The organism is Terrabacter ginsenosidimutans (genome assembly GCF_039539425.1).
Lineage (GTDB): Bacteria > Actinomycetota > Actinomycetes > Actinomycetales > Dermatophilaceae > Terrabacter > Terrabacter ginsenosidimutans.
In genome coordinates, this window is record NZ_BAABDC010000001.1 from 1 (window position 1) to 111,996 (window position 111,996).

Consider the following 111,996-nt stretch of genomic DNA (forward strand, 5'->3'; position numbering starts at 1 on the left):
CCCGACGAGGAAATCGCCCGCGTCGAGCAGCTGCTCAACACCCGCCCCCGAGCCACCCTCGGCTTCCAGACCCCCGCCTCTAAACTCAACGAACTACTCACCGTTGCGCCGACGCCCTGAAACCGCCCTCACTCGACTGGGAGCGAGCGCTCACTCGAGGGGCGTCGTGATCTCGTCGAGGGCGGCGAGGTCGGAGACGGTGGGCTGCCAGAGGCCGGCGCGCACGTTGTCGAGCACCTGCTCGGGCTTGGTGGCGCCGGCGATGACCGAGGCGACGGCCGGCTGGGCCGCGAGCCCGCCGATCGCGACGTCGAGGATCCGCACCCCACGCTCCGCGGCATACCCCTCCAGGCGCTCGATGGTGTCCCAGTCCGCCGAGTCGAGTCGGTCGCTCATCGAGGCGAGGCGGGTGCCCTGTGGCGCCTCCTCGCCGCGGCGGTACTTGCCGGTCAGCAGCCCGGAGGCCAGCGGGAAGAAGGGCAGCAGCCCCACCCCGACGTGCTCGCAGGCGGGGACGAGCTCGTCCTCGACGTCTCGCTCGAGCAGGGAGTACTCGTTCTGTGCCGAGACGAAGCGCTCGGTCCCGGCGCCGCGAGCGGTCCAGTCGGCGTCGACGACCTGCCAGCCGGTGAGGTTGCTGCTCCCGATGTAGCGCACCTTGCCCTCGCGCACGAGCTCGTCGAGCGCGGCGAGGGTCTCGCCGATCGGCGTGTGCGGGTCGGGACGGTGCAGCTGGTAGAGGTCGATCCAGTCCGTGCCCAGACGGCGAAGGCTCGCCTCCACCGCCGTGCGCACGTAGCGGCGCGATCCCCGCACCCCCCAGTCGGGCCCATTGGCACCCTGCATGTCCATGCCGAACTTCGTTGCCACCACGACGTGCTCACGCCGTGACCCGAGAGCGGCACCGAGCAGCTCCTCGCTCGCGCCGAGGCCGTAGATGTCTGCTGTGTCGAAGAGCGTCACGCCCGCGTCGATCGCCGCGTTGACGACCGCGGTCGTGCCCTCCTGGTCGAGCCGTCGCCCGAAGTTGTTGCAGCCCAGGCCGACCGTCGAGACGGTCAGGCCGCTGTCGCCGAGCTGTCGGTAGGTCATGTCGTCCGTCGCACGTGTGGTCACCGGACCAACGTATGCCGCGTGGCGGGCTCGCGACAGGTCGGGCAGCCTCCGTCCGTGGCCGTCAGCAACCGCGGTCTCAGGACGGCGGCGCCGTGGCGCGACGGGCCAGCGCGAAACCCGTCAGCGCGAGTGCGAGCGAGGCCGTGCCTCCGTCGTGCGCCGACGTCAGCGCGAGCCAGGCGCCGCCGACGGCGGCAAGCGCGTCGACCGGCACGCACGGTCCGCAGCCCAGGTGCAGGAGCCGGCCCTCACCGGGAAGCGGCGCGAACGTCGCGAGGGCGCCGGCGGCGGTGACGAGGGCCACGAGCACGAGAGCAGACCACAGCGGCGCGGAGGCGAACGCCCATCCCTGCGTCAACGTGCCGAGAAGCACGAGCGCGACCGACAGCACGACGAAGGCCCAGCACTGCCGCACCGGCCAGCGCTCCCCCACGGTCGCCCCCGGGAGCCGGGCTGCCTCCACCTTCATACCCCCAAGGGTATATCAGACGCCCTCGGCCCCCGGAGTTCCGAGCGCCGAGGGCGTCTGACTGGTCGTGCTCCCGTCGTGCTGCCTGTCGTCAGCTCGGCTGGACGAAGACCGCCACGGTGCGAGCGGGGACCGAGAAGGAGCCGCTGCCCGCGTCGTACGCAGCCTGCTTGACGACGCTGTCGGCGCCCTTCGCCTGGACGGGGCTCAGCGTGACCGAGCCGGTCAGACCCGGCACCTTCTGCGTCACGGCATCCGGCGTCGCGTTGAAGACGACGACCGCGCCGCGCAGCGCCGGATCCACGTCGGCGCCCTTGGTGTCATCGATGCGCATGACGATGACGCCCTGCTCGGCGTCCGCGGTGCCCGACACCGGGAACGACACCTTGGCATTGATGGCAGCCGCGTTGCCGAGACGGAAGAGCTTGGTGCTGAAGCGAAGTCGCAGCAGGTCCTGTGCCATCGCGTCAGCGCTGCGCACGTCGGCAGCCGTCGGCTTGAGCGCAGGGTTGGCGAGAAGCGGCTTCATGAACGGCCACTTCGCGGCGTTCTGCTCCTGGGGCGGCAGACCGTGTCCGAAGCCGTTGTCGGCGCCCGTCCAGTCGAGACGGTTGAACCAGTCACCGCTGTCGTAGGAGTCACGGTTCAGCGACTTGCTCCGGAGCAGGTCGGCGCCCGCGTGCCAGAACGACGGCGTCTGGGCGAGGGCGGTCGTCGCCAGCGACAGGGTGTTCATGCGCACCCGGTCCTGCATGGTCGTGGCCACCGGGAGCTTGTACGTCAGCGAGTCGAAGAGCGTCTCGTTGTCGTGCGCGTCGACGTAGCTGACGACCTCGTCCGGCTGGTCGGCATAGCCGGCCGGCGACCCGTTGTAGTCGACCTGCGTGCCATTGACGACGGTCCCGGACTTCTGGCTGCGGAACGTGAACGTCTTGAGGTTGCCGGCAAGGCCCAGCTGGACCAGGTCGGTGTCGCTCCTCAGCCGCGTCGTCGCGTCGGCGTTGACCGGCGCCCCGTTGGGGTCGGTGGCCTCGCCCGAACCGAAGCCCTGACGACGCGGGTCCTCGTCGAACGGGCCGCCGCCGCGCACGCCGTCACGCAGGCGGTCGGAGAAGGTGCCGATACCGGTGCCGCCGAGCTGGCCCTGCGTCGCCTGGACGAAGAGCTTGTTGTCCGCCACCTCGCCGAAGTTCCAGCCCTCGCCGTAGAGGTAGATGGACTTGCCGTCCACACCGTCCTTCTGGAGCGTCAGCGCATCGAGCGCCGACCGCACCGCGAGCATGTTGGCCCGGCTGTGGTGGCCCATGAGGTCGAAGCGGAAGCCGTCGACACGGTAGTTGCGCGCCCATGAGACCACGGAGTCGACCATGAGCTTCTCGCCCATCGCGTGCTCGGTGGCGACGTTCTGGCAGCACGTCGAGGTCTCGACCGCGCCGCTGGCGTTGAGCCGCTGGTAGTAGCCGGGCACCACCTTGTCGAGCACGGACTTGTCACCCTGACCCGACTGGGCCGTGTGGTTGAAGACCTGGTCGAGCACGACCCGCAGGCCGTCCTGGTGCAGGGCCCCCACCATGGTGCGGAACTCGGCCACCCGCGCCCCACCGTCGGCCGCCTTGGCGCTGGACGCGTAGGACCCGTCCGGCGCGCTGTAGTGGTAGGGGTCGTAGCCCCAGTTGAAGGCGTCCTTGGAGGCGACGGCGCCGACGCACTTCTGCTGCTCCTCGCTGTCGGGGGCGTAGGAGGCGAGGTCGCACTTCGGCGTCTCCTGCTTCGCCGGGTCCTCCTCGATCGAGGCGATGTCGAAGCTCGGCAGCAGGTGGACGGTGTTGAGGCCCGCCTTCGCGAGCGCCTTGAGGTGGGCGCGCCCGTCACCGTTCGCCGCGAAGGCGAGGTAGCTGCCGCGCTGGTCCGCCGGGACCTTGGCATCGGACATCGAGTAGTCGCGGATGTGCAGCTCGTAGATCGTCGAGTCGACGTCCTGCGCGAGTCTCGGCGACGGCGTGGTCCGCCAGGTCGAAGGCATGAACGCAGGGTCGCGCAGGTCGACGGCCACCGAACGGGTCGAGTTGAGCGTCAGGGCAACCGAGCTGGGGTCGGTGACGACGTTGGTCTCCACCTTCCCGGTCGTGGGCGCCCACACCCTGACCTCGTAGAGGTAGCGCGCGTTCCGGGCAGAGGCGCCGAGCGACGCGGTCCACGCCCCCGCCCCGTCACGGGTCATGACCGTCCGCTGGGCGGTGGCGACCGGCTGATCGGCGCTGCCGGCCGGCCACGTCAGGAGGGTGACCTGCTGGGCGGTGGGTGCCCAGAGGCTGAACCCGACCCGTCCCGAGCCGGCGAAGCTCACGCCGTAGGAGCGCGTGCGGGCCGACGCGGCATACAACGCGTCGAGCGCGATGGCCGTCTGGGCACCCGTGGCGTCGAGGAGCATTCCGTTGGAGTCGTACATCCCGACGGCGACCTGGCCCTTGAGGATCTCGGGCAGCAGGCGCGCCGTCTTCTTGTCCAGACGCAGTGCCACGGCGCCGGCGAGCTCCGGGTGGGCCGAGACCAGCGAGGCGGGCAGGCCGGCGGGGTCGCGGGTCAGGCTCGCGACGGAGCCCCCGGTGACCGCCTCGGCGTCGACCGCGAGGCCGCCGTCGGCGGACCAGTGCAGGCGCCAGCTCAGCGTCGCGGGGTCGGTGCCCGCGGGCAGGGCGGAGGCGGGCCAGGCGACGAGGTCGGGGCCGACGACGAAGGCCTTGGACTTCGTCAGGTCGGGGGCAGCCCCGGCCTTGGACGTCTTGACAGAGACCTCGTGGGTGGACGCCTTGTAGGTGATGGTCGTCAGCACGCCGTCGGACGGGACGGAGAACGCGACGTTGTTGGCGGGGTACGCCTCGTTCCAGCCCAGGCCGACAGCGACCTTGAACTCGTAGCTGCCAGCAGGGATCTGGTCCGTGGTGAAGGCGTACGTGCCGTCACCGTCGGGGTCCTGCAGCCAGGACCGCATGCAGTCCGGCGCCCAGTCACCGGGACAGCCGAGCTCGCTCTGGAAGCTGCCGGGCGCGGTGATGATCGGGCCCTGCGCGTCGCTCGTCACCCAGTGGGTGCGGTGGTCGTAGTAGAAGGTGACCGGCTTGCCGCCAGGAGCGGAATAGGGGATGTTCCCGGCTCCCTTGCCACCGCCGACGCCGTAGTTCTCGTCCCACGACTTGTTGATCGCGGCCTTGTACTCGTAGTCCCCCGCGGGGATCGAGGAGTAGGTGCCCTTCCAGATCTCGTCCTTGGGGTCGAGGGCGAGCTGCGCCTGCGCGCAGTCCGGCTGCCAGTCGCCGGGGCAGCCCATCTCGGAGTTGTGGCTGCCGGGGACGCTGACGTTGGCCGGCTGGGTGACCGGGCCGACCCCGCCGCCGGAGCCGCCGCCCCCGGCTGTCGTCGGCTCGCCGACGATGCCGTAGGTGGAGGTGGCGGACACGTGGCCGGAGAGGTCCTTGGCCACCATGCGGTACTCGACGAGGGTGCCCTTGGCGAGGCCGGACACGTCGTGGAAGACGCGGTACGGGGCGTTGTCGTCGGTGCCGATCGGGGTCCAGGCGGACGTGCCGACCGGACGCTGGAGGAAGGTCACCTCGGCGAAGCTGTTGCCGGGCACGGCCGCGCCGATCTCGGCGCGACCACCCACGACCCCACCTGCGCTGGGCGACGTGGGGAAGATCGCAGGAGCCGACTTCGGCTGCGCCATGGTCGAGTTCGCCCGGTAGACCGCCACCGACAGCGGCGGCACCGTGACGGTAACCCGACCGTCGGCAGCCGCCCGGAGGTCGGCTGTCGCGCCGAGGAGCGGCACGAGCTTGGAGCCGGCCGAGTAGGTCGCGAAGGTCGCGGTCTTCGCCGTCGTCGCGTTGTTGGCAACGACGACGTACTCACGCTTGGCCGCCTTGTCGATGCGGCTGATCGCGTAGATGCCGGCCGCGTCGGAGGCGTAGCGGTGCACCTGCGCGCCGTCGGCGAGAGCCGGGTTGGCCGAACGGAGCGCGGAGAGCGCCTTGATCTGGCGGTACAGCGGGGCAGACGTGTCGTAGTGCGCGGCGGCGCCCGCCGTCTTGTCGCTCCCGACGATGACGTCGTCCTGGTAGATGGGCGTCTGGGTGGCGAACATGTCCTGGCGGGCGCGCTTGTCGCCGAAGTCGCTCGTCGGTCCGGTGAAGCCCTGCTCGTCGCCGTAGTAGACGACCGGGTTGCCGCGGGTCAGGAACATCAGCGACGTGGCGAGCCGGTCGCGGGAGAGCAGGTCGTCGCCCTTCGCGCCGCCGGCGAGGAGCATCGCCCCGACCCGGCCCATGTCGTGGTTGCCGAGGAAGGTGGGCAGCTCGTAGGCGTTGGAGTCGGTGTCGGTGTAGTAGTCGTCACCGGCGAACAGGTCCCGGATGCCGGTCGTCGCCTTGCCCTGCGCGAAGCCGAGCGCCGCACCCTGGAAACCGAAGTCGAGCGTCGCGGGCAGGGCGCCCTTCGTCGTGAACTGACTGGTGTAGGCGGGGTTGCCGTCGTAGACCTCGCCGAACATGAAGAAGTCGTCCTTGCCCGTCGCCTTGGCGTGGTCGAGGATCGCCGGCGAGAAGGACTGCCAGAACGGCATGTCGACGTGCTTGACGGTGTCGATGCGGAAGCCGTCGACCCCGAAGTCCACCCAGGACTTGTAGATGTCCTCCATGCCCGTGACGACCTTGGGGTTCTCGGTGAAGAGGTCGTCGAGACCGGAGAAGTCGCCGTAGGTGGAGGACTCACCGGCATACGTCGAGTCGCCCCGGTTGTGGTAGAGCGTCGTGTCGTTGAGCCACGCCGGGACCTTGACGTCCTTGTCGGCGTCGGCGACCTTCGGCACGTAGGGGAACGAGGTGGCCGCGGACATCGCGGGGAAGCAGTCAGGCACTGTGGCGCCGCCCGTGCAGGCCGGCTTGCCGGCGACGGCGGCGTCGTCGAACACGTTGCCCTGAGCGTCCTTGTAGGGGCTCGTCGCCTTGTTGACGTAGGTGTACTTGCCGCCGTCGTAGGAGATGACGTCGGCGGTGTGGTTGGTGATGATGTCGAAGTAGACCTTCATCCCCTTGGCGTGCGCAGCCGAGATGAGCGTCCTCATGTCGCCGTTCGTGCCCAGGTGGGGGTCGATCTGCGTGAAGTCGGTGATCCAGTAGCCGTGGTAGCCCGCACTCGCGTCCGAACCACTGCCTTGCACGGCGCGGTTCTTGAACGACGGGGTGAGCCAGATCGCGGTCGTGCCGAGGCCCTTGATGTAGTCGAGCTTGCCGGTCAGACCCTTGAGGTCACCGCCGTGGTAGAAGCCCTCGTTGGTGGGGTCGAAGCCGGTGGAGAGCGGGCCGCCCGTGAGACCGCCCTTGTCGTTGGCCGTGTCGCCATTGGCGAAGCGGTCGGCCATGACGAAGTAGAAGCGCTCCTTCGTCGCGAGACTGCGCAGGGACGACGCCGCAAGCTTCGAGTCGGCCTGGGTCGCGGGGCCCGGAAGGTCGGTGGGTGCGACACCGACGGCGTGCGTCTTGTCGTCGTAGGTGAAGCGCAGCGTGGCCGGGCCGGCCAGCACGAGCGGCACGTTGCCGCTGCCCTGGCCGTAGCTCTCGTCCCACGAGTGGTTGATCGCGACCTTGAGCTCGTAGCTGCCGGCCGGCACCCGGAAGTCGGCGGCATACGTCGTCGTGCCGGGCTGGAGGGTGAGGTCCGTCTTCGTGCAGTCGGGCTGCCAGTCGGCGCTGCAGCCGAGCTCGTCCTGCAGGGACCCGACGAGGGTCGCGGTCCGCGGGGCGTCCGCCCGGGCTGTCGGCGTCCCTGTCAGCGGGACGGCGAGTCCGGCGATGACGAGGGCCGAGATGCTGGCGACGGACAGGGCCGGGCGACGGCGCATGCGCACTCCTTTGTGGGCTCGGTCGCTCACGCCCGTGTCTGGACGTTCGACCACCGGGGGAGAACCTAGCGTCCATTCCGGACACCACGCCAGACCTGAACTGCAAAATCTTGCATTCGTGTTCAGGAAGTTGCGAGATCTTGCTCAGCGCGTCAGACCGCCGGGGTCGGAGGCGAGGGCGCGCACTGCGCTCCCGAAGTCCTCGACCCGGGTCAGGACGACCGGTCCCCGGGGAGCGACGATCCCGTCGGCCCACCCGGGACCACCGATGACGACCTCGAGCGGCCAGTCGACGACCCCGAGATCGCGCCACAACGGCTCCGCGCTCGGCCGGGCCAGCGAGGCCCAGAGGAAGACGGCGCGAGGTCGCGACTCGCGCAGCGCCGAGACCAGGGCCTCGGCGGGCACTCGCGGACCGAGGAAGAGGCTGGCCACGCCGTGGCGGGCCAGCTCGGCCTCGAGCGCCAGGAGGGGGAGATGGTGCTGCTCGTCGTCGGCACCGGCCAGCACGACCGGCCGGCCGGCGACGCGGAGCCGGTTGGCCCGCACGACCGCACGCAGCTCGGACTGGAGCAGCTCGCTCGTCAGGTGCTCCGCCTGCACGCCCAGGCGGCCGTCGCGCCAGAGATCCCCGACCCGGCGCAGCGCGGGGGCGAAGACCTCGACCCAGGCACGGCCCACGTCACGGCGGCGCATGACCTGGCGGTAGAGGAGCGACATGGTGCGGGCGTCCAGAGCGCGCGCGGCGGCGACGATGGCCTCGACGAGATCGACGGCGTCGTCGTCGGGCACGGCAGAGCCGAGGCCGACCGGAGCCGCACCCTCGCCGCGCACGCCGGGCACGTCATGCACGCCGTGCACGTCGTGCACGTCGCGCAGTCCGTCGCCGATCGCCCCGCCCACCGCGGCGAGGCGGTCCGCGATCGCCCGGGCATCCATGCCGAGGACGGAGTCGGCCGCGCTCTGGGCGGGCACGCCCTGGGCGGTCAGCCGGGCCATCAGCTGGACCCGGCGCATGTCGAGCTCGGTGTAGCGGCGATGGTTGCCGGCCGTGCGCAGGCTCGGGCCGACGCCGTGGCGCCGGTCCCACGAACGGAGCGTGGGTGCGGCGATGCCGAGTCGTTCGGACACGACACCGACGGGCCAGCCCAGCTCGGGCACCCGCTCCCCCAACTCGGGGTCGTCGGGCTCCGGCGGGTCGGCCCGTCTCGGGGCGGCCGGGTGCGGGTTCATGGGGATCATCACCGTTCGGTTGTCGTCCGCCGGGCGGAGCAGCCCGAGATTCCCGTCATGGGCCGCTCCAGCACCGATCGGACGACCCGATCATAAACTTATGCAGACCTCTTGTGCAACGCATAAGTTCTGCGTAAGTTCTGCATCAGATCGCTCGACCGGACAGCTACGGACCGGACACCCACGGAGGAAGCCATGACGATCACCCGCCTTCCGCGCCCCACCTACTCCTCCTACGAGTGGCAGGAGCAGGGGCGCTGCCGGACCAAGGCTGTCGAGCAGTTCTTCGCCGACGACCAGGAGCTCGACCAGCGCGAGCGCCGCGCACAGACCGAGGCCGCGCGCATGGTCTGCGGCAGCTGCCCGGTGCGTGTGCAGTGCCTCGACCACGCGCTGCGGGTCCCGGAGACGTTCGGCATCTGGGGCGGCACGACCCCGACCGAGCGCGCCCAGATGCTCTGGGACGTCGCCGGCTGACCGAGCCGTCAGCGGACGGCGAGGGCGATGACCTCCGCCGTCGGCAGCGCGGCGAGCGCGGCCCCGTCGAGCAGCAGCTTGGCGCCACGCACCCCCGCACCGACCACGACGGGTCCGGCTGCGGCGACGGCCTCGTCCACGAGCACCGGCCACTCCCCCGGAAGGCCGACCGGCGTGATGCCGCCCTGCTGCATCCCGGTGAGCTCCTGGGCCTTCGCCTGGTCGGCGAACGAGATCTTGCGCGCACCGAGGTGCTTGCGCACGACACGGTTGATGTCCGCCCGGTCGGTCGCGAGCACCATGACCGCGGCGAGGGTCGTCTCCTCGCCGCGCCGGGCCTCGACGACGACGCAGTTGGCCGATGCCTCTGGCGCCACGTCGTAGGCCTCGCAGAAGGCGGCCGTGTCGGCGAGTGTCGCGTCGATGGCTGCCACCCGCACCCCGGGCACGTGCTCGAGCGCCGCCGCCACGGGCGGCGCGAGCAGGTCGGGGCGGTCGCTCGCCGCCACCCACGTCAGGTTTCCTTCGGCACTGGGCATGCCGAGAGCGTATGCCGCCGGCCTCGCCCCGCGCCCACGGGTGCGTGGCGGCCGGGCCCACCTCACGGCATTCCGGGCTTGGCCGCCCGGCGGGTCAGCGGGTCAGCGGGTCAGCGGGTCAGCGGGCGAAGTCGGCGACAACGGTCGCCGCCGGCACGGCACGTGCCGACCGCCATCCGGTCCCGGCCCACAGCGCGAGCAGGTCGGGGCGCTCGGACCGTGCCGACGCCCGCCGCAGCGGAACCGTCAGGTGGTGGACCTCGGGGTAGGCGGCCGGCGCCGCGGCGTCGCGTCGCCGGAGGAAGTCGGTCTCGAGGCCGCGGGCCAGGCGCCCTGAGTAGGCCCGCGTCACCGCCGTGCGCTCGTAGGCGGGGTCGGCGAGCGCCCGACGGTAGGCCAGCCCCGTCCCTGCCTCGGGAGTCAGCAGCAGTGCGGTCCCGACCTGGACGGCGTCGGCACCGGCCGCCCGCACCTGCGCTGCGCGCTCCGCGGTCGAGATGCCACCTGCGGCGACGATCGGCAGCTCCGTGCGTGACCGCACGGCCGCGACGAGGTCGACGAGGTCGGCGCCCGAAGGCTCCTTGACCGGGTCGAGGGTGCCGCGGTGCCCGCCACCGTCAGGGCCCTGGACACAGAGGCCGTCGACGCCGGCGCTCAGCGCTGCGGCAGCCTCGTCGGCATCGGTGACGGTTGCCACGGTCTCGATTCCCGCGCGCCGGAGCTCACCGAGCACGGCTCGACTCGGCAACCCGAACGTGAAGGACACCAAGGGAACTCGTTCACGCACGACGAGGTCGAGCTTGCGCTCCCAGTCGTCGTCGTCGCCCGGGCGCGCCTCTCCCGGTTGCACGCCCAGCGGCTCCGCGTCCTCCATCAGGACCGCACGGTACGCCGCGACCGCGTCCGAGCGGTCGGCGCCGGTCAGCTCACCCGGCGACACGGCATACGCGTTCGCCTGCGCGGGCACGAAGAGGTTGACCCCGAACGGGCGCGGGGAGGCGTCCCACACCTCGGCGATCGCTGCCGCGAGCTGGGGCGCCGTGAGGTAGCCGCCGGCGAGCAGACCGAGCCCCCCGGCCTCACCCACCGCGGCGACGAGCTCCGGTGTCGTGGGGCCTCCGGCCATGGGGGCGCCGACGACACCCGCGTCGAGCGATCTCAGCAGCATGCCCCGACGCTACTCCGCCCGCTCCATCGGGCACAGGGTGCGCGCAAGCGGTGCACGACGAGTGCGCGATCCGTCAGCGCGGCCGGACGACCCGCCCCTCGTCCCACACCGGCTCGGTCGACTCGTAGACGCGACCGTCGGCGCCGAACACGAGGAAGCGGTCGAAGCCACGGGCGAACCACCGGTCGTGGGTCACGGCGACGACGGTCCCCTCGAAGTGGTCGAGTCCCTCCTCGAGCGCCTCGGCCGACTGCAGGTCGAGGTTGTCGGTCGGTTCGTCGAGCAGCAGCATCGTCGCGCCCGACAGCTCGAGCAGCAGGATCTGGAAGCGCGCCTGCTGCCCGCCCGACAGCGACTCGAACTTCTGCTCCCCCGACCGGGCCAGCTCGTAGCGGTCGAGGGCGCGGGCGGCCTGCTCGCGCGGCCGGCCCTCCCGGTGCTCGTCACCACGGTGCAGGATCTCCAGCAGCGTGCGGCCCATGAGGGACGGGTGCTCGTGCGTCTGCGCGAACCATCCCGGGCGCACGCGCGACCCGAGCCGCACGACACCGGAGTGCTCCACCGGGACCGGGCGCACGTCGCCGACCGGCTGGTGCTCGCGCTCGGGGTCCGTGCCGCCGCAGGCGAGCAGCCGCAGGAAGTGCGACTTGCCGGACCCGTTGCTGCCGAGGATCGCGACGCGCTCGCCGTACCAGACCTCGACGTCGAACGGTTTCATCAGGCCGGTCAGCTCGAGCCCGGTCGCGACGATGGCTCGTTTGGCCGTGCGTCCGCCGGCGAGGCGCATCTTCACCGACTGCGTCATCGGCGTCTCCTCGGGCGGCCCGGCCTGCTCGAACTTCGCGAGGCGGGTCTGCGCCGCCTGGTAGCGCGAGGCCATGCCGTCGTTGAACTTGGCCTTGACCTTGAGCGTCTGCACGAGCGTCTTGAGCTTGAGGTGCTCCTCGTCCCAGCGGCGGCGCAGCTCCTCGAGACGGTCGTTGCGGTCGGTGCGCGCCTGGGCGTACGTCGCGAAACGGCCCGGGTGCACCCAGAGCGTGGCGCCGGCCGCGCCCGGCTCGAGGGTCGCGACGCGCGTGGCGACCCGGTCGAGCAGCTCGCGGTCGTGGCTGATGAACAGCACCGTCTTGGGCGAGGCGACGAGAGCGTCCTCGAGCCAGCGCTTCGTCGGCACGTCGAGGTAGTTGTCCGGCTCGTCGAGCAGCAGCACCTCCTCGGGACCGCGCAGCAGCGCCTCGAGCACGAGCCGCTTCTGCTCACCGCCCGACAGTGTCGTGACCGTGCGCCACTGGGCCTGGTCGTAGGGGACGCCGAGCGCGGCGACCGTGCACTGGTCCCACAGCGTCTCCTGCTCGTAGCCGCCGGCCTCGCCCCACTCGACGAGGGCGTGCGCATAGGCCATCTGGTCGTCCTCGGAGTCGCGCTCCATCATGAGCAGCTCGGTGCGGTCGACCTCCTCGGCGGCCGTGCGGATCCGGTCGGGCGCCACCGACACGAGCAGGTCGCGCACCGTCGTGTCGTCGCGCACCTTGCCGATGAACTGGCGCATGACGCCGAGTCCTCCCGACCGGGTCACGGCGCCCTCGTGCGGCGCGAGGTCTCCGGCGATGATCCGGGTCAGCGTCGTCTTGCCGGTGCCGTTGGGGCCGATGAGGGCGACCTTGGCCCCCTCCCCCACCCTGACCGAGACGTCGTTGAGGAGCGGCCTGCCGTCGGGGAGGCTGAAGGAGACGGAGTTGACATCGACATGGCCCACGAGGGTCAAGCCTGTCGTATGCCGTGTGGCCGCGTCACGCGGTTAACGCCGGCAGCCGACCCGCGCGCACGCGTCATCCCCACGACCAGGAGTCGAGGACGGCGCGGTAGACGCCCAGGGCTTCGGGGTGCGCGGGGTCGTAGGTCAGGCGAATGGCAAAGACCTGCTCGGTGTAGGCCACGACGTAGTAGACGTCGCGCACCTGCTCCGACTGGTCGACGACGATTCCCAGGGCGTGGTAGCCGGCGACCTCACGCTCGGGGGCGGCCATCGGCGTGAGGCCCTTGGACTCGAAGCCGCTGCGCAGCCGGTCGACGACCTCGGCGAGGGAGTGCGAGCCGATCTTGATCGGCCGCTCCACCGCGATGAAGGCGCGGACCCCGTCGTCGTCGGGCTGCACGAGGACGTCGGGCTGCGGCACGAGGGCGCGGCCGGCGCGGCTCCAGCCGACCGGTTCGAGGAAGCTGTAGTCGACGCCGCGGACCCGGTCCTCGCTCATCGCCACGGGGGAGCTCGGGACCGGCAGCTGCCGGATGGGGTGACCGGCGCTGTCGGTGGTCGGCGGAGCCGACGTCGGCAGGTGCACGACTCCGGTGTCGGTCGGCGCGGTCGCGACCGGCGCGGGATCGTCGGAGCACCCGCCCAGACCGACGACCGCGACCAGGGCGAGCGCCGGGAGCAGGCACGCCGACGGCCTCGGACGCACCGTCATCGGGCTACGTCCACGCCCAGGTCGAGAGGAGCTCGTCGAACTCGGTCATCGCGTGGGTGGCGTCGGCCTGCGACGAGCTCAGCGTGAGCAGGTAGATCCGGCCGCCGCGCTGGACGCCGTAGGAGCGGGCGAGCACCTTGATGCCCTGCTGCTCGAAGGCTGTCGTGAAACCGACGGCGGTGGTCCCGGCGATCGTCTTGTCCGGCGCCGCGGAGACGGTGCGGCCGGCTGCGGCCAGCTGCTGCCGGCCCTTGACGAGCTCGGCCTCGAGCACCGACTGGTCACCTTCGGCGGCAGTCACCACGAGGTTGTTGGCGAAGTCGCCGACCTTCTTCGAGGACAGCAGCACGAGGTCGATGTTGGCGACCCCCTTCGCCTTGTCGGTGGCCTCGGTCCAGCCCTCGGGGGGCACGACGGTGAACCCACCGGACAGGCCCTTGACCTTGTCACCCTCGCCGGTGGTGGCCGCGCCGGTCGCGCCGGAGGTGGCGTCCGAGGTGGCGCCGGTCGGTGCGGACCCTGCGCTGCCCGAGACCGGCGGCGACGAGACGGTGGCGTCCTTGGAGCAGCCCGTCAGCACGAGCATGCAGGTGAGGAGACCGACCGAGAGGACGCGCGTCGGGCTGGCCTTCATGCGCTCGATCCAACCACAGCGACCGGCGAGCACGCCGGTCGGGTCTCGGGGCTGAGACACCGCCCACCGAAGCGCCCGTGCCAGCGGTCCGGGCACCGTTTATGGCACCGGCCCGGACCGGGCCCGGCTCCGCTCAGGTGGGCAGGCGCCGCGCCCGGGTGACGACGGCGCGCTCCGCGAGCTCCGCGTCGTCCGGGTAGACGACCTCCTCGAGGCTGAGCCCGTGCGGCGGCATGACGTGGATGCCGACGGTCCGTGAGGCCCCGTCCTGCACCGCGCGGGGCCAGTCCCGGGCCCGGCGCCCCTCGCCCACGGGGACGACCGCACCGACGAGCGACCGCACCATCGAGTGGCAGAAGGCGTCGGCCCGCACGGTGGCGACCAGCACCCCGTCCGACAGCCGGGTCCACGAGAAGTCGAGGAGAGTCCGCACGGTCGTCGCGCCCTCCCGCTGCTTGCAGAAGGCTGCGAAGTCCCGCAGTCCGAGGAGCGAGCGGGCGGCCTCGTCCATCGCCTCGACGTCGAGCGGCCTGCGCCACCAGACGGTGTCGTGACGCCGGAGCGGGTCACGCAGGGCATCGGCGTCCGCGATCCGGTAGAGGTAGCGCCGCTCCGTGGCGGAGAAGCGCGCGTCGAACCCGGCCGGTGCGGGCTGGGCGCGGCGCACGACGACGTCGTGGGGCAGGATGCCGCCCAGGCGGCTGACGAGCGCGGCGCCGGGCTCGCGGTCCGAGCGCCCGGGCAGGTCGGCCCAGGCCGCGGGGTCGAGGTCGACGTGGGCGACCTGCCCGCGAGCGTGGACGCCTGCGTCCGTGCGTCCCGCAACGGTCACCCGGACGGGCTGCGCGCTGCGCAGCACGGTGGTCAGCGCCGCCGACAGCTCACCTTGGACGGTGCGCAGGGACGGCTGGGCCGCCCACCCCGAGAAGGCCGTCCCGTCGTAGGCGAGGTCGAGTCGCACCCGCAGCGCCGGCGCATCTGCCTGCCTCGACTCGTCCGCTGGGCTCGGCTCGCTCGTCCCGTCCATCGCGACAGAGCCTAACCGGCGCAGGAAGGCGTCGAGGCACCGACGTCAACCGCAGGCTGGGCCTGCACGTCCTCCAGGTGGGTGCCGGACGACCAGCCCGGCCCAGCAGAAGGGGGAACCACCATGAACGCCCTTGCCCGACGCAGCCTCGTCGCCGCGTGCGCGACCGCCCTGGCCGCGGCGACAGCCCTCGCTGCAACCCCGGCGGCCGGCGCAGCACCTTCGTGCGGGCTCACGTGGGGCTCGACCGTCAGGGCCACCAGCCCAGCGCTGCTCTGGACGGGGAAGGTCACCGGAGCGCGTGCCGGTCAGCACGCCTGCTACGACCGGCTGGTGTTCGACGTCGCACGAGGCCGGGGCACATTCGGCTATGCCGTCCGCTACGTCGATGCCATCACCGGGCCGGGAAGCGGACGGCCCGTCGCGGTCACCGGTGGTGCGAGGATCCAGGTCACCATCGGCGCACCCTCGACCCTCGGCCCGACCACGACCGACTTCCCCGGGTGGCGCACCCTCCGGCAGCTGAAACACGTCGGCGGCTTCGAGGGCTACACCGACTTCGGCCTCGGGGTGCGGGCACGCCTGCCGATGCGGGCGTTCGTCATCACCGACGCCGACGGCGGCCGCCGTCTCGTCGTCGACGTCGCCCACCAGTGGTGACCGGGAGCACGTCGTCCGGACAGACGCAAGAGCAGCCCGCCCCGAGGGGGACGGGCTGCTCTTGCGATCAGGCGTGGCTCAGGAGCCGGAGCCGGCCTTCGTGAAGCCGGCGGCCTCGGCGTCCTCGGCGGACTTGAACCAGAACTCGGCGATCGTCTGGTCGTACCACTGGCCGTCGGGCTCGTGGTACTTGCCGGAGTCGGCGTTGCCCTTGACGGTGTAGCCCTCGGGGGCCGAGCCGTCCTCGTTCGCGGCGACGGCGCCCTCGGGCACGTCGGCGGCCGGAGCCTCGGTGGCCTCGGTCGCCTCGGCGTCCTCGGCGGCCTTGGTCTCGGCAGCGGCGGCCTTGGCCTCCTCCTGCTTGGCGGCACGACGGGTCGCGCCCTCGGCCTCCTTGACCGTCGCCTTCTTGGCCGACAGCGGCTCGCGGACGAGCTCGATGACGACCATGGGGGCGTTGTCACCCTTGCGGGCGGTGATCTTCGTGATGCGGGTGTAGCCACCCTCGCGAGCCGCCATGTCGGGGGCGATCTCGGCGAAGAGGCGGTGGACGACACCCTTGTCGCGCACGACCGTGAGGACGCGACGACGGGCGTGCAGGTCGCCGCGCTTGGCGAACGTGATGAGACGCTCGGCGAGCGGGCGCAGGCGCTTGGCCTTGGCCTCGGTCGTCGTGATCCTGTCGTGCTCGAAGAGCGACGTCGCGAGGTTGGCCAGGATCAGCCGCTCATGGGCGGGGCCGCCACCGACGCGGGGACCCTTGGTGGGGGTAGGCATTTCGTTTCTCCTAGAAGTCCGACCAGGCCGTTCTCGAGCGGTGCGTCGAGGGCTCGGTCAAGAAGCGGTTGGTCAGAGACGCTCGTCCTCGACGAACGACTGGTCGTCGTCGTCGCTGTAGTCATCGTCGCCGTAGCCGTCGACGAGGGCCGACGGGTCGAACCCGGGCGGGCTGTCCTTGAGGGCCAGACCCATGCCGACGAGCTTGGCCTTGACCTCGTCGATCGACTTCGCACCGAAGTTGCGGATGTCGAGCAGGTCGGCCTCGCTGCGGCCCACGAGCTCACCCACGGTGTGGATGCCCTCGCGCTTGAGGCAGTTGTAGGAACGAACGGTGAGGTCCAGGTCCTCGATCGGCAGGGCGAGGTCCGCGGCGAGCGCGGCGTCCGTCGGCGACGGGCCCATGTCGATGCCCTCGGCCTCGACGTTGAGCTCGCGGGCGAGGCCGAAGAGCTCGACCAGCGTCTTGCCGGCCGAGGCCATGGCGTCACGCGGGGTCATCGAGTTCTTCGTCTCGACGTCGACGATGAGCTTGTCGAAGTCGGTGCGCTGCTCGACACGGGTCGCCTCGACCTTGTAGGTCACGGTGAGCACCGGGCTGTAGATCGAGTCGACCGGGATGCGGCCGATCTCCTGGTCGCCGGACTTGTTCTGCTGCGCCGAGACGTAGCCACGGCCACGCTCCACGGTCAGCTCCATCTCGAGCTTGCCCTTGTCGTTCAGCGTCGCGATGTGCAGGTCGGGGTTGTGCACCTCGACACCCGCCGGCGGCGTGATGTCGGCGGCGGTGACCGCACCCGGGCCCTGCTTGCGCAGGTACATGACGACCGGCTCGTCGTGCTCCGAGGAGACGACGAGGCCCTTGATGTTGAGGATCATCTCGGTGACGTCCTCCTTCACGCCCGGAACGGTCGTGAACTCGTGGAGCACGCCGTCGATGCGGATGGAGGTGACCGCCGCGCCCGGGATGCTCGAGAGCAGGGTGCGACGGAGGGAGTTGCCGAGCGTGTAGCCGAAGCCGGGCTCGAGCGGCTCGATGGTGAAGCGGCTGCGGTTCTCGACCACGACCTCTTCGGAGAGCACGGGACGCTGTGCGATGAGCACTGTTCAGTTCCTTCCCACGGGCGACCGCCATATGACGCCTCGTGAAACTGCCCGGTCGTGATCCGGGCGGGCCGGCTCGGCTCTGTCTGCGAGCGCGGCCCCACGCAATCGTTCGGTATGCCGTGAAGCGGGCTTCACGGCATACCGAACCTTGATCAGTTCTTCGAGTAGAGCTCGACGATCAGCTGCTCGGTGAGCTGCGAGTCGATCTGCGCGCGCACCGGGAGCTGGTGGATGAGGATCTGCAGGGAGCCCTCGACGACCTGCATCCAGGCCGGCACGGGACGCTCGCCGAACGTCTGGCGGGCCAGCTCGATCGGGAAGCTCTCGACGGACTGCTTGCGGACCGTGATGATGTCGTACTGCTCGACGCGGTAGCTCGGGACGTCGACGCGCACGCCGTTGACCTCGAAGTGACCGTGCGTCACGAGCTGACGGGCGTGGCGACGCGTGCGGGCCAGGCCCGCGCGGTAGACCACGTTGTCGAGACGCGTCTCGAGGATCTGGAGGAGGTTCTCACCGGTCTTGCCGGGGCGCTTCGCCGCTTCCTTGTAGTAGCGGACGAACTGCTTCTCCATGACGCCGTACTGGAAGCGGGCGCGCTGCTTCTCCTGGAGCTGGGTGAGGTACTCCTTCTCCTGGATCCGGCGACGGCCGTGCTGGCCGGGCGGGAACGGGCGGAGCTCGAAGTTCTTGTCGCCGCCGACGAGGTCCATCTTGAGGCGGCGGGACTTCTTGGTGATCGGGCCGGTGTAACGAGCCATTTCCTAGTTCTCTCTCTCGCTCAGTGCCGGATCAGACGCGACGGCGCTTGGGCGGGCGGACACCGTTGTGCGGCGTGGGCGTGACGTCGCTGATCGCGCCGACCTCGAGGCCGGTGGCGGTGAGCGAACGGATCGCCGTCTCGCGGCCCGAACCCGGGCCCTTCACGAAGACGTCGACCTTGCGCATGCCGTGCTCCATGGCGCGGCGGGCAGCAGCCTCGGCGGCCATCTGGGCAGCGAACGGGGTGGACTTGCGCGAGCCCTTGAAGCCGACCTGGCCGGCAGAGGCCCAGGCGATCACGGCGCCGGTGGGGTCCGTGATCGAGATGATCGTGTTGTTGAACGTGCTCTTGATGTGAGCGTGCCCGTGGGCGACGTTCTTCTTCTCCTTGCGACGAACCTTCGTCACGCGAGCCTTGGGAGGCATTTTTCTCCTACGTCAGAACTGAATGTCGGTGAGACGCGATCGCGGAAGCGATCAGCGTCAGCGGGCCTTCTTCTTGCCGGCCACGGTGCGCTTCGGACCCTTGCGGGTGCGCGCGTTGGTCTTGGTGCGCTGACCGCGCACGGGCAGACCACGACGGTGACGCAGACCTTCGTAGGAGCCGATCTCGACCTTGCGGCGGATGTCGGCCTGCACCTCACGGCGAAGGTCACCCTCGAGGCGGTAGTTGCCCTCGAGGAAGTCACGAAGCGCAACGAGCTCGGTCTCACCGAGGTCCTTGACGCGGGTGTTGGGGTCGACGCCGGTGGCAACCAGCGCCTCCTTGGAACGGGTGCGACCGACACCGAAGATGTAGGTCAGTGCGACCTCGACGCGCTTCTCGCGCGGAAGGTCGACTCCAACAAGACGAGCCATGTTGGGTTGTCTCCTGATTTCTGTTTCGCGGAGGTCTGGAGCAGGTCACCGATCCGGGGTCACGGTCCGCCACTCAGAAGGACGGGCCACCGGTCCCCGGCCTCCGAGCCGGGGGTGACGTCCTGCGCCGACACGACGGTCGGGCATCAGGGGCCGGGTGCTGCTTTCATTCACTTTTCTCGCGTGCTGTCGAAAGTCTGTCGACGGCGAAGGTGGTGGTTCTGCTCAGCCCTGGCGCTGCTTGTGGCGCAGGTTCTCGCAGATCACCATGACCCGACCGTTACGGCGGATCACCTTGCACTTGTCACAGATCTTCTTGACGCTCGGCTGAACCTTCATCTGCCTGCTGTCTTCAGATCGCGCACCCGTCACCACCGGCCCGGAGGGCACGTGAGGATGGGTGCTTGGTTGTGTAATCGGGAGTTGGTGCCTCGCACTCGTCCCGGCCGGACACCCCGCTCGCGCGGGCTGGTCGCGGCCGACCCTGGTGCTCAGCGGTAGCGGAAGACGATCCGACCGCGGGTCAGGTCATAGGGAGAGAGCTCCACCACCACACGGTCCTCAGGGAGGATCCGGATGTAGTGCTGTCGCATCTTTCCCGAGATGTGTGCGAGCACCTTGTGACCGTTGGAGAGCTCGACCCGGAACATCGCGTTCGGGAGAGCCTCGACGATCGTGCCCTCGATCTCGATGACACCGTCCTTCTTGGCCATATCCTCCGTCTATCTGTAGCTGGCCGACTCGGACTGAGCCGGCCTTGGGGCGTGCCTGGTTGCCGTGCTCCAGATCGTTCGCGGCGCACAGGCGTGACTCGGGCATCGAGGCACACGACACCCAACGCACAAGAATACGCCAGTTGGCGCCGTTCCTGAAATCGGTGCCGGGGCCTGCTGGTGCTCGTCCGCGACCGCCTCAGGTCTCGAGCTCGGCGCGGCGCAGCCGGACGACCCGCTCGACGACGTCCTCGGGAAGGGCGTGGTCGGAGGTGAAGCGGATCGTGCCCTTGCTGAGCGAGAAGCCGTCGAGCTCCGGAGTGACGGCCTCGACGACGGCCGGGCTGAACGGGAAGAGCGACAGGTGCCGCGCCGAGGCCGTGACGCCGATGAGCGGGCGGCCGTCGAGGCGCAGGGCCGGCATCCCGTAGCTCGTGCCCTCCTCCGCCTCGGGCGCGACCCGCATCGCGACGTCGACCACCCGTTGCAGGGCGGCCCGCTGGTCGGGCGCGAGCCCCGCGAGGTAGTCACCGATGGTCCCCATGCGCCGATGGTGCCACCGCTCGCGGTGTTCGTGGGGCGGTACGCGCCGGGTACGTGCCGTGACGGCCCCCTCCACCAGCCGCCGCCTTGGTCGGCTGACCCACGAAAGGCACTCATGAGCGTCCGCAGTCGCACCCGCACGCGCACCTCCACGATCGTCGTCCTGCTCTGGCTCCTCATCGGCCTGTTCGCCGCGTTCCAGCGTGGCTACCTGGGCTCGTCCGAGTCGAGCTGCAGCCGTCTCACGACGACTGCCGTCACCATCGTCGCCGGCCCGCTGAACTACGTCGGCCTCAACCCACGCGTCGGCTGCTCCACGCCGCAGCCGTCGAAGTAGCCGCTCCGCGCGCTTGGGGTATGCGGCGTGGTCGGCCGGTCCGCACACGCGGGCGACCGGGCCGGCCACGCGGCATACTGGCGTGGTGACCGAGCCCGGCGACGACGCCATGCACCCGTCTGCACCGGAGGACCACACCGACGTGGTCAGCGCGCCGCCCGCCGAGGCGGAGGACGTCGAGGAGTACTTCGCGCGGATCGCTGCGGCGGCGGGTGAGGACGGGCGCCTCGCCGTGGCCGTCGAGGAGATGCCGGGCTGGGACATCTACCCCTACGAGATCGAAGGCCTTCGGCTCAAGCCAGTGCAGCCGCCGGCCGACGAGGAGCCGGCACGGCGGGGTGAGCACGCGGCCGACTGCTGGTGCGCAAGCGGCTTCGCCGACGCCGACGACCGGCTCGTCTGGTCGAACGACCGCTGGCGGCTGACGCTCTCCGTCGACACCGGCCTGCCCGTGATGCTCATGCTCATGCCGCTGGCGCACCATGACCTGCCCTCGCTGCCGGGAGACCTCGCGGCCGAGATGGGCCAGCTCGTCGTCGCGGTGTCGGACGCCGTCGAGCACGTGCCGAGCGTCGGACGGGTCCAGCTCGCGAAGTACGGCGACGGCGGGGCGCACCTGCACCTGTTCTTCCTCGGCCGTCCCGCGCGCATGCTGCAGTTCCGGGGGTCACCGCTCATCGACTGGGAGGAGAACCTCCCACGCGTCCCCCTCGAGGTCCTGCAGGCCAACGCGCGGGTGGTCGCCGAACGGATGGTCGTCCACGTGGGCGGCGCGCCCGGGACTCTGGGCCGCGACGCTTCGTAGTCGGGGCTCGACGTGGCGGGCACGTGCGGCGCGGCGCTGGTCCCTGCGGATCAGTGGGGGTGACTGGCCGGACGTTCGAAGAAGAGCACCGCGACGACGCCGATGACGAGCACCGCAGCGGGGAGCAGCATGGACTCCGACATGGCCGAGGCGAAGCCCTCGGCCACCTTCGCCGGCATCGAGGCACCGGAGGACTGCAGGCCGCCGAGGTCACCGGGGATGCCGGGCAGGTCCGCGGAGAGGCGGGCCTGGATGACCGCGGCGATGGCCGCGCTGCCGAGGACGGCTCCGACCTGACGGGTCGTGTTGTAGACGCCGGAACCGGCGCCGGCCGAGGACAGCGGCAGGTTGCGGGTGGCGGTGGCCCCCAGCGGACCCCACATGAAGGCGTTGCCCACACCCATGAGCGCCATCGGGAGCAGCAGCAGCCACGTCGCTGTCGCGGGGTGCATGACGAGGGCGAGCCACAGCAGCGAGGCCGAGGTCAGGCCGATCCCGACCGCGGTGATGCCGCGTGGGTGGACCCGGTCGGACATCCGACCGGCGACGGGCGCGAGCCCACCGGAGATGACGGCCATCGGGGCCAGGAGCAGGGCCGCGGACGTGGGTGACAGGCCCCGGACAGCCTGGGCGTAGAGCATGAACGGGAACGCCATCGCGGTGATCGAGAAGCCGATGGTCGTGATCGCGATGTTGGCCAGCGAGAAGTTGCGGTCGCCGAAGAGCTGCAGCGGCAGCAGGGGCTCGCTGGTGTTGTGCGCCTGCCACCAGACGAAGATCCCGAGCACGAGCACACCGGCGGCGATGAGCAGCGGCACGGAGACGAACCCGCTGATGGTGCCCCAGTCGTAGGTCTCACCCTCCTGGACGCCGAAGACGAGCAGGAACATGCCGACCGCCGACAGGGCGACGCCCAGCCAGTCGAAGCGGTGGCTGTGGGTCTCGAGCCGCGGGACGAGGCGGGCGGCGAGCACGAACGCGACGACCCCCACGGGCACGTTGATGAAGAAGATCCACTCCCACCCGGGTCCGTCGACGAGCAGACCTCCCACGACGGGGCCGACGAGGATCGCGACTCCTGCCGTCGCGCCCCAGAGCGCCATGGCCTGCCCACGTGAGGCGGCCGGGAACGTGCGGGTGATGACGGCCATCGTCTGCGGGGTCAGCATCGAGGCGCCGAGGCCCTGCACGACGCGGGCGATGATGAGTCCGGTGATCGTGCCGGTGAGGCCGCACCAGAGCGAGGCGGCCGTGAAGACGGTCAGCCCCACGAGGTAGAGGTTCTTGGGACCGTAGCGGTCACCCAGGCGGCCCGTGATGAGGAGCGGGGTGGCATACGCGAGCAGGTAGGCGCTGGTGACCCAGATGACGCTGTTGACGTCGGTGCGCAGTCCCCGCAGGATCGCGGGCGTCGCGACCGACACGATGGTCGAGTCGACGAGGATCATGAAGAAGCCGATGACCATGGCCCACAGGGCGGGCCAGGGGTTGTGCCCCGCGGGCACCCCACCGGGCGGGGCCGCGGACGCGGGACGCGCGGCACTGACCGCGCCCGCCCGCTCCGTCGTGCCTGCCGCTCCGGCCACTCCGGCCAGTGCAGGGTTGCGCTCGTCTCCGGCCATGGTGGCCCCCTTCCGCCGCCTTGCGCAGCACCCTCGATTGTCCACCCGGGCACCGACAGTGGTCACGGGCCTTTCGGGGACCCGTGCCGCCGCGGAGCGGTCAGGCCGGGGCCCAGCGCGTGGCGAGCCACAGCGGGTCGTAGCCGGTGAGCGGGACCATCCGCCAGGTCAGGTCGGCGTCGGAGCTGCGCAGGCGCGCCTCGATGCGGAAGCGGTGCGGCGACTCGATGGCGATGACCTCGCCGCGGAAGGTGTCCTCGTCGACCCAGCCACCGCTGGCGACGACCGGCAGGGTCGCTCCCCCGGCCACCAGCTCGCCCTCGCGCCACCACCCCCGGCCGACCGGCACCCGCAGCCACTCACCGCGGCGGTTCAGCCCGAGCACGTGGTCGGGCCCGTCCCGGGTCACCGAGACCGCCGTGTAGTCGGCCGCCAGGTCCGACGCGTCGGCCCGGGAGAACTCGGCGTAGTCCGGTCCCAGCGCGTCGCCCGACATGGCGGGGATCTCCAGACCAGCGAGGCGCTCGGCCAGCTCGCCGTCGGCGGTGCCCGACCCGCCAGGCCCACCGGACCCGATCGCCGGCACGACGTGCTCCCACAGCCCGTCGAGGGTCGACTGCATCCGGGACTGCTCCGCCGTGATGGCCACGACGGTGTCGTGCTCGGGCAGCACGATGAGGAACTGGCCGTAGGCGCCGTCACCGCGGTAGCCGTAGCGCTGCATCCAGAACGAGTAGCCGTAGCCGCGGCGCCAGTCCTCGTCGGCGCCCGGGTCCTCGTTCACCGGACCGAAGGCGCGCGTCGCCTCATCGACCCACGCCTCGGGGAGCAGCTGGCGCCCCTCCCACCGCCCACGGTCGAGGTAGAGCTGGGCGACGGAGGCAATGGCCTCCGTCGTCAGGTGAGCGCCGGTGAAGCCGAGCTCGCGGCCGAGCGGGTCGCGGTGCCACGGGATGTCGGGCAGCCCCAACGGGGCGAGCAGCCGAGGGCGCAGCGCGTCGGCCACGCCCTCCCCGGCCACCCGCCGCACGATGACCGACAGGAGATAGGTCGCCACCTGGTTGTAGGCGAAGACCGTGCCCGGCGTCCGGGTGGGTGTCGTCGCGAAGACCCGAGGCACCCAGTCGGCCGGGTCGACGGACTCAGCGAAGTCGCTGCCGCTCATCCGGTCGAAGACATGGGGCCACGCGTCCTCTTCGTGACCCACGGTCATCGAGAGGCAGTGCCTGACGCGCACGTCGTCCCAGTCGTCGGCCACGGCGCTGCGGTCCAGCTCCGGGAAGTGGTCGAGCACGCGGTCGTCGAGCGACAGGCGCCCCTCCTGCACGAGGAAGGCGACGGCCGTTGCCGTCACCGTCTTCGAGAGGGAGTAGGCGAGGTGGACGCGGCTCGCGGCATACGGCTTCCACCAGCCCTCCGCCACGACGTGCCCGTGGCGCACGACCATCAGGCTGTGCAGGCCGAGCCGGTCACGCTCGGCGACGTCGACGAACGCGTGGATGCCGGCGGCGTCGACGCCCTGCGCCGACGGGGTGCTGCGGGGAAGGCTCACGAGCGCGAGATTACGCTCCCGCGCCCCTCAGGTGGGCGTGTGCGGGTCAGGCGGTCGCGTCGAGGGGGGCGTATGCCGCCCCGGCAGCCTCGAGGGCAGCCTTGCCGCCGTCGACGGCCGTCAGGATCCAGAGCCCGTCCTGCCGCACGGCGACGGAGTGCTCCCAGTGCGCCGCCCGCGTGCCGTCGAGCGTCACCACGGTCCAGTCGTCGGAGAGGACCTTGGTGTCGGACCCGCCGAGGGTGATCATCGGCTCGATGGCGCCGGTGAAGCCGTCGACGAGCTTCGGCCCGGCCTCGCGCACGGCGTAGTTCGGGATCTGGGGATCCATGTGCATCTCGGTGCCGATGCCGTGACCGACGTACTCGTCGATGACGCCGTAGGGCAGGCCGTCACGCTCGGCGGCGGCCGCGATGCTGGCCTCGACGGCGTCACCGACGGCGTAGAGGCGACCTCCGACCTGCATGGCGGCGATGCCGGCGTAGAGGCTCACCTCGGTGGCGTCGATGAGGGCGAGGTCCTCGGGCCGGCCGGCCTCGCGGCCCCCGACGACCGCGGTGAACGCGGCGTCGCCGTTCCACCCCTTGACCTCGGCGCCGCAGTCGACCGAGACGATGTCGCCGGCTTCGAGCACCCGTGCCCCCGGGATGCCGTGGACGACCTCGTCGTTGACGCTCGTGCACAGCGTGTGGCTGTATCCCGGCACGAGCTGGAAGTTCGGGATGCCGCCGTTGCTGCGGATGAAGTCCTCGGCCAGGCGGTCGAGCTCGAGCGTCGTCATGCCCGGTCGCACCTCGGCAGCGAGCAGCTCGAGGGTGCGGCCGACGAGCAGGCCCGCCTCACGCATGAGGAGGAGCTGCTCGTCGGTGCGGCCCTGGAGCCGGTTCCGGCGTCCGAACATTCGTGGTCCTTCTCGGGTGGCTGCGCTGGGGCAGTCGCGCTCAGCCGTGCTGCGGCAGGGCCGCGATGACACGGTCGGTGACCTCGTCGACGGCGCCCATGCCGTCGACCTTGACGAGGAGGCCGACGAGCTCGTAGTGCTGCGCGAGGGGTGCGGTCTCCTTGCGGTAGATCGCCTGGCGCTCGCGGATGACGTCCTCGGTGTCGTCGGCGCGACCCTCGGTCTGGGCGCGCTTGAGCAGGCGCTCGACGATGGCGTCCTCGTCGACCTCCAGCTCGAGCACGGCGTCGAGCGCGTGCCCGTGACGCGACAGCATCGCGTCGAGCGCGTCGACCTGACCCGCGGTGCGCGGGTAGCCGTCGAGGAGGAAACCGCCCTCGGCGTCGTCCCAGGTGAGGCGGTCCTCGACGATCTCGTTGGTGATGTCGTCGGAGACGTAGCCGCCGGACTTGATGATCTCGTCGACCTTGACCCCGAGCGGGGTCTGGTCCTTGATGTTGGCGCGGAAGATGTCGCCGGTCGAGATGGCCGGGATGCCGAGGCGCTCGGCGATCCGGGCCGCCTGCGTGCCCTTACCGGCGCCGGGCGGGCCGAGGATGATCAGTCGCATTTAACGGAGGAACCCTTCGTAGTGACGCTGCTGCAGCTGCGCCTCGATCTGCTTGACCGTCTCGAGGCCCACACCGACGACGATGAGGATCGAGGTGCCACCGAACGGGAAGTTCTGGTTGGCGCCCACGAGCACGAGGGCCACGAGCGGGATGAGCGAGACGATGGCGAGGTAGATGGCACCCGGCACGGTGATTCGGGTCAGGACGTAGTTGAGGTACTCGGCCGTGGGTCGCCCGGCCCGGATACCCGGGATGAAACCGCCGTACTTCTTCATGTTCTCCGCGACCTCGGTCGGGTTGAACGTGATCGAGACGTAGAAGAAGGTGAAGAAGAGGATGAGCGCGACGTAGGTCGCCATGTAGATCGGGTGGTCGCCCTTGACGAGGTTCTCCTGGACCCACTGGACCCAGGCCGGGTTGTTGCCGTCCGCGCGGGTGTTGAACTGCGCGACGAGACCCGGCAGCGCGAGCAGCGAGCTCGCGAAGATGACCGGGATGACACCGGCCATGTTGACCTTGAGCGGGATGTAGGTGGACGTGCCGCCGTACATGCGACGCCCCACCATCCGCTTGGCGTACTGCACCGGGATGCGGCGCTGGGACTGCTCGACGAAGACCACCGCGGCGATGACGAAGATGCCGAGGAGCAGGATGCCGAGGAAGGTGCCCCAGCCCTTGTTCTCCTTGATGCCCCACAGCGAGGCCGGGAAGCCGGCCGCGATCGAGGTGAAGATCATCAGGGACATGCCGTTGCCGACGCCCTTGTCGGTGATGAGCTCACCGAACCACATGATGAGGCCGGTGCCGGCGGTCATCGTCAGGACCATGATGACGATCGTGACCATCGACTGGTCGGTCATGATCGTGTCGCACGAACCGCCGAAGAGGCTCGAGGGGTTGCGCGCGAAGGTGACGAGCGTCGCCGACTGGAGGATCGCGAGGCCGATCGTCAGGTAGCGGGTGTACTGCGTCAGCTTGCTCTGACCGGACTGCCCCTCCTCCTTGAGCGCCTCGAAGCGCGGGATGACGACGGTCAGCAGCTGGATGATGATGCTGGCCGTGATGTAGGGCATGATCCCGAGCGCGAACACCGACAGCTGCAGCAGTGCACCGCCGCTGAACAGGTTGGCCAGGTTCAGGAAACCGCTCTGGTCGCCGGACTTGCCCTTGCTGGCCTCCAGACAGCTCTGCACCAGGCTGTAGCTGATGCCGGGCGTCGGCACGTGCGAACCGAGACGGAACAGCACGATGATGCCGAGCGTGAAGAGCAGCTTCTTGCGCAGGTCCGGGGTACGGAACGCGCGTACGAAAGCGGCGAGCACTGGGTCCTCCTGGGGGGCCGCGCGGTGGCGCGGCGTAAGTCATGCAATCCGTGGAAGGTTAACGCAAAGGCGCAGCGCCCCGGGTCCCCACCGCGGTGGCCGACGTCACGTCGGCTCGCGGGTCGGGCGCCCGGGGCGCTGCTCACACGAGGTGTGTGGTGGTCACTCGCGCCTGATCACTCAGCCGGCGAGAGCCGTGACCGTGCCGCCAGCGGCCTCGATCTTCTCCTTGGCGGAAGCCGAGAACTTATGCGCCTCGACCTCGACCTTGACGGAGATCTCGCCCGTGCCGAGGACCTTCACCGGGAAGCCGTCACGGACGGCACCCTTGGCGACGAGGTCGGCGACGGACACCTGACCACCCTCCGGGAAGAGCAGCTGCAGGCGGTCCAGGTTCACGACCTGGTACTCCGTGCGGAACGGGTTCTTGAAGCCACGGAGCTTCGGGAGGCGCATGTGCATCGGCATCGAGCCGCCCTCGAAACGCTCCGGGACCTGGTAACGGGCCTTGGTGCCCTTGGTTCCACGACCGGCGGTCTTGCCCTTGGAGCCCTCGCCACGACCGACACGGGTCTTGGCGGTCTTGGCTCCGGGGGCCGGACGCAGGTGGTGGACCTTGAGGGCGGACTCGCCCGTCTTCTTGGCGTTGTCAGCCATGGTCAGTCAACCTCCTCGACGGACACGAGGTGCGTGACCGTCTTGACCATCCCGCGGATCTCGGGACGGTCCTCCTTGACGACGACGTCGCCAATGCGCTTCAGACCGAGGCTGCGCAGCGTGTCACGCTGGTTCTGCTTGCCACCGATCTCGGAACGGGTCTGGGTCACCTTGAGACGAGCCATCACGCACCAGCCTTCGCAGCCTGGGCCTCGGCGATACCGGCCGCACGGGCCCTGAGCATGGCCGCCGGAGCGACCTCCTCGAGGGTCTTGCCACGACGGGCAGCGACCGACTCGGGGCGCTCGAGCTCGCGCAGGGCCTGAGCCGTGGCGTGCACGATGTTGATGGCGTTGTCCGAGCCCAGCGACTTGCTGAGGACGTCGTGGACGCCGGCGCACTCGAGCACCGCACGCACCGGGCCACCGGCGATGACACCGGTACCGGGGGCGGCGGGGCGGAGCATGACGACACCAGCGGCCGCCTCACCCTGGACGGGGTGCGGGATGGTGCCCTGGATGCGCGGGACCTTGAAGAAGTTCTTCTTGGCCTCCTCGACACCCTTGGCGATGGCCGCGGGAACTTCCTTGGCCTTGCCGTAGCCGACACCCACGGTGCCGTCACCGTCACCGACGACGACGAGGGCGGTGAAGCTGAAGCGACGACCACCCTTGACGACCTTGGCGACGCGGTTGATGGTCACGACGCGCTCGACGTACTGGTTCTTGTCGTCACGGCTGTCGCGGTTGTCGCGGCCGCCGCGGTTGTCACGGCGATCTCCGCGCTCGGTGCGCTCGCCGCCACCGGCGGGGCCGGTGCCTCGACGCTGCTGTCCGGGCATCAGATGTTCCTCATCTCAACAATTGCGTTCACGAAGTTGCTCACAGGGACAGACCGCCTTCGCGGGCGCCCTCGGCGATCGCCGCGACCCGGCCGTGGTACTTGTTGCCACCACGGTCGAACACGACGGCCTCGATACCGGCGTCCTTGGCACGGGCGGCCACGAGCTCGCCGACCTTCTTGGCCTTGGCCGTCTTGTCGCCGTCGAAGGAGCGCAGGTCCGCCTCCATCGTCGAGGCCGAGGCCACGGTCTTGCCGACGGTGTCGTCGACGACCTGGACGAAGAGGTGACGGGTGGAGCGCGACACGACGAGGCGGGGACGGACCGCGGTGCCGGCGATCTTCTTGCGACCGCGCACCTGGCGACGGATGCGTGCGGCAGCCTTGGACTTACCGCGCTTGATGATCATTGCCATGGCTTACTTACCGGCCTTTCCAACCTTGCGACGGATCTGCTCGCCCGCATAGCGAACACCCTTGCCCTTGTACGGGTCGGGCTTGCGCAGCTTGCGGATGTTCGCCGCGACCTCGCCCACGAGCTGCTTGTCGATGCCCTGCACCGAGAAGCGGGTCGGGTTCTCGACGGCGAAGTTGATGCCGTCGGGAGCCTGGATGAGGATCGGGTGCGAGTATCCGAGCGAGAACTCGAGGTCCGAGCCCTTCGCCGCGACACGGTAACCCGTGCCGTGGATCTCCATCTTCTTCTCGTAGCCCTCGGTGACACCGAGGACCATGTTGTTGATGAGCGAGCGGGTCAGGCCGTGGCGCGAGCGCGAGTCGCGCTCGTCGTTGGGGCGCTTGACCTCGAGGTTGCCCTCGCCCAGCTCGACCGTGATCGGCTGAACGACGGTCAGGGAGAGCTCACCCTTGGGGCCCTTGACGAAAACGTCCTGGCCCTCGACCTTGACGTCCACACCCGAGGGGATGGAGACCGGGAGTCGTCCGATTCGCGACATGTCAGTGTCTCCTTACCAGACGTAGGCGAGGACTTCCCCACCCACGCCCTTCTCGTGTGCCTGGCGGTCGGTCAGCAGACCGTTCGACGTCGACAGGATCGCGACGCCGAGGCCACCGAGAACCTTGGGCAGGTTCGTCGACTTGGCGTAGACGCGCAGACCGGGCTTGCTCACGCGTCGCACACCGGCGATCGAGCGCTCGCGGTTGGGGCCGTACTTGAGGTCGATGGTCAGCGTCTGGCCGACCTCGGCCTCCTCGATCTTCCACGAGGCGATGTAGCCCTCGCTCTGGAGGATCTCGGCGATGTTCTTCTTCAGCTTCGAGTACGGCATGGAGACGACGTCGTGGTGCGCCGAGTTGGCGTTCCGGACGCGGGTCAGCATGTCCGCAATCGGGTCAGTCATGGTCATGTGGGCTCTCCGCCCTTCCTCACCGGGGTTTCGACCGGGGCTATCTGCCCGGCGACGGCTGGGCCGTCGTGTGGCCGACCTACGGTGTCAGAGGTGTGTTGGTCTGTGGTTGCGTCCCCCCGCCACGCGGGCGTCTCGGGGGGCACTCGGGGGGCTGGGCCCCCCGAGCGTGGGATTACCAGGAGCTCTTGGTCACGCCCGGCAGCTCGCCCGCGTGCGCCATCTCGCGAAGGCAGATGCGGCAGAGGCCGAACTTGCGGTACACCGAGTGCGGACGACCGCACTTCTGGCAACGGGTGTACGCGCGGACCTTGAACTTCGGCTTCCGGTTCGCCTTGTTAACGAGCGCGGTCTTCGCCATGTCAGTTCTCCTTGAAGGGGAAGCCGAGCTGCTTGAGCAGCGCGCGACCCTCGTCATCGTTGGTCGCCGTGGTGACCACGGTGATGTCCATGCCCCGCACGCGGTCGATCCTGTCCTGGTCGATCTCGTGGAACATCGACTGCTCGGTCAGGCCGAACGTGTAGTTGCCATTGCCGTCGAACTGCTTCGGCGACAGGCCACGGAAGTCACGGATGCGCGGGAGGGCGATCGTCACGAGACGGTCGAGGAACTCCCACATCCGGTCGCCGCGCAGCGTCGTGTGGGCGCCGATCGGCATGCCCTCACGCAGCTTGAACTGGGCGATCGACTTGCGCGCCTTGGTCACGACCGGCTTCTGGCCGGTGATGGCGGTGAGGTCACGGACGGCACCCTCGATGAGCTTGCTGTCCTTGGCCGCGTCGCCGACACCCATGTTGACGACGACCTTGACGACGCCGGGAACCTGCATGACGTTCGCGTAGCCGAACTGCTCGAGCATCGAGCTCTTGATCTCGTCCTGGTAGCGCTGCTGAAGGCGCGGCTTGGTGCTGGTCTCAGTCATTCTCAGAGGTCCTTGTCCGACTTGACCGCGACACGGACGCGGGACGCCTTCTGGCGGCCATTGCGCTCGACGGTCTCGACACGCGTCTTCACGCGGGTCGGCTTCTTCGACTCGGGGTCGACGATCGCGACGTTGCTCACGTGGATCGCGGCCTCGGTGTGGGTCAGGCCACCGGTGCGGGTGCCACGGGCGGTGGCGCCGGCCTTGACGTGCTTGGTGACGCGGTTGATGCCCTCGACGAGCACGCGCTGGGTCTCCGGGTAGACCGCGATGACCTTGCCCTGCTTGCCCCGGTCGCCGCCGTTCTTCTGGCTGCGGCCGGAGATGACCTGGACGAGGTCACCCTTCTTGATCTTCATCTTGCTGATGGTGGTCTTCGCCATGTTCACAGCACCTCCGGCGCGAGCGAGATGATCTTCATGAACTTCTTCTCGCGCAGCTCACGGCCCACCGGGCCGAAGATACGGGTCCCACGCGGGTCACCGTCGGCCTTGAGGATCACGGCGGCGTTCTCGTCGAACTTGATGTACGAACCGTCGGCGCGGCGGCGCTCCTTGACGGTGCGGACGATGACGGCCTTGACGACGTCACCCTTCTTCACGTTGCCGCCAGGGATCGCGTCCTTGACGGTGGCGACGATGGTGTCGCCGATGCCGGCGTACCGACGGCCCGAGCCACCGAGAACACGGATGCACAGGATTTCCTTGGCACCGGTGTTGTCGGCGACGCGAAGCCGCGACTCCTGCTGAATCACTGTCTAACTCCTGTCGTCGTGCTGGTTCTTCGCCCGGGGGCGAAGCCTTGCCGAACTGGACTGTGGTCTGTGACCTCCGGGACCCGCGCTGCGGGCCTCCGGAGGACACCCGGGGGGCAACGCCCCCCGGGGGTTGGTCTTACTTGGCCTTCTCGAGGATCTCGACGACGCGCCAGCGCTTCGTCGCGGAGAGCGGACGCGTCTCCATGATGAGCACGCGGTCGCCCACGCCGGCCTGGTTCTGCTCGTCGTGCGCCTTGACCTTGCTGGTGCGGCGGATGACCTTGCTGTAGAGCGCGTGCTTGACGCGGTCCTCGACCTCGACGACGACGGTCTTGTCCATCTTGTCGCTCACCACGTAGCCCTGACGGGTCTTGCGGTAGTTGCGCTCACTCGCCTGGTCGCTCACGACCTTCTCCTGCTCGCTCATGCGTCAGCCTCCTGCGCCTTGTCAGCCTTCTTGGCCTTCTTCTCGGCCTTGTCAGCCTTCTCGGGCTTGTCAGCCTTCTCGACCTTCTCGGCCTTCTCGGCCTTGTCGGTCTTCTTGTCGGCCTTGGCAGCCTTCTTCTCGACCTTCTCGGCCTTCTCCGGCGCCTTGGGGGCGGCGGGGGCCGAGCCGATGCCGAGCTCGCGCTCACGCATCTCGGTGTAGATGCGCGCGATGTCCTTCTTGACGGCGCGCAGACGGCCGTGGTTGTCCAGCTGGCCGGTGGCCGACTGGAAACGCAGGTTGAACAGTTCTTCCTTGGCCTTCTTCAGCTCGTCCGCCAGCTTGGTGTCGTCCAGACCACGCAGCTGCTCGGGAGCCAGGTCCTTGGTTCCGACTGCCATCAGATGTCACCACCCTCACGCTGAACGAAGCGGCACTTCATGGGGAGCTTGTGCATCGCGAGACGCATGGCCTCACGCGCCACCGGCTCTGCCACGCCCGAGATCTCGAACATGACGCGGCCCGGCTTGACGTTGGCGATCCACCACTCCGGCGAACCCTTACCGGAACCCATGCGGGTCTCGGCGGGCTTCTTGGTGAGCGGACGGTCGGGGTAGATGTTGATCCACACCTTGCCGCCACGCTTCATGTAGCGGGTCATCGCGATACGAGCGGACTCGATCTGACGGTTGGTCACGTAGGCAGGCTCGAGAGCCTGGATGCCGTAGTCACCGAACGCGATCGTGGTGCCACCCTTGGCCGCACCGTGGCGGTTCGGGTGGTGCTGCTTGCGGTGCTTGACTCGACGGGGAATCAACATGGTCAGGCCTGCTCATTCTCGGTGCTGGCCGCGGCAGGGGCCTCGGCAGCAGCGGTCTCGTTCACTGCCGGGGCAGGGGCGGTCTCGTTGCGGTCACCACGACGGGCGCGGTTCGGACGGTCACCGCCGTCACGACGCGGACCACGCGACGGGCGCGGGGCGGCAGCCTGCTGGGCTGCCAGCTCCTTGGCCGTCATGTCGCCCTTGTAGATCCACACCTTGACGCCGATGCGACCGAAGGTCGTGCGGGCCTCGTAGAAGCCGTAGTCGATCTGCGCACGCAGCGTGTGCAGCGGGACGCGACCCTCGCGGTAGAACTCCGTGCGGCTCATCTCGGCGCCGTTGAGGCGGCCGGAGACCTGCACGCGGATGCCCTTGGCGCCGGCGCGCTGGGCGGACTGCATGCCCTTGCGCATGGCGCGACGGAACGCGACGCGTGCCGAGAGCTGCTCGGCGATGCCCTGGGCGACCAGCTGGGAGACGATCTCGGGGTTCTTGACCTCGAGGATGTTCAGCTGGACCTGCTTGCCCGTGAGCTTCTCGAGCTCGCCGCGGATGCGGTCGGCCTCGGCGCCGCGGCGACCGATGACGATGCCCGGGCGGGCGGTGTGGATGTCGACGCGGACGCGGTCACGGGTGCGCTCGATCTCGACCGAGGCGATGCCCGCGCGCTCCATGCCCTTCTCCATCAGGCGACGGATGGCGACATCTTCCTTGACGTAGTCGCGGTAGCGCTGACCCGACTTCGTCGAGTCCGCGAACCAGCGGCTCTTGTGGTCCGTCGTGATGCCGAGACGGAAGCCATGGGGGTTGACCTTCTGACCCATCAGCGGGCTCCCTTCTTGTTCTCCGGCTGCGTGACGACCACGGTGATGTGGCTCGTGCGCTTGTTGATGCGACCGGCGCGGCCCTGGGCACGCGGACGGAATCGCTTCATCGTCGGGCCCTCGTCCACGAACGCGGCCGTGATGACGAGGTTGCGCTCGTCGAAGGCGACCGACTCGCGGTCGGCCTTGACGCGGGCGTTGGCGATGGCGCTCTCGAGCACCTTCTGCACCGGCTCCGAGGCAGCCTGCGGCGCGAACTGCAGCGTCGTGACGGCGTCGGTGGCGGCCTTGCCGCGGATCAGGTCCACGACACGGCGAGCCTTCTGCGGGCTGACACGGACGTGCCGCGCCGAAGCCTTGGCTTCCATGACTTCTTCCTTGGATTCGATGGCCATCAGCGACGACGACCCTTCTTGTCGTCCTTCACGTGACCCTTGAACGTACGGGTCGGCGCGAACTCGCCGAGCTTGTGGCCGACCATCGACTCGGTGACGAACACCGGGACGTGCTTGCGGCCGTCGTGGACGGCGAAGGTGTGGCCGAGCATGTCCGGGCTGATGACCGAACGGCGCGACCAGGTCTTGATGACGGTCTTGGTGCCCGCTTCGTTCTGGGCGTCCACCTTCTTCTGAAGGTGGTCGTCGATGAAGGGGCCCTTCTTCAGGCTACGAGGCATTCCAAAGGCTCCTTATCAGCGCTTCTTGCCAGTACGACGGCGACGCACAATGAGCTTGTCGCTTTCCTTGTGTCCCTTGCGGGTGCGGCCTTCGGCCTGACCCCAAGGGCTGACGGGGTGACGTCCACCGGACGTCTTGCCCTCTCCACCACCGTGCGGGTGGTCCACCGGGTTCATGGCGACACCACGGACGGTCGGGCGCTTGCCCTTCCAGCGCATGCGGCCGGCCTTGCCCCAGTTGATGTTGCTCTGCTCGGCGTTGCCGACCTCGCCGACCGTCGCGCGGCAGCGCGCGTCGACGTTGCGGATCTCGCCGGACGGCATACGCAGCTGGGCGTAGGGACCGTCCTTGGCGACGAGCTGCACGCGAGCACCCGCGGAGCGGGCGATCTTCGCGCCGCCACCGGGCTTGAGCTCGATCGCGTGGATGACCGTACCCACGGGGATGTTGCGCAGCGGAAGCGAGTTGCCCGGCTTGATGTCGGCCGCGGGGCCGTTCTCGATCGGGTCGCCCTGCTTCAGCTTGTTCGGGGCCAGGATGTAACGCTTCTCGCCGTCGACGTACTGGACGAGCGCGATGCGCGCGGTGCGGTTGGGGTCGTACTCGATGTGAGCGACCTTGGCCGGCACGCCGTCCTTGTCGTGGCGACGGAAGTCGATGACGCGGTAGGCACGCTTGTGACCGCCACCGATGTGGCGGGTCGTGATGCGGCCGGCGTTGTTACGGCCACCTGTCTTGGACAGGGGGCGGACCAGCGACTTCTCGGGAGTGGTACGCGTGATCTCGACGAAGTCGGCGACCGACGAGCCACGACGGCCCGGTGTGGTCGGCTTGTACTTGCGGATACCCATGTTCGTTAAGTCTCTCTTCGTCTATCTCAGGCGCCCGCACCGAAGATGTCGATCGAGCCCTCGCGGAGGGAGACGATCGCACGCTTGGTGTCCTTGCGCTTGCCGAGGCCGAATCGGGTGCGACGGGTCTTGCCCTGACGGTTCAGGGTGTGGACCTTGTCGACCTTGACGTTGAAGATCGCCTCGATGGCGATCTTGATCTCCGTCTTGTTCGCACGGGGGTCGACGATGAAGGTGTACTTCCCCTCGTCGAGCAGACCGTAGGACTTCTCCGAGACGACCGGCGCGATCAGGATGTCGCGGGGGTCCTTGGTGTGGATGCTCACTTGGTGGCCTCCTTGTCGGCCTTGTCGGCCTTCACGGGGCCGGCGACGAACGCGTCGAGGGCGGCCTGGGTGAAGACGATGTCGTCGGCGCACAGCACGTCGTACGTGTTGAGCTGGTCGGCGACCAGGACGTGAACGTTCTGCAGGTTGCGGACCGACTTCATCGCGATGTCGTCGCCACGCTCGATGACGACGAGCAGGTTCGGACGCTCGGTCAGGCCGGCGAGCACGGCGGCGGCGTCCTTCGCCGAGGGCACGTCGCCCGAGACGATGGAGTCGACGACGTGGATGCGGTCGAAGCGGGCCCGGTCGGAGAGGGCACCGCGCAGGGCGGCAGCCTTCATCTTCTTGGGGGTGCGCTGCGAGTAGTCACGCGGCTGCGGGCCGTGGACGACGCCACCGCCGGCGAACTGCGGCGCGCGGGTCGAGCCCTGACGAGCGCGACCGGTGCCCTTCTGGCGGTACGGCTTGCGCCCACCGCCACGGACCTCGCCGCGGGTCTTCGTCGAGTGAGTGCCCTGACGAGCGGCCGCGAGCTGCGCCACCACGACCTGGTGGATCAGCGGGACGTTGGTCTGGACGTCGAAGATGTCAGCAGGGAGCTTGGGGGTCTTCGTGGCCATCTGGATCATGCACCCTTCGCAGCCGTGCGGATCAGGACGATGCCACCGCGGGGGCCGGGAACGGCACCCTTGATGAGCAGCAGGCCCTTCTCGGCGTCAACGGCGTGGATCTGGAGGTTCTGGGTCGTCTGGCGAACGCCACCCATGCGACCAGCCATGCGCATGCCCTTGAAGACACGGCCGGGGGTCGAGCAGCCGCCGATGGAGCCCGGCTTGCGGTGGTTGCGGTGGGAGCCGTGCGAGGAGCTGACACCGTGGAAGCCGTGACGCTTCATGACACCGGCGAAGCCCTTGCCCTTGGTCGTGCCCGTCGCGTCGACGCGCTGGCCGGCCTCGAAGGACTCGGCCGTGATCTCCTGGCCGAGCTCGTAGGCGGCGGCGTCGGCCGTGCGGAGCTCGACGAGGTGACGGCGCGGCGTGACGCCGGCCTTCTCGAAGTGGCCGCTCATGGGCTTGTTCACCTTGCGCGGGTCGATCGCACCGAAGGCGATCTGGACCGCGGAGTAGCCGTCGGTCTCGTCGGCACGCACCTGCGTCACGACGCAGGGGCCGGCCTTGACCACGGTCACGGGGACGAGCTTGTTGTCTGCGTCCCACACCTGGGTCATGCCGAGCTTCTCGCCGAGCACGCCCTTGACGTTCTTCTGAGCAACAGTCATGACAGCCGCCTCAGAGCTTGATCTCGATGTTGACGTCCGCCGGCAGGTCGAGACGCATCAGCGAGTCGACGGCCTTGGGCGTCGGGTCGATGATGTCGATGAGGCGCTTGTGCGTGCGCATCTCGAAGTGCTCGCGGCTGTCCTTGTACTTGTGCGGCGACCGGATCACGACGAAGACGTTCTTCTCCGTCGGCAGCGGGACGGGTCCCACCACGGTCGCGCCGGCGCGCGTCACTGTGTCAACGATCTTCCGAGCCGAGTTGTCGATGACCTCGTGGTCGTACGACTTCAGCCGGATGCGGATCTTCTGTCCCGCCATCTGATGAACGTCTCTCTCTCGCTTCTGACTACCGGTTCCCTTGGCCATCCGACCCCCGAGGTCGGGCGTGTCGCGCCCGCTTCGCGGTGAAAGGTACGCACCTGAGTGCCACTTTCGTGTGGATTGCCCGGCCGAACCGGGTAACTTGCGCTTCCCTCGGGCCTCCGAGAGGAGTCCGGGCGAGTCCCCGTCAGGAGGCTCTCAAGGGGCGGCGCCACCGACATGGGTCAGCGACGCGCGACAAGCAACCTGAACAGTGTGCCAGAGCGCGCACCGCACTATCAAATCGGGCCGATCGCGGGGTGCAGGCCCGGTGCGGATGGCGCGTCGTGTCACGCCGACGGGCGCGCGCAGGCGATGGTGCCCCCGGGCAGACGGTGGCGGTGGGCGGCGACCCAGCGGTACGCGCGCGCCGCGACCCAGGAGACCCCCGGCGCCAGGAGGAGGTGGCCGACCGGTCGCCAGCCCGGTGCGCCGTGGGTCGCGGCACTGGCGATGGCCTCGTGACCCGACCGGACGGAGCCGTCCGCCACGAGGAACTGGGCGGCCTCGTCGCAGTCCTGCGCCGTCAGGCCCACTGCCGCGAGGTCGAGCTCCTGCCAGGGCCGGACGTCGTAGCGGTCTCGCCGGTCGACCCACCGCTGGATGAACTGCACGCTCCGCGTGCAGAACCCGCAGTCGGCGTCGTAGACGAGGGTCGGCCGGTCCGGCGCGGTCAGCGGGGTCTCCACGTCCCCATCCTCGCACCGCCCGGGTGCCGCCGTGGGCCGGCCCACCGCCGATGCCGTCACGGCCGACACCGCGCCCCGGTTCCGCCTGGTGTGCCTGGCGCGGAGAGGTCAGGCCGGAGCGAGGAACGCACCCAGCGCCGCGGCATACATCGCCGGGTCCTCGGCGCCCATCAGCTCACGCGTGCTGTGCATCGACAGCGCGGCCGCCCCGAAGTCGACGGTGGTGGCGCCGGTCAGTGACGACGTCACCGGACCGACAGTGGACCCGCACGGCAGGTCGCTGCGGGTGACGAAGGTCTGCATGGGCACACCGGCCTGCTCGCAGGCGAGCCGGAACGCCGCCGCACCGACCGAGTCGGTCGCATAGCGCAGGTTCGTGTTGACCTTCAGCACCGGCCCGCCGTTGACCCGGATCTGGTGCATCGGCTCGTGACGGTCGGCGTAGTTGGGATGCGTCGCGTGCCCCATGTCGCCCGAGGCGATGACGGTCGTCGCGAGGGCCCGCCAGTAGTCGTCACGGGTGCCTCCCCCGGCAGTGACGATGCGTTCGAGGACGGACGGCAGCAGGGTCGAGGTGGCCCCCCGCTCGGAGGTGCTGCCGATCTCCTCGTGGTCGAAGAGGACGAGCACCGGGACGTGAGCGGGCTCGGCGGCCACGGCGTCGAGCAGGGCCCGCACTCCGGCATACGACGTGGCGAGGTTGTCGAGACGAGGAGCCGCGATGAGCTCGCGGGCGCGGCCGAGGCGCGTCGACGGCTGGACCGGGTGGGTCATGACGTCCCACGACAGCACGTCCTCGCGGCCGACACCGACCTGCTCGGCGAGGTAGCCGACGAAGTCACCCGGCTCGTCACCGACGCCCCAGAGCGGCTCCATGTGCGCCTGCTTGTTGAGGGTCAGCGCCTCGTTCTGCGTGCGGTCGAGGTGGATGGCGAGCTGGGCGACCCGCAGCAGCGCGTCGCGCCCGTGGAAGGTGCGGGTCTCCACTCCGCCCTCCCCGCGCACGGCGACCCGGCCCGCGAGACCGAGGTCGCGGTCGAGCCACGAGCTGAGGATGAGGCCGCCGTAGGGCTCGATTCCCAGCATCTGCCAGCCGGCCCGAGCGTGGTCGGGGTTCGGCTTGATGCGCAGGTTGGGGCTGTCGGTGTGCGCCCCCACGACCCGGAACCCGGCGGCCGGTCCGGCCCCGGCGCCGTGGGCGCCGGTGGTGTCCCAGGCGATGAGCGAGCCACCGCGCACGAGGTAGCGCCGCCCGGGCTCCGTCGGCCACGGCTCGCTCTCGACGACCTCGGTGAAGCCCTCCGCGCCGAGTCGGGCCGCGGCCTGCTCGCAGGCGTGGAACGGGGTGGGCGAGGCGTCGACGTAGTCGATCAGGCCCTGGGCTTCGGTGTCGGTGTCGAACGAGTGCGCCATGGCCCCCAACCCTATCCGCCCGCCCCCAGCGACCTCAGGGCGACCTCAGGCGGGCCTCAGGCTGGCCAGCATCCGCGCCAGGAGGGACTCGGCGCTCGCCCTCGTCGTCGCGGTGACCGTGAGGTAGGTGACGTGGCCACCGTGCTCGACGGCCACGGAGCGGGTGTTGGTGACGAACGTGCCCACCGGCAGTCGCGACTCGGCCACGACAGCCGGCCCGACGGGGGTCGTCGTACGGTCCACGCGCACGACCCTCGCCCCGACGGACTCGAGCTGCGCCCGAAGGTCCTCGGGCGTCGGCAGCTGCCGCCCGGGGGTCGGGATGACCGAGATGTTGTCCGCCGCGCCCCGCACCAACCGGCCCATGACCATCACCTCCATGGCACTGCCCACCCGCTGGAGGTACTCGTCGACGGTCAGACCGGACTGCGCCGCCAGGTCCTTGGCCGCTTGAGGCAGCGCGGCGGCGCCGGCACGCATGGCCCGGGACGGGTCGAAGGCCTGCCATCCGGCCGGCACCTCGAAGGAGAGACCCGCACGGACCGCCGTGACCCTGCCCCCGACGAGGAGCGGGACGTCGCCGGTCGGGGAGGCCGTCGTGGGGGTCGGGATCGGCAGGTCCGTCGGGAGGCCCGCCGGTGGCTGGGCCGTCACCGGGGCCGGCGCCGCAGGGCGCGAGTCCGCAGCCACCCGACCGGCCATCGCCGAGCCCCCGGCCTTCGAGCACGCGCCCGCCGACAGGAGCAGCGCGAGCGCGCAGAGTCCCACGGCCAGACGCGCCGCGGGCCCACGCGATCGCCGGGCCGTCTCCCCTGTCGACGTCATGGGCAAGTCATACGCCATCAGCCTCATCACGGCAACGACCTTCGACATGGCAGGATCGCGCGGGTGCCCGCTGCCGCCCTCCGCTCGCTCGTCGACGACCTGGCATCTCCCGACCCAGCCGTCCGCGACGACGGGGCGTATGCCGCCCTGACGCGCCTGCTGCGCGTCGGCTCCGTCCCCGTGGCCGACCGTCTGTGGCTCGCAGACGCCATGGTCGAGCGACTCGGCCACGAGCGGGTCCAGGCCCGCGCCTTCGCGCCGCTCGTCCTCGCCTCACTGGTCGCTGCCGGCGACTTCCGGGACGACTGGGTGCCGGCCGTGACCGCGTGGTACGTCCACGAGCAGGACGTGCGAGGGCACGACCCCGACCTGGGATGGGTGCACACGATCGCCCACGGTGCCGACTTCTACGGCTCCTGCGGCACCGCCGGTGTCGGGGACCCTGCCGCCCTGCTCGATGCTCTGGGACGGCGTCTCGTCGCGCCCACCGACGACGTGTGGCGAGACCAGGAGGACGACCGGCTCGCCTGCGCCCTCGCCCTCGTGCTGACCCGCGACGACGTCGACGCCGCGACCTCCGTCGCGTGGCTCGGCCACGTCCGGGCGATGTTCGCCGCGGGGTCGCCGGGTCCCGTACCGGCAGAGGCGAGCAACACGATGCGGACGCTGCGCTCGCTGCACGTGGCGCTCGGTGAGCAGGTGCTGCGTGCCGGTGAGCCAGCCACCGTGCCGCACTCGGAGCACGTCCGCCGCGAGGTGTCGGCGCTCCTGTCCGAGGTCACGCCCTGGTTCTGGCGGCCGCGGGCCCCCTGAACCGCAGGGAGCACACAGCTCGGGTGTCCAGATGCCTTTAGGCCCCACGCCGTCCTCGGCCAGTGGCGCGACGGCCTCCCGCGGAGGACGATCAGGCCATGGACGCACCCGAGCGTCGGGCCGCCGTCGCCCTGCTCTTCGACCAACTCGCTCCCGGCTACGACCGGGGAGGTGTGCCCTGGTTCGGCCCGATCGGCGCGCGCCTCGTCGAGCTGACCGCACCCCGACCTGGCGGACGGGCCCTCGATGTCGGAGCGGGACGAGGTGCGGCGACCTTCCCGCTGGTCGACGCCGTCGGTCCCACCGGCCACGTCACAGCGGTCGACCTCTCCCCCGCCATGGCCATGCACCTCCGGAGCGAGGCCGAGCTGCGCGGCGCCTCTCTCGACGTCGTCGTCGGCGAGGCCACGCCGGACACCGTGCCGGCGGGCACCCTCGACGCGCTCACCGCCTCGCTAGTGCTCTTCTTCGACCCGGAGCCGGCCGAGACCTTGACCACCTGGGTGAGCCTGCTCCGCCCGGGCGGCCGCATCGGACTGTCGACGTTCGGACCCACCGACCCGGCGTGGACCGCCGCCGAGGCCGTCCTCATGGCCTACGCCCCGCAACAGCTGCTCGACGCCCGCACGTCAGGTCGCGTCGGCCCGTTCGCCACCACCGACTCCATGGCCTCCCTGCTCGAGTCCTGCGGCGCCACCGACGTCGACAGCCACGACGAGCCGCTCGAGGTCACCCTGCCCGACGCCGAGGCCTGGCGCGCCTGGACGATGACCCTCGGCCTGCGACAGCTCTGGGCCGCCGTCCCCGACGGCGAGCTCCCCCGTGCCATGACCGGGATCGCAACGGCCCTCGAGCGCAACCGGGGCGACGACGACCAGCTGCACCTCACCCAGCAGGTCCGCTACACGACCGGCACCAGACCCTGACCACCCCACGAAGGGAGCGTGCCCGCCCGAGGATGCACGTCGCACACGGAAGTGAGGAGCGGGACGCCTGAGGTGGGGAGCGGCATCGGCGGCGGCTGACGGCATACGCAAGGAGAGCGACGCTGGAAGCGCCGCCGACGCTCCACGCCGCGAGTCGCCTCGGGCGCCCCGCGACGCCCCAGGCATCAGTGACGCAGCACCACCGCCGGGTGCGCGGAAGGGCCCGCCCCGCCGAAGCGGAACGGGCCCTACCGGAACTGCTGGTGTTGCGTCAGATCACTTGATGATCTTCGTGACGCGACCGGCGCCGACCGTGCGGCCACCCTCACGGATGGCGAACTTGAGGCCGTCCTCCATGGCGATCGGCTGGATCAGCTCGACCGTCATGTCGGTGTTGTCGCCGGGCATGACCATCTCGGTGCCCTCGGGCAGGTGCACGACACCCGTCACGTCCGTCGTACGGAAGTAGAACTGGGGACGGTAGTTGTCGTAGAACGGCGTGTGACGGCCGCCCTCGTCCTTCGAGAGGATGTAGACCTGAGCCTCGAAGTCCGTGTGCGGGGTGATCGAGCCGGGCTTGCAGATGACCTGCCCGCGCTCGACGTCCTCGCGCTTGGTGCCACGAAGGAGCAGACCGACGTTCTCACCGGCACGACCCTCGTCGAGCAGCTTGCGGAACATCTCGACGCCCGTGACGGTCGTCTTGGCCGGCGGACCGGTGTGGATGCCGACGATCTCGATCTCCTCGTTGACCTTGAGGATGCCGCGCTCGATACGACCGGTGACGACGGTGCCACGACCGGTGATCGTGAAGACGTCCTCGACGGGCATGAGGAACGGCTTGTCGACGTCGCGCTCGGGCTCCGGGATGGAGTTGTCGACGGCGTCCATGAGGTCGAGGACCGACTGGCCCCACTTCTCGTCGCCCTCGAGCGCCTTGAGCGCCGAGACCTGCACGACGGGAAGGTCGTCGCCCGGGAACTCGTACTGCGACAGGAGCTCACGGACCTCCATCTCGACGAGCTCGAGGATCTCCTCGTCGTCGACCATGTCGGCCTTGTTGAGCGCCACGACGATGTACGGGACGCCGACCTGGCGGGCCAGGAGGACGTGCTCCTTCGTCTGCGGCATGGGGCCGTCGGTGGCGGCGACCACGAGGATCGCGCCGTCCATCTGAGCCGCACCCGTGATCATGTTCTTCACGTAGTCAGCGTGGCCCGGGCAGTCGACGTGGGCGTAGTGACGACCCTCCGTCTGGTACTCGATGTGCGCGATCGAGATCGTGATACCGCGCTGGCGCTCCTCGGGAGCCTTGTCGATGTCCTCGAACGCGAACTGGGGGTTCAGGTCGGGGTACTTGTCGTGCAGAACCTTGGAAATCGCAGCCGTCAGCGTCGTCTTGCCGTGGTCGATGTGACCGATGGTGCCGATGTTGACGTGCGGCTTGGTCCGCTCGAACTTTGCCTTCGCCACTGTGGTCCTCCTCAGGACTTTCTTGTGTTACGCCGTACGACCAGGGCAGGACGTGGCGCGATGGGGTGGTTTCCGATGGAAGAGACTACGGGATGTCCCGCAGTCACTCCCCGCGGGTCTTCTTGATGATCTCCTCGGCAACGGCCTTGGGGACCTCTGCGTAGGAGTCGAACTCCATGGAGAAGCTCGCGCGACCCTGCGTCTTGGAGCGCAGGTCGCCGACGTAACCGAACATCTCGGACAGCGGGACGAGGCCCTTGACGACCTTGGCACCGCTGATGTCCTCCATGCCCTGGATCTGGCCACGGCGGGAGTTGATGTCACCGATGACGTCGCCCATGTAGTCCTCGGGCGTACGGACCTCGACGGCCATCATCGGCTCGAGCAGGACCGGGTCCGCCTTCCTGATGGCTTCCTTGAGGACCATCGAGCCGGCGATCTTGAACGCCATCTCCGAGGAGTCGACGTCGTGGTAGGCACCGTCGTTGAGCGTCGCCTTGATGCCCACGAGCGGGTAGCCGGCGAGCACGCCGTACTGCATCGCGTCCTGGATACCGGCGTCGACCGACGGGATGTACTCACGCGGGACACGACCACCGGTGACGGCGTTGACGAACTCGTACATCGAGCCGTCCTCGGTCTCACCCAGCGGCTCGAAGCTGACCTGGACCTTGGCGAACTGGCCAGAGCCACCGGTCTGCTTCTTGTGCGTGTAGTCGTACTTGAGGACGGGACGACGGATCGTCTCGCGGTAGGCCACCTGCGGCTTGCCGACGTTGGCCTCGACCTTGAACTCGCGCTTCATGCGGTCCACGAGGATGTCGAGGTGCAGCTCGCCCATGCCGGCGATGATCGTCTGGCCGGTGTCCTCGTCGTGGTGGACCTGGAAGGTCGGGTCCTCTGCCGAGAGCTTCTGGATGGCCGTGCCGAGCTTCTCCTGGTCACCCTTGGTCTTGGGCTCGATGGCGACCTGGATCACCGGGTCGGGGAAGGTCATCGACTCGAGCACGATCTGCTCGTTGAGGTCCGACAGCGTGTCGCCGGTCGTCGTGTCCTTGAGCCCGATGGCCGCGTAGATGTGGCCGGCCATGGCCTCCTCGACGGGGTTCTCCTTGTTGGCGTGCATCTGGAAGAGCTTCCCGATGCGCTCCTTGCGGCCCTTGGTCGAGTTGACGACGCTCGTGCCCGAGCTGATGTGGCCCGAGTAGACGCGGATGAAGGTCAGCGTGCCGAAGAACGGGTGCGTGGCGACCTTGAAGGCCAGGGCCGAGAACGGCTCGTCCGTGCTCGGCGCACGCGTCAGCTCGACGCTCTCGTCGCCAGGCTTGTGGCCGATCATCGGCGGGACGTCGAGCGGCGACGGAAGGTAGTCGACGACGGCGTCGAGCATGGGCTGCACGCCGCGGTTCTTGAACGCTGAGCCACAGAACACCGGGTAGAGCTCGGAGTTGACCGTCAGCTTGCGGATGCCGCCCTTGATCTCCTCAGGGGTGAGCTCCTCGCCACCGAGGTACTTCTCCATGAGCTCGTCGTCGGACTCGGCGACGCGCTCGACGAGCGCCATGCGGTACTCCTCGGCCTTCGCCTGCAGGTCCGCCGGGATCTCGGCGATCTCGTACTTGGCACCCATGGTCACGTCGCCCTTGGCGTCGCCGGGCCACACGAGGGCACGCATGTAGACGAGGTCGATGACACCGAGGAACTCGTTCTCGGCACCGATCGGCAGCTGCATGACGAGCGGCTCCGCACCGAGGCGGTCCTTGATCGTCTGCACCGTGAAGTAGAAGTCGGCGCCGAGCTTGTCCATCTTGTTGACGAAGCAGATGCGCGGCACGTCGTACTTGTCGGCCTGACGCCACACCGTCTCGGACTGGGGCTCGACGCCCTCCTTGCCGTCGAACACGGCGACGGCACCGTCGAGGACGCGCAGCGAGCGCTCCACCTCGACCGTGAAGTCGACGTGCCCGGGGGTGTCGATGATGTTGACCTGGGTGCCTTCCCAGAAGGAGGTCACGGCGGCAGACGTGATCGTGATGCCGCGCTCCTTCTCCTGCTCCATCCAGTCGGTCGTCGACGCACCGTCGTGGGTCTCACCGATCTTGTGGTTGACACCGGTGTAGAAGAGGATGCGCTCCGTCACCGTGGTCTTGCCAGCGTCGATGTGCGCCATGATGCCGATGTTGCGGACCTTCTTGAGGTCCGTCAGGACGTCGAGTGCCACGTCAGGTTTCTCGTCTCATTCGTCGTGGGGTGAAATCTGGGGGCGCCGCAGGCCGCGTCTCGTGACGGGCGGGCGCGTGCCCGGTCGGTATGCCGCGGAGCGAGCTCCCCGGCATACCGACCGGACCGCTGGGTCACCAGCGGTAGTGCGCGAAGGCCTTGTTGGACTCGGCCATCTTGTGCGTGTCCTCGCGGCGCTTGACAGCGGCACCGAGGCCGTTGCTCGCGTCGAGGATCTCGTTCATGAGGCGCTCGGTCATCGTCTTCTCGCGACGCTGCCGCGAGTAGCCGACGAGCCAGCGCAGGGCGAGCGTGGTCGAGCGGTTCGGCTTGACCTCGATCGGCACCTGGTAGGTCGCGCCACCGACGCGACGGCTCTTGACCTCCATGGCCGGCTTGACGTTGTCGAGCGCGCGCTTGAGCGTGGCGACGGGGTCGGTGCCGGTCTTCTGGCGGGCGCCCTCGAGGGCGCCGTAGACGATCATCTCGGCGATCGACTTCTTGCCGTCGAGGAGGATCTTGTTGACAAGCTGCGTGACGAGCGGGCTCTGGTAGACCGGGTCGACGACGAGCGGACGCTTCGGAGCGGGTCCCTTACGAGGCATCAGCTCTTCTCCTTCTTCGCGCCGTAACGGCTACGAGCCTGCTTGCGGTTCTTGACACCCTGGGTGTCGAGCGTGCCGCGGACGATCTTGTAACGCACACCCGGGAGGTCCTTCACACGACCACCGCGCACGAGCACGATCGAGTGCTCCTGCAGGTTGTGGCCGACACCGGGGATGTAGGCCGTGACCTCGATGCCGGAGCTGAGGCGCACACGGGCGACCTTGCGCAGGGCAGAGTTCGGCTTCTTGGGGGTGGTGGTGTACACGCGGGTGCACACACCGCGGCGCTGGGGCGAGCCCTTGAGCGCCGGGGTCTTGGCCTTCGTGGCCTTGTCCTGGCGGCCCTTGCGGACCAGCTGGTTGATGGTAGGCAACCTGGTTACTCCATAACGTTGCTCGTTGTCAGTCGTCCGGGAGGACGACTCCTTGGCTGTTCGGCACCTCGACCCCCGAGGTCGGGCGTGTCGGTACCGGTACTTCCCCCTGCACTCCCCTCCCTCACGGCCACCGGATGGCGGTCGGTCAGAAGGATTGCCCGGCGGAAGGTGTGCTCTGGACCACCGTGATGTCACGTCCGCGAGGAGCGGGCGGACAGGGCACCGGGGCCGTCATCGCGCATGCCTGACTGCGTGCCTCAGACACAGTGTTCAAGCGTACCGGGGCGCGGCACGCCGACCAAATCGGTGTGACCGGCCCTGACGGGCCGGATGAGGTATGCCGTGCCGCGGCGTCACGCCGTGACCCTCCGTGGCGCGGTGCGACGCGACGCGGGGAGCTCGGTCACCCGAGACGCCAGTCCCCCGCGTACATGTGCAGCACGGGCACGCCGAGGGCCTCGCGCGCTCGGGACGCCCAGTCGGTGTGGAAGGTGTCCTCGACGGCGTGCGGCTCCGTCACGACGATGACCTCCTGGGCCCCGAGCCGGGCAACCTCCTCGAGGAGGGTCGGCATGGGGTCGTCCGCCGTGATCTCGCCGGTGGCGACGACGGCGTGGCCCTCGAACTCGGCGAGGGTCGTCGACAGCGCGGTGTCGGCGTCGGCGTGCGCCTCGCCCCGGTCCACGGGGCGCAACGACTCGAGGGCCTCACGCATCTCGAAGAGGCTGAGGTGGTTGAGGAACGAGCTGAGCAGGTTGCGGTCGGTGTCGGCCGGCACGAGCACGCGGTAGGTGGGCGCCTCGTCCTCGTGGAGGCCGATGATCTTGTCGACGTCGACCGGCTTGAGCGCCTCCTCGGTGAGCACGATGATCGCCGGCGTGGGGCCGCCGTCGGCCGGCTCCCCTCCGTCGGCCGCGGCCCCCTCGACGGGGGCGGCAGGAGCGGTGGGGGCGGTGGCGGCGAGCTCGTCGGGCTCTGGCGCGTTCGGCACGGCGGCCGTGGGCTCGGTCATGTCACCACCCTATCGAGGCGTGCAGAGGTCCCGGCACGCCGCTGGGCCGGCTCCCCCGAAGGGAAGCCGGCCCAGCGGCATATGGCCCTGCCCGGTGGTCACCGGCCGCCACTCACGCGACGGCCGGCGAACCGGTCAGAACTGGTCGAGACCGAGAGCCTCGTCGTCGAGGCGGATGGCCTCGCCGGTGCCCGAACCGAAGCCTGCGTAGTCGTAGGCGTCGTAGCTCGGCAGCGAGTACATCGCGGCCTTGGCCTCCTCGGTCGGCTCCACCTTGACGTTCCGGTAGCGGGGCAGGCCCGTGCCGGCAGGGATGAGCTTTCCGAGGATGACGTTCTCCTTGAGGCCGAGCAGCGGGTCGGACTTGGCCTCCATGGCGGCCTGCGTGAGCACGCGGGTCGTCTCCTGGAAGGACGCGGCCGACAGCCACGACTCGGTTGCCAGCGAGGCCTTGGTGATCCCCATGAGCTCGGGACGACCGGCAGCCGGACGGCCACCCTCGGCCATGACGCGACGGTTCTCGTCCTCGAAGCGACCACGCTCGGCGAGCTCGCCGGGCAGCAGGTCGGCGTCGCCGGCCTCGATGATCGTCACGCGCCGCAGCATCTGGCGCACGATGACCTCGATGTGCTTGTCGTGGATCGACACACCCTGCTGGCGGTAGACCCGCTGCACCTCGTCGACGAGGTGCTTCTGGGCCGCGCGCGGGCCGAGGATGCGAAGGACCTGCTTGGGGTCGATCGCGCCCTGGACCAGCTTGGTGCCGACCTCGACGTGGTCGCCGTCGGCGACGACGAGGCGCGAGCGCTTGCTCACCGGGTAGGCGTGCTGCTCCGAGCCGTCGTCCGGCGTGAGCAGGATCCGGCGCGCCTTGTCGGTGTCCTCGATCTCGACGCGGCCGGTGGCCTCGGCGATGGGGGCGACACCCTTGGGGGTGCGCGCCTCGAAGAGCTCGACGACACGCGGCAGACCCTGGGTGATGTCGTCGGCCGCGGCCGCACCACCGGTGTGGAAGGTACGCATCGTCAGCTGCGTGCCGGGCTCACCGATCGACTGGGCCGCGATGATGCCGACGGCCTCGCCGATGTCGACGAGCTTGCCCGTCGCGAGCGAACGACCGTAGCAGGCGGCACAGGTGCCGACCTTGCTGTCGCAGGTGAGGACCGAACGGATCCGCACCTCGTCGACACCGGCCGCGTAGAGCGCGTCGATGACGACGTCACCGAGGTCGATGCCGGCGACGGCAAGGGTCTCGCCGTCGACGACGACGTCCTCGGCCAGCGTGCGGGCGTAGACCGAGGCCTCGACGACCTCGCTCGGCGCACGCGTGCCCGTGGTCTCGTTGACCTGGGCGATCGGCAGCTTGAGGCCGCGGTCGGTGCCACAGTCGTCCTCACGGATGATGACGTCCTGCGACACGTCGACGAGACGACGCGTCAGGTAGCCCGAGTCAGCGGTACGAAGCGCCGTGTCGGCCAGACCCTTACGGGCACCGTGCGTCGAGATGAAGAACTCGAGCACCGTGAGGCCCTCACGGAAGTTCGCCTTGATCGGGCGCGGGATGATCTCGCCCTTCGGGTTGGCCATGAGGCCACGCATGCCGGCGATCTGACGGATCTGGAACCAGTTACCACCAGCACCCGAGGACACCATCCGGTAGATGGGGTTCGTGCGCGGGAAGTTGGTCTCCATCTCCTTGGCGACCTGGTTGGACGCCTGGGTCCAGATCTCGACGAGCTCCTGACGACGCTCGTCGTCGGTGATGAGACCGCGCTCGTACTGCGTCTGGACCTTGGCGGCCTTGGTCTCGTAGCCCTCGAGGATCGCCGTCTTGTTGTCCGGCGTCGTGACGTCGGAGATCGCGACGGTGCAGCCCGAGCGGGTGGACCAGTGGAAACCGGCCTCCTTCAGGGCGTCGAGGGACGCGGCGACCTGGACCTTGGAGTAGCGCTCCGCGAGGTCGTTGACGATCGCCGAAAGGCGCTTGCGGTCGACCGGGCGGTTCTCGAACGGGTAGTCGAGCGGCAGCGTGTCGTTGAAGATCGCGCGGCCGAGCGTCGTCTCGAGCGTGATGCTCTTGACGATGCCGTCCTCGCCGGCCTCGACACCCTCGGGCAGCTCGAAGCCGGCCGGGGGCACCGCGTCCTTGAGGCGCAGCTTGATCGCCGAGCCGAGCAGGATCTCACCACGGTCGAAGGCCATGCGGGCCTCCGAGGGCGACGAGAACGCGCGACCCGCACCGATACCGCCACCGTCGACCGCGTCGGTCAGGTGGTAGATGCCGGTGATCATGTCCTGCGTCGGCATCGTGACGGGACGACCGTCGGCCGGCTTCAGGATGTTGTTGCTCGACAGCATGAGGATGCGGGCCTCGGCCTGCGCCTCCGCCGACAGCGGCACGTGGACGGCCATCTGGTCACCGTCGAAGTCGGCGTTGAACGCCGAGCAGACGAGCGGGTGGATCTGGATGGCCTTGCCCTCGACGAGCTGCGGCTCGAACGCCTGGATGCCGAGACGGTGCAGCGTGGGTGCGCGGTTGAGCAGCACCGGGTGCTCCGTGATGACCTCTTCGAGGACGTCCCACACGACCGGGCGGGCGCGCTCGACCATGCGCTTGGCCGACTTGATGTTCTGCGCGTGGTCGAGGTCGACCAGACGCTTCATCACGAACGGCTTGAACAGCTCGAGCGCCATCTGCTTGGGCAGACCGCACTGGTGCAGCTTCAGCTGCGGGCCGACGACGATGACCGAACGGCCGGAGTAGTCGACGCGCTTGCCGAGCAGGTTCTGGCGGAAACGACCCTGCTTGCCCTTGAGCATGTCGGACAGCGACTTGAGCGGACGGTTGCCGGGACCCGTGACCGGGCGACCACGACGGCCGTTGTCGAAGAGGCTGTCGACGGCCTCCTGAAGCATGCGCTTCTCGTTGTTGACGATGATCTCGGGGGCACCGAGGTCGAGGAGGCGCTTCAGGCGGTTGTTGCGGTTGATGACGCGACGGTAGAGGTCGTTGAGGTCCGAGGTCGCGAAGCGGCCACCGTCGAGCTGCACCATCGGGCGCAGGTCCGGCGGGATGACCGGGATCGCGTCGAGGACCATGCCCGACGGGTGGTTCGTCGTCATCTGGAAGGCGTTGACGACCTTGAGGCGCTTGATGGCGCGGGTCTTCTTCTGACCCTTGCCGGTGGCGATGATCTCCTGGAGGAGGTCTGCCTCGGCGTCGAGGTCGAAGGACTCGAGGCGCTTCTGGATCGCCGCGGCGCCCATGCCGCCCTCGAAGTACAGACCGAAGCGGTCACGCATCTCGCGGTAGAGGATCTCGTCGCCCTCGAGGTCCTGGACCTTGAGGTTCTTGAAGCGGTCCCAGACCTGCTCGAGGCGCTCGACCAGCTGGTCGGCACGCTTGCGGATGTTGTTCATCTCGCGCTCGGCCTGGTCGCGGACCTTGCGCTTCGCGTCGGCCTTGGCACCCTCGGCCTCGAGCTCGGCGACGTTGCGCTCGAGCAGCTGCGCACGGGACTCGACGTCCGCGTCGCGGCGGTTCTCGATCTCCTTCTTCTCGACCTGGATCTGCGCCTCGAGCGACGGCAGGTCAGCGTGGCGCTGGTCGTCGTCGACGGACGTGATCATGTAGGCCGCGAAGTAGATGACCTTCTCGAGGTCCTTCGGGGCGAGGTCGAGCAGGTAGCCGAGGCGGCTCGGGACACCCTTGAAGTACCAGATGTGGGTGACGGGGGCGGCGAGCTCGATGTGGCCCATCCGCTCACGGCGCACCTTGGCGCGCGTGACCTCGACGCCACAGCGCTCACAGATGATGCCCTTGAAGCGGACGCGCTTGTACTTGCCGCAGTTGCACTCCCAGTCCCGGGTGGGGCCGAAGATGCGCTCGCAGAACAGGCCCTCCTTCTCGGGCTTGAGCGTGCGGTAGTTGATGGTCTCCGGCTTCTTGACCTCGCCGTGACTCCACTGGCGGATGGATTCCGCGGTGGCGAGGCCGATGCGCAGCTCGTCGAAGAAGTTGACGTCGAGCACGTGGTTCCTTCTCTCGTAACGCTTGTTGAGTCTTTGGTCTGAGTGGTGTTCGTTGACGAGGGTGCGTATGCCGCTGAGCGGGCCCAGCGGCATACGCACCGCCTGTCGTTAGGTGGCCTTCTCAGACCTCTTCGACGCTGGACGGCTCGCGCCGGCTCAGGTCGATGCCGAGCTCCTCCGCTGCGCGGAAGACCTCTTCGTCGGACTCCTTCATCTCGATCGTCGTGCCGTCGCTGCTCAGGACCTCGACGTTGAGACACAGCGACTGCATCTCCTTGAGGAGGACCTTGAACGACTCCGGGATGCCCGAGTCGGGGATGTTCTCGCCCTTGACGATGGCCTCGTAGACCTTCACGCGGCCGGGAACGTCGTCCGACTTGATCGTCAGCAGCTCCTGGAGCGTGTAGGCGGCGCCGTACGCCTCGAGGGCCCAGACCTCCATCTCACCGAAGCGCTGGCCACCGAACTGGGCCTTACCGCCGAGCGGCTGCTGGGTGATCATCGAGTACGGACCCGTGGAGCGAGCGTGGATCTTGTCGTCGACGAGGTGGTGGAGCTTGAGGATGTACATGTAGCCGACCGCGACGGGCTCCGGGAACGGCTCGCCGGAGCGGCCGTCGAAGAGGCGCGTCTTGCCCGAGGCGTCGATGAGGCGGACCCCGTCGCGCGTCTTGAGCGTCGAGTCGAGCAGACCCGTGACGACGTCCTCGGAGGCGCCGTCGAAGACCGGCGTCGCCACACGCGTGCCCGCAGGGGCCTCGTGCGCGTCGGGCGCGATCTCCTTGGCCCACTCCGGGCTGCCCTCGATCTTCCAGCCGCGCGAGGCGGCCCAGCCGAGGTGCAGCTCGAGGATCTGGCCGAGGTTCATCCGTCGGGGGACACCGTGCGGGTTGAGCACGACGTCGACCGGCGTGCCGTCCTCGAGGAAGGGCATGTCCTCGACCGGGAGGATCTTGGAGATGACGCCCTTGTTGCCGTGGCGGCCGGCAAGCTTGTCACCGTCGGTGATCTTGCGCTTGTTGGCCACGTAGACGCGGACGAGCTGGTTGACGCCGGGCGGCAGGTCGTCGCCCAGGTCGGCACGGAACTCCTTGACGCCGATGACCGTGCCGGTCTCGCCGTGGGGCACCTTGAGGCTCGTGTCACGGACCTCGCGCGCCTTCTCACCGAAGATGGCGCGCAGCAGGCGCTCCTCCGGCGTCAGCTCGGTCTCGCCCTTGGGCGTGACCTTGCCGACGAGCAGGTCGCCGTCGCGGACCTCGGCGCCGACGCGGATGATGCCGCGCTCGTCGAGGTCGGCGAGGACCTCCTCGGAGACGTTCGGGATGTCCCGGGTGATCTCCTCGGGGCCGAGCTTGGTGTCACGGGCGTCGACCTCGTGCTCCTCGATGTGGATCGAGGAGAGGACGTCGTCCTGGACCAGGCGCTGGCTGAGGATGATCGCGTCCTCGTAGTTGTGGCCCTCCCACGACATGAACGCCACGAGCAGGTTGCGCCCGAGCGCCATCTCGCCACCGTCGGTCGCGGGACCGTCGGCGATGACGCCACCGGCCTCGAGACGGTCGCCCTCGTTGACGACGACGACCTGGTTGTAGCTCGTGCCCTGGTTGGAGCGCGCGAACTTGGCGATGCGGTACGTCTGGTACGTGCCGTCGTCGTTGGCGACGGTGACGAGGTCAGCCGACACCTCCTGGACGACACCGGCCTTCTCGGCACGGACGACGTCGCCCGAGTCGAGGGCGGCGCGGAACTCCATGCCGGTACCGACGATGGGCGCCTCGCTCTTGACGAGCGGGACGGCCTGACGCTGCATGTTGGCGCCCATGAGCGCACGGTTGGCGTCGTCGTGCTCGAGGAAGGGGATCATCGCGGTCGCGGCCGACACCATCTGGCGCGGCGAGACGTCCATGTAGTCGACCTCGTCGCCGGGGACGAGCTCGACCTCTCCACCCTTGGTGCGCACGAGCACGCGGTCCTCGGTGAAGTTGTTCTGCTTGTCGAGCGGCGCGTTGGCCTGGGCGACGACGTAGCGGTCCTCCTCGTCGGCGGACAGGTAGTCGACGTCGTCGGTCACGTGACCGCCGGTCACCTTGCGGTACGGCGTCTCGATGAAGCCGAACGCGTTGATGCGACCGTAGGACGCGAGCGAGCCGATGAGGCCGATGTTCGGGCCTTCCGGGGTCTCGATCGGGCACATGCGGCCGTAGTGCGACGGGTGGACGTCACGGACCTCCATCTGGGCGCGGTCACGGGAGATACCACCCGGGCCGAGCGCGGACAGACGACGCTTGTGCGTCAGACCCGCGAGCGGGTTGTTCTGGTCCATGAACTGCGAGAGCTGCGACGTGCCGAAGAACTCCTTGATCGAGGCCACCACGGGGCGGATGTTGATCAGGGTCTGCGGGGTGATCGCCTCGACGTCCTGCGTGGTCATGCGCTCGCGGACGACGCGCTCCATGCGGGACAGGCCGGTGCGGACCTGGTTCTGGATGAGCTCGCCGACGGAGCGGAGGCGACGGTTGCCGAAGTGGTCGATGTCGTCGACCTCGACGCGGACGTCGATCTCCTCGGCGTTCTTGACGCCCTTCATCGAGTCCTGGCCGTCGTGCAGCGTGACGATGAACTTGATCGTCTTGACGATGTCGTCGATCGACAGGGTCGAGTCGTTGATCGAGGCGTCGAGACCGAGCTTCTTGTTCACCTTGTAGCGGCCGACCTTGGCGAGGTCGTAGCGCTTGCCGTTGAAGTAGAGGTTGTCGAGCAGGGTCTGCGCGGCCTCCTTGGTCGGCGGCTCACCCGGACGCAGCTTGCGGTAGATGTCGAGCAGCGCGTCGTCCTGGCCCTGGGTGTGGTCCTTCTCCAGGGTGAGGCGCATCGACTCGAACTCGCCGAACTCCTCGAGGATCTGGGCCTCGGTCCAGCCGAGGGCCTTGAGGAGCACGGTGACCGACTGCTTGCGCTTGCGGTCGACGCGGACGCCGACCATGTCGCGCTTGTCGATCTCGAACTCCAGCCAGGCACCGCGGCTCGGGATGATTTTGGCGGTGTAGATGTCCTTGTCGGACGTCTTGTCGGGCGTGCGCTCGAAGTAGACGCCCGGGCTGCGGACGAGCTGCGAGACGACGACACGCTCGGTGCCGTTGATGATGAAGGTGCCGCGCTCGGTCATGAGCGGGAAGTCGCCCATGAACACCGTCTGGCTCTTGATCTCACCCGTCTGGGCGTTCATGAACTCGGCGGTGACGAAGAGGGGCGCGTCGTACGTCTGGTCGCGCTCCTTGCACGACTCGATCGTCTTGCGGGTCTCCTCGAAACGGTGGTCGCGGAACGACAGCGACATCGAGCCGCTGAAGTCCTCGATCGGGGAGATCTCCTCGAAGATCTCCTCGAGCCCGGACCGGTCGGGGACGTCGGTGCGTCCCTCGGCCTTGGCCGCGGCGACGCGAGCCTGCCAGCGCTCGTTGCCGAGCAGCCAGTCGAAGCTCTCCGTCTGAAGCGCCAGGAGGTCAGGGACCTCGAGTGGTTCGCGAATCTTCGCGAAGGACAGACGTCCCGAAGGGGTCTGTGCGGTGGACATGTTCGTCGCAGTACGCGAGGCAGCCAAGGAGGGTCCTTCCACGGGCCTTTTTCGAATCTTCAGATCCGCGTTGCCGCATGGCTCCGCTCGCGGGTCCCGAGGTCAGGCCGGATGCCGGGTGGCATGGTGAATGGCTTGACCGAGGTCGCGAAGGATGGGCATGGGCAGCGCAAAGGCCTAGCCTACCCACAAAGGGCAGGAGTGTCCAGCCGGGTCAAGGAGCGGAGGTCGTCTGGCAAGGGTCCACCCGGTCTCAACCGGCCGAACGCCCTCGACATGACCTGCCACGCCCCCCGGACCGGGAGCTCGCGATGCGAACGCGACGAATATGGCCCTCCGCGGGGCCGGCGTCAAGACCCACGCCGTCACGGGCGCGTCGCGACACGCCGGGCGGTCGGGGCCGGGACCCCGCTGACCTGCGCGAACACGCCGTCGGGAGGCCTTCGTCCGGGGCTCCGAAGATGCCTCCGCCCTAGCATGGGCACGCCAGTGATCCGTTGACGTCTCCTTCCGAGAGGGAAGCCATGTCCGATCCGAACCCGCCCGAGCAACCGTCCTTCAACCGCCCCGCCGGCGGCGACCCCACCACGCCCCTGCCGAGCAACCCGCCGGCGTCCCCGGCGCCGGGCTCCGGCAGCACCCCTCCCCCGCCGCCACCGCCGGTGGCGCCGACGGGTGGGCCCAGCGGCATGTCGAGCATCCCCGACCCGACCTCGGAGGGCGCCGGCTTCTTCACCGCCCTCTTCGACTTCAGCTTCACCAACTTCGTCACGCCGATCCTGGTGCGCTTCGTCTACCTGCTGGCGACGGTGGCGCTCGTGGCGAGCTGGCTCATCTTCGTGATCGTCGGGTTCACCCAGAACGTCGGGACCGGGCTGGCCGCGCTCATCCTCGGACCGATCTTCGTCATCATCTACCTGGCCGTCATCCGCATGACGCTCGAGTTCTACCTCTCGGTCGTGCGCATGAGCGAGGACATCCACAAGCGACTCCCCCAGGCCTGACCCCTGCTCGGCGAGCCACAGCCGAACCCAGCCACACGTCGAGTGGGCACCTTCCCCGGAAGGTGCCCACTCGGCGTTCGGGCGACGCGTGGGACCGCGGCCGACCTCAGAGGGCGGGCTGCTGCTGGGTGATGCAGTGGATGCCGCCGCCGCGGTCGAAGAGCGGGCGGGCGTCGACCCCGACGACCCTGCGACCGGGATAGGCCTCGGAGAGGACCGCCAGGGAGGCCTCGTCCTGCTCGTCGCCGAAGGTGCAGGCGATGACGCCGTCGTTGACGACGAGGTGGTTGATGTAGGACCAGTCGACCGGACCGTCGGCGTCGGTGAGGGTCCGCGGCGCCGGCACGCCGACGACCTCGAACCGCTCGCCCCTGGCGTCGCGCGCGCCCTCGAGCAGCTCCCGCAGCGCACGGGACACGGCGTGGTCCGGGTGCGCGGGATCCTGCTGGTCGTGCAGCAGCACGACCCCGGGGCGTGCGATCGTGGCGACGATGTCCACGTGCCCACGGGTGCCGAACTCGTCGTAGTCGCGGGTGAGGCCACGTGGAAGCCACACGCACGTGGTCGCTCCGATGGTGCGGGCGAGCTCGGCCTCGACGTCGGCGCGGGTCAGCCCCGGGTTGCGACCCGGGTCGAGCTGGACGGTCTCGGTGAGCAGCACGGTGCCGAGCCCGTCGACGTGGATGCCGCCGCCCTCGTTGACGAGGGACGATCCGATGACCTCGGCCCCGGTGAGGCCGCCGACGAAGGCGCCGATGCGCGCGTCGTGCTCCCACGTGGCCCAGGACTGCGCGCCCCAGCCGTTGAAGACCCAGTCGACGGCCCCGAGCCGGGTGCCGTCCCCGGACCGGACGAAGGTCGGGCCGATGTCGCGCATCCAGGCGTCGTCGAGAGCCGCGGGGACCAGCTCGACGTCCGGGTTCAGGTGCGCCTCGGCGACGGCGAGGTCGGCGGGGACGACGACCATGCGCACCGGCTCGAAGAGGGCGACGGCGTTCGCGACAGACGCCCAGGTGCGCCGGGCAGCGGCCACCTCGTCCATGGTGTCGCCGAGCGTGTAGCCCTGGCTCGGCCAGGCCATCCAGGTGCAGTCGTGCCGGTCGGTCTCCGAGGGCATCACCCACCCGGACCCGCCGGACTCACCGGGCGCCGGGACGGCGTCGGTCACTGCTGCACCTCGCGACGGTGCTCCTGACGCACGGGGGCGGTCAGGGCGGCATACGAGTCGGGTCGGCGGGTCTCCAGGAACGGGAAGAGCTCGAGCCAGTCTCGGCGCTGCGCGAGGTCGAGGTCGGCGACGAGCACCGCGGCCGCGTCGCGCGGGGCCTGCACGAGGACCCGGCCGTAGGGGTCGGAGATGAAGGAGCTGCCGTAGAAGGTGATCAGGCCCTCGGTGCCGAACCGGTTGGGCACGACCATGAAGAGACCGTTGGCGATGCCGTTGCCGACGATGACCTGCTGCCAGAGCGGCTGGGTGTCGAAGTCGGGGTGGTCCGGCTCGGAGCCGATGGCGGTCGGGTAGCAGAGCACCTCGGCGCCACCCAGCGAGTAGAGCCGGGCCACCTCGGGGAACCACTCGTCCCAGCAGGTCGGAAGACCCAGCTTGAGCGAGGGATCCTCGAGCGCCACCACGGGATATGCGTCGTCCGCCGGGCCCGGACGGAAGTACTTGTCCTCGTAGTAGCCGGCGGTGACGGGGATGTGGGTCTTGCGGGTGCGGGCCACGACCCGGCCGTCGGGGGCGAGCACGACCGCGGTGTTGAAACCCAGCCCGTCAGCCTGGTCGGCGCGTTCGTAGAGCGACGCGTGGACGTGGACACCGAAGTCACGGGCCGCGGCACGGGCGAAGGTCACCGTCGGGCCGGTCTCGAGGTCCTCGGCCGTCGCGGACGGCGTGCCCTCGGGAAGGGTGTCGGCCGGGTAGCGGGACAGGGTCAGCTCGGGCAGGAAGACGATGGTGGCGCCCGCCTCGGCCGCCGTGCGGATGCCGTCGCGGAGGGTCTCGACCAGTGCCGAAGGGTCATCGACCCACTCGTGCTGGACGAGGGCGACGCGCACCGGCGGGGTCTGCGGCTGGTCGACGCGGGCGAGGGACTCGAGGACGCCATTGGCCTGGATGAGCTTCACAGCGTGCAGTATGCACCCACGGGGGCTCACGGGGATGGGGGCCCTGCGCCGCCGCAGACGCCCGCGGACCCCCACGCCCGGGGGCTCACGGCCCCCGGGTCAGTAGGCCGACAGCTCGCTGACGAGCCAGCGGTCGCCGACCTTGCGCATCGTCGCGATGACCCGGTTCTGGTCGATGGCCGGGGCCTGCTGCGCCTTGGTCGTCGTGGCCTGGTTGACGAAGGCCATGACGCGGACGGTCGTGCCGTCGCCGCCGTCACCGCTCGCGTCCATGACCCCGGCGTCGTAGACCTTGGCCTGGACCGTGGCGTCGTTCTTGACGGCCATCGGCTTGATGTCCGTCGCCGCGACCTTCGTGAACTGGTCCTTGAACGGCGAGGTCAGCTGGGGCGTGACCTCACTGACGTGCTTGTCGAACGATGAACCGCTGTAGCTGAGCAGGCTCTGCAGCGTCGTCCGGGCCGATCCGACGGCAGCCGCCCGGTCGGCGTCGCCCACGGACGGGCGCAGGGCGTAGACGAGCGAGGCCGCCAGGACCGCGAGGGCGAGCGTGGCGCCCGTCGCGGAGACCCAGAGGCCCCTCGACGTCCGCGACTCCTGGGGCTCCTTCGGCTTTGGGGGCTTCTTGGACTCCGTGGGCTCCTCAGGTGCCTTGCGTGCCTCGGGCGCCTCGGGCGCCTGGGGCGCCCTCGGCTCTTCGGACTCTTCGGGCTCTCGACCCTGGTCCGTCGCGGCGTCGAGGACGAGCGTCGACGAGAAGGGGGCACTCGTCCCGGACGAGCGCCGCCGGGTGCCGGCCACGCGCCTGCGGGGGCCGGCTGCGCCGACCGGACGCCGAGGATCAGCTGACGAAGTCAAGGGTGCTCACCTTCCAGGCGTCGCCGACCTTCACGAGGTCGAGGCGGAGACGGTACGTCTTCTTCTCTGCTGCAGGGGTCGAGGCGTTGGAGGTCGGGGCGACGACCCCGACGATCACCTTGGCCGAGTCGTCGTCGCTCGACACGAGGGAGGCCTCGGCCCGCTCGACGGTCGAGACGGTCTTGTTGGCGGTGACGACCGGCTTGAGCTGGGCCAGGGTGGAGGCGTACTCCTTCTGGAACGCGCCGGTCGACTCGTCGAGCACGCGCTTGGTGTCGGCATCGAACGAGGAGGCGTTCATCGTCACGAAGTTGACGGCGATCTGGCGTCCGGCGGCCAGGGCCGCGGCGCCGTTGTCGGCGGCTCGTTGCTGCTGCCAGACCGCCCGGCCGAGTGTCGCCGTGACGGCGAGGGCGGCGAGGAGGAGCACCGCCGTGAGGCCCCAGAGGAGGCGCGGCGTGGGACGCCACGTGCGAGCACCCCTAAGGCCCGCACGTGGCGCGTCATGGGGACCGGAGCCCACGACGTCGGCAGTGTCTGCGTCGCGGGAGCCGCGGTCGGCGGGGCTCGCGGGCGAGCGCGAGGCGTCCGCGGTGTCCGAGCGGGTGGTGACCATCGTCATCGAGGGGGTTTCCTTCCGTCACCGGCTAGCGGAGCGCCTCCTGCATCAACCAGAGCCAGCTCGTGCCGTTGTCGGTCCGTCCGTCACCGGCCGGAGCGACCGGCGACTGCACTGACAACGACGAGGGGCTCCCGGAGGTCACGGCCCGGTTTCCGAGAGCCACAGGAGTCGCGCCGAACGCCATCGGGTAGCTCTGGCCGCTCTGACCTCCCCGTGTCGGCTTGGGGGCGTTCTGCGCCCCACGCACGTTGGTCCCCGAACCGCGCGAGGCGGCGCAGTGCGCGTCGAGGTTGACCGGCGGCAGGCCCGTCGTCTGGTGCGGGTCGATCTTCTTCGTGCCCTCGTAGCCCGCCTCGCACGCCTTCGGGTCGTCGGCGTTGAGGACGAGCCCGAAGTGCGCCGTGCCGTCACCGGGGACGACCGAGAAGCCGCCGGTGACGACGTCGGGGTAGGTCACCAGGAGCTGCTCGATGCCGTCGAGCCGGGCGGTCGTCACGTTGCCGATGGTGATGAAGTTGGCGAGGAGCGCGGCCAGGCTCTGCTTGTTCTCGGAGATCAGGGCGTCGAGCTGTTCGACGGCGACAGAGCCGCGGTCGAGCACGAGCCGCAGGTCCGGGTCGGACTCGCGGAGGGTGTCTGCCACGTCGGCGAAACCGGAGACGCTCGTGCGGATGTCGGCGCCGCTCTTGACCTGGGTGTCGAGGACGATCCGTCCGTCGTCGATGAGGCGGGTGGTCTGGGGCAGCGCCTCCGAGGCGGCCGAGGTCAGGGCGTCGCCGGAGTCGACGAGCCGCTGCAGGTCGGTGCCTCCGCCCTTGAACGCCTCGGCGAGCTCGTCGACCGTCGTCACGAGGGCGTCGCGCGGCACGGACGAGACGGTGTTGTCGACGTGCTGGAGCAGCTGGTCGATGCGCAGCGGAAAGGCGGTGCGGCCGCGTGGGATGACGTCGCCGGCGGCGAGGAAGGGAGCGCTCGCGGTGCGTGGCTGGAGGTCGAGGTACTGCTCACCCACGGCCGAGCGGTTCTCGACGACGGCCTCGGTGTCCTTGGGGACCTCGGTCCCACGGTCGAGCCTCGCGTCGACGGCGACACCGTTCCCCGAGAGGCGCAGTGCCTCCACCTTGCCCACGGTGACGCCGCGGTAGGTCACCTCGGCGCCGACGAAGATGCCCCCCGACTGCGCGAGGTCGGCAGAGACGACGTAGCTGCCGCCGGCGATCTTGTCGGTGAGACCGACGTAGTTGGCCGAGAGGATCGCGACGAGCGTGACGGACAACAGGGCGAACGCTGCGAGCTGGAGCCGGACCGTGCGGGTGATCATCGGGAGCCTCCCGTGGGGAAGAGCGTGGACCAGGACGCCGAGTCGGCCGAGCCGGACCCGGCGGCGCCGGACCCGATCGGTCCGCCGGGCAGCGTCGGGGACGGCAACCCGGTGACGGTCGGCACGGGGACCTTCGGCACGGGGACCTTGGGCACCTGGACCGGTGGCAGCGGGACGGAGGGGAGCGACACCGAGGGCAGCGGCACGCCGGGGCCACCCGGCACGCTCGGGAGCCGGCCCACGCCGAGGTTGTCGGCGATGGTGCCGACGTTGGTGTCGAGGGTCGCCCACAGGTTGGTGAAGTCGCCCTTGATCGTGTCCTGGGCGTTGTTCGGGAAGGGGTAGGTCAGGAGCAGCTGGTAGCTCTTCGGCAGGTCGTCCCCTGCCTTGTTGAGCTGGCGCAGGATCGGGCTGATCGCCCGGAGGTTGGCCTCGAGGTCGGCCCGCGAGCCGCGGATGACCCGGGTCCCGACCTCGCCCAGGTCACGCAGGGCCGTCAGCATCGCGGTGAGCTGGCGGCGCTGGTCGGCGAGGATCTTCAGCCCCTTGGGCAGTTCGTCGAGGGCCGCGGCGATCTTGGCCTGGTTCTCCGCGAGCGTCGCCGAGAGACGGTCGACGCTGTCGATGGCGCGGACGATCTCGCCCTTCTGCGCGTCGAGGCCGCCGACGAAGGTGTTGAGCTGCGTGACGAGGTCCTTGACGTCGCCGGTTCGGCCGCGCAGCGCGTTGTTGAGCTCGGCCTCGATGGTCTTCAGCTGGGCGACTCCACCACCGTTGAGCAGCAGCGACATCGCGCCGAGGACCTCCTCGACCTCGGGGTTGCGGCTGGTGCGGGACAGCGGGATGCGGTCCCCCTCCCCCAGCCGGCCCTGGGGAGGCGCGTCGGTCGGCGCCGCGAGCGCGACGTACTTCTCACCGAGGAGTGAGGTCTGCTTGAGCTCGGCCGTGGCGTTGTCGGGCAGCACGACGTCGCCGGGCAGGCGAAGCCGGACGGTGGCGGTCCAGCCCGTCACCTGGATGTCCTCGACGGAGCCGACGGTGACCTGGTTGACCTTGACGGACGACTGGGGCACGAGGTCGAGCACGTCGGCGAATTCGGCTGTGACGGTGTAGGAGTTGTCACCGGTGCCGGCGCCGCCAGGGAGCGGCAGGTCGTAGGCGCTGCAGCCCCCGAGAGCCAGCGAGGCCAGCACGACGACGGCGGACCCGCGCCGGGTACGGGAGCGGACGGACGACGTCATCGGGAGCCTCCGAGCAGTCCGCCGAGGGTCGGGTCGGCGCCACGTAGGTTGACCAGGCCGCTCGGCTGTGGGGTGCCTTGTAGCGCAGCGCCACTCGGCAGTGACGGCAGGGTGGGCAGCTTGAGCAGGAGCGCCTTCTTCAGCGCGTCGCACAGCTTGGTGTTCCCGGTCTTCGTCGGGCCGGTCAGGATCGAGCACATGAGCAGCAGCGGGTCATCGAGTCCCTTGGCGTTGTTGCGGGTGTCGAGCGTGCCGGTCTCGGGGTGGTACGCGTTCTGGAGGTTCGACAGGGCGACGGGCGCGTTCTCGAGCGTCGCTGCCAGGGCCTGCCGGTTCTTGGCGATCGTGCTCGTCACGGCCACCGCCCGGTCGAGGTCGCTCTTGAGCAGGGACCGGTTGTCGGAGACGAAGCCCGACACTTCGTCGACGGCGACCCCGAGGCTCTCCAGCGTCGCCTTGAGGTTGTCGCGCTCCTCGCTCAGCTGCGTCGCGACCGTCGCAAGGTCGGAGTTGAGGCGGCGCACCTGCGCGTTGTTGGTCGCGAGCATCGAGGTGAAGGACTGGAGGTTCTTCACCGTGCCGAAGAGGTCGTCGCGGCTGCCGGACAGCGTCGACAGGGCTGTCGAGAGGTCGTGCACCGTGCCGTTGATCTTGTCGCCGTTGCCGTCGAGGTTGGCCGCGGAGGTGCGCAGGAGCTCGTTGAGCGCCCCGTTCTTGTTGGCGCCGTCGGGTCCGAGAGCGACCATGAGGTCGTCGAGGCTCTGCGACACGCGGTCGAGCTCGACCGGAACCGCCGTGCGCTCCAAGGGGATTCGCGTGCCGGCGGCCATCACCGGACCGGCTGCGTAGACGGGGAGCAGCTGAACGTAGCGGTCCGAGACGAGTGACGGTGCGACGATGGCGGCCTTGGCCGACGCCGGCACGCGGTACTTGTCGTCGTAGCTGAAGCTGACGTGGACGTGGTCACCCTCCGGCACGACGCTGTCCACCTGGCCGACCTTGACCCCGAGGATGCGCACGTCCGAGCCCGGGTAGAGCCCGACCGCCCTGGTGAAGTCGGCGCTGACCGACTGCTGTGACTGGCGGGGCCAGAAGACGATGCCGGCAGCGACGAGCGCGACGACGACGAGACCCGTGACGACCTTGCCGAGCAGGGTGGCGGGGCCGTGCAGCCGGCCGAACGGCATACGGGACGAGCTCTCCTGGGAGGGCATCAGCGACCACCTCCGGAGGTGCCGGGGAGAAGCAGGTCGGGCAGCTTGGTGCCCGGCAGGGCGAGGCCCGGCGTGCCGACGGGGACGACGAGGTTGGAGACCCAGGTGTCGAACCAGCGCCCGGTGCCGAGCGTGTTCGCGTAGACCCGCGTGAACGGGGCCATCGCCTGGATGGTCTTCGACAGGTCGGTGTCGTGCTCCTGCAGCATCGCGAGCGTCTTGTCGAGCTCCGCGAGGGCGGGCTTCAGCTGAGCCCTGTTGTCCCGGGCGAGGCCGGTCAGCTGCTTGGCGAGGGCCGAGGTGTTGCGGAACAGCGTGCGGATGTCGTCGCGGCGCTTGACGAGCTCGACCATGAGCAGGTCGGCGTCCTTGATGAGGGTGCTCACCTGCTCGTTGCGGCTGCGCACCAGACCGGTGACGCTGTTGGCGCGCCTGAGGAGCGACCCCAGCTCGGCGTCGCGGCTCGCCACCGTGCGCGAGAGGCGCGAGAGCCCGTCGAGCGTGGCCTTGACGTACTGCGGGCTGTCCTTGAACTCGCTCGCGATGACGCTGAGGGACTTCGCGAGCTGGTCGGTGTCGATGCGCTCGGTCGTCGTGGTGAGGTCCTGGAAGGCGTTGATGACGTCGTACGAGCTGACCGTGCGAGAGACGGGGATCTGGGCGTCGGCGTCGAGCTGTCCACGGCCCTTCGGGTCGAGGGCGACGTACTTCTCCCCGAGGATCGTCTTCATCCGGATCGAGGCGCCGGTCTGCGGTCCGAAGCTCGCGTCCTCCGTGATCGTGAAGTCCACGCGGACGTGTCCGTCCTCGAGGTCGACCCCGGTCACCTTGCCGACCTTGACGCCGGCGATGCGCACGTCGTCGTCGGGCTTGATGCCGCCGGCCTCCGAGAAGGCGGCGCTGTAGGACGTCCCGCCGCCGATGATCGGGAGGCTGGACGCGTTGAAGGCGAGGTAGAGCACGACGGCGATGACGAGCAGGCCGATCGCTCCGATGGGGACCGGGTTGCGCTCTCGGAAGGGGATGCTCACGACTGGCACCTCGCTGACGACACGTCGTAGGTCGGGGTCACGCCGGGCAGGATCGGGCTCCTCGTGTCGAACTTGCAGAGGTAGAAGTTGAACCACGAGCCGTAGGTCGCCGTGCGCGTCAGGGTGGTGATGCGGCCCGGCGCGTTGCGAATGAAGTCCTCGAACTCCTTGACGTTGGAGGGCTTGTTGAGCGTCGTGGCGAGCGTGCGCAGCTGGGCGACGTCGTCCTTGATGAGCGGGCGCGTCGACACGAGCAGGTCGGCGGTCTCGGCGGAGAGGGTGTTGATGCCGGCGAGCGAGCGTCCGATGGTCTCGCGGTCGGCGGCGAGGCCGCTCGTGAAGCGCTGGAGCTGGTCGATGAGCGAGAGCAGCTGCTGGTCGTGGGCGTCGACGGTGCCGAGGACGGTGTTGAGGTTGTCGATGGTGCGGCCGATGACGGCGTCCCGGTCGGCGATCGTGGAGGTGAGGCTGGCCGTCTTGGCGAGCAGCGAGTTCACGTCCCCGCCCTCGCCCTGCAGAGTCTGGATGACCAGCCCGGAGAGCTCGTTGACGTCGCTGGGCGACAGCGCCGCGAAGAGCGGCTTGAAGCCGTTGAAGAGGACGGTGAGGTCCAGGGCGGGATGGGTGCGCGAGAGCGGGATCGTCGAGCCGTCGGGCAGGGGCGTCGGGGCGCCCGCGCCCTGGGTCAGCGCGAGGTAGCGCTGCCCGACCAGGTTGCGGTACTTGACCGTCACCTCGCTGCCCTGGGTGAGGACCGAGCTCTTGAGCACCGAGAAGTCGATCTCGGCGGTGGCGCCCTCGGAGCTCGCGTCGTGCGCCACCCGCACGTCCGTGACCTCGCCGACTCGCACGCCGGCGATCCGCACGTCCTGGCCGGCGATGACACCGGTCGCGTCACTGACGACGGCCGTGTAGGTCGCCTTGGACCCGAGCTGGATGTTGGCGATCGTCAGCGCGAGGATGCTTGTCGCGAACAGCGTGACCGCCGCGAAGACGATGAGCTTGACCAGCGAACCCTTGACCTTCATCGGGTGCTCACCACCGTGCCGCGCATCATGGGTCCAGCGAGCAGCGTCTGGATGCTGCTCGCGCCCGGGTCGGCCGGTTGACCGTCGCGCGCGAGGAGGGCCCCGACGACGCGCTGCTCCTCGGCGGTGCCGGCGGTTCCGGAGTCGGATGCGGAGGCGTCGCCGAGCAGCGCCTGCGGCACGGCCGAGAAGGGGGTGGCGTCGCTCGCCGGCTGGGTGCCGTCGTCGAAGTGGTTGCCCTTGAAGGGGTTGGACTGTGAGCCGTTCGGCGTGGGCAGCCCGTAGCAGTGGGGGCCACGCTTGTCGTCCCAGCGCGGCTCCTCACCCGGCTGGTACGCCTTGCGGGGCGGCACCACCTCGAGAGTGATGTGGAAGGTGCCGCCGGCGAAGGCCGCGTTGGCCCGAGGGAGCCAGTTGACGAGGCCCGAGGCCACGCACGGATAGATCGGCGCGTACTCCGCGAGCAGCTGCAGGGTCGGCTTGCTGACCTGCCCGACCTGGATGATGCGCTGCTCGTTGTCGCGCAGGAAGCCTGCGGCCTCGTTGGCGAACCCGGCCGTGCCGACGAGGAAGGCGGCGAGCTGCTGGTCCTTCTCGACGATGGTCTTGTTGGTGACCCGGAGGGACTCGGTGAGGCGGAAGAAGTCGGGGGCGACTCCGGCGTAGAGGTCGGCGGTGTCGGCGAGCAGCGTGATGTCCCGCTGGATCGTCGGCATGCTGGGGTTGAGCGCCTTGAGGTAGCGGTCGACGAGCACGAGGTTGCGACCGATCTGGTCGCCGCGGCCGTCGAGGGTCGTCGACAGGGCGTTCAGGGTGGTGGCGAGCTTGGCCGGCTGCACGGTGCGCAGCAGCGGGTAGAGGTTGTCGAGGACGGTCTCGAGCTCGATCGACACCCGGCTGCGGTCCTGCGGGATGACGTCACCGGCCTGGATCGGCCGGGCCGGCGACGCGGCCGTCACCAGGTCGACGTAGCGCTCGCCGAAGAGCGTCTTGGGCAGCAGCCGGGCACTGACGTTGGACGGGATCTTGGAGACCTCGTCGGGCTGCAGTGCCAGCTCGAGGCGCGTCCCCGTCGGGGTGGCCTGGATGCGACGCACCTCGCCGACGAGCAGGCCCCGCAGCTTGACGTCGGAGCTCTCCTGCAGTTGGCTGCCGAGACGATCCGTCTCGAGCGTGACCATGACGACGGGAGTGAAGCGCTTCTGGAACGAGGCGATCGCCAGGCCCAGGAGCAGCGCGAGCACCAGCATGAAGATGATGCCGTATGCCTTCTGTCCCAAGCGTTTCCGCGTGTGCTGGGTGATCGGCCCAGGGGTCGCCTGGGTGCTGACCTCCGGGACGGCATCGGTCGGCGCGGTCGTCATCCGGCGATCCTCACGCTCGTCGTGGCACCCCAGATGGCGAGGGACAGGAAGAAGTCGACGATGTTGATGGCGACGATCGAGGTGCGCACCGCCGTCCCCACTGCGACGCCCACACCGGCCGGGCCGCCCGACGCCGTGTAGCCGTAGTAGCAGTGGATGAGGATGATGACGACAGCGAAGACCATGACCTTCACGAACGACCAGAACACGTCACCCGGCGGCAGGAACAGGTGGAAGTAGTGGTCGTAGGTCCCCTCCGACTGACCGAAGTACGCCGTCGAGATGAACCGCGTGGCGGCATACGAGCTGAGCAGGCCGAGGACGTAGAGGGGGATGACCGCGATGAAGCCGGCGATCATGCGCGTCGTCACGAGGAACGGCAGCGACGGGATGCCCATGACCTCGAGCGCGTCGACCTCCTCGGAGATGCGCATCGCGCCGAGCTGCGCGGTGAAGCCGCACCCGACCGTCGCCGCGAGCGCCAGCCCCGCGACGAGCGGTGCGATCTCGCGGGTGTTGAGGTAGGCGGAGAAGAAGCCGGTGAAGGCCCCGGTGCCGAGCTGCTCGAGGGAGGAGTAGCCCTGCAGGCCGACCTCGGTGCCGGTGAAGAAGGCGAGGAAGGCGATGACGCCGACCGTGCCGCCGATGACCGACAGGGCTCCGCTGCCGAGGGAGACCTCGGCGAGCAGCCGGATGACCTCCTTCTTGTAGCGTCGTAGGGTGCGGCCGCTCCACGCGAGCGAGCGCACGTAGAAGCGCATCTGCTCGCCGAGCGAGTCAAGGGCCCGCGAGGGGCGGGACGCGAGGTCGAGCAGCTTCTCCGCACTCGCGTTGCGGTTCGTCTTGTCGGTCTTCGTCGCCATCGTCGCCTCCTCAGATCTTCTGCGGGACGACTTGGAAGTACACGGCCGTGATGACGAAGTTGACGACGAACAGCAGCATGAAGGTGATGACGACGCTCTGGTTGACGGCGTCACCGACGCCCTTGGGTCCGCCCCCCGCGTTCAGTCCCTTGTAGGCGGCCACCACGGCCGCGATGGCGCCGAAGATCAGCGCCTTGATCTCGGCCGTCCAGAGGTCCGGCAGCTGGGCGAGCGCGGTGAAGCTCGCGATGTACGCGCCAGGCGTGCCGCCCTGGACGATGACGTTGAAGACGTAGCCGCCGACGACGCCGACGACCGAGACGAGACCGTTGAGCAGGACCGCGACGAGCATCGAGGCGAGGACGCGCGGGACGACGAGGCGCTGGATCGGGCTGATGCCGAGCACCTCCATGGCGTCGATCTCCTCACGGATCTTCCGTGAGCCGAGGTCGGCACAGATCGCGGAGCCACCCGCGCCCGCGATGAGCAGCGCCGTGACGATCGGGCTCGCCTCGCGCAGCACGGCGAGGACGCTCGCAGCTCCCGTGTAGGACTGGGCCCCGAGCTGCCGCGTCAGGGTGCCGAGCTGGAGGGCGATGACCGCGCCGAACGGGATCGACACGAGCGCCGTGGGCAGGATCGTGACGCTCGCGATGAACCAGGCCTGCTGGATGAACTCCTTGACCTGGAACGGCCGCTTGGGCAGAGCCCGGAACACGTCGAGCGCCAGGGCGAAGAGGGAACCGGACTGGCGCAGGACGCCGGTGAGGGGTGCAGCCACGTCAGCCCACCTCGCTCGGCTGGGCGGGTCCAGCGCCCGCAGCGGCGAGGTCAGGGATCCGTGCGGGCTCCGGCGCCGGGGCCTGCCGCACACCGGGGATGCCGGCGTTGCGCGACTCGAACGACCCTGGGGGCGGCGTGACGCCGTTGTCCCGGCACCAGCCACCCGCCGGGCGCTCGGCGCGACGCGGCTTGCCGTGGCTCGTCGAGAGCTGGAGAGGGATCGGCGGCAGGGGCGGCAGCTCCTGACCGGACTCGGCGGCGAGCTCGTCGGCGTCCTTCTCCTCCGACATGCCGATCGGGCCGATCGTCTGCGCGTTGAGGAACTGCCGCACGACGGGCTCCTCGGAGCTGAGCAGCATCTCGCGCGGTCCGAACATGGCGAGGTGCTTGTGGTAGAGCAGGCCGATGTTGTCCGGCACGGTCCGGGCCGTGTTGATGTCGTGCGTGACGATGAGGAACGTCGCGTCGATCTGGGCGTTGAGGTCGACGAAGAGCTGGTTGATGTAGCTGGTGCGCACCGGGTCGAGGCCGGAGTCCGGCTCGTCGATGAGGAGGATCTCGGGGTCGAGCACGAGGGCGCGGGCCAGGCCGGCGCGCTTGCGCATGCCGCCGGAGATCTCCCCCGGGAGCTTGCCCTCGGCGCCGGACAGTCCGACGAGGTCCATCTTCTCGGTCACGATCCGCTTGATCTCGGCCTCGGTCTTCTTCGTGTGCTCGCGCAGCGGGAAGGCGACGTTGTCGTAGAGGGTCATCGAGCCGAAGAGGGCGCCGTCCTGGAAGAGGACCCCGAAGAGCTTGCGCACCTCGTAGAGGTCGGCCTCGCGCAGCTGCGTGAGGTCGCGCCCGTTGATGACGATCGCACCGGCATCGGGCTTGAGCAGCCCGACGAGCGTCTTGAGGAAGACGGACTTGCCGGTGCCCGAGGGCCCCAGCATGACCGAGATCTCTCCGGCAGGCAGCGTGAGGGTCACGTCCCGCCAGATCGTCTGCGAACCGAAGGTCTTGGTCAGACCTGTGACCGCGATCTCCACACCCATGTGGCACTCACCTGTGTCTCTCTGGCCGTCTCGACTCGGCTACGGGGGAAACGACACGATCGGGCGGAAGTTACGCGCGGGTTCGGTTCGGGGGCCTCGGGAGACCGTCCTGACTACCCTGTGAGGAACATGTGGACGAGGAGGGGTGCATGCGCGCAGAACTACGGGCCTCCCAGATCGCGCCGGGGGCCGTTCTGAAGCTCGAGGGGGAGCTACGCCGCGTCGTCGGCAGCCTTCACTTCGTCATGGACGGCAGGCAGTGGACCGAGCACTGCGTGGAGAGCGCGCCGGGCCCGCACGAGTGGCTCTCGATCCGCCCGCACGGCGGGACGACGCTCGTGCACTGGACGCCGCGCTACGACCTCTTCGGTGAGCCCGCCACCGGCGGTGTGACGATGGACGGGCGCGACTGGGTCTTCGCCGACTCCGGGCACGCCACCTACACCGCCACGGGTGACACTGGGACGGGGAGCCAGGGGTCCTGCGACTACGTCGAGTACGTCGAGGCAGACGGCGCTGACGGCGCGGGAGACCTGCTCGTCTTCGAGAGCTTCGACGGCGGCGTCTGGGAGGTCAGCGTCGGCCGGCACCTCGACCCCGCCCTCGTGCGCGGCTACCGGGCGAGCGGAGCCTGACACCGACCCGGACCACGGACCTGATGGCGGGAGCCCGACCCCGGATCGTCAGGCGTGGGTGTCGGTGACCTCGTGGCTCACGCCGTCTCCGTCGACGCGCAGGGTGACCGCGGAGATGCGTTCGCTCCCGGGCAGGTCGGCGAGCTGCCCGAGCACCTCGGCCATGCGGCCGAACGTGTCCGCGGTGGGCACCGGGGCCTGCCCGTCGGCGTTGCCCGACAGACCCGTGAGGCGCAGCTGCGGGTCGACGGTGATCGCCGCGGTCATCCGGTGGACGGGCGCACCCCGTTGCTCCTCGATCCCCCGGCGCAGGGTGCGGGCGAGCTCGTCGAGGACGTCCGAGGGCGTATGCCGTGTCGTGGCCCCGTCGTCCGTGCTGTCCCGTGCGGGCGGGGCGGGCGCTTCGGACGCCGCTGCGGGCTCTGGCACTGCGGCCGGTTCGGGCGCGGAGGTCGGTTCAGCGAGTTGGGCCTCGGGAGCGGGCTCACCGGGGTCGGCAGGCTGGCCGGCGGCCACCGGGGCCGACGCGCCCTGGGCGCCCTGGGCGCCCTGCACCGGAGTGTGTCCCTCGCTGAGGAAGCCGATCCCGGCGAACTCGATCTTGCCGAAGTCGACCTCCGCGTCGCGAGCCAGCGAGTTGTCGATGACGTAGGCGAGGTTGACGGACAGGTCGGTCATCCCGGGATGCAGCTGCTGGCCCACGAAGCGCGCGCAGAGGAGCAGCGCGTGGACGCGGACCATGGTGCGGCCCTTGCGGTCCTGCACGTGCTGGTCGGCCTCCACCCGGGAGAGGTCGAAACCGTCGCGGGGATAGAAGTGCAGCGGCCGGTCGAGGACGAGGAGCGAGTAGTCGGGCCGGTCGGCGCCCGGTATGAGCCGGTAGAGCTCGCCGTTGAGCGGCAGCTGCCACTCCAGCTCCGGCGGTGCGGTGTCGAAGCGGGTCACCGTGACGAGGGGGCCGTAGCGCCCCATGGGGCTCGACGCGTCCGTCGTCGGCGCCGGGGGTTGCGTGGCTGCCGCCGGTGCCGGTGCCGGTGTAGCAGGCACGCCGGGCTCCTCAGCTTCAGCCACGGGCGCGAGCGGGACCTGGGCGGGCGGCCCCGCCGGTGTCCCGTCGGCGCGGGCCGTGCCCTCTGCAGCGTGGTCGGCATCAGATCCGAAGGTGCGTGACAGCCATCCCATGCGGCAAACCTACCGGGACGGGCCGCGGGATCGGCGGGGCGTGGCCGCAGCACATCAGGGGCGTCGCTGCGTCCCTGCCCACCGACGGCGAGACCGTCACGGTGCAGGCGACGCCGTGACGCCCGCCGTCCTCCCCGCGTCGACCTGACGCCCCACCCGGGTGACGGCATACGCCATCGCCCGGGACGCGCGAGGTGACTGCTCGTGGTTACGGTGGTCCGGTGACGACAGTGAGCAAGGACGCTCCCGACCTGCAGGCCCTCGACGGACTTGCCGGCTCCCTGACACCGGGGGCCCTGCTGACCGACCGCGACAGCGTGGCCGCCTACCGCTTCGACTACACGGCTGACGCCGGCGCCGGTATGCCGCTCGCCGTGGTCCGCGCGTCGAGCGCGGCCGACGTGCAGGCCGCCGTGCGCTGGGCCGGCGAGCACGCGGTGCCGGTGGTCCCACGCGGCGCCGGCAGCGGACTGTCCGGCGGCTCGAACGCCGTCGACGGGTGCATCGTGCTCAGCCTCGAGCGCATGCGCTCGGTCGAGATCGACCCGGCCACGCGCACCGCCGTCGTCGAGGCGGGGGCACTCAACGTCGAGGTCAAGCAGGCCGCCTCCGAACACGGCCTCTGGTACCCGCCCGACCCGTCGTCCTTCGAGATCTGCTCGATCGGCGGCAACGTCGCGACCAACGCCGGCGGGCTCTGCTGCGTCAAGTACGGCGTCACGACCGACTACGTGCTCGGCCTGGACGTCGTCCTCGCCGACGGCACCCTCGTGCACCTCGGCGGCCAGCGGGTCAAGGACACCGCGGGACTGTCGCTCGTCAAGCTCTTCGTCGGCAGCGAGGGGACCCTCGGGATCGTCACCCGGGCGACGCTGCGGCTCGTCCCCGCCCAGGCACCTCCCGCCACGCTCGTCGCGACCTTCGACACGGTCGAGGACGCCGCCCGCGTCGTCGTCGCCGTCGGCAACACCCTCCGTGCCTCGATGATGGAGCTGATGGACCAGACGTCGATCAACGCCGTCGAGGACCACCGCAGCATGGGTCTGGACCGTGGGGCCGGGGCGATGCTCCTCGCCCAGTCCGATGCCCCGGGCACGGCCCGGGCCGAGGAGATCGCCGCCATGGAACGGCTCTGCGAGGCCGGCGGCGCCCGCGAGTGCTTCACGACGACGGATGCAGCCGAGGGCGAGATGTTCGTGGCCGCACGGCGGGCCGCGATCGTCGCCATCGAGCGGCGTGGGGCGATCATGCTCGAGGACGTGGGGGTACCGGTCCCCCGCCTGCCCGACCTGCTCACCGGCATCGCCGAGATCTCACGCCGTCACAAGGTCGAGATCCCGGTCGTCGCGCACGCGGGCGACGGCAACACGCACCCCGTCATCGTCTACCCGGCCGGCGACGCCGACGCCAAGGAGCGTGCGGCACAAGCCTTCTCGGAGGTCATGAGCCTCGCGATCGGCCTCGGCGGCACCATCACCGGCGAGCACGGCATCGGCCGCCTCAAGCGTGACGCACTCCCCGAACAGCTGGGCCCCGACGTCATGGCCCTCACCCACCGCATCAAGAACGCCCTCGACCCGCAGGGCATCCTCAACCCCGGAGCAGGATTCTGATGACCGCGACACCACCCGCCAGCAGCCGCCGCCGGATCGCCGAGCGGCACCTCTTCGGCCCCGGTCCGTGCAACCCATACCCCGAGGCGACCCTCGCCCTTGCTGCCCCGCTGCTCGGGCACCTCGACCCCGACTTCCTCGCGATCATGGACGAGACGTGCGACCTGCTCCGCCACGTCTGGGGCACCGACAACCGGCGGACCCTGCCGCTGTCGGCCACGGGGTCGGCCGGCATGGAGGCCGCCTTCGTCAACACCGTCTCCCCCGGCGACGTGGTGGTCGTGGCCGTCAACGGCCTCTTCGGTGAGCGCATGGTCGACGTTGCGGGCCGCCACGGGGCGGAGGTCGTCCGCGTCGACCACGAGTGGGGCACACCGGTCGACGCCGAGCGTGTCGCCGCTGCCCACCCGGCGCCGAAGATCATTGCCGCCGTCCACGCCGAGACCTCCACGGGCGTCCGCTCGGACATCGCCGCCCTCGGCGCCCTCAAGGGCGACGCGCTGCTCCTCGTCGACGCGGTGACCAGCATCGGAGGCATCGAGCTGCGCGCCGACGACTGGGGCATCGACATCGGCTACGCCGGCACCCAGAAGTGCCTCGGCGTCGCCCCGGGCCTGGCGCCCTTCACCATCAACGACCGCGCCTTCGAACGCCGGGTCGTCAAGCCGTCGTCGTGGTACCTCGACCTCGGCCTGCTCGGTGGCTACGTCGGCGAGGCATCGGGGACCGGCAAGCGCACCTACCACCACACCGCGCCGACGGCGATGGTCGTCAGCCTGCACGCCGGTCTGCAACGGATCGCCGACGAGGGCCTGGAGAAGGTCTGGGACCGTCACGCCGAGGCCGGGCGCCTCCTCCAGGACGGCCTCGAGGCGATGGGCCTGACGCTCTTCGCCGCCGAGGGCTCGCGCCTGCCCGAGCTGACCACGGTCCGGGTCCCCGACGGCGTCGACTCCGCCGCCGTCCGCGCCTACCTCCTCGAACGCCACGACCTCGAGATCGGCGCCGGCGTGGGTGAGTTCGCCTCCACCGTCTGGCGGATCGGCCTGATGGGTCACAACGCGCGCCCCGACCGCGTCGCCCTCGTCCTCGCCGCCCTCCAGGACGCTCTCGACCACGCCGCCTGACCGCCACGCAGGGAGCGGGGCGTGGGACAGTGCCCACTCGACGGGCAGCGAGGGAGCGGGGAGCCGCGGTGCGAGCGGCATCGGCGGCGGGCACGTGGGCTGGGACCGGGCGTGCCCGGCATACGCCCGCCGACGCTCCACGCCGCGAGCGCCGCTGCGCCTCGTTCCCGACCCGCAGCCACACCGAGCATGCGAAAGGCGGGCCCGACCGTGAGGTCGGACCCGCCTTCGCGGTGGAGCAGTGATCCCGGCTGAGCCGGGTCAGATCACTTGAGCTCGACGGTGGCGCCGGCGCTCTCGAGCTGGTCCTTGGCCTTCTCGGCCGCAGCCTTGTCGACACCCTCGAGGACGGGCTTGGGGGCGCCGTCAACGAGGTCCTTGGCCTCCTTGAGGCCGAGGCTCGTGAGCGCGCGGACCTCCTTGATGACCTGGATCTTCTTCTCGCCGGCGGCGGTGAGAACGACGTCGAACGAGTCCTTCTCCTCCTCCTCGACGGCGGCAGCGCCACCAGCGCCGGCCGCGGGGGCGGCGGCGACGGGGGCAGCGGCGGAGACCTCGAAGGTCTCCTCGAACTGCTTCACGAACTCCGAGAGCTCGATGAGGGTCATCTCCTTGAAGGCGTCAAGGAGCTCGTCGGTGCTGAGCTTCGCCATGATGGCTTCCTTCCTGTTACTTGCCGTGAGTGGCTGTTTGATGAATCGAGCGGACGCCGGAGGGCGTCAGCTCTCGTCGCCACCCTCGGCGACGTCGGTGGTTGCCTCGGCGGCCGGAGCCTCCGTGGCGGGGCCCTGCTCCTCGCGCTTCTGACGCAGAGCCTCGACCACGCGGGCCGTCTGCGACAGAGGAGCGACGAAGAGGTAGGCGGCCTTGGTGAGGGAGCCCTTCATGGCGCCCGCAAGCTTGGCCAGCAGAACCTCGCGGGACTCGAGGTCCGCGAGCTTCGTGATCTCCTCGGGGCTCAAGGTCTTGCCGTCGAGGACGCCAGCCTTGATCACGAGGAGGGGGTGTGCCTTGGCGAAGTCACGCAGACCCTTGGCCGCCTCGACCGGGTCACCGGTGATGAAGGCGATGGCCGAGGGTCCCTGGAGGTGGCCGTCGAAGGCCGTGATACCGGCCTCCTTGGCGGCGCGCTCCGTGAGCGTGTTCTTGACCACGGCGTAGGTGGCGTGTTCCCGGATCGAGCTGCGCAGCTGCGAGAGCTGGGCCACGGTCAGACCGCGGTACTCGGTGAGAACGGCCGCACCGGACTCACGGAACTTGTCCGTGATCTCGGCAATGGCAGCGTCCTTCTCGGAGTTCGCCATCTGGGCCTCCTTCCCTTGCGTGGTGCCGCCTGTCGAAGAGGCCCGGAGGTCCTGCACGAGAAAGAGCCCCGGCGCAGGGCGCTCGGGGCTCGTAGCGGCATACCCGAGGTATGCCGTGAAGCTGAGTGTCCTGCGCTGGCTGCCCACAACACGTGCGGGACCTTCGGGAGATCGTGGTTGCCCACGTCCTCCAACCTGCGGTCATTGGTCGTTGACCAGAGTACGGGCCAGGACCGTGCCGACCAAATCGAGGACGGCGCTCCCCGGCGGGTCCCCTGCCCGGTCCCCCACCACAGCGGGTACGTGACCTACCGTGACCTCCATGGCGAGTGGCAGCGCAGGGCGCCGACCGACCCCTGCTCAGCGGCAGGCGATCCGCCGCCGGCGCTCGTGGGCGGTCCTGGCCGTCATCGTCTGCGTCGCCGCCGACGTCTGGTCCGTGTCGCAGGCCGGTGCCGGCGAGCCCGTGGCGGAGAGTGCCTTCTCGAGCGCCTCGCGCCTGGCGCAGAGCCTCGGTCGGGCCCCGGCGGTGTCGATCGACGACATCGAACGGATCCCCGAGGCGGCCACCGCGTCCCGGAGCGGACGCCCACCGGGTGGCAGCTCGCCCACCGAGCCCGCGGCAGGGACCGGCGACGGCAAGGACGACAAGGGCGCGGTCATCGAGTCCGGCTCAGGCCGGTTCACGGTCGTCGCGATGCCGGCGAAGGCGCTGCGCCCGGGCCCGACGACCGGACGTACCGTGCGCTACACCGTCGAGCTCGAGGGCGGCCTCGACATCCGGGCCGAGGACTTCGCGACGACGGTGGGCACGGTGCTCACCGATCCGCGTGGTTGGCAGACCAAGGACGGCGTCCGCTTCGTCGACGTCTCGCCCGCCGACGCCGCCAAGGGCGCGGACGTCGACCTGCACATCACGCTCGCGAGCCCCCACACGACCGACAGGCTCTGCGCTCCGCTGCAGACGCGGGGCCAGGTCAGCTGTCACAACTCCGGGCGCGTGGTGCTCAACCTGCGCCGGTGGGTGCTCGGCGCCGAGGCCTACGGCAGTGACGTGGCGCAGTACCGCACCTACCTGGTGAACCACGAGGTCGGTCACGGCATCGGGCACGCGCACGCCTACTGCGGCGGCAAGGGCAAGGTGGCCCCGGTCATGATGCAGCAGACCTACGGCCTCAAGGGCTGCACCGCTTGGCCGTGGCCCACGGCCAAGCCGGCCTGACGGAAGCGCCTCGGACAGCGTGACGGTGGCCGCGGACCCCAGGGCCCGCGGCCACCGTGCGTCAGCTCGGCAGCGCCGCGCTCAGACGACGGATGTCGTCGAGGCGCCGACCCGGATGACGGACCCGGTGGGAAGCGCGCCGAATGCGCGGTCGGTGACGATCTCGACCATCACCACGTCGACCGACCTCGCCGTGCGCGCGACCTTGTGCAGCGTGACTCGCCCCAGACCCGGCACGGTGATGACGGTGTTGGGCCGGACGGACGACGAGATGGCGGGCAGGCCGGCGATGCGCAGACCGGCGAAGCGCGAGCTGTCGGTGACGACGGGAGCCGTCCCGGGGCCGGCCTGCGAGACGTACGTCTCGGCGATGACGGCGTCGGCGCTGATGAGTCCACCGAGGACACGCGGACCGGCGATGGTGTTCTTGACGTACGAGCTGCGCGACGACGACATTGCCCTGGACAGCACCTCTGTGGTGGTGCTGCCCGTCGAGACGACCCCCGGGACTCCGGCGGTGGCGAGGGTGGCCTTGCCGGCGCCGCCGGTGCAGGGCGGGTAGGCCAGCGCGGTGCGGCTCGTCGAGACGGTGCCGTTGGCGAGGGTCGCGGACGTGGCGTAGCCGGCGCCGCCGACGAGGCCGAGGATCGGCCGGGACAGCGCGGTGCGGGAGACCCCGACATCGATGCGCGAGCCGATCGGCAGACCCAGCGAGTTCTTGCCGGTGACGACGACCCTCAGGGCCACGGTGCTCACCTGGAGCTCGTTGCCGACCACGGCCTTGGACTGCTGGTTGAGGTAGACGGTCGCGAGCGCGGTCCCGCTGGAGGTCTTGAGCGAGATGGCCGAGTTCGGGGCCGGCACGGCGTTGAGGGCCCGCCCTCCGACCTTGAAGCCGACGAGCTTGGACTGGTTGCCCCCGGTGAGGGCGCCGGCAGTGCTGCGCGCCGCAGAGCTCGTCGACGTGACCGAGTCGGCGCGTACGAGGCCGCCGAGGAGGGTGACGGCCGCCGTCGTGGACGAGGCGCGGCTGGAGTGTCCGCTGGAGGACTGTGCCGTCGACGCGCTCGTGCGGGTGGCGCCGACGGACGCTGCCGCCGGCACGTTGACCGCGCCGGTCGAGCCGGTGACCGTGCGCCCGAAGGCGGTCGTGCACCCGATGGCCGCGAGCGCGGTCGGACCGGACCGCACCAGCCCACCGACGACGACGTAGGTGCCGTAGGCGGAGGCGGAGACGCCGGTGCTCGAGGTGGCCGCCGTGGCAGGCGCGGCGCTGAGGGGCGCGGCGAACCCCGTGATGGCCGCTGCGGAAAGGACCGCTGTGAGCTTCCTGTTCATCTGGGTGGTGCTCCTGTCATCGATGCCCTGCTCATCGATCCCCTGACCGATGTACTCCGGTCAACGACGGAGGTCCCCGGCGTGTTATGGGCTGCATGCACGAAACACAAGGTTTGTGTGGTATTGCGCTGATGGCCGTTTTGCGCACGTCCCGTTGGTCGGGGGCGCGCGTGAGGCCGGCCCCCTGACGGGGACCGGCCTCACGACTGCGGCACGCGGGCCGCGACGGGTCACCCGCTCAGCGCGGTTGGACGACCATCGCCGAGCCACCGCCTCGGCGGGTCGGCTCTGCGGCCGCCTCGAACAGACCGTGGCCCAGGCTGCGGATCGCGGTCACCGCGCCGATCTCGTTGGGCGTGCCGGCAGAGGCGAGCTTGTGACCCATCGCCGTCAGGGCCGCACCTGTGGGGCCGCCGAGGATGGCCGGCTCGGCCCCCTCGCTCGCCCCGTTGCGGGAGCTGAGCCGCGGGGCCGCGATGGCGTCGACGAGCGACAGGTCGCGGTCGAGGTAGCCGAGGATCGTCTGCGACACCGACGTGATGATCGTGGCGCCACCCGGCGATCCCACGGCGAGGAAGGGCGTGCCGTGGTCGAGCAGGATGGTCGGGCTCATCGAGGACCGGGGACGCTTGCCCGGCCCGGGGAGGTTCGGGTCCGGCACCCCGGCGGTCAACGGGCTGAAGTTGAAGTCGGTGAGCTCGTTGTTGAGCAGGAAGCCGTAGCCCGGGACGGTGATGCCCGAGCCACCCGTCTGCTCGATCGTCAGCGTGTAGGACGCGACGTTGCCCCAACGGTCGGTGGCCGTGAGGTGTGACGTGGACTGCCCTTCGTAGGGCTGGCCCTGCGCGACGGCGCCCGGCGCGCACGAGGTGTAGGAGCCGTCGGGCGAGCCGAACGGGATCGGACGCGGCTGCGCCTTGGCCGGATCGAAGAGGCAGGCCCGCTCGGCGGCGAAGGCGGGGTCGGTCAGCTCCTTCACCGGAACGCCGGCCACGTCGCCGACGTAGCGGTTCCGGTCGGCGAAGGCCGTCGCCGACGCCTCAGAGAAGCGGTGGAGGTAGTCGACGTCGGAGAGCGCGGAGGTCTTGATGCCGGTGCGGTCCTCGTAGGCCTGCACGAGGTTCAGGATCTCGGCGACGGCGATGCCTCCGGAGCTCGGGACCGGCATGCCGAAGACGTCGTAGCCCTTGTACTGGGAGTGGATGGGGGCCTTGGTCAGGGCGCGGTAGGCCCCGAGGTCGGCCATCGTCATCTGGCCGCCCATGACGGTGGTGCCCGGCTTGGTGTGCGGTGCCCGCGACTCGGCGACGACCGCCTGTCCCAGCCGGCCGGCATACAACGCCTGCGTGCCCTGCGTGCGCAGGGTCCGATAGGCCCTGGCCATGTCGGGGTTGGTGAAGACCGACCCCACGGCCGGCGCCTTGCCGTCGCGCAGGAACACCTTGGCGGTCTCGGGGAACACGGAGAAGCGCGCCGCGTTGGCCGTCGTCTGGTCGGCGAAGGTCTGGTCGACGACGAAGCCCTGCTGGGCGAGGCGCTCGGCCGGCTTGAGCGCGGAGTTGAGCGACAGGGTGCCGTAGTCGCGCAGGGCCTTGGCCCAGAGCGCGGGGGTGCCGGGGATGCCGACGGACAGGCCGGAGTTGACGACGGTGTTGAAGTCCATCGGTGTGCCGTCGGGTTTGCGGAAGGTGTTCTCGGTGAACGTCTTCGGCGCGGTCTCGCGGCCGTCGATGGTCGAGACCCGTCGGCTGCGGGCGTCGTAGTAGACGAGGAACCCGCCACCGCCGATACCGGTGCTGTAGGGCTCCGTGACGCCGAGGGCCGCGGCGGTCGCGACCGCGGCGTCGGCCGCGTTGCCCCCGCGGGCCAGCACGTCGATGCCGACCTGCGAGGCGTCGCGGTCGACCGAGCTGACCGCTCCGCCGGACCCCGTCATGACCGGAGTCTTGGGCAGCGGAGTGGGCTTGCCGTGCCAACCGTGGTCATGCTGCGGCGCGGGCGCCGGGGCCACCGTCGGTTGGGCACCGGCCGTGGCCGGGAGCAGTGAGAGGGGGAGCCCGACGACGAGGGCGCCGAGGACCCATCGGGAACGTGTCGTGGTGCGTGCGCTGTGACGACTCATTTTCCGACCGTACTCGCGCAAACGCCGCAGATCGCGCCGAGCGACCCCACCGATCCGAGACCTCCCGGAAGCGGCGAGAGCCCGCCACCCCAGTGAGGTGACGGGCTCTCGAACGAGTGGGTCAGGCGATCAGGCCTGCTCCTCCTCGAGGAGGTTGCGCGTCTTGGAGAAGTCGAGCGGGATGCCCGGGCCCATCGTCGTGGAGACGGTGGCCTTCTCGATGTAGCGGCCCTTGGAGCTGGCCGGCTTCAGACGGAGGATCTCCTCGAGGGCGGCGGCGTAGTTCTCGACGAGCTTGGTCTCGTCGAAGGACGCCTTGCCGATGATGAAGTGGAGGTTCGCGTGCTTGTCGACGCGGAACTCGATCTTGCCGCCCTTGATGTCGGTGACGGCCTTGGCGACGTCCATCGTCACGGTGCCGGTCTTCGGGTTCGGCATCAGACCGCGCGGGCCGAGCACCTTGCCGAGACGACCGACCTTGCCCATGAGGTCAGGGGTCGCGACGACGGCGTCGAAGTCGAGCCAGCCGCCCTGGACCTTCTCGAGCAGGTCGTCGGAGCCGACGTGGTCGGCGCCGGCCTCACGGGCGGCCTCGGCCTTGTCGCCGTTGGCGAAGACGAGGACGCGAGCGGTCTTGCCCGTGCCGTGCGGCAGGTTGACCGTGCCACGGACGGCCTGGTCGGCCTTGCGCGGGTCGACACCGAGGCGCATGGCCACCTCGACGGTCTCGTCGTACTTGGCCTTCGCCGTCTGCTTCGCGACGCGGACGGCCTCGAGGGGGGCGTAGACCTTGCCGGGCGTGACGAGCTCGGCGGCTGCGCGGTAGTTCTTGCTGCGCTTCATGGAACTGCTCCTTGTGTGGTGGTGGAGTCGTGGTGCGGACCAGCGCTGGCCCTCCCACGTGGCCGACGGCATACGGTCCGTATGCCGTCCGGCCGGGGACGAGCTCTCAGAGCTCGGTGTCGATGCCCATCGAACGAGCGGTGCCGGCGATGATGCGCGCCGCCATCTCCTCGTCGTTGGCGTTGAGGTCTTCCATCTTCTGACGGGCGATCTCGAGGACCTGGTCGCGCGAGAGCTTGGCGACCTTGGTCTTGTGCGGCTCGCCGGACCCCTTGGCGACGCCGGCGGCCTTCTTGATCAGCTCGGCGGCCGGCGGGGTCTTCGTCACGAAGGTGAACGAGCGGTCCTCGTAGACCGTGATCTCGACCGGGATGACGTTGCCACGCTGGGACTCCGTCGCGGCGTTGTACGCCTTGACGAACTCCATGATGTTGACGCCGTGCTGGCCGAGGGCGGGGCCGACGGGCGGGGCGGGGGTGGCCTGACCGGCCTGGATCTGCAGCTTGATGAAGCCGGAGACCTTCTTCTTGGGGGGCATGGTTGCCTACCTTCTTCGTTGTGGACCGACGCCTTGGGCGATGACCCGGTTGCATGCCGGTGCGGGATGCCGCACCGAACGTGGTGGGGCCTTGCTCAGATCTTGGCGACCTGGGCGAAGGAGAGCTCGACCGGGGTCTCCCGGCCGAAGATCGAGACGAGCACCTTGAGCTTCTGGGTGTCGGTGTTGATCTCGGAGATCGTCGCGGGAAGGGTCTCGAAGGGCCCCTCCATGACGGTGACGGACTCGCCGACCTCGAAGTCGACGACGCGCACGTCCTTGGGGGCACCGGTGCCGGCCGCGGCCCCGGAGCCGTCGGCGCCGGCCGCCGCCTCGAAGGTCGGCGCGAGCATCGTGAAGACCTCGTCGATCGACAGCGGCACCGGCTGGTGCGCGTTGCCGACGAAGCCGGTCACGCCGGGCGTGTGGCGCACCGCGCCCCAGCTCTCGTCGGTGAGGTCCATGCGGACGAGGACGTAGCCGGGCATCCGGACGCGACGGACCTGCTTCTTCTGGCCGTTCTTGATCTCGGTGACCTCCTCCATGGGGACCTCGATCTCGAAGATGAAGTCCTCCATGTTGAGGGTCTGGATGCGCGTCTCGAGGTTGGCCTTCACGCGGTTCTCGTAGCCGGCGTAGGAGTGGATGACGAACCAGTCGCCGAATCGGCTGCGCAGGTCGGCCTTGAAGTCGGCGACCGGGTCACCGCTGCCCTGGGCGGCGGGCGCCTCGTCGTCACCCTCGTCGGCCGTCTCGGCCTCGTCGGACGCCTCGGCGTCATCGACCTCGGCGCTGTCGTCGGCCTCGTCGCTCACGTCGGAGTCGGTGTCCCCAGCACCCGACTCGACGTCGGACACCAGGAGGTCATCGCTCTCGACCGCGGGGTCGACGACGTCGCTCTCGGTGCTCTCGCCGTTCGGGGCGCCCTCGTGGGCGAACTGCTCGGACACGCTCTGACCTGCTTCCTTGCTCGTGGACCAGCCGGTGGGGGCTGGCGGTGACATCCCGTGACGCGGGGCCGGTGGCTCGTGCGTCAGGTGGGCGAGCCCGTGAAGGCCCAGGAGATCAGCCGGCTCAGACCGAAGTCGAGAGCCGACACGAGAGCCATCATGATCACGACGAACACGACCACGACGGTCGTGTAGCGCACGAGCTCAGGACCCGTGGGCCGAACCACCTTGCGCAGCTCGTCGAGGATCTGGCGCACGAAGAGGCTGATCGCGCCGAAGAGGCGCGACACCGGGTTGCCGCCGCGAGCCTTGTCGGCACGGCCGGACCCGCGCTTGGCGCTCGTCTCCGTCACGATTCCTTCTTTCTGCCTGGGTGTAGGCCCGCGACAGGAGCCCGGACGTGGTGTCCCACGTCGGGCAGAAGCCGCGTGCCGCCTTGCACGACGACCACATCACTGGGATGCGCAGGGCAAGAGGGACTCGAACCCCCAACCGCTGGTTTTGGAGACCAGTGCTCTACCAATTGAGCTATTGCCCTTCGCCTCGGACGTTGGGTGTCCTAGGCGGGACGGCATGCTTCAGCATGGCCAGCGAAGCCGTCCGAGGGACGATCATACGGGACGGATGCGCCCCAACGCGAACCGGCCCGGAACGCCCCCGGAAGGACCCCGCGACGACCCCGGAGACGCGGCGCAGTGCCCACCCGGCCACCACCGCACGCGTCGTCAGGAGCCGGCGACCCGGCATACGGACTCGGCCACCCGGGAGCGGTGAGGCAGTGGCAGGATCGAGAGGTGACGAACTCGCGCACCGCCCTCGCGTCCCTGTCCGACGACGACCTGGCCGGCTTCCTCGCCGAACAGCGTGAAGCCTACGCGGCCCTCAAGGGCCGCGGGCTCAAGCTGGACCTGACCCGGGGCAAGCCGTCCGCGGCGCAGCTCGACCTGTCCGACGACCTGCTGCACCTGCCGACGACGACCAAGGACCGCGCCGGCGTGGACGTGCGCAACTACGGCGGCCTCGAGGGGCTCGCCGAGCTGCGCGAGCTGTTCGCCGAGCTGCTCTGGGTCGAGCCGTCGCAGGTCGTCGCCGGAGGCAACTCGAGCCTGACGATGATGTACGGCACCATCGTCGACTTCCTGCTCTTCGGCGGGGTCGACTCCCCTCGCCCGTGGAGCCAGGAGGAGAAGGTCCGCTTCATCTGCCCGGTGCCCGGCTACGACCGCCACTTCTCGATGCTCGCCGCGTTCGGCATCGAGATGGTGACCGTCGACATGCACGCCGACGGTCCGGACGTCGCCGCCGTCGAGGCCCTCGTCAAGGACGACCCGAGCGTCAAGGGCATCTGGATCGTGCCGACCTACGCCAACCCCTCGGGGGCGGTCGTGTCGCAGGAGGTCGCCGCACGTCTCGCGGCCATGCCGACCGCCGCGCCCGACTTCACGATCTTCTGGGACAACGCCTACGCCTTCCACCACCTCACCGAGGACGAGGCCAAGAGCGCCGACATCCTCAGCCTCGCGGCCGCCTCGGGCCACCCGAACCGGCCGATCATGTTCGCGTCGACCTCGAAGATCACCTTCGCCGGCGCCGGCGTCGCCGTGCTCGCCGCGAGCGAGGCCAACGTCAGGTGGTACCTCAAGCACCTGTCCATGGCCTCCATCGGCCCGGACAAGGTCAACCACCTGCGCCACGTCGAGTTCTTCCGCGACGCCGAGGGCGTGCGGGCGCACATGCGCAAGCACCGCGAGATCATCGCGCCGAAGTTCGCAGCGGTCGACGAGGCCCTGACGACCGGGCTGGCCGGGCTCGGGGTCGCCGAGTGGAGCCACCCGACGGGCGGCTACTTCGTCAACCTCGACGTCCTCGACGGCACCGCCTCGCGCGTCGTCGCCCTCGCCAAGGAGGCCGGCATCGCGCTGACGCCCGCCGGCGCGTCCTTCCCGCTCGGTCACGACCCGCGCGACCGCAACATCCGGCTCGCCCCCACCTTCCCGGTGCTCGACGAGGTGCGCACCGCCATGGCCGGGGTCGCCACCTGTGTCGCCCTCGCCGCGGCCGAGAAGCTGACCAGCGACCGTGCGGGCGGGGTAGGGGCAGAGGGCGACGCGACGACGTCCGACCAGAGCAGCGCGAGAGAAGGAGCAGTCCGATGAGCGAGGCCAACGAGAACATCTCCGACGACCTGACCACGTACAGCGTCGACGACGAGGACCAGCTCCAGCCCGAGGACACCCTCGAGGACGGCGACCTCGACGACGTGCTTGACCGCGGCTACTCCCCCAACGACCGCCCGCAGGGCGTCACCGCCCACGGCACGACCGCCTACGAGGAGTCCGTCGACGAGACGATCGACGAGCGCATCCGCCAGGAGGTGCCCGACCCGAACTCGGCCTACGGCGCCCCCGACAACGAGAGCGGCCTCGACGACGACCGCGTCGGCGGCGACGACCCCGACGCGATCGACGCCGAGGACGACTGGCTCGGTGACAACGAGGTCGGCGACGCCCGTGCCGGCCGTCTCGTCGCGGACGACGAGGGTGCCCACGAGGACGACGAGAAGCAGGTCTGGGCCAGCGACGTCGGCGTCGACGGCGCCGGCGCCTCGGCCGAGGAGGCCGCGATGCACGTCGTCGACGAGATCGCTGCCGAGCCCGACGAGTCCTGATCCTGCTGATCGGACCCCGCGCCGTCCCGCGTGTCCTGGTCCCGCACACGCGGGTCACGAGCGCGCGGGACGTCCGCGGGACGGGCGCGCACGGGTGACACACTGACCCGCATGACGCGCTCGGTGCAGGACCTGCCCAAGGCCCACCTGCACCTGCACTTCACCGGCTCGATGCGGGTCGAGACGGTGCGCGAGCTCGCCGCCCAGCACGGCATCCGGCTGCCCGACGCCCTCGTCACGGACTGGCCGCCACGGCTCGCCAAGGCCACCGACGAGCGCGGCTGGTTCCGCTTCCAGCGGCTCTACGACGCCGCCCGTGCCTGCGTGCGCGGCGAGGACGACATGCGCCGGATCGTGCGCGAGGCGGCCGCGGACGACGTGTCGGAGGGCTCGCGCTGGCTCGAGATCCAGGTCGACCCCACGTCGTACGCACCCTTCGTCGGAGGCATCACACCGGCGCTGGAGATCGTCCTCGACGAGGCACGGAAGGTGTCGGCGCAGGGCGACATCGGGGTCGGGGTCGTCGTCGCAGCCAGCCGCATGCGCCACCCCCTCGAGGCACGGACGCTCGCCCGGCTCGCGGCCCACCACGCCGGCGACGGGGCGGGAGACGTCGTCGGCTTCGGACTGTCCAACGACGAGCGCCGCGGACTCGTCGCCGACTTCGCGCCGGCGTTCGCCATCGCCCGGCATGCAGGTCTCGCGCTCGTGCCGCACGGCGGCGAGCTGCTCGGGGCGCAGTCGGTGATGGAGACCCTCGAGCACCTCGGCCCCGACCGCATCGGCCACGGCGTGCGCAGCGTCGAGGACCCCCAGGTGCTCGACGCGGTCGCCGAGTCAGGCGTCACGCTCGAGGTCTGTCCCGGCAGCAACGTCGCCCTCGGCGTCTATGCCGACGCCGCGGACGTGCCGCTGCGCCGCATCATCGCGGCCGGCGTCCCCGTGGCCCTGGGCGCCGACGACCCGCTCCTCTTCGGCTCGCGCCTGCTGGCGCAGTACTCGGCGGCCCGCGACCTCGGCCTCGACGACGCCGAGCTCGCCGGACTGGCCCGCGGCTCCCTGCACGGCAGTCGTATGCCGCAGGCCATGCGCCGTGCGGCGCTCGCCGACGTGGACGCCTGGCTCGCTGAGCCGGCGTGAGACCGACCACACGCAGGATCGGGCCGTAACCGGACAAGACGGACCGCAGCCACGGGGCACGGACGGCTCCGGGCGTCCCACCGAGTTTGCTCAGCATCGGTGCGCCCGGTCATGCTGGTGGCGAGATGAAGACTTCTGCCGCCGCCCCCGCACGCCCATCGACCGCCCCCAGCACCCGTCTGCGACGCTTCGCCGTCATCGGCCTGGTCGCCCCTGCCGTCGCGCTCGCGGCATGCAGCGGGGAGTCGCCGGTGACGGCCGACCCGACCGCGCCGAGCGGCACGACCGCGGCGACGAGCACCACGAGCGCGCCCACCGAGACCTCGGCCTCGCCGTCGACCACGACGGCCCCGAGCACGGCAGCGACCGACGGTCCGGCGACCGACAAGGTCGCCTACACCTCGATCAAGGCCGTCATCAAGGACCCCGACCTCGGGCACACGATCACCGCGGTCCGCCTCGCCCGCCACCTCAAGTGGCCCAGCGGCCAGCCCGTCGGGGCCGAGCAGTTCGAGATCGTCGGCGTGCGGGTGACGGCTGCAGCCGGGTCGCGCTACTCCGCCTCCATCGACCCGTCGATGTTCTCGCTCATCGCCGCCGACCCGAAGCAGACCGTCACCCCGACCAGCGAGTTCACCTCGCGCTGGAACGCCGCTCCGCTGAAGTCCGCCAAGCGCTCGGCGACGACGAGCGGCTGGGTCTTCTTCAAGATCAACCGCGGCACGACGAGCGCCCTGCGCCTGGCCTTCAACCGGCCCGCCTACGCGGTGAAGACCACTGACAAGAGCATCCCCGCCAAGACCTTCTCCGTGGTCCTGACGAAGTAGCAGCGTCACGTCGGTCGACGCGTGAGGCCCCGGTTCCCAACGGAACCGGGGCCTCACGCGTACGAGCCGGAAGCCCGTCGGTGCTGCGTCAGAGCTGCTCGCCCACGAGGACGGGCTCGTTGACGAGGGTGACGCCGAACATGTCGCGCACCCCGTCGCGCACCTGCCGGGCCAGGGCGAGGACGTCGGCCGTCGTGGCACCACCGCGGTTGGTGACCGCGAGGGTGTGCTTCGTCGACAGTGCCGCCGGCGCGGGCAGGCCGAACCCCTTGGCGAAGCCGGCGTGGTCGATGAGCCACGCCGCGCTCGTCTTGACGCGGCCGTCGGACTCGGGGAACCGCGGTGGCGTCGGCCCCTCCCACCCGAGCCGCTCCCCCACGCGCTCGACGAGGGCGTCGAACTCGCGGCGGCTCAGGATCGGGTTGGTGAAGAACGACCCGCACGACCACGTGTCGGGGTCGGCGGCGTCGAGCACCATGCCACGAGACCGTCGCTGCTCGAGCACCGCCTCGCGGGCGTCCGAGAGGGGGACCCGCGTGCCGAGCTCGACCCCGAGACCCTTCGCCAGGGCTGCATACGCCACCGGGCGACCGAGGTCGGCGACCTCGAACTGGAAGAGCACGTCGAGCACGACGTAGCGGGAGTGGCCCTTGAAGCGTGAGTGGCGGTAGGTGAAGGCGCAGTCGGCGTTCATGAAGGTGCGCACGGCCTGCTCCTGCCGGTCCCACGTGCGCACCTGGGCGATGGTCTGCGAGACGTCCTGGCCGTAGGCCCCGACGTTCTGGATGGGGGTGGCGCCCGTGAGTCCCGGGATGCCGCTCAGGGCCTCGACGCCGGCCCAGCCCTCGGCGACCGCACGGACCACGACGTCGTCCCACGGCTCACCCGCCGCGACCCGGACCACGGCCCCGCCGCAGTAGTCGGCCGACTCGGGCTCGATGCCCGAGGTGGCCACGTGCACGACCGTGCCCTCGAAGCCGTCGTCGGACACGATGAGGTTGGAGCCGCCGGAGACGACGAGCAGGGGCTCGTCGGCGTCGTCGACCTCACGGACCGCGTCGACGAGCTCGTCGGTGGTCGTGACGGTGACGAGCCGGGCTGCGGGACCGCCGACCCGCATCGTCGTCAGCGTGGACAGGGGGACGTCGTGTTGCTCGCGCACGGGGCGACCGCCGCCGTCAGTCGAGGACGACGACGGCCAGGGCGCGGCCGAGGACCTTCTCGCCGCCCGTGGTGGCCGTGAGCTCGACGGTGACGCGCTTCGTCTCCGGGTCGGCCGACTTGACGACACCGGAGACCTCGAGGTCTGCGCCGGTGTCGTAGGGCACCACGACCGGCTTGGTGAAGCGGACGCCGTACTCGACGACGCGACCGGCGTCGCCGGCCCAGTCGGTGACGAGGGTGACGGCCGAACCCATCGTGAACATGCCGTGCGCGATGACGTCGGGCAGTCCGACCTGCTTGGCGAACCGCTCGTCCCAGTGGATGCGGTTGCGGTCGAGGGAGGCCCCGGCGTACTGCACCAGACGGGCCCGGTCGATGTGGATCGTGACCGGCGGCAGCACGTCACCGACCGAGACCTCGGAGAAGGCGCGGACGGTCGCGGGCGCCGGAGTGCTCTGCTGGGCGGACATCACTCGCCTCCTCGGATGACGATGGTCGACGTGGCGGTGCAGACGGCCTCGCCCTGCTCGGTGGCCAGCTCGGTGCGGGTGGTGACCATCGCGTGGCCGCCGGCCTCGCGCACGGTGTCGACGTGCAGCGTGCCGACGACGGCGTCACCGGCCGTCAGGGGGCGGTGGTGGGTGAAGCGCTGCTCTCCGTGCACGACACGCGAGAAGTCGATCCCGGCGTCGGGGTCGCCGATCAGCTGCGCATCGCACTGCTGGGCGATCAGCACCGCGAAGGTCGGCGGGGCGATGACGTCGGCGTAGCCGCGGGCCCGGGCCACGTCGGCATCGACGTGCACGGGGTCCGAGGAGCCGACCGCCTCGGCGAACTCGCGGATCTTGGCGGCACTGACCCGATAGGTCTCGGTGGGCGGGTAGACCCGGCCCTGGAAGTCTGCGTTCACCGGCATACGGGCACCCTACCGACCGGCGCCGACGGGAGCCTGCGCTGCCCACCGGGCCGGGCCGGGTCGGTGTGGGCCGGGCCGGGCCGGGTCGGTGTGAGCCGGGGAACGACAACGCTCCCCCGGCCCGATGGGCCGAGGGAGCGGTCGACGTGCGTCGGGCTCAGCGGGTCTCGCGGTGCTCCGTGTGCTTGCCGCACTTCGGGCAGAACTTGTTCATCCCGAGACGGTCGGGGTTGTTCCGACGGTTCTTCTTGGTGATGTAGTTGCGGTCCTTGCAGTCCACACACGCCATCGTGATCTTCGGACGGACGTCGCTGCTCTTGCTGGCCACGGCAACCTGCTCTTTCGGAAACGTACTCGGGTGTTCGGTCGTCTTGCGACGGGTGTCGCGCGGCGCGTCACGCGTTCCGGGCTCCCGGGGTGGCACGCAGGCGCGACGTCCAAGGTTACGCGACACCCCGATGATTAGAGAAATCCGTCCGGGTGCACGCGGAAGTGGTAGCGGGAGCGGGGCTCGATCCCGCGACCTCACGATTATGAGTCGTGCGCTCTAACCAGCTGAGCTACCCCGCCATGGGCTGTCGTCCCCCGGCACCGCCGCGACTGCGACGGGCCGGGAAGCGACCGACCAGAGCCCCAATAGGGAATCGAACCCTAGACCTTTTCCTTACCATGGAAACGCTCTGCCGACTGAGCTATTGGGGCACGGCCGACCCCGTGAAAGCGTCTCGAGAACGCCCTCAGGTCGACCTGTTGTGCGACGGTGAGACTACACGGTCGGCGGCGCGGATACGAAATCGACCTCGAAGCCTGCGACGTCCGAGGTCGACCGGCCCCCGACTGGCAGGATCAGGTCATGAGCGAGTCGCCGCCGCCCGACGAGCAGCTGCACGAGCAGCCCGTGCTGCCAGCCGTGGTGGCGTCGCCGGAGGCGCCCGACCAGCCCCGCGGGCCGACCCACGCGACCGACGTGCGGGTCCGCTTCGACCGGCAGAGCGTGTGGCGGGCGGGGTGGACGATCGTCGGTGTCGTGGCCCTCGCGGCCCTCGCCAAGTGGGTGCTCGACGACGGCGGCAGCGTCATCTTCACCCTGGTCATGTCGATGATCGCCGCGATCGCCATGGAACCGGCAGTGGCACGCCTGTCCCTTCGGATGAGGCGAGGGGTCGCCACCTTCCTCGTCATGTTCGGCACCCTCGTCCTCATCATCGTCTTCCTCATCGCCTTCGGACAGCTGCTCGCCGAGCAGCTCGCGACCCTCGTGCGCTCGATCCCCGAGCTGCTGCGCCAGGTGACGACCTGGGCCAGCGAGCAGTTCGGGATGTCGCTCGACTACGAGACGATCCTCAAGGAGCTCGGGATCGGCACGTCGGCGCTGACCTCGGCCGCAACGAGCCTGGCGGGCGGGCTGGTGGGCGCGGTCGCGACCGTCGTGGGGGCCGCCTTCAGCAGTCTGACGTTCGCCTTCTTCACCTTCTACCTCTCGGCCGACCAGCCGCGTCTGCGCCGCTGGGTTGCCCGCCTCGCGCCGCCACGTCGCCAGGAGATGCTGACCACCGCCTGGGAGCTGGCCATCATCAAGACGGGCGGCTACGTCTCGGCGCGGCTCGTCCTGGCCGCCATCTGCGGCGGTCTCTCGGCGGCCTTCATGCTCGTCATCGGCATGCCGTACTGGCTGGCCCTCGGCATCTGGACCGGCGTCGTGGCGCAGTTCGTGCCGACCGTCGGCACCTACATCGCGATCGCGCTCCCCGTCTTCGTCGGGCTCGTCGGCGAGCAGCCGTGGCAGGGCGTGGCCATGCTCGTCTTCGCCCTCGTCTACCAGCAGATCGAGAACCTGACGCTCGAGCCGAGGATCTCGGCCCAGGCGGTGGACGTCCACCCCGCGGTGTCGTTCGCGGCGGTGCTCTTCGGAGCGGCCCTCTTCGGCGTCGCCGGGGCGTTCGTGGCCGTGCCGGTCGCGGCCCTGATGCTCGCGCTCTTCGAGATCTACTCCCGCACCTACGAGCTGACGCCGGAGCTCGCGGCGACCGTGCCGGGGGAACGACCGGCGGAGTCGGACGAGGACGACGAGGACGACGCCACCGCCGCGCAGGCGCGCCGGCTGGTCGAGCGGGTGCGCCAGCGGCTGCGCCGCGCCTGACCGTCCCGTCCGCCCGGGCCGGCGGTCGGGTGAGACGTGGTCAGTCGGCGTCGCCGTGGGCGTCGAGCGCGTCCCGGGCCGCCGCCTCCTGCCGCTCTCGCCGATCGCGTATGCCGACCGCCTCGTCGAGCTCGCCCGTGACCTTCTCGAGCCGCGCCCTCGCGGTCGCGAGCCGCCGTTCGAGATCGGCGATGCCCTCGGTCACCTCCTCCTGGCGAGCCGTCAGGACGGCGACCTGCCGGTCGGCGGCGCGCAGCTCGGCGCGAGCGGCGTCGAGGGCTGTCTGGAGCCGTGCCCGCTCGGCGGTGCGCCGGCTGCGACGCCGCTCCTCGAGGTCGACGGGATCGCCTCCCCCGCCGGGCACCACGGACAACGACGGCCGGGCGGCGGCGTCGTCCTCGGGCTCCCCGTCGACGCCCTCGAGGGCCACGACGTCGGCGAGGTCCACCGAGCCGAACCCGGAGTAGCTGAGGGCCTTGACGAGTGCCCCGGTGAGGACGGACGCCTCAGCCTCCTCGTCGGCGATGAGGGCCGTGAGCGTCTCGCGCACCTCCTGCGAGACGCCCGCCCCGAGCCTCTGGCCCTCGTCGGCGGCGACCTCGGCGATGCGGTCGCCGACGGCGTCGACCCGGCGTGCCCGCTCCCGGCCGAGGAGCCTGAGCTGGTCGGCGTCGAGGGTGCGCTGCGCCTCACGCAGCAGGGCCGCGAACGACCGCAGCTCGTCGAGCTCGTCGCGGTGCTCGCGGACGAAGTGGTTGACCGCCCACGCAGCAACCGTCGGCTTGCGCAGTGCACCGATGGAGGAGGCGAGCGCCTTCTCGCCGGCCGACTTCGCCTGGGCCACCAGCTCGGAACGCAACGGCGTGAACCGAGCGGGTGGGACGGCATACAGCTGCTCGACGGCGGCGCGCAGGTGCAGGATCACCCGTGCATCCTCCCGCAAACCCGCTGGTGCGCACGCCGACGGACGGGCAGGCTGGGCGGGTGATCTGGATCTGTGCCACGTGTGCCGTCGAGACCGACGACCTTCCGACACCTCCCGACTCGTGCGCCGTCTGCGAGGACGAGCGACAGTGGGTGCCCGCCTCGGGGCAGCGATGGACCACCCTCGAGGAGCTGCGCGGGCGAGGGACGCGCATCACCGTGAGAGAGGTCGAGACCGACCTCTGGGGCCTGCGCGCCGACCCCGAGGTCGGCATCGGGCAGCAGACGATGGTCGTGCGCGTGCCCGAGGGCGTGCTCCTGTTCGACTGCGTCGGCTACGTCGACGACACGGCCCTGGACCACGTGCGCTCGCTCGGCCCGACCCTGGCCGTGGCCGCGAGCCACCCCCACATGTACGGCGTGCAGACCGAGTGGGCGCGGGCGCTCGGGGGCGTGCCGGTGCTCGTCGCGTCGGCCGACGCCGAGTGGGTGCGCCGCCGCGACCCGCTCGTCGAGCTCTACGACGACCGGCGCGAGGTGGCCCCGGGGCTCACCCTGCACCGCGTCGGTGGTCACTTCCGCGGCCAGGCCGTCGTCGAGTGGACCTCAGGCGCCGACGGACGCGGTGTGCTGCTCGCCGGCGACGCAGTCTTCCCCAACCCGGACCGGCGGTCGGTCAGTTTCATGAGGAGCTATCCGAACCGGATCCCCTTGTCGGGCAACGTGGTGCAGCGCATCGCCGGTCAGCTGGAGCGGCTGCACTTCGACCGTCTCTACAACAACTTCGGCGCCGTCGTGCCGACGGACGCCAAGACGGTGCTCAGGCACTCGGCCGACCGCCACGCGGCATGGACGCGCGGGGACTTCGACCACCTGACCTGAGAGCGGCGCCTCAGCCGGCGTCGAGGGAGGACTCCTTGTGCGCCGCCCTGGCGCCCGTCTTGCTCGACTCGACGATCCAGTACGGCTCGTCCCGGGAGGCCTTGAAGGTCTGCCCGTCGAACGTGAACTCCGAGACCCTCCTCTCGACGGCCGTGCCCGTGGTGCGGCCCTGCGAGGTGTTCCAGTGGACGGTGTCGCCCTTGCTGATCGCCATGGACACGATCAGAACATGCCCACCCCGCCCGTGCCAGAGGCGCCGCGACCGGGTAGGACCACGGGGACGGCGTCGTCCGGCGCCGCGGCACACCCTGTGGAGGAGCAGCCATGAGCGACAACCCGCTGGACCCCGTGAGCGACGACCCGACGACAGAGGGTCCCGCTGACGGCGGAGCCGACACGAGCAGCCACGACGGCGGTGCCGACGGAGGCGCCGACGGCGAGGGCCCCGCTGACGGCGGAGCCGACACGAGCAGCCACGACGGCGGTGCCGACGGAGGCGCGGACGCCGAGGGCCCCGCTGACGGCGGAGCCGACACGAGCAGCCACGACGGCGGTGCCGACGGAGGCGCCGGAGCAGACCCGACCAGCTCGATCTGATGTCTGCTGGCACCACGAGCCGAGTGCCCGCGCGCGAGCGTGGGCGCTCGGCGCTCCAGCGTCTCGTCTCCCTCGATGCGGACGAGTTCGCCCGTGACCACTGGGCGCGCACGCCCGTGGTCACGCGAGCAGCCGACCTGCCGGACGGGCTGCTCGACCTCTTCGGCGAAGGGTCGGTCGACGAGCTCGTGTCACGGCGCGGTCTGCGAGCGCCCTTCCTCCGGGTCGCCCAGAACGGCCGGACCCTCGGCGACCGGGAGTTCACCGAGGGCGGCGGCGTCGGCGCCTCCGTCGCCGACCAGGTGAGTGACGACAAGCTGCTCCACCTCTTCGCGGGCGGGGCGACCATCGTGCTGCAGGGGCTGCACCGCACCTGGGGTCCGCTCATCGACTTCACGCAGCAGCTGGCGGAGGAGCTGGGCCACCCGGTCCAGGCCAACGCCTACGTCACGCCCAGCCAGAACACCGGCTTCAGCGACCACTACGACGTGCACGACGTCTTCGTGCTCCAGATGGCCGGCGAGAAGCGCTGGCGCGTCAGGCCGCCCGTGCTCGACTCGCCCCTGCGCGACCAGCCGTGGACCAACCATCGCGCCCAGGTCGAGGAGGCCGGCCGTCGCTCCCCGGACCACGACTTCACCCTGCGCCCCGGCGACGTGCTCTACCTCCCGCGCGGGTGGATCCACTCGGCGACCGCACTGGGCGGGGTCAGCACCCACCTGACCCTCGGCGTCCACGTCTGGACCCGGCGCCACGTCGCCGACGAGCTCATCGCGATCGCCCTGGCCGAGGCCAGTCGCGACGAACGCGTGCGAGCGTCGCTGGCCGTCGCGCCGACTGGCTTCGACCACCAGGCCATCGCCCCTGACGTCGAGCTCGTGCGTGCCGCCCTCGTGCGCGCGCTGAGCGAGATCGACACGGCCGCCGTGGTCGACGCCCTCGAGGCCCGAGCCCGCGGCACCCAGCGTGCCGCCCCCATCGGTCCGCTGGCGCAGGTGGCCGCCGCCGAGGCTCTCAGACCGGAGACGACGCTCCAGCTCCGTCCGCACGTGGCCGCGCGGCTCGTGCCCTCAGGCGACGGTCCGGCGCGGCTGCGCAGCCGCCTCGCCGACTTCCCGGTCGAGACCCACGACGTCGGCACCTTCGTGGCTCTCGTCGCGGGCGGCGTCCTGCGTGCCGACATGGTCGGCCTGGACCTCGCGCGCCGGCTCATGCTCGCCGGCCTGCTGGTCGTCGCCGACTGAGGGCCATCCGTGGCCTCTCGACGTGAACGCACGGGCCATCCGTGGCCTCTCGACGTGAACGCACGGGCCATCCGTGGCCTCTCGACGTGAACGCAGGGGCCATCCGTGGCCTCTCGACGTCTTGAACCGTCGAAGGGCCACGAATGGCCCCCCTGCGACCGTCGAGAGGCCGCGAACCAGGATGCGGCCTCGCCCTGTCGATGTGTGTCAGGGCCCCATGGCGTCGGTCAGGACGGCCCGGGCTCCGACGAGGGACGGGCCGTACCAGGTGAGGAGGCGTCCGCTGACGAGGGCGGTGCGGGCCCGAGCGAAGGCCTCCGGACCGTCGGCGGCCGTGAAGACATAGGGCTCGTCGGGGAGCAGCACGACGAGGCCATCGCGGTCGAGGTCCGCCACCTCGACGTGGGGGTAGCGCTCCGACGCGTCGGAGAGGACGTTGCGCCACCCGAGCCGCGACACGAGGTCGCCCGTGAAGGTGTCGCGTCCGACGGCCATCCACGGGTCGCGCCAGATCGCCACGGCGACGTCGACGACCGGCTCGGGCACCGGACCGCCCCACTCGTCACGGGCCGCGACGAGCCAGTCGGGCGTGCCGACCTCGAGCGCCTCGACGAAGAGTCGTTCGAGCGAGTCGAGCGCCTCCGGCACCGTCTCGATGTCGGTGACCCAGACGGGTATGCCGTCGGCCCGCAGCCGACGCACGTCGAGCTCGCGGTTCTCCTCCTTGTTGGCCACGACGAGGTCGGGGCGCAGCGCCGCGATGGCAGCACGGTCGGGATTCTTGGTGCCACGAACCCGTTGCACCGCAAGGTCGCTCGGGTGCGTGCACCAGTCGGTGGCGCCGACGAGCCGTTCCGCGCAGGTCGTCGCCAGCGCCTCGGTGATCGACGGCACCAACGACACGACCCGGCGTGGCGGCGCGGGCAACGACACGGCATACGCAAGGTCGTCGGTCAGCGTCAGTGGCGGCATGGTGTGGCCTCTCGACGGGTGGCGGTGGGCCAAACGTGGCCTCTCGACGGTTGAGGAGGGGCCGAACGTGGCCTTTCGACGGTTGAAGAGGGGGTGGGGTCAGACGTTGCGGCGGTACTGACCGCCGACCTCGAAGAAGGCCTCGGTGACCTGCTGGAGCGAGCACACCCGCGCCGCTCGCATGAGGACGTCGAAGACGTTGCCACCCTCGATCGCCACGGCCTTGAGCTCCTCGAGCGCAGCCTCGGCCTCGACCTCGTGCGCCGCCCGGAACGCGCGCACCCGCGAGAGCTGGCCCTGCTTCTCCTCCTCGGTGCCGCGGGCGAGGACGACCTTGCGGGGCGTCTCCCCCTCGTGCGGGCTGCGGAAGGTGTTGACGCCGATGATCGGCAGGCTGCCGTCGTGCTTGCGGTGCTCGTAGAGCATCGACTCGTCCTGGATGCGTCCGCGCTGGTAGCCGGTCTCCATGGCGCCGAGCACGCCGCCGCGCTCGGTGATGCGGTCGAACTCCTTGAGCACCGCCGCCTCGACGAGGTCGGTGAGCTCGTCGATGACGAAGGAGCCCTGGAGCGGGTTCTCGTTCATCGCGAGGCCCCACTCACGGTTGATGATGAGCTGGATGGCGAGCGCGCGCCGCACCGACTCCTCGGACGGGGTGGTGACCGCCTCGTCGAAGGCGTTGGTGTGCAAGGAGTTCGCGTTGTCGTAGATCGCGATGAGCGCCTGGAGCGTCGTGCGGATGTCGTTGAAGTCCATCTCCTGCGCGTGGAGCGAGCGACCCGACGTCTGCACGTGGTACTTCAGCTTCTGCGACCGCTCCCCTGCGCCGTACTTCTCCTTCATGGCGACCGCCCAGATGCGGCGTGCGACCCGGCCGAGCACGGAGTACTCGGGGTCCATGCCGTTGCTGAAGAAGAAGCTGAGGTTGGGCGCGAAGTCGTCGACGGCCATGCCGCGCGCGAGGTAGCTCTCGACGTAGGTGAAGCCGTTGGCGAGGGTGAAGGCGAGCTGGCTGATGGGGTTGGCCCCGGCCTCGGCGATGTGGTAACCGGAGATGGAGACCGAGTAGAAGTTGCGGACCTTCCGCTCGATGAACCACTCCTGGATGTCGGCCATCATCTTGAGGCTGAACTCGGTGCTGAAGATGCAGGTGTTCTGGCCCTGGTCCTCCTTGAGGATGTCGGCCTGCACCGTGCCGCGGACGTTGGCGAGGGCGTATGCCGTGAGCTCGTCGCGCTCGGCGTCGCCCGGCTCCCTGCCCTCCCGCGCCCGGAAGGCGTCGACCTGCTGGTCGATGGCGGTGTTGAGGAAGAAGGCGAGGATCGTCGGCGCGGGTCCGTTGATCGTCATCGAGACGCTCGTCGTCGGGGACACGAGGTCGAAGCCGTCGTAGAGCGCCTTCATGTCGTCGAGCGTGGCGACGGAGACGCCCGAGGTGCCGACCTTGCCGTAGACGTCGGGGCGAGGGTCGGGGTCGCGGCCGTAGAGGGTCACCGAGTCGAAGGCCGTCGACAGGCGGGTGGCGGGCTGGCCCTCGGAGACCAGCTTGAACCGGCGGTTGGTGCGGAACGGGTCGCCCTCGCCCGCGAACATGCGCGCCGGGTCCTCACCCTCGCGCTTGAACGGGAAGACTCCGGCGGTGAAGGGGTAGTAGCCGGGGAGGTTCTCGCGACGCAGGAAGCTGACGAGCTCGCCGTGGTCGCGGTAGCGCGGGAGCGAGACGCGAGGGATCTTGTTGCCCGACAAGGACTCCCGGGTCAACGCGTTGCGGATCTCCTTGCCCCGGATGCTGACGACCTGCTCGTCGCCGGAGTAGGACTCGACGACGGACGGCCACGCCGCCAGGGCGCCGGCCACGTCAGTCGGCACGTCGGTGCGGGCCTCGTCCAGCAGGGCCTCCACGGCCCGGACGGCACTCTCTGCACTGTCGACGTCGTCGGCCGCGGCGGCGGCCGCGAGCTCGCCCCGCACCGACTCGAGCCGCTGCACCCGGCTCGCCGCGGCGGCATACCGCTCGGTGGCCTCGTGGTAGCCGCGGACGGTGTCGCTGATCTCGGCGAGGTAGCGCACCCGAGAGGCGGGCACGATGGTCGCGATGCGCGTGGACTGCTTGGTGGCGACCCGCGGCAGGACCCCCTCCTCGACGGGCATCCCCTTGTCGGACAGCAGGTCTCGCAGCTCCTGGTAGAGCGCCGTGACCCCGTCGTCGTTGAAGGTGGCGGCCGACGTGCCGTAGACGGGCATGTCGGCGGGGCCCTTGCCGAAGGCCTCGCGGTTGCGCACCATCTGCCGGCCGACGTCACGCAGGGCGTCCTCGGCGCCCCGCCGCTCGAACTTGTTGATGGCGACGACGTCGGCCCGGTCGAGCATGTCGATCTTCTCGAGCTGGCTGCTGGCCCCGAACTCGGGCGTCATGACGTAGAGCGAGACGTCGGCGTAGTGGACGATGGCGGCGTCGCCCTGGCCGATGCCCGGCGTCTCGAGGATCACGAGGTCGAACCCGGCCGCGCGCACGATGTCGAGGACGTCGTCGAGGTGGGTCGGGACCTGGGAGCCGCCACGCGTCGCGAGGCTGCGGAAGAAGACGCGGTCGCCGTCGAGCGAGCTCATGCGGATGCGGTCGCCGAGCAGGGCGCCGCCGCCGCGGCTGCGGGTCGGGTCGATGGCGAGGACGGCCACGCGCAGCTTGTCCTGCTGGTCCAGGCGCAGGCGGCGGATCAGCTCGTCGGTGAGGCTCGACTTGCCGGACCCGCCGGTGCCGGTGATGCCGAGGACCGGGACGCGCCGGCGGCCGGCGGCCTCGCGGATGCGCGTCAGGGTCACCTCGTCGATGTCGCCCTCCTGGGCGCCCGTGATGGCACGCGCGACGGCGGCTCGCTCACCGGCGAGGACCGCCTCCACCGACGCGGCCATGGTCTCCCACGGGTCGAAGTCGCAGTCGGCGACGACGGTGTTGATCATCCCCGCGAGCCCGAGGCGCTGGCCGTCCTCGGGGCTGAAGATCGTGACCCCGGACTCGCGCAGCCGCGCGATCTCCTCGGGGACGATGACTCCGCCACCACCGCCGACGACGCGGATGTGGCCGGCGCCGTTCTCCTTGAGCAGCCGCACGAGGTACTCGAAGTACTCGACGTGGCCGCCCTGGTAGGAGCTGACGGCGACACCCTGCACGTCCTCCTCGATCGCCGCGTCGACGACCTCCTGGACCGAGCGGTTGTGCCCGAGGTGGATCACCTCGGCGCCCTGCGTCTGCATGATGCGCCGCATGATGTTGATCGACGCGTCGTGCCCGTCGAAGAGGCTGCTCGCGGTGACGAGCCGGACGTGGTGGGTCGGCTGGTGCAGGTCGCGCTTCGGTGCGTCAGACATGCGAAAATACTAGGACTTCCTACTAATGGACGTCAACGCGTCTGCGACCCTACGATGGCGCCATGAGTGCGCAGACCAGTGCGGCAGCCGGGGCGGCCGGTCCCGGCAGCACGGGCACCACGGTCCCTGCCGGCGTCGCGGCGGGCTCGGGGCTCGGCTTCGACCCCATCGCCCGGGCGCGCGAGCAGTGGGTCGAGCAGGGGTGGGGGCAAGCCGCCGACGGCATGGCCGCCATCACCTCGCTCATGCGGGCCCACCAGATCGTCCTGGCCCGGGTCGAGGCCACGCTCAAGCCGCTCGGCGTCACCTTCGCGCGCTACGAGGTGCTCATGCTGCTGTGGTTCAGCCGTCGCGGCTCGCTGCCGATGAAGGTCATCGGCAGTCGCCTGCAGGTGCACCCGACGAGCGTCACCAACGCCGTCGACCGGCTCGAGGACGCCGGGCTCGTCACCCGCTCGACCCATCCGGAGGACCGGCGGGCCATGCTCGTGGCCCTGACGGCCGAAGGTCGAGAGCTCGCCGAGCGCGCGACCAAGGCCCTCAACACCGAGGTCTTCGAGCAGCCCGACCTCGGCGCGACGGACGTGCGGTCGCTCGTCGACGTGCTGACCAGGCTGCGGCGCGACGCCGGCGACTTCTGAGCCCGAGCAGACAGAGGAGTTCTAGCAGCCCGAGCACCCTGAAAGCAGCAGCCTGAGAACCCGGACCGTCCCGACAGTCGCTACGGGGCCGTCCGGTCCTGGTGCTGGTCGAGCAGGGCCCGGATCTCGCTCTCGGGGTAGCGGCGGTGCCCGCCCAGGGTGCGCAGCGCGTTGAGCTTGCCCGACCTGGCCCAGCGGCTCACGGTCTTGGGGTCCACGCGGAAGATCGTCGCGACCTCCGCCGGGGTGAGCAGTCTCTCGACCACCGTGTTGTCGCCGTCCATGTGAGCCGCCTTGCCGGACGCAGCACCGAGTGGAGGGGTCACGGACTCGGGGCTGGCTGCTCAACCCCGGTCTGACGGACCGATGGACGACCAGGGGGCGTCCGTCGTGCCGACGCCCCCACGCTACGGGCAGTTGATTTGATGATCAAGCCACCAGACTGGCGAACGATGTGTCTGGCATGGTGGGAGCATGAGCGACGCGGCCCGCGACACCGCGACGGCTGCTCTCCGCGAGCTGATCCTCGCCGGAGAGCGGTACCGCATCGCGGTGGCGAACCACCTCGGCCTCACGGTCAACGAGAGCCGCGCCATCAGTCACCTGCTGGCCCGCGGCCCTCTGGGCCAGACCGACCTCGCGACGGCCCTGGGACTGACGACGAGCTCGACGACGACGCTCGTCGACCGGCTGGAGCGGCTCGAGATGGTCGTGCGGGTCCCCGACCCGCACGACCGCCGACGCAGCACCGTCGAGATCCCGGAGTCGGGACGGCGCCGGCTGAGCGAGGTGCGTGACTGGATGCCGCACGCCTTCGACGAGCTGGGCGCGACCGACCTCCCGGGCGTGGCCAGGCTGCTCGAGACGATCGCGGGCTCCCTCCTCACGGTGACGAGCGACATCGAGGCCTCACGGCCGCCGGCGCCGGGCCGCCGTCGACGTCACTGAGGCCGTCGAGCAGACCGGTGGGGCGAAGGACGACCCTCAGCCGATGGCGCGGTCGAGGAAGGCGTTGCCGAAGACGCGGTCCGGGTCGACGCGGTCCCGCAGCGCCCTGAAGTCGGCCATCCGCGGGTAGAGCGGCTCGAGCTCACGCACCCCGGCGACGAAGCACTTGCCCCAGTGCGGACGGGCCCCGAGCGGCAGGAGAGCGTCCTCGACCGCGGGCAGCACGGCATACACCCGCGCGGGGTCGCGCACCCACGTGAAGTGCACGCCGACGACATCGCGGCCGTAGGAGCTGCTGAGCCAGTGCCTGTCGGCGGCGACCGCGCGCAGCTCGGACACCAGCAGCACCGGCGCCAGGCGGTCGTGCAGGCCGCGCAGTCGCTCGACTGCGGTCAGGGCGAGCTCGCGAGGCAGGAGGTACTCGCTCTGGAGCTCCTCGCCGCGGCTGGGCGTGAACTCCATGCGGAAGTGGGGCAGCCGGTCGAGCCACGCGCCGGGGACCCCGCCCTGCTGGGTCACCGACTCCACCGCGCCGCCCTCGAGCATGTGCAGGGTGCTCGTCGCGACCCGTGCCCCGCGCAGCTGGGCCGGCGTCTCGCCGATACGACTCTTGAGCCACACCTGCTCGATCCCCGAGTCCGCCCACCGGGTGAAGAGGCTGACGCTGGAGGCGCTGCTGGTGACCGTGTCGATGTCGTCCGCCAGCGCCTCCCACGACAGCCCGGTGTAGACGTCCTGGCGCACGTCGTAGGTCGGCTCGATCTCCAGGGTGACCGCGGCGACGACCCCGAAGGCGCCGAGCGCGACGACGCTGCCCTCGAAGTCGGCGTCCCCACGGCTCACCGTCCGCAGCTCACCCTCGGGACCGACGATGTCGAGGGAGACGACCGCCGTTGCGAGAGAGCCGTTCCGGGCTCCGGAGCCGTGAGTGCCCGTGGCGACGGCACCGGCGACGGAGATGTGCGGCAACGAGGCGAGGTTGCCGAGCGCCCACCCGGACGCCTGGAGCCGGGTCGCGACGTCGCCGTATGCCGCGTGCCCCGTCACGCGAGCCGTGCGGTTCGCCGCGTCGACCTCGACCGTCGTCGGCAGGTCGACGAGCGACACGAGCACGCCGTCGTCGGTGTCGGTGATGTCGGTCAGGTCGGTGAAGCTGTGTCGTGAGCCCAGGGCGCGCACGCGCGGCGCAGCGGCCACGACCTCCTGCAGGTGCTCCACCGAACGGACTCGCTCGATGCGCCCCCGGTAGGTGTGGTTGCCCGCCCAGTTCGTCTCCGCCATCCGGTCAGTCTGCCCTCCGGCGCGGCCGCCCATGCGTCACAGCGTGCGGCGAGACGGTGGTAGGCGGCGCTCCAGCGCAGCTCCTGGCGGCGGCTCGCGGGGGTGGTGTCCGCGTCGATGACGACGAGCTCGGGCGCGGCTCCCGCCCGGCGCATGCGACGGGCAGACGCGGCAGCTCCTCATCGGTCTCGACGCCGTCGATCCCGTTGAGACCGCGGGGACGTATGCCGCCGAGGCGAGCTTCCAGCGCCTCCCGGGCCTGTCGAACCCCAAGGGCGTGTCACGGCGGTCGGCGGCACCGCCCGGGTCATACGTTCGCCACGACAAGGGTCGCCTCGTCGTGGGGCACGCCTCGGGCTCGAAGTCGACCTTCTTCCTCGGCTGAACCGCCGGCTCGCGAACGACACCCCGCAGGAGCGCCGCATGACCCCCACCACCCCGACGTCGATCGAGCTGCGCGCCGACGGCCTGCTGCTCGAGGTGGTGCCGGCCGGCGCCGCGGTCCGCCGTCTCGTCCTGCTCGACGGGGAGGACGAGACGGACGTGGTGCTCGGCTTCGACGACGCATCGCTCTACGGCACGGGCCGCGACTACCTCGGCGCGACGATCGGCCGCTACGGCAACCGCATCGCCGGGGCGCGCTTCACCCTGGACGGCGTCGAGCACCGGCTCAGCCCCAACGAGAACGGCAACACGCTGCACGGCGGCGCCGACGGCTTCGACCAGCGCGCCTGGACGGTGGTCGAGCACGGCGAGAGCCACGTGACCCTCACGCTGCACAGCCCGGACGGGGACCAGGGCTTCCCCGGCGCCCTGGACGTCGCCGTGACCTACTCCGTCACGGCGGGCGTCGTCCGCATCGACTATGCGGCCACGACCGACTCCGACACCGTCGTGAGCCTCACCAACCACACGTACTTCAACCTCGACGGTGAGGGCAGCGGCCCCGTGGACGCGCACCGGCTGACGGTGTCGGCCGACGCGTACACCCCCGTCGACGGCGAGCTCGTCCCCACGGGCGAGATCCGCGACGTCACGGGAACGCCCTTCGACCTGCGCCGGCCCACGGTGATCGCCGACGCCCTCGCCGGCGACGACGTGCAGCTCGTCCGCGGGCAGGGCATCGACCACAACTTCGCCGTGGACGGGACGAACCTGCGCCATGTCGCCACCCTGCGGGGGACCTCCGGGCGCGCGCTCGAGGTCATGAGCGACCAGCCCGGCGTGCAGGTCTACACCGGTGCCCACTTCGATGGCACGGTCATCGGGACGTCGGGGACGGCATACGGTCCGCGGGCGGGAATCGCCTTGGAGACACAGGGTTTTCCCGACGCGCCCAACCACGCGGACTTCCCGTCGGCGCGCCTGCGCCGCGGCGACCGCTATGCGAGCACGACGACCTGGCGCTTCGGTCGCGACGCCTAGTGGCGTCGCCGGTGGCCGCGCTCCTCGTGCAGCTCCGGGTGGACGTCCTCGGGCAGCTCCTCGGGCTCCGCACCCTCACCGGGACGGGCGACGCCCCAGCCGTCCGGCGTGATGGTGTCGACCGGCGGGTTGCCCACGAGGTGGGACCGCTCGGCGCCCTCGGGATGGTCCCGCCGCGCCCGCTCGGTGTCGTCCCGGTGCCCATTGAGGGACTCGTTCACATCACGGCCACGCCAGACGTGGCGGGGACCGACGACGACGAGCCCGATCCCGAGGATCACGACGACCGCCAGCATGACGAAGAGCCCAACACGATCACCCATGGCACCTCCCGGGTCCGATCCACCTGTCTCGACGGTACTCCGGTACAGCGACGGACGGACGGGAAATGTCCCAGTGGGTCCCCGCAGCCAGGGTCAGGTCTGGTCGGGCGAGTTCCCGACGTCGTTGGGCCGGGCACGCAGGGGGTCGCGCGCGTCGGGAGTCCGGCCACCGGCTCCAGCCCCGGCGACGGCGGTGCCCTCACCGGACGACGAGAGCGTGTCGATGGGTGGGTTGCCCACGAGTCGGTCCGTGTCGGGAGGTGCCACGGGTCGACCGTCGGCGGCCTCGACCTCGGGGTTCAGGGTCTCGTGCTCGACGTCGTCCCTGGTGCGCCGCCGCGGTCGCATGACGAGCAGGATCATCACCAGGAGGACGGCGACGCCCAGCATCACCAGAAGTCCTACGCGGTCGCCCATGTCTCTCCCTCGCTCGGTGGTCGGTGACTCCTGGGACGTACCCAGCGACATGACAACGAGACCGGACGGGACGTGGAGACCGCTGCGGTGGTCGATCAGTCGCCGCGCGAGGGGGGCTCGCCCGTAGCCTGGGCCACTCTCGCCGCACGTTCGCGCTCGAGCCGAGCCTTGGGGTCGTTGCCCTCGCCGAGCTGCGCCGGACCGAAGACCGTGAGCCCGATGAGGCGCAGCCGGTAGCCGATGCGGTAGCCGATGGACAGTCCCCTGCTGGGTCCCGAACGTCTCACGAGATAGCTCCTCAGTAGTTTGTGCACTAACTGTTAGTGTACACATCAACGACCACTCCTCCGGAGGACGACTGCGATGGCGACGAGAACACCGACGACCCCACGGACCGGGCCCGGCACGACCGGCGCGTCACCGGACGACCTCCTGCGGCTCGACCGCCAGGTGTGCTTCGCCCTCGCGGTGGCCGCGCGCAACGTCATCGCGCTCTACCGACCCGTGCTCGAGCCGCTCGGCCTGACCCACCCGCAGTACCTCGTGATGCTGGCCCTCTGGGAGCGCTCACCGCTGACCGTGCGTGAGATCGGTCGGCTCATCAGCCTCGAACCGGCCACGCTCTCACCCCTGCTGAAGCGCCTCGAGAGCGCGGGACTCGTCACGCGCGACCGTCACCCGCACGACGAGCGCGCCCTCGCCATCACCCTGACCGAGCGGGGGCGACGCCTCCGCGAGCAGGCCCTCGACGTGCCACCACAGATCGTCGCCAGCCTGGGCATGGACATCGAGGAGCTGCAGGCCCTGCACGGCTCACTGAGCCGCGTCATCGCGGCCACGACGACCGACGGCTGAGCCCGCACCCTGCCCCACGCCCTCGGCCCGCTCAGGCACCCGTCGGACGCTGCGAGGCGGCCGCGGCGCCGAGGTCCGACAGCTGGAGCCGGTGCACCGGGTCGTGGTCGACGACGACGCGCTCGTCGACCTGCAGGTCCGGCCCGACCCGGACGAGGACACCGGGATCGAGCATCCGCCACCCGGGGTCGTCGTCGAGGCGCTCGCTCGCGACGACGACGCTCGGGGCGTCACCCAGCTCGTCGCTGACGACGCGCGTGCCGGCCGCGCTGCGGTGGTCGAGCCCCGCCGCCGGGTGGCGCCGGTCGAGGATCCAGAGCGCGTGCGTGTCGGGGTAACGGCACGCCCACAGGTCGGAAGGGGTCGCGAGGACGAGGTTGACGGCATACACGGGCAGGTGTTCGGCCACCCACCCCAGCGCCCGTTCGATGCCGACGCCGACGTCGCCCCCGGCCGCCGCCGTCTCCGAGGTCACGAGCGCGAAGAGGCGCTCCGAGTCGGTGTCGCCCCGGACCAGCGACATCGCGTCACCGAGGTGGCGCTCGAGCTCGGGCAGTCCCTCGAGGACGCCGTTGTGCGCGAAGACCCGCCCGTCGAACTCGAACGGGTGGGTGTTCTCCGGAGTGGGGTCGCTGCCGGACGAATGGCGCACGTGTGCGACGAAGGTCGAGCTGCGCCGCTCCCTGGCCTCGCTCGCGAACGCGGGATCGTGCCATGCCGCGAGCGGCTGCTTCTCCACGACCGGGCGGCCGGCCTCGTCGAACGTGCCGAGCCCCGTGCCATCCGGGTTGGCGTGCGACTGACGGCTCAGGCTGTCATCGGCGTCGAGCAGCCAGAAGGTCGCGGACACCCGTGCTTGGCCGGCGCTCATCCCGAAGAGGCGACACACGGCTACCGGCTCTCCATGGCTTCCTTGGCCTTGGCGATGGCGAAGCCCCAGCCCTGGGCGAGCTTGGGCTTCGGCGGGATCGCGACCTCGTCGGGGTTGGTCACGACGTCGAGCAGCACCGGGCCGTCGGCGGCGAGCGCCCACGTGACGGCCGCCTCGAGCTGCTCGGGCTCGGTGACCCGGCGGCTCGCGAGCCCCATCGCGGCGGCGACGGCCGCGAGGTCGGGGTTGTCGAGCTCGGTACCGAACTCCGGCAGGCCGCCCTGCTCCTGCTCCAGCTTGACCATGCCGAGACGCCCGTTGTCGAAGACGACCACCACGACGGGCAGCCGATAGGTGACGGCGGTGCGCAGGTCGCCGAGCAGCATCATGAGTCCGCCGTCGCCGGCGAAGGCGACGACGGGACGGGTGCGGTCGAGGGCCTGCGCACCGAGCGCCATCGGCAGCGCGTTGGCCATCGAGCCCAGGTTGTAGGAGCCGACGAGCCGTCGGGTGCCGCGCATCGTGACGAAACGGGCGAGCCATGCCGTCGACATGCCCGTGTCGCTCGTGAAGATCGTCGAGTCCGGCGCGAGGCGGTCGACGGTGGCAGCCACCGCCTCGGGGCGGATCCGCTCGTCGGGGTTGTCGAGGACCGCGCGGGCACGCCCGAGGAGCGTGTGGTCGTGGCCGGGTTCGAGCAGCGACCGCTGCCGCTCGTGCCACTGCTCGTATGCCGTGCGCGCCGTCTCGAGGTGGGCCCGGTCCGTGCGCCGGTCGAGCCGAGGGACGAGCCGCGCGAGCGTGGCTGCGGCGTCGCCGACGAGCGCGTGCTGGACCCGCGTGCGCCGGCCGATGTGCTCGCCTCGCGCATCGAGCTGGATGACGGTCTTCCCGGTCGGGTACCAGTCGCGGTAGGGGAAGTCGGTGCCGACGAGGACGAGCACGTCGCAGTCGTCCATGGCCTTGGCGGCCGCGGGGTTGCCGATGAGGCCCGACTGGCCGACCTCGAAGGGGTTGTCGTGCTCGAGGCCCTCCTTCGCCTTGAGCGTCAGCACCATCGGTGCCGCGAGGACGTCGGCCAGCTCGAGCACGTGCGACCGGGCCTCGCGCGCCCCGCACCCGACGAGGAGCGTCACCGGCGCATCTCCTGACAGCGCGGCGACGGCGGCGTCGACCTGCGCGTCCGGGGCCGGCGCCGGCACTCCGGTGGGCGCGAACGCCGCGGGCCGCACACCCCGGTCGACGGGGAGGTCCCCGACGTCCCCGGGAAGCGTCAGCACCGCGACCCCATGCATGGACTGGGCGGCGTTGACGGCCTGCTCGAGCAGGTAGGGCAGCTGTCCGGCGGACGTCAGGGTCTGCGACCACACGGACACGTCGGCGAACAGTGCGTTGTTGTCGACCTCCTGGAAGAAGTCGGTGCCGATCTCCGGGCTCGGCACCTGACCGCAGATGGCGAGGACGGGCGCGTGCGACTTCTTCGCGTCGTAGAGGCCGTTGAGGAGGTGGATCGAGCCCGGCCCGACAGTGCCCATGCAGACGCCGAGGGTGCCGGTCAGCTGGGCCTGGGCGCTGACGGCGAAGGCCGCGACCTCCTCGTGCCGCACCCCGACCCACTCGATGCGATCCTCCGTCCGGATGGCGTCCGTCAGCGGGTTGAGGGCGTCGCCGACCACACCCCAGACCTGGGTCACTCCCGCATCGGCCAACGAGGTGATGATGTGCTCGGCGACGGTGGTCATGTGGGGGTCCTTCCGTGGTGAGCAGCCAGGTCGGCCGCTCTGCTCCGGCTCGTGTCGGTGCTGCGGTCAGAGGTGCGCCGGACGCGGTCCCGCGCCGAAGTGGTCGGCGCTGGCGGTCGCCCAGTCGTGGGCCCAGTCCTCCGGCGGCTCGGCCAGGAGCTGCCCGGGCGCCAGCCAGTCGTAGAGGACGGCATAGGACCGGTTGTCGGTCGCGGACACGTTCATCCGCAGGTGGTGCGGCGTCAGGTCCGCCGGGTCGGTGACGCCCATCGCCGCCATGATCCGCATCGCCTCGTCGACGGTGGCCTGCTGGTAGCGGTGGACGCGCTCGCTCTTGTCGCCGACGTCGAGCGCCCGAGCCCGGCGCGCGTTCTGCGTGGCGACGCCGCTCGGGCACTTGTCGGTGTGGCAGCGCTGCGCCTGGATGCAGCCCGCCGCCATCATCATCGCGCGGGCCGAGTTGGTGTAGTCCGCGCCCTGGACGAGGCGCTTGACGATGTCGTTGCCCGCCGCGACCTTGCCGCTCGCGCCGATGCGCACGCGGTCGCGCAGTCCCACGCCGACGAGCGCGTTGTGCATGGTCATGAGCCCATGGGTCAGCGGCATGCCGACGTGGTCCTCGAACTCGAGCGGCGCCGCACCGGTGCCGCCCTCGGAGCCGTCGACGACGATGAAGTCCGGCGTCGTGCCGACCTCGACCATCGCCTTGCACATCGCGAGGACGTCGACCCGCGAGCCGACGCAGAGCTTGAGACCCGTCGGCTTGCCACCGGCCAGCTCACGCATCCGTGCGATGAACTCAATGAGCTCGACAGGAGTGTGGAAGACGCGGTGGCTCGACGGGCTGACGCACTTCTCGCCCTGCGGGACCTCGCGGATGTCGGCGATCTCCTTGGTCACCTTCGCGGCAGGGAGCACACCGCCGATGCCGGGCTTGGCGCCCTGGCTCAGCTTGAGGGAGACGCACTTGACGGAGTCGCCGGATGCCTTGTCCGAGAAGGTCGCCGGATCGAAGTCGCCGTCCTTGGTGCGAGCGCCGAAGTAGCCGGTGCCGATCTCCCAGACGATGTCGCCACCGTTCTCGAGGTGATAGGGGGACAGGCCACCTTCCCCCGTGTCGTGGGCGAAGCCACCCAGGGCCGCGCCCTTGTTGAGGGCGCGGATCGCGTTGGCGGACAGGGCTCCGAAGCTCATCGCCGACACGTTGAGCAGGGCCATGGAGTACGGCTGGGTGCAGTCGGGGCCGCCGACGAGGACGCGGGCCGGCTGGTCGGGCGGGTCCGCCGGGGCGGCCGAGTGCACGAGGTACTCGTAGCCGACCTCGTTGACGTCGAGCTCCGTGCCGTAGGGCCGCTCGCCGTGGATGCCCTTGGCCCGTTCGTAGACCACGGAGCGGGTGTCGCGGTCGAAGGGCCGTCCGTCCCAGTCACGCTCGATGAAGTACTGCTGCAGCTCCGGGCGGATGTCCTCGAGGAGGTAGCGCAGGTGCCCGACGACGGGGTAGCGCCGCAGGATCGTGTGTTTCCTCTGGAGCAGGTCCCAGGCCGCCAGTCCGGCTGCGCCCACTCCCGCTCCGCCGAGCACCCATCTGCTCCTGGCCACGGCTGTCTCCTCATCGTCCCGACGGGCCGAGTGACGGCCCGTCCGCCTGCCGGGAGTGCGCGTCCCTTTGCCGCACTCCGTCGATTCGCATCACGTCTCGTGACACGTCCGCGTCACCCGAGACCTACCCCTCACACCGGCCCGCCCACCTGAGAAGTTCCTGAGCCGTCACCACCGGAGCCGGAGCCTGAGCACAGGCTGGACGTCCGCTGTGGGGCCTTTTGCAGCAGACGTCCAGCCGTCACCCAGCGCCAAGAGGGATCCTCGGCCCCATGAGCACCCGAACACCGCGGGCGCGGGCCTCGCACCGTCCCGCGCGACTGCTCACCGGTCTCTACGCACTCGCCACGGTGGTGGCTCTCCTGCTGACGCTGCTGGCCCGGCGACGACCTCACCCACTCCTCGCCGAGGACCTCTTCGGCCTTCTCAACGTGCCCGTGGCCCCGACGTTCGTCTCGGTCGTCGCGCTCGCCCTGGCGACGAGGGCCCTGCTGGGCCGCAAGCGGATCGGCCTCTGGTTCGTCGCCGTCTTCCAGGTCCTCGGCATCTACGTCGGTTTCCTCGCGCTCGTGCCGGCCGCGCGCCTCCCACGGACCGGCATGTGGGTCAGCCGCGGCAGCCTCGGCCGCGAGCTCGACATCATCTCGATCGTCGTCGCGGTGCTCGCCCTGTGGTGGCTCTGGCGCCTCCGGCACGAGTTCACCGGCCGGCTGCAGAAGGGCTCGTGGGGCCTCGCGCTCGCCGCCCTCGTCGCCGGTTCCGCAGCGACGGTCGGGGTCGCGTGGCTGCTCCTCGGCGCCGTCGGCGCACCGCGGTCGCAGGTGGACCCACTCGTCGACACGGTGCTCGCGGTCTTCGGCGGCTTCAGCCGTCAGACCCTGGCCCTCGTGCCGCCCTGGGTCGTCGACGTCGTCGCCGTCTGCGCCGGCCTGACGATCCTGTCGGCCGTCACCCTCTTCCTCGCCTCGGCCCGTCCAGGCAGCCGGTGGTCGCCCGACCGTGAGGTGGCCCTGCGCGGCCTTCTCGCTCAGCACGGCTCGGACGACTCGCTCGGCTACTTCGCGACCCGCCGCGACAAGGCCTCGGTCTTCTCCCCGGACGGGCGGGCGGCCGTGACCTACCGCGTGGTCGCCGGGGTCTCGCTCGCGTCGGCGGACCCCGTCGGCCACCCCGACAGCTGGCAGCCCGCGATCGAGGCCTGGCGCGCCGAGGCACGCGAGTTCGGCTGGGTTCCGGCGGTGCTCGGAGCGAGCGAGCACGGCGCCCGCGCCTACGCCGCCACCGGTGGCATGCGAGTGCTGCTGCTCGGCGACGAGGCCATCCTCGACGCCGGCCGCTTCGACCTGCGCCGGACGTCCCTGACGCCCGTGCGCCGCGCGGTCGCCCGAGCCAACCGCGCCGGCCTCACCGTCCACGTCCGCCGGCAGCACGAGCTTCGTGGCGAGGAGCTGGCCGAGATCGGCGACCGCGCCGAGGCCTGGCGCAGCGGCGAGTCCGACCGGGGCTTCTCGATGGCGCTGGGTCGCGCCGGCGACCCGGCGGACGGCGAGGTCCTGCACGTCACCGCCCACCTCGGCGACGGCTCGCTCGTCGGGGTCCTGTCCCTCGTGCCCTGGGGTCGCTCCGGTGTCTCCCTCGACGTCATGCGCCGCTCCCCCGACGCCCCGAACGGCGTGACCGAGCTCATGGTGAGCGAGCTGCTGTCCCGGGCGCCCGAGCTCGGGCTCTCCCGCATCTCCCTCAACTTCTGCATGTTCCGAGCGGTCTTCGAGGACGCCGAACGACTCGGCTCCGGGTCGCTGACCCGGATGGGCGCCTCGGTGCTCGGGGTCTTCGACCGTTTCTGGCAGCTCGAGCGCCTCTACCGCTCCAACGAGAAGTACGAGCCGACGTGGCTGCCCCGGTTCCTCTGCTACGACGACGCCGTCTCCCTGCCACAGGTCGCCGTCGCCGCGGGCGCGGCGGAGGGATTCATCCGCTACCCCGCCCTGCGCGCCTCCGGGGGCG

General features: G+C 70.3%; 117 protein-coding genes and 3 tRNA genes (1 of these 120 only partly in view). 25 read left to right on the plus strand and 95 right to left on the minus strand.

Annotated elements, in window-relative coordinates:
- Positions 1-150: 150 nt before the first annotated feature.
- The 4 genes from ABD831_RS00005 to ABD831_RS00020 form a co-directional block, all read right to left on the minus strand.
- Positions 151-1,092, minus strand: a complete 942-nt coding sequence (locus tag ABD831_RS00005; protein ID WP_142178432.1) for an aldo/keto reductase — start codon at positions 1,090-1,092, stop codon at positions 151-153.
- Between the two features lie 100 nt (positions 1,093-1,192).
- Positions 1,193-1,585 carry a hypothetical protein gene (locus tag ABD831_RS00010; protein WP_344939803.1) on the minus strand — a complete coding sequence of 131 codons (393 nt, stop codon included), beginning with the start codon at positions 1,583-1,585 and terminating at the stop codon, positions 1,193-1,195.
- A 91-nt stretch (positions 1,586-1,676) separates the two neighbouring features.
- On the minus strand, positions 1,677-7,481 hold the full coding sequence (pulA, locus tag ABD831_RS00015; RefSeq protein ID WP_344939806.1) for a pullulanase-type alpha-1,6-glucosidase: 5,805 nt from the start codon (positions 7,479-7,481) through the stop codon (positions 1,677-1,679).
- Between the two features lie 144 nt (positions 7,482-7,625).
- Positions 7,626-8,714, minus strand: coding sequence for a MerR family transcriptional regulator (locus tag ABD831_RS00020; RefSeq protein WP_344939809.1), 1,089 nt, complete (start codon positions 8,712-8,714; stop codon positions 7,626-7,628).
- A gap of 195 nt (positions 8,715-8,909) precedes the next feature.
- Here ABD831_RS00020 and ABD831_RS00025 point away from each other — a divergent pair, with 195 nt between their 5' ends.
- On the plus strand, positions 8,910-9,191 hold the full coding sequence (locus tag ABD831_RS00025) for a WhiB family transcriptional regulator (protein WP_142176994.1): 282 nt from the start codon (positions 8,910-8,912) through the stop codon (positions 9,189-9,191).
- Between the two features lie 8 nt (positions 9,192-9,199).
- Here ABD831_RS00025 and ABD831_RS00030 read toward each other — a convergent pair whose 3' ends face one another.
- From ABD831_RS00030 to truA, 6 genes are all read right to left on the minus strand, one after another.
- Positions 9,200-9,730: a YbaK/EbsC family protein gene (locus ABD831_RS00030; protein ID WP_142176993.1), complete on the minus strand. Its 531-nt coding sequence runs from the start codon at positions 9,728-9,730 to the stop codon at positions 9,200-9,202.
- Between the two features lie 118 nt (positions 9,731-9,848).
- Positions 9,849-10,898: a nitronate monooxygenase gene (locus tag ABD831_RS00035; RefSeq protein WP_344939812.1), complete on the minus strand. Its 1,050-nt coding sequence runs from the start codon at positions 10,896-10,898 to the stop codon at positions 9,849-9,851.
- Between the two features lie 73 nt (positions 10,899-10,971).
- Positions 10,972-12,654, minus strand: a complete 1,683-nt coding sequence (locus ABD831_RS00040; RefSeq protein ID WP_344939814.1) for an ABC-F family ATP-binding cassette domain-containing protein — start codon at positions 12,652-12,654, stop codon at positions 10,972-10,974.
- A gap of 73 nt (positions 12,655-12,727) precedes the next feature.
- A complete protein-coding gene (locus ABD831_RS00045) occupies positions 12,728-13,366 on the minus strand; it encodes a hypothetical protein (RefSeq protein WP_344939818.1) in 639 nt (212 codons plus the stop codon).
- A 4-nt stretch (positions 13,367-13,370) separates the two neighbouring features.
- Positions 13,371-14,000, minus strand: coding sequence for a hypothetical protein (locus tag ABD831_RS00050; RefSeq protein WP_344939821.1), 630 nt, complete (start codon positions 13,998-14,000; stop codon positions 13,371-13,373).
- A 133-nt stretch (positions 14,001-14,133) separates the two neighbouring features.
- Entirely contained in the window at positions 14,134-15,027 is an 894-nt protein-coding gene (truA, locus tag ABD831_RS00055; protein WP_344939823.1) for a tRNA pseudouridine(38-40) synthase TruA, read from the minus strand.
- 123 nt (positions 15,028-15,150) lie between these two features.
- On the opposite strand from truA, the gene ABD831_RS00060 reads away from it, so the two are divergent.
- Positions 15,151-15,687 (plus strand): AMIN-like domain-containing (lipo)protein, encoded by a 537-nt coding sequence (locus ABD831_RS00060; RefSeq protein WP_344939824.1) that lies wholly within the window; start codon positions 15,151-15,153, stop codon positions 15,685-15,687.
- Between the two features lie 78 nt (positions 15,688-15,765).
- On the opposite strand, the gene rplQ is transcribed toward ABD831_RS00060, so the two are convergent.
- From rplQ to ABD831_RS00100, 8 genes are all read right to left on the minus strand, one after another.
- Positions 15,766-16,464 (minus strand): 50S ribosomal protein L17, sunset domain variant, encoded by a 699-nt coding sequence (rplQ, locus tag ABD831_RS00065; protein WP_344939826.1) that lies wholly within the window; start codon positions 16,462-16,464, stop codon positions 15,766-15,768.
- Positions 16,465-16,536: 72 nt separating this feature from the next.
- Entirely contained in the window at positions 16,537-17,568 is a 1,032-nt protein-coding gene (locus ABD831_RS00070) for a DNA-directed RNA polymerase subunit alpha (protein ID WP_030194272.1), read from the minus strand.
- Between the two features lie 155 nt (positions 17,569-17,723).
- Positions 17,724-18,332: a 30S ribosomal protein S4 gene (rpsD, locus tag ABD831_RS00075; protein WP_142176985.1), complete on the minus strand. Its 609-nt coding sequence runs from the start codon at positions 18,330-18,332 to the stop codon at positions 17,724-17,726.
- A gap of 31 nt (positions 18,333-18,363) precedes the next feature.
- Positions 18,364-18,759, minus strand: coding sequence for a 30S ribosomal protein S11 (gene rpsK / locus ABD831_RS00080; RefSeq protein WP_020143208.1), 396 nt, complete (start codon positions 18,757-18,759; stop codon positions 18,364-18,366).
- Between the two features lie 57 nt (positions 18,760-18,816).
- Positions 18,817-19,191: a 30S ribosomal protein S13 gene (gene rpsM / locus ABD831_RS00085; protein ID WP_142176983.1), complete on the minus strand. Its 375-nt coding sequence runs from the start codon at positions 19,189-19,191 to the stop codon at positions 18,817-18,819.
- A gap of 225 nt (positions 19,192-19,416) precedes the next feature.
- Positions 19,417-19,530 (minus strand): 50S ribosomal protein L36, encoded by a 114-nt coding sequence (gene rpmJ / locus ABD831_RS00090; RefSeq protein WP_006592630.1) that lies wholly within the window; start codon positions 19,528-19,530, stop codon positions 19,417-19,419.
- 152 nt (positions 19,531-19,682) lie between these two features.
- Entirely contained in the window at positions 19,683-19,904 is a 222-nt protein-coding gene (infA, locus tag ABD831_RS00095) for a translation initiation factor IF-1 (RefSeq protein ID WP_013493543.1), read from the minus strand.
- Between the two features lie 199 nt (positions 19,905-20,103).
- A complete protein-coding gene (locus tag ABD831_RS00100; RefSeq protein ID WP_344939832.1) occupies positions 20,104-20,448 on the minus strand; it encodes an iron chaperone in 345 nt (114 codons plus the stop codon).
- A gap of 114 nt (positions 20,449-20,562) precedes the next feature.
- Between ABD831_RS00100 and ABD831_RS00105 the strand changes: the two genes are divergently transcribed.
- Both ABD831_RS00105 and ABD831_RS00110 read left to right on the plus strand, forming a co-directional pair.
- A complete protein-coding gene (locus ABD831_RS00105; RefSeq protein ID WP_142176981.1) occupies positions 20,563-20,784 on the plus strand; it encodes a hypothetical protein in 222 nt (73 codons plus the stop codon).
- An 85-nt stretch (positions 20,785-20,869) separates the two neighbouring features.
- Positions 20,870-21,589, plus strand: a complete 720-nt coding sequence (locus ABD831_RS00110) for a hypothetical protein (RefSeq protein ID WP_344939836.1) — start codon at positions 20,870-20,872, stop codon at positions 21,587-21,589.
- A gap of 50 nt (positions 21,590-21,639) precedes the next feature.
- Here the strand turns inward: ABD831_RS00110 and ABD831_RS00115 are convergent, their stop codons facing one another.
- The 29 genes from ABD831_RS00115 to ABD831_RS00255 form a co-directional block, all read right to left on the minus strand.
- On the minus strand, positions 21,640-23,211 hold the full coding sequence (locus ABD831_RS00115) for a DHA2 family efflux MFS transporter permease subunit (protein WP_425582767.1): 1,572 nt from the start codon (positions 23,209-23,211) through the stop codon (positions 21,640-21,642).
- A 100-nt stretch (positions 23,212-23,311) separates the two neighbouring features.
- On the minus strand, positions 23,312-24,763 hold the full coding sequence (locus ABD831_RS00120) for a serine hydrolase domain-containing protein (RefSeq protein ID WP_344939840.1): 1,452 nt from the start codon (positions 24,761-24,763) through the stop codon (positions 23,312-23,314).
- 46 nt (positions 24,764-24,809) lie between these two features.
- Entirely contained in the window at positions 24,810-25,664 is an 855-nt protein-coding gene (map, locus tag ABD831_RS00125; RefSeq protein ID WP_344939843.1) for a type I methionyl aminopeptidase, read from the minus strand.
- Between the two features lie 40 nt (positions 25,665-25,704).
- A complete protein-coding gene (locus ABD831_RS00130) occupies positions 25,705-26,274 on the minus strand; it encodes an adenylate kinase (RefSeq protein WP_142176978.1) in 570 nt (189 codons plus the stop codon).
- Positions 26,275-27,597: a preprotein translocase subunit SecY gene (secY, locus tag ABD831_RS00135; RefSeq protein WP_142176977.1), complete on the minus strand. Its 1,323-nt coding sequence runs from the start codon at positions 27,595-27,597 to the stop codon at positions 26,275-26,277.
- 180 nt (positions 27,598-27,777) lie between these two features.
- Positions 27,778-28,254, minus strand: coding sequence for a 50S ribosomal protein L15 (gene rplO / locus ABD831_RS00140; RefSeq protein WP_142176976.1), 477 nt, complete (start codon positions 28,252-28,254; stop codon positions 27,778-27,780).
- 2 nt (positions 28,255-28,256) lie between these two features.
- On the minus strand, positions 28,257-28,439 hold the full coding sequence (gene rpmD, locus ABD831_RS00145; RefSeq protein ID WP_020143226.1) for a 50S ribosomal protein L30: 183 nt from the start codon (positions 28,437-28,439) through the stop codon (positions 28,257-28,259).
- The gene (rpsE, locus tag ABD831_RS00150) at positions 28,439-29,095 is read right to left on the minus strand and encodes a 30S ribosomal protein S5 (protein ID WP_142176975.1); all 657 of its coding nucleotides are present in this window, start codon (positions 29,093-29,095) and stop codon (positions 28,439-28,441) included. The genes rpmD and rpsE overlap by 1 nt, the downstream gene beginning before the upstream one ends.
- 40 nt (positions 29,096-29,135) lie before the next feature.
- Positions 29,136-29,510, minus strand: coding sequence for a 50S ribosomal protein L18 (gene rplR / locus ABD831_RS00155; protein ID WP_142176974.1), 375 nt, complete (start codon positions 29,508-29,510; stop codon positions 29,136-29,138).
- A 3-nt stretch (positions 29,511-29,513) separates the two neighbouring features.
- Entirely contained in the window at positions 29,514-30,050 is a 537-nt protein-coding gene (gene rplF, locus ABD831_RS00160; RefSeq protein ID WP_344939851.1) for a 50S ribosomal protein L6, read from the minus strand.
- 12 nt (positions 30,051-30,062) lie between these two features.
- On the minus strand, positions 30,063-30,461 hold the full coding sequence (rpsH, locus tag ABD831_RS00165; protein ID WP_020143230.1) for a 30S ribosomal protein S8: 399 nt from the start codon (positions 30,459-30,461) through the stop codon (positions 30,063-30,065).
- A gap of 175 nt (positions 30,462-30,636) precedes the next feature.
- Positions 30,637-30,822: a type Z 30S ribosomal protein S14 gene (locus ABD831_RS00170; RefSeq protein WP_020143231.1), complete on the minus strand. Its 186-nt coding sequence runs from the start codon at positions 30,820-30,822 to the stop codon at positions 30,637-30,639.
- A gap of 1 nt (position 30,823) precedes the next feature.
- Positions 30,824-31,384, minus strand: a complete 561-nt coding sequence (gene rplE, locus ABD831_RS00175; protein ID WP_030194240.1) for a 50S ribosomal protein L5 — start codon at positions 31,382-31,384, stop codon at positions 30,824-30,826.
- A gap of 2 nt (positions 31,385-31,386) precedes the next feature.
- Complete coding sequence (gene rplX, locus ABD831_RS00180) at positions 31,387-31,767, minus strand: 50S ribosomal protein L24 (protein WP_056771076.1); 381 nt, start codon at positions 31,765-31,767, stop codon at positions 31,387-31,389.
- A 2-nt stretch (positions 31,768-31,769) separates the two neighbouring features.
- A complete protein-coding gene (rplN, locus tag ABD831_RS00185; RefSeq protein WP_020143234.1) occupies positions 31,770-32,138 on the minus strand; it encodes a 50S ribosomal protein L14 in 369 nt (122 codons plus the stop codon).
- Positions 32,139-32,277: 139 nt separating this feature from the next.
- Positions 32,278-32,568 (minus strand): 30S ribosomal protein S17, encoded by a 291-nt coding sequence (gene rpsQ, locus ABD831_RS00190; RefSeq protein ID WP_142176972.1) that lies wholly within the window; start codon positions 32,566-32,568, stop codon positions 32,278-32,280.
- On the minus strand, positions 32,565-32,969 hold the full coding sequence (gene rpmC / locus ABD831_RS00195) for a 50S ribosomal protein L29 (protein WP_344939857.1): 405 nt from the start codon (positions 32,967-32,969) through the stop codon (positions 32,565-32,567). Before rpmC ends, rpsQ begins: the two co-directional genes overlap by 4 nt.
- A complete protein-coding gene (rplP, locus tag ABD831_RS00200) occupies positions 32,969-33,388 on the minus strand; it encodes a 50S ribosomal protein L16 (RefSeq protein WP_020143237.1) in 420 nt (139 codons plus the stop codon). Before rplP ends, rpmC begins: the two co-directional genes overlap by 1 nt.
- Before the next feature lie 2 nt (positions 33,389-33,390).
- Complete coding sequence (gene rpsC / locus ABD831_RS00205; RefSeq protein WP_344939860.1) at positions 33,391-34,215, minus strand: 30S ribosomal protein S3; 825 nt, start codon at positions 34,213-34,215, stop codon at positions 33,391-33,393.
- Complete coding sequence (gene rplV / locus ABD831_RS00210) at positions 34,215-34,583, minus strand: 50S ribosomal protein L22 (RefSeq protein WP_142176970.1); 369 nt, start codon at positions 34,581-34,583, stop codon at positions 34,215-34,217. Before rplV ends, rpsC begins: the two co-directional genes overlap by 1 nt.
- Positions 34,584-34,609: 26 nt before the next feature.
- Entirely contained in the window at positions 34,610-34,891 is a 282-nt protein-coding gene (rpsS, locus tag ABD831_RS00215; RefSeq protein ID WP_141823434.1) for a 30S ribosomal protein S19, read from the minus strand.
- Between the two features lie 15 nt (positions 34,892-34,906).
- The gene (rplB, locus tag ABD831_RS00220) at positions 34,907-35,743 is read right to left on the minus strand and encodes a 50S ribosomal protein L2 (protein ID WP_142176969.1); all 837 of its coding nucleotides are present in this window, start codon (positions 35,741-35,743) and stop codon (positions 34,907-34,909) included.
- Between the two features lie 26 nt (positions 35,744-35,769).
- Positions 35,770-36,069 (minus strand): 50S ribosomal protein L23, encoded by a 300-nt coding sequence (gene rplW, locus ABD831_RS00225; RefSeq protein ID WP_142176968.1) that lies wholly within the window; start codon positions 36,067-36,069, stop codon positions 35,770-35,772.
- Complete coding sequence (gene rplD, locus ABD831_RS00230; RefSeq protein ID WP_344939865.1) at positions 36,066-36,701, minus strand: 50S ribosomal protein L4; 636 nt, start codon at positions 36,699-36,701, stop codon at positions 36,066-36,068. Before rplD ends, rplW begins: the two co-directional genes overlap by 4 nt.
- Positions 36,698-37,351 carry a 50S ribosomal protein L3 gene (rplC, locus tag ABD831_RS00235; protein ID WP_056822086.1) on the minus strand — a complete coding sequence of 218 codons (654 nt, stop codon included), beginning with the start codon at positions 37,349-37,351 and terminating at the stop codon, positions 36,698-36,700. The genes rplD and rplC overlap by 4 nt, the downstream gene beginning before the upstream one ends.
- 10 nt (positions 37,352-37,361) lie before the next feature.
- Positions 37,362-37,670 carry a 30S ribosomal protein S10 gene (rpsJ, locus tag ABD831_RS00240; protein WP_009775966.1) on the minus strand — a complete coding sequence of 103 codons (309 nt, stop codon included), beginning with the start codon at positions 37,668-37,670 and terminating at the stop codon, positions 37,362-37,364.
- Positions 37,671-38,002: 332 nt separating this feature from the next.
- Entirely contained in the window at positions 38,003-38,401 is a 399-nt protein-coding gene (locus ABD831_RS00245) for a thiol-disulfide oxidoreductase DCC family protein (RefSeq protein ID WP_344939869.1), read from the minus strand.
- A 108-nt stretch (positions 38,402-38,509) separates the two neighbouring features.
- Positions 38,510-39,814 carry a M18 family aminopeptidase gene (locus ABD831_RS00250; RefSeq protein ID WP_344939872.1) on the minus strand — a complete coding sequence of 435 codons (1,305 nt, stop codon included), beginning with the start codon at positions 39,812-39,814 and terminating at the stop codon, positions 38,510-38,512.
- A gap of 45 nt (positions 39,815-39,859) precedes the next feature.
- Positions 39,860-40,639, minus strand: a complete 780-nt coding sequence (locus tag ABD831_RS00255; protein WP_344939875.1) for a hypothetical protein — start codon at positions 40,637-40,639, stop codon at positions 39,860-39,862.
- 63 nt (positions 40,640-40,702) lie between these two features.
- On the opposite strand from ABD831_RS00255, the gene ABD831_RS00260 reads away from it, so the two are divergent.
- Positions 40,703-41,452: a DUF2785 domain-containing protein gene (locus ABD831_RS00260; RefSeq protein ID WP_344939878.1), complete on the plus strand. Its 750-nt coding sequence runs from the start codon at positions 40,703-40,705 to the stop codon at positions 41,450-41,452.
- Between the two features lie 98 nt (positions 41,453-41,550).
- Positions 41,551-42,378, plus strand: a complete 828-nt coding sequence (locus tag ABD831_RS00265; protein WP_344939881.1) for a class I SAM-dependent methyltransferase — start codon at positions 41,551-41,553, stop codon at positions 42,376-42,378.
- Positions 42,379-42,654: 276 nt separating this feature from the next.
- Here ABD831_RS00265 and tuf read toward each other — a convergent pair whose 3' ends face one another.
- The 7 genes from tuf to rpoB all read right to left on the minus strand — a co-directional run bounded on the left by tuf (position 42,655) and on the right by rpoB (position 55,701).
- Positions 42,655-43,851 (minus strand): elongation factor Tu, encoded by a 1,197-nt coding sequence (gene tuf / locus ABD831_RS00270; protein ID WP_020143252.1) that lies wholly within the window; start codon positions 43,849-43,851, stop codon positions 42,655-42,657.
- 103 nt (positions 43,852-43,954) lie between these two features.
- Positions 43,955-46,072 carry an elongation factor G gene (fusA, locus tag ABD831_RS00275; RefSeq protein ID WP_142176963.1) on the minus strand — a complete coding sequence of 706 codons (2,118 nt, stop codon included), beginning with the start codon at positions 46,070-46,072 and terminating at the stop codon, positions 43,955-43,957.
- 133 nt (positions 46,073-46,205) lie between these two features.
- Positions 46,206-46,676 carry a 30S ribosomal protein S7 gene (gene rpsG / locus ABD831_RS00280; protein WP_020143254.1) on the minus strand — a complete coding sequence of 157 codons (471 nt, stop codon included), beginning with the start codon at positions 46,674-46,676 and terminating at the stop codon, positions 46,206-46,208.
- Positions 46,676-47,050 carry a 30S ribosomal protein S12 gene (gene rpsL, locus ABD831_RS00285; protein ID WP_141823424.1) on the minus strand — a complete coding sequence of 125 codons (375 nt, stop codon included), beginning with the start codon at positions 47,048-47,050 and terminating at the stop codon, positions 46,676-46,678. Before rpsL ends, rpsG begins: the two co-directional genes overlap by 1 nt.
- 406 nt (positions 47,051-47,456) lie before the next feature.
- Positions 47,457-48,065, minus strand: a complete 609-nt coding sequence (locus tag ABD831_RS00290; RefSeq protein ID WP_344939888.1) for a hypothetical protein — start codon at positions 48,063-48,065, stop codon at positions 47,457-47,459.
- 135 nt (positions 48,066-48,200) lie between these two features.
- Positions 48,201-52,097 (minus strand): DNA-directed RNA polymerase subunit beta', encoded by a 3,897-nt coding sequence (locus ABD831_RS00295; protein ID WP_142178428.1) that lies wholly within the window; start codon positions 52,095-52,097, stop codon positions 48,201-48,203.
- 121 nt (positions 52,098-52,218) lie between these two features.
- Entirely contained in the window at positions 52,219-55,701 is a 3,483-nt protein-coding gene (gene rpoB, locus ABD831_RS00300; protein ID WP_142176961.1) for a DNA-directed RNA polymerase subunit beta, read from the minus strand.
- 497 nt (positions 55,702-56,198) lie between these two features.
- Here rpoB and ABD831_RS00305 point away from each other — a divergent pair, with 497 nt between their 5' ends.
- Positions 56,199-56,678 (plus strand): DUF4282 domain-containing protein, encoded by a 480-nt coding sequence (locus ABD831_RS00305; RefSeq protein ID WP_142176960.1) that lies wholly within the window; start codon positions 56,199-56,201, stop codon positions 56,676-56,678.
- Positions 56,679-56,784: 106 nt separating this feature from the next.
- Here ABD831_RS00305 and ABD831_RS00310 read toward each other — a convergent pair whose 3' ends face one another.
- The 13 genes from ABD831_RS00310 to ABD831_RS00370 form a co-directional block, all read right to left on the minus strand.
- Complete coding sequence (locus ABD831_RS00310) at positions 56,785-57,795, minus strand: agmatine deiminase family protein (protein WP_344942964.1); 1,011 nt, start codon at positions 57,793-57,795, stop codon at positions 56,785-56,787.
- A gap of 47 nt (positions 57,796-57,842) precedes the next feature.
- Entirely contained in the window at positions 57,843-58,805 is a 963-nt protein-coding gene (locus tag ABD831_RS00315; protein WP_344939895.1) for a nitrilase-related carbon-nitrogen hydrolase, read from the minus strand.
- 99 nt (positions 58,806-58,904) lie between these two features.
- On the minus strand, positions 58,905-59,663 hold the full coding sequence (locus ABD831_RS00320) for a hypothetical protein (RefSeq protein WP_344939898.1): 759 nt from the start codon (positions 59,661-59,663) through the stop codon (positions 58,905-58,907).
- Positions 59,647-60,285, minus strand: a complete 639-nt coding sequence (locus ABD831_RS00325; RefSeq protein ID WP_344939901.1) for a hypothetical protein — start codon at positions 60,283-60,285, stop codon at positions 59,647-59,649. The genes ABD831_RS00320 and ABD831_RS00325 overlap by 17 nt, the downstream gene beginning before the upstream one ends.
- Positions 60,286-60,310: 25 nt before the next feature.
- The gene (locus tag ABD831_RS00330) at positions 60,311-61,606 is read right to left on the minus strand and encodes an MCE family protein (RefSeq protein WP_344939904.1); all 1,296 of its coding nucleotides are present in this window, start codon (positions 61,604-61,606) and stop codon (positions 60,311-60,313) included.
- The gene (locus tag ABD831_RS00335; protein WP_344939907.1) at positions 61,603-62,847 is read right to left on the minus strand and encodes an MCE family protein; all 1,245 of its coding nucleotides are present in this window, start codon (positions 62,845-62,847) and stop codon (positions 61,603-61,605) included. The genes ABD831_RS00330 and ABD831_RS00335 overlap by 4 nt, the downstream gene beginning before the upstream one ends.
- A complete protein-coding gene (locus ABD831_RS00340) occupies positions 62,844-64,061 on the minus strand; it encodes an MCE family protein (RefSeq protein WP_344939911.1) in 1,218 nt (405 codons plus the stop codon). Before ABD831_RS00340 ends, ABD831_RS00335 begins: the two co-directional genes overlap by 4 nt.
- Positions 64,061-65,092 carry an MCE family protein gene (locus ABD831_RS00345; RefSeq protein ID WP_344939914.1) on the minus strand — a complete coding sequence of 344 codons (1,032 nt, stop codon included), beginning with the start codon at positions 65,090-65,092 and terminating at the stop codon, positions 64,061-64,063. The genes ABD831_RS00340 and ABD831_RS00345 overlap by 1 nt, the downstream gene beginning before the upstream one ends.
- Positions 65,089-66,120 (minus strand): MCE family protein, encoded by a 1,032-nt coding sequence (locus tag ABD831_RS00350; RefSeq protein WP_344939917.1) that lies wholly within the window; start codon positions 66,118-66,120, stop codon positions 65,089-65,091. Before ABD831_RS00350 ends, ABD831_RS00345 begins: the two co-directional genes overlap by 4 nt.
- The gene (locus tag ABD831_RS00355; protein WP_344939920.1) at positions 66,117-67,484 is read right to left on the minus strand and encodes an MCE family protein; all 1,368 of its coding nucleotides are present in this window, start codon (positions 67,482-67,484) and stop codon (positions 66,117-66,119) included. The genes ABD831_RS00350 and ABD831_RS00355 overlap by 4 nt, the downstream gene beginning before the upstream one ends.
- Positions 67,481-68,347, minus strand: coding sequence for an MlaE family ABC transporter permease (locus ABD831_RS00360; RefSeq protein WP_425582768.1), 867 nt, complete (start codon positions 68,345-68,347; stop codon positions 67,481-67,483). The genes ABD831_RS00355 and ABD831_RS00360 overlap by 4 nt, the downstream gene beginning before the upstream one ends.
- Positions 68,348-68,357: 10 nt before the next feature.
- Positions 68,358-69,128 (minus strand): MlaE family ABC transporter permease, encoded by a 771-nt coding sequence (locus tag ABD831_RS00365; RefSeq protein WP_142176951.1) that lies wholly within the window; start codon positions 69,126-69,128, stop codon positions 68,358-68,360.
- Between the two features lies 1 nt (position 69,129).
- A complete protein-coding gene (locus ABD831_RS00370) occupies positions 69,130-70,167 on the minus strand; it encodes an ABC transporter ATP-binding protein (RefSeq protein ID WP_344939924.1) in 1,038 nt (345 codons plus the stop codon).
- Between the two features lie 149 nt (positions 70,168-70,316).
- Between ABD831_RS00370 and ABD831_RS00375 the strand changes: the two genes are divergently transcribed.
- A complete protein-coding gene (locus ABD831_RS00375; protein ID WP_344939927.1) occupies positions 70,317-70,802 on the plus strand; it encodes a DUF4178 domain-containing protein in 486 nt (161 codons plus the stop codon).
- A 48-nt stretch (positions 70,803-70,850) separates the two neighbouring features.
- Here ABD831_RS00375 and ABD831_RS00380 read toward each other — a convergent pair whose 3' ends face one another.
- Positions 70,851-71,849 carry a hypothetical protein gene (locus ABD831_RS00380; RefSeq protein ID WP_344939930.1) on the minus strand — a complete coding sequence of 333 codons (999 nt, stop codon included), beginning with the start codon at positions 71,847-71,849 and terminating at the stop codon, positions 70,851-70,853.
- A 356-nt stretch (positions 71,850-72,205) separates the two neighbouring features.
- Between ABD831_RS00380 and ABD831_RS00385 the strand changes: the two genes are divergently transcribed.
- The gene (locus ABD831_RS00385; protein ID WP_344939933.1) at positions 72,206-73,597 is read left to right on the plus strand and encodes an FAD-binding oxidoreductase; all 1,392 of its coding nucleotides are present in this window, start codon (positions 72,206-72,208) and stop codon (positions 73,595-73,597) included.
- Entirely contained in the window at positions 73,597-74,724 is a 1,128-nt protein-coding gene (locus tag ABD831_RS00390; protein WP_344939936.1) for a pyridoxal-phosphate-dependent aminotransferase family protein, read from the plus strand. The genes ABD831_RS00385 and ABD831_RS00390 overlap by 1 nt, the downstream gene beginning before the upstream one ends.
- 266 nt (positions 74,725-74,990) lie before the next feature.
- Here ABD831_RS00390 and rplL read toward each other — a convergent pair whose 3' ends face one another.
- Positions 74,991-75,377 (minus strand): 50S ribosomal protein L7/L12, encoded by a 387-nt coding sequence (gene rplL, locus ABD831_RS00395; RefSeq protein ID WP_142176946.1) that lies wholly within the window; start codon positions 75,375-75,377, stop codon positions 74,991-74,993.
- A gap of 66 nt (positions 75,378-75,443) precedes the next feature.
- Entirely contained in the window at positions 75,444-76,028 is a 585-nt protein-coding gene (gene rplJ / locus ABD831_RS00400; protein ID WP_142176945.1) for a 50S ribosomal protein L10, read from the minus strand.
- Between the two features lie 322 nt (positions 76,029-76,350).
- Here rplJ and ABD831_RS00405 point away from each other — a divergent pair, with 322 nt between their 5' ends.
- Positions 76,351-77,250, plus strand: a complete 900-nt coding sequence (locus ABD831_RS00405; protein ID WP_344939939.1) for a DUF3152 domain-containing protein — start codon at positions 76,351-76,353, stop codon at positions 77,248-77,250.
- A gap of 81 nt (positions 77,251-77,331) precedes the next feature.
- On the opposite strand, the gene ABD831_RS00410 is transcribed toward ABD831_RS00405, so the two are convergent.
- From ABD831_RS00410 to ABD831_RS00440, 7 genes are all read right to left on the minus strand, one after another.
- Positions 77,332-78,588, minus strand: a complete 1,257-nt coding sequence (locus ABD831_RS00410) for a choice-of-anchor P family protein (RefSeq protein WP_344939942.1) — start codon at positions 78,586-78,588, stop codon at positions 77,332-77,334.
- 238 nt (positions 78,589-78,826) lie between these two features.
- Positions 78,827-80,710 (minus strand): gamma-glutamyltransferase, encoded by a 1,884-nt coding sequence (gene ggt / locus ABD831_RS00415; protein WP_344939944.1) that lies wholly within the window; start codon positions 80,708-80,710, stop codon positions 78,827-78,829.
- Between the two features lie 129 nt (positions 80,711-80,839).
- Entirely contained in the window at positions 80,840-81,553 is a 714-nt protein-coding gene (gene rplA, locus ABD831_RS00420; protein WP_142176942.1) for a 50S ribosomal protein L1, read from the minus strand.
- Positions 81,554-81,659: 106 nt separating this feature from the next.
- Complete coding sequence (gene rplK / locus ABD831_RS00425) at positions 81,660-82,091, minus strand: 50S ribosomal protein L11 (protein WP_030194100.1); 432 nt, start codon at positions 82,089-82,091, stop codon at positions 81,660-81,662.
- Positions 82,092-82,186: 95 nt separating this feature from the next.
- Positions 82,187-83,041 carry a transcription termination/antitermination protein NusG gene (gene nusG / locus ABD831_RS00430; RefSeq protein ID WP_344939949.1) on the minus strand — a complete coding sequence of 285 codons (855 nt, stop codon included), beginning with the start codon at positions 83,039-83,041 and terminating at the stop codon, positions 82,187-82,189.
- An 83-nt stretch (positions 83,042-83,124) separates the two neighbouring features.
- Positions 83,125-83,394 (minus strand): preprotein translocase subunit SecE, encoded by a 270-nt coding sequence (secE, locus tag ABD831_RS00435; RefSeq protein WP_142176940.1) that lies wholly within the window; start codon positions 83,392-83,394, stop codon positions 83,125-83,127.
- Between the two features lie 112 nt (positions 83,395-83,506).
- Positions 83,507-83,579, minus strand: a tRNA-Trp gene (locus ABD831_RS00440).
- A 256-nt stretch (positions 83,580-83,835) separates the two neighbouring features.
- Here ABD831_RS00440 and ABD831_RS00445 point away from each other — a divergent pair.
- From ABD831_RS00445 to ABD831_RS00460, 4 genes are all read left to right on the plus strand, one after another.
- On the plus strand, positions 83,836-85,197 hold the full coding sequence (locus ABD831_RS00445; RefSeq protein ID WP_344939952.1) for an aspartate aminotransferase type Ic: 1,362 nt from the start codon (positions 83,836-83,838) through the stop codon (positions 85,195-85,197).
- Positions 85,194-85,709, plus strand: a complete 516-nt coding sequence (locus ABD831_RS00450; protein WP_344939955.1) for a DUF5709 domain-containing protein — start codon at positions 85,194-85,196, stop codon at positions 85,707-85,709. The genes ABD831_RS00445 and ABD831_RS00450 overlap by 4 nt, the downstream gene beginning before the upstream one ends.
- 111 nt (positions 85,710-85,820) lie before the next feature.
- A complete protein-coding gene (locus tag ABD831_RS00455; protein ID WP_344939959.1) occupies positions 85,821-86,849 on the plus strand; it encodes an adenosine deaminase in 1,029 nt (342 codons plus the stop codon).
- 125 nt (positions 86,850-86,974) lie between these two features.
- A complete protein-coding gene (locus tag ABD831_RS00460) occupies positions 86,975-87,676 on the plus strand; it encodes a hypothetical protein (protein ID WP_344939962.1) in 702 nt (233 codons plus the stop codon).
- Positions 87,677-87,764: 88 nt separating this feature from the next.
- Here the strand turns inward: ABD831_RS00460 and ABD831_RS00465 are convergent, their stop codons facing one another.
- From ABD831_RS00465 to ABD831_RS00490, 6 genes are all read right to left on the minus strand, one after another.
- Positions 87,765-88,838 (minus strand): UDP-N-acetylmuramate dehydrogenase, encoded by a 1,074-nt coding sequence (locus ABD831_RS00465; RefSeq protein WP_344939965.1) that lies wholly within the window; start codon positions 88,836-88,838, stop codon positions 87,765-87,767.
- Between the two features lie 16 nt (positions 88,839-88,854).
- Positions 88,855-89,310 (minus strand): MaoC/PaaZ C-terminal domain-containing protein, encoded by a 456-nt coding sequence (locus ABD831_RS00470; protein WP_344939967.1) that lies wholly within the window; start codon positions 89,308-89,310, stop codon positions 88,855-88,857.
- Complete coding sequence (locus ABD831_RS00475; RefSeq protein ID WP_142176933.1) at positions 89,310-89,756, minus strand: FAS1-like dehydratase domain-containing protein; 447 nt, start codon at positions 89,754-89,756, stop codon at positions 89,310-89,312. The genes ABD831_RS00470 and ABD831_RS00475 overlap by 1 nt, the downstream gene beginning before the upstream one ends.
- A 157-nt stretch (positions 89,757-89,913) precedes the next feature.
- Positions 89,914-90,084 carry a 50S ribosomal protein L33 gene (gene rpmG / locus ABD831_RS00480; protein ID WP_142176932.1) on the minus strand — a complete coding sequence of 57 codons (171 nt, stop codon included), beginning with the start codon at positions 90,082-90,084 and terminating at the stop codon, positions 89,914-89,916.
- A 165-nt stretch (positions 90,085-90,249) separates the two neighbouring features.
- A tRNA-Met gene (locus ABD831_RS00485) sits at positions 90,250-90,326 on the minus strand.
- A gap of 59 nt (positions 90,327-90,385) precedes the next feature.
- Positions 90,386-90,458, minus strand: a tRNA-Thr gene (locus ABD831_RS00490).
- Positions 90,459-90,609: 151 nt separating this feature from the next.
- On the opposite strand from ABD831_RS00490, the gene ABD831_RS00495 reads away from it, so the two are divergent.
- Positions 90,610-91,896, plus strand: a complete 1,287-nt coding sequence (locus ABD831_RS00495; protein ID WP_344939972.1) for an AI-2E family transporter — start codon at positions 90,610-90,612, stop codon at positions 91,894-91,896.
- A 40-nt stretch (positions 91,897-91,936) separates the two neighbouring features.
- Here the strand turns inward: ABD831_RS00495 and ABD831_RS00500 are convergent, their stop codons facing one another.
- Complete coding sequence (locus ABD831_RS00500; RefSeq protein ID WP_344939975.1) at positions 91,937-92,821, minus strand: hypothetical protein; 885 nt, start codon at positions 92,819-92,821, stop codon at positions 91,937-91,939.
- A 59-nt stretch (positions 92,822-92,880) separates the two neighbouring features.
- On the opposite strand from ABD831_RS00500, the gene ABD831_RS00505 reads away from it, so the two are divergent.
- A complete protein-coding gene (locus ABD831_RS00505; protein WP_344942970.1) occupies positions 92,881-93,702 on the plus strand; it encodes an MBL fold metallo-hydrolase in 822 nt (273 codons plus the stop codon).
- 10 nt (positions 93,703-93,712) lie between these two features.
- On the opposite strand, the gene ABD831_RS00510 is transcribed toward ABD831_RS00505, so the two are convergent.
- Entirely contained in the window at positions 93,713-93,916 is a 204-nt protein-coding gene (locus ABD831_RS00510; protein WP_142176929.1) for an HVA1 family protein, read from the minus strand.
- Between the two features lie 110 nt (positions 93,917-94,026).
- On the opposite strand from ABD831_RS00510, the gene ABD831_RS00515 reads away from it, so the two are divergent.
- A complete protein-coding gene (locus ABD831_RS00515; protein WP_344939980.1) occupies positions 94,027-94,299 on the plus strand; it encodes a BatC protein in 273 nt (90 codons plus the stop codon).
- Positions 94,299-95,543, plus strand: coding sequence for a cupin domain-containing protein (locus tag ABD831_RS00520; protein ID WP_344939983.1), 1,245 nt, complete (start codon positions 94,299-94,301; stop codon positions 95,541-95,543). Before ABD831_RS00515 ends, ABD831_RS00520 begins: the two co-directional genes overlap by 1 nt.
- A 207-nt stretch (positions 95,544-95,750) precedes the next feature.
- Here the strand turns inward: ABD831_RS00520 and ABD831_RS00525 are convergent, their stop codons facing one another.
- Both ABD831_RS00525 and icmF read right to left on the minus strand, forming a co-directional pair.
- A complete protein-coding gene (locus tag ABD831_RS00525; protein WP_344939986.1) occupies positions 95,751-96,515 on the minus strand; it encodes a helical backbone metal receptor in 765 nt (254 codons plus the stop codon).
- Positions 96,516-96,614: 99 nt separating this feature from the next.
- Entirely contained in the window at positions 96,615-99,884 is a 3,270-nt protein-coding gene (gene icmF / locus ABD831_RS00530; protein WP_344939989.1) for a fused isobutyryl-CoA mutase/GTPase IcmF, read from the minus strand.
- A 62-nt stretch (positions 99,885-99,946) separates the two neighbouring features.
- Between icmF and ABD831_RS00535 the strand changes: the two genes are divergently transcribed.
- Positions 99,947-100,525, plus strand: coding sequence for a MarR family winged helix-turn-helix transcriptional regulator (locus ABD831_RS00535; protein ID WP_344939992.1), 579 nt, complete (start codon positions 99,947-99,949; stop codon positions 100,523-100,525).
- Positions 100,526-100,605: 80 nt separating this feature from the next.
- On the opposite strand, the gene ABD831_RS00540 is transcribed toward ABD831_RS00535, so the two are convergent.
- Positions 100,606-100,809: a BldC family transcriptional regulator gene (locus ABD831_RS00540; RefSeq protein WP_344939996.1), complete on the minus strand. Its 204-nt coding sequence runs from the start codon at positions 100,807-100,809 to the stop codon at positions 100,606-100,608.
- A 190-nt stretch (positions 100,810-100,999) separates the two neighbouring features.
- On the opposite strand from ABD831_RS00540, the gene ABD831_RS00545 reads away from it, so the two are divergent.
- Positions 101,000-101,473 carry a MarR family winged helix-turn-helix transcriptional regulator gene (locus ABD831_RS00545; RefSeq protein WP_344939999.1) on the plus strand — a complete coding sequence of 158 codons (474 nt, stop codon included), beginning with the start codon at positions 101,000-101,002 and terminating at the stop codon, positions 101,471-101,473.
- Between the two features lie 36 nt (positions 101,474-101,509).
- Here the strand turns inward: ABD831_RS00545 and ABD831_RS00550 are convergent, their stop codons facing one another.
- Positions 101,510-102,754: a D-arabinono-1,4-lactone oxidase gene (locus ABD831_RS00550; protein WP_344940002.1), complete on the minus strand. Its 1,245-nt coding sequence runs from the start codon at positions 102,752-102,754 to the stop codon at positions 101,510-101,512.
- Positions 102,755-102,935: 181 nt separating this feature from the next.
- Here ABD831_RS00550 and ABD831_RS22220 point away from each other — a divergent pair, with 181 nt between their 5' ends.
- Complete coding sequence (locus tag ABD831_RS22220) at positions 102,936-103,139, plus strand: AbfB domain-containing protein (protein ID WP_425582783.1); 204 nt, start codon at positions 102,936-102,938, stop codon at positions 103,137-103,139.
- A gap of 38 nt (positions 103,140-103,177) precedes the next feature.
- Positions 103,178-104,179, plus strand: a complete 1,002-nt coding sequence (locus ABD831_RS00555; RefSeq protein ID WP_344940005.1) for an aldose epimerase family protein — start codon at positions 103,178-103,180, stop codon at positions 104,177-104,179.
- On the opposite strand, the gene ABD831_RS00560 is transcribed toward ABD831_RS00555, so the two are convergent.
- The 3 genes from ABD831_RS00560 to ABD831_RS00570 form a co-directional block, all read right to left on the minus strand.
- A complete protein-coding gene (locus ABD831_RS00560) occupies positions 104,176-104,502 on the minus strand; it encodes a hypothetical protein (protein ID WP_344940008.1) in 327 nt (108 codons plus the stop codon). The two genes, ABD831_RS00555 and ABD831_RS00560, sit on opposite strands and share 4 nt — an antisense overlap.
- Positions 104,503-104,595: 93 nt before the next feature.
- Positions 104,596-104,919 carry a hypothetical protein gene (locus ABD831_RS00565; protein WP_344940011.1) on the minus strand — a complete coding sequence of 108 codons (324 nt, stop codon included), beginning with the start codon at positions 104,917-104,919 and terminating at the stop codon, positions 104,596-104,598.
- A gap of 95 nt (positions 104,920-105,014) precedes the next feature.
- On the minus strand, positions 105,015-105,206 hold the full coding sequence (locus tag ABD831_RS00570; protein ID WP_344940013.1) for a hypothetical protein: 192 nt from the start codon (positions 105,204-105,206) through the stop codon (positions 105,015-105,017).
- A gap of 76 nt (positions 105,207-105,282) precedes the next feature.
- On the opposite strand from ABD831_RS00570, the gene ABD831_RS00575 reads away from it, so the two are divergent.
- Entirely contained in the window at positions 105,283-105,774 is a 492-nt protein-coding gene (locus ABD831_RS00575; RefSeq protein ID WP_344940016.1) for a MarR family winged helix-turn-helix transcriptional regulator, read from the plus strand.
- A 31-nt stretch (positions 105,775-105,805) separates the two neighbouring features.
- On the opposite strand, the gene ABD831_RS00580 is transcribed toward ABD831_RS00575, so the two are convergent.
- The 3 genes from ABD831_RS00580 to ABD831_RS00590 form a co-directional block, all read right to left on the minus strand.
- Positions 105,806-106,663, minus strand: coding sequence for a class II glutamine amidotransferase (locus ABD831_RS00580; RefSeq protein ID WP_344940019.1), 858 nt, complete (start codon positions 106,661-106,663; stop codon positions 105,806-105,808).
- A gap of 2 nt (positions 106,664-106,665) precedes the next feature.
- On the minus strand, positions 106,666-108,387 hold the full coding sequence (locus ABD831_RS00585; protein ID WP_344940022.1) for a thiamine pyrophosphate-dependent enzyme: 1,722 nt from the start codon (positions 108,385-108,387) through the stop codon (positions 106,666-106,668).
- A gap of 66 nt (positions 108,388-108,453) precedes the next feature.
- Positions 108,454-109,989, minus strand: a complete 1,536-nt coding sequence (locus ABD831_RS00590) for an FMN-binding glutamate synthase family protein (protein WP_344940025.1) — start codon at positions 109,987-109,989, stop codon at positions 108,454-108,456.
- Positions 109,990-110,261: 272 nt separating this feature from the next.
- Here ABD831_RS00590 and lysX point away from each other — a divergent pair, with 272 nt between their 5' ends.
- Positions 110,262-111,996, plus strand: partial view of a bifunctional lysylphosphatidylglycerol synthetase/lysine--tRNA ligase LysX gene (lysX, locus tag ABD831_RS00595; RefSeq protein WP_344940028.1) — the 5' portion only. It continues 1,598 nt past the right edge of the window; the window shows 1,735 of its 3,333 coding nt (coding positions 1-1,735); it begins with the start codon at positions 110,262-110,264; its stop codon lies beyond the right edge, outside the window.

Coding starts and splice junctions, on each gene's coding strand:
- ABD831_RS00010 (WP_344939803.1), bottom strand. CDS start 1,585: ATGAAGGTGGAGGCAGCCCGGCTCCCGGGGGCGACCGTGGGGGAGCGC.
- ABD831_RS00375 (WP_344939927.1), top strand. CDS start 70,317: ATGCGCGCAGAACTACGGGCCTCCCAGATCGCGCCGGGGGCCGTTCTG.
- ggt (WP_344939944.1), bottom strand. CDS start 80,710: ATGAGTCGTCACAGCGCACGCACCACGACACGTTCCCGATGGGTCCTC.
- ABD831_RS00340 (WP_344939911.1), bottom strand. CDS start 64,061: ATGCCCTCCCAGGAGAGCTCGTCCCGTATGCCGTTCGGCCGGCTGCAC.
- ABD831_RS00290 (WP_344939888.1), bottom strand. CDS start 48,065: ATGACCGAGCCCACGGCCGCCGTGCCGAACGCGCCAGAGCCCGACGAG.
- ABD831_RS00560 (WP_344940008.1), bottom strand. CDS start 104,502: ATGGGTGATCGTGTTGGGCTCTTCGTCATGCTGGCGGTCGTCGTGATC.
- ABD831_RS00325 (WP_344939901.1), bottom strand. CDS start 60,285: ATGACGATGGTCACCACCCGCTCGGACACCGCGGACGCCTCGCGCTCG.
- rplV (WP_142176970.1), bottom strand. CDS start 34,583: ATGGAAGCCAAGGCTTCGGCGCGGCACGTCCGTGTCAGCCCGCAGAAG.
- infA (WP_013493543.1), bottom strand. CDS start 19,904: ATGGCCAAGAAGGACGGTGTCATCGAGATCGAGGGCACGATCGTCGAG.
- ABD831_RS00555 (WP_344940005.1), top strand. CDS start 103,178: ATGACCCCCACCACCCCGACGTCGATCGAGCTGCGCGCCGACGGCCTG.
- ABD831_RS00115 (WP_425582767.1), bottom strand. CDS start 23,211: ATGGCCGGAGACGAGCGCAACCCTGCACTGGCCGGAGTGGCCGGAGCG.
- ABD831_RS00540 (WP_344939996.1), bottom strand. CDS start 100,809: ATGGACGGCGACAACACGGTGGTCGAGAGACTGCTCACCCCGGCGGAG.
- rplF (WP_344939851.1), bottom strand. CDS start 30,050: ATGTCGCGAATCGGACGACTCCCGGTCTCCATCCCCTCGGGTGTGGAC.
- ABD831_RS00060 (WP_344939824.1), top strand. CDS start 15,151: ATGAACGCCCTTGCCCGACGCAGCCTCGTCGCCGCGTGCGCGACCGCC.
- rplK (WP_030194100.1), bottom strand. CDS start 82,091: ATGCCCCCCAAGAAGAAGGTCTCCGGCTTCATCAAGCTGCAGATCCAG.
- rpsK (WP_020143208.1), bottom strand. CDS start 18,759: ATGCCTCCCAAGGCTCGCGTGACGAAGGTTCGTCGCAAGGAGAAGAAG.
- ABD831_RS00495 (WP_344939972.1), top strand. CDS start 90,610: ATGAGCGAGTCGCCGCCGCCCGACGAGCAGCTGCACGAGCAGCCCGTG.
- rpsD (WP_142176985.1), bottom strand. CDS start 18,332: ATGGCTCGTTACACCGGCCCGATCACCAAGAAGTCCCGCCGCCTCAAG.
- ABD831_RS00565 (WP_344940011.1), bottom strand. CDS start 104,919: ATGGGCGACCGCGTAGGACTTCTGGTGATGCTGGGCGTCGCCGTCCTC.
- ABD831_RS00100 (WP_344939832.1), bottom strand. CDS start 20,448: ATGGGGACCATCGGTGACTACCTCGCGGGGCTCGCGCCCGACCAGCGG.
- ABD831_RS00025 (WP_142176994.1), top strand. CDS start 8,910: ATGACGATCACCCGCCTTCCGCGCCCCACCTACTCCTCCTACGAGTGG.
- ABD831_RS00050 (WP_344939821.1), bottom strand. CDS start 14,000: ATGAAGGCCAGCCCGACGCGCGTCCTCTCGGTCGGTCTCCTCACCTGC.
- rplJ (WP_142176945.1), bottom strand. CDS start 76,028: ATGGCGAACTCCGAGAAGGACGCTGCCATTGCCGAGATCACGGACAAG.
- rpsJ (WP_009775966.1), bottom strand. CDS start 37,670: ATGGCGGGACAGAAGATCCGCATCCGGCTGAAGTCGTACGACCACGAG.
- ABD831_RS00460 (WP_344939962.1), top strand. CDS start 86,975: ATGAAGACTTCTGCCGCCGCCCCCGCACGCCCATCGACCGCCCCCAGC.
- icmF (WP_344939989.1), bottom strand. CDS start 99,884: ATGTCTGACGCACCGAAGCGCGACCTGCACCAGCCGACCCACCACGTC.
- ABD831_RS00005 (WP_142178432.1), bottom strand. CDS start 1,092: ATGACCTACCGACAGCTCGGCGACAGCGGCCTGACCGTCTCGACGGTC.
- rpsS (WP_141823434.1), bottom strand. CDS start 34,891: ATGCCTCGTAGCCTGAAGAAGGGCCCCTTCATCGACGACCACCTTCAG.
- ABD831_RS00130 (WP_142176978.1), bottom strand. CDS start 26,274: ATGCGACTGATCATCCTCGGCCCGCCCGGCGCCGGTAAGGGCACGCAG.
- map (WP_344939843.1), bottom strand. CDS start 25,664: ATGTTCGGACGCCGGAACCGGCTCCAGGGCCGCACCGACGAGCAGCTC.
- ABD831_RS00330 (WP_344939904.1), bottom strand. CDS start 61,606: ATGATCACCCGCACGGTCCGGCTCCAGCTCGCAGCGTTCGCCCTGTTG.
- rplE (WP_030194240.1), bottom strand. CDS start 31,384: ATGACTGAGACCAGCACCAAGCCGCGCCTTCAGCAGCGCTACCAGGAC.
- rplD (WP_344939865.1), bottom strand. CDS start 36,701: ATGATCCAGATGGCCACGAAGACCCCCAAGCTCCCTGCTGACATCTTC.
- pulA (WP_344939806.1), bottom strand. CDS start 7,481: ATGCGCCGTCGCCCGGCCCTGTCCGTCGCCAGCATCTCGGCCCTCGTC.
- rplQ (WP_344939826.1), bottom strand. CDS start 16,464: ATGCCTACCCCCACCAAGGGTCCCCGCGTCGGTGGCGGCCCCGCCCAT.
- ABD831_RS00455 (WP_344939959.1), top strand. CDS start 85,821: ATGACGCGCTCGGTGCAGGACCTGCCCAAGGCCCACCTGCACCTGCAC.
- rpmC (WP_344939857.1), bottom strand. CDS start 32,969: ATGGCAGTCGGAACCAAGGACCTGGCTCCCGAGCAGCTGCGTGGTCTG.
- rplA (WP_142176942.1), bottom strand. CDS start 81,553: ATGAAGCGCAGCAAGAACTACCGCGCAGCCGCCGAGCTCGTCACGCCC.
- ABD831_RS00520 (WP_344939983.1), top strand. CDS start 94,299: ATGTCTGCTGGCACCACGAGCCGAGTGCCCGCGCGCGAGCGTGGGCGC.
- ABD831_RS00255 (WP_344939875.1), bottom strand. CDS start 40,639: ATGACGTCGACAGGGGAGACGGCCCGGCGATCGCGTGGGCCCGCGGCG.
- ABD831_RS00030 (WP_142176993.1), bottom strand. CDS start 9,730: ATGCCCAGTGCCGAAGGAAACCTGACGTGGGTGGCGGCGAGCGACCGC.
- ABD831_RS00475 (WP_142176933.1), bottom strand. CDS start 89,756: ATGCCGGTGAACGCAGACTTCCAGGGCCGGGTCTACCCGCCCACCGAG.
- ABD831_RS00035 (WP_344939812.1), bottom strand. CDS start 10,898: ATGCTGCTGAGATCGCTCGACGCGGGTGTCGTCGGCGCCCCCATGGCC.
- ABD831_RS00510 (WP_142176929.1), bottom strand. CDS start 93,916: ATGGCGATCAGCAAGGGCGACACCGTCCACTGGAACACCTCGCAGGGC.
- ABD831_RS00045 (WP_344939818.1), bottom strand. CDS start 13,366: ATGACGGTGCGTCCGAGGCCGTCGGCGTGCCTGCTCCCGGCGCTCGCC.
- ABD831_RS00410 (WP_344939942.1), bottom strand. CDS start 78,588: ATGAACAGGAAGCTCACAGCGGTCCTTTCCGCAGCGGCCATCACGGGG.
- rpsM (WP_142176983.1), bottom strand. CDS start 19,191: ATGGCTCGTCTTGTTGGAGTCGACCTTCCGCGCGAGAAGCGCGTCGAG.
- rplL (WP_142176946.1), bottom strand. CDS start 75,377: ATGGCGAAGCTCAGCACCGACGAGCTCCTTGACGCCTTCAAGGAGATG.
- rplO (WP_142176976.1), bottom strand. CDS start 28,254: ATGGCTGACAACGCCAAGAAGACGGGCGAGTCCGCCCTCAAGGTCCAC.
- ABD831_RS00265 (WP_344939881.1), top strand. CDS start 41,551: ATGGACGCACCCGAGCGTCGGGCCGCCGTCGCCCTGCTCTTCGACCAA.
- rplB (WP_142176969.1), bottom strand. CDS start 35,743: ATGGGTATCCGCAAGTACAAGCCGACCACACCGGGCCGTCGTGGCTCG.
- ABD831_RS00550 (WP_344940002.1), bottom strand. CDS start 102,754: ATGGCGGAGACGAACTGGGCGGGCAACCACACCTACCGGGGGCGCATC.
- ABD831_RS00535 (WP_344939992.1), top strand. CDS start 99,947: ATGAGTGCGCAGACCAGTGCGGCAGCCGGGGCGGCCGGTCCCGGCAGC.
- ABD831_RS00335 (WP_344939907.1), bottom strand. CDS start 62,847: ATGACGTCGTCCGTCCGCTCCCGTACCCGGCGCGGGTCCGCCGTCGTC.
- rplX (WP_056771076.1), bottom strand. CDS start 31,767: ATGGCGAAGACCACCATCAGCAAGATGAAGATCAAGAAGGGTGACCTC.
- rpsH (WP_020143230.1), bottom strand. CDS start 30,461: ATGACCATGACTGACCCGATTGCGGACATGCTGACCCGCGTCCGGAAC.
- rplR (WP_142176974.1), bottom strand. CDS start 29,510: ATGGCAATGATCATCAAGCGCGGTAAGTCCAAGGCTGCCGCACGCATC.
- ABD831_RS00450 (WP_344939955.1), top strand. CDS start 85,194: ATGAGCGAGGCCAACGAGAACATCTCCGACGACCTGACCACGTACAGC.
- ABD831_RS00305 (WP_142176960.1), top strand. CDS start 56,199: ATGTCCGATCCGAACCCGCCCGAGCAACCGTCCTTCAACCGCCCCGCC.
- rpsE (WP_142176975.1), bottom strand. CDS start 29,095: ATGCCCGGACAGCAGCGTCGAGGCACCGGCCCCGCCGGTGGCGGCGAG.
- rpsQ (WP_142176972.1), bottom strand. CDS start 32,568: ATGAGCGAGCAGGAGAAGGTCGTGAGCGACCAGGCGAGTGAGCGCAAC.
- ABD831_RS00575 (WP_344940016.1), top strand. CDS start 105,283: ATGGCGACGAGAACACCGACGACCCCACGGACCGGGCCCGGCACGACC.
- rpsG (WP_020143254.1), bottom strand. CDS start 46,676: ATGCCTCGTAAGGGACCCGCTCCGAAGCGTCCGCTCGTCGTCGACCCG.
- ABD831_RS00405 (WP_344939939.1), top strand. CDS start 76,351: ATGGCGAGTGGCAGCGCAGGGCGCCGACCGACCCCTGCTCAGCGGCAG.
- ABD831_RS00370 (WP_344939924.1), bottom strand. CDS start 70,167: ATGGGTGTGGAGATCGCGGTCACAGGTCTGACCAAGACCTTCGGTTCG.
- ABD831_RS00310 (WP_344942964.1), bottom strand. CDS start 57,795: ATGCCCTCGGAGACCGACCGGCACGACTGCACCTGGATGGCCTGGCCG.
- ABD831_RS00020 (WP_344939809.1), bottom strand. CDS start 8,714: ATGAACCCGCACCCGGCCGCCCCGAGACGGGCCGACCCGCCGGAGCCC.
- ABD831_RS00525 (WP_344939986.1), bottom strand. CDS start 96,515: ATGCCGCCACTGACGCTGACCGACGACCTTGCGTATGCCGTGTCGTTG.
- rpsC (WP_344939860.1), bottom strand. CDS start 34,215: ATGGGTCAGAAGGTCAACCCCCATGGCTTCCGTCTCGGCATCACGACG.
- rpmJ (WP_006592630.1), bottom strand. CDS start 19,530: ATGAAGGTTCAGCCGAGCGTCAAGAAGATCTGTGACAAGTGCAAGGTG.
- ABD831_RS00355 (WP_344939920.1), bottom strand. CDS start 67,484: ATGACGACCGCGCCGACCGATGCCGTCCCGGAGGTCAGCACCCAGGCG.
- rplC (WP_056822086.1), bottom strand. CDS start 37,351: ATGACTGTTGCTCAGAAGAACGTCAAGGGCGTGCTCGGCGAGAAGCTC.
- ABD831_RS00250 (WP_344939872.1), bottom strand. CDS start 39,814: ATGGCGCACTCGTTCGACACCGACACCGAAGCCCAGGGCCTGATCGAC.
- ABD831_RS00545 (WP_344939999.1), top strand. CDS start 101,000: ATGAGCGACGCGGCCCGCGACACCGCGACGGCTGCTCTCCGCGAGCTG.
- ABD831_RS00515 (WP_344939980.1), top strand. CDS start 94,027: ATGAGCGACAACCCGCTGGACCCCGTGAGCGACGACCCGACGACAGAG.
- ABD831_RS00470 (WP_344939967.1), bottom strand. CDS start 89,310: ATGTCCGCCCAGCAGAGCACTCCGGCGCCCGCGACCGTCCGCGCCTTC.
- ABD831_RS00105 (WP_142176981.1), top strand. CDS start 20,563: ATGAGCGTCCGCAGTCGCACCCGCACGCGCACCTCCACGATCGTCGTC.
- ABD831_RS00390 (WP_344939936.1), top strand. CDS start 73,597: ATGACCGCGACACCACCCGCCAGCAGCCGCCGCCGGATCGCCGAGCGG.
- rplP (WP_020143237.1), bottom strand. CDS start 33,388: ATGTTGATTCCCCGTCGAGTCAAGCACCGCAAGCAGCACCACCCGAAC.
- ABD831_RS00350 (WP_344939917.1), bottom strand. CDS start 66,120: ATGAAGGTCAAGGGTTCGCTGGTCAAGCTCATCGTCTTCGCGGCGGTC.
- ABD831_RS00170 (WP_020143231.1), bottom strand. CDS start 30,822: ATGGCGAAGACCGCGCTCGTTAACAAGGCGAACCGGAAGCCGAAGTTC.
- rpmD (WP_020143226.1), bottom strand. CDS start 28,439: ATGGCTCGTCTCAAGGTGACCCAGACCCGTTCCGAGATCGGTGGCAAG.
- ABD831_RS00360 (WP_425582768.1), bottom strand. CDS start 68,347: ATGGCGACGAAGACCGACAAGACGAACCGCAACGCGAGTGCGGAGAAG.
- truA (WP_344939823.1), bottom strand. CDS start 15,027: ATGGACGGGACGAGCGAGCCGAGCCCAGCGGACGAGTCGAGGCAGGCA.
- ABD831_RS00585 (WP_344940022.1), bottom strand. CDS start 108,387: ATGACCACCGTCGCCGAGCACATCATCACCTCGTTGGCCGATGCGGGA.